Here is an 86,889-nt window from a genome sequence, read left to right on the forward strand (position 1 = left end):
GTTTTTGATTCCGATTCCGTTTCAACTTTTCAGATCATACTTGCGTACTATTCCATATTTATCCGATCTGATTTTTATGTATGGTAACGTTTAATATATGGCATTTAGGGCAGAGGACAAACGATTAATTATGGTTTTGTACTAAGCCAAACTTTTGCATTTTGATTTATCTTTTTTATCATAAAGCCAAATCAAAAGATTTGGCGACACCGCAAATAAAACCAAGCTTTTTGAATAAACACTAAACCGCCCTATTTGCTATATATAGTGTTATCAAATGTTTAATTTTTTCCAAGACCAGGTGGTGGCGGAGGTGGAGGAGGAATATTTGGGTATTTTTCTCTCACCTCAATCAGCTTTAGTACTTGATCATCTCTTCGTTTTATTTCGCCATTTTTCTTAAAAATTATTTTAGAAATTTTTGGTTTATTATTTTTAATTTCAAGCTCGATATAAACTTGGAAAAGGTATTTTATTTGTTTTCCTTTTTCATTATAATATGTTCTTTCGTACCATAACGTTGTATCATCATTTTTTAGATAAGAACCTGGTTGTCCATCATCATAAGGAAATTCCTTAGAAATTTCTTCACACATACTTTTTAGATGAGTCAAGTCAACATTATTATTATCCAATAAATTACTTACAATTTTTTCAGGTTTATTTTGTTCAACCCAGTCCAAAGTGGTTACTGCAAGCGCTAGTTTTTTCCAATCACCACCCCCATTATCTAGGCATCTTTTTTGTCCATAAAGAGTTGATGACAGTAAAATTACAGCTATAATTATTTTATTTTTCATATTAATATTTGATAACGTTTAATATATGTGTCGTAGCTGTGGCAAATGTTACCTAACTGTCGACGTTTTCTGCGCATTGGTTGCTATATTTTTCCTTTTGCAAGCATTGCGCCATCATAAATATACAAAGACCTTTCGATCTATCACTAAACAGCTATGATCAAATATATCTTGTTATAGCGCGTACTGTTTTTCTGCGTTTTACTCCGAAATCATTCCATTTTTCGGTTAATTTTCCGCAAAACACTTCATTTAGCCGTCCGAGTGCTGTCCGTCGCACGTTTTGATTGCGTTTTGCTTTCAAATACCAGTTAAACTTCCGCAATACATTTCATTTAATCGTCCGAGTACTGTCCGAAGTTGCGTTTTGATTCCGAAAACTCCTTCATTTTTACGTCTGAGTATTGTCAGTCGTTGCGTTTTTATTTTCAGATTCTGGTTAACTAATTAATTTTAAGAAACAGTTTTTTGTCAATTTAAGATTCCGATTCCGAACCGATTTTTGAGATCAAATTATCGCAATATTCCGTTATTTATGGAACCTGATTTTTTATGAGCTATAACGTTTAATATATGTGTCGTGGCGAAGCAAATTGTTACTGAGCCATCGATATTTCTGCGCAGATTTTATACTTTAATTAGGCTTTAAAATCTATGCGCCATCCTAAATATACAAGAACCTTTCGATTAATCACAAATCTCAGCCATGATCACATATATAGTGTTAACTACTTTTTATTTTCTTTTAATGGGTGTTTATATCCAGGATATTTCTTTTCCATTTTATTCATTACTTCAACTTCCTCATATCCAATTTCAGGGTTAGTCGTGTTAATTTTTCCAAAAAACATCTCATCTTCATGCCAATATGATAAACACCATTGATTTGATTCATCAAAGACCACTACATCATCCGCAAAAAATAATGTTTCGCAATTTTTTATGATCATTTTCCACGTCATAATTAAAGGTCCATTTCCATAATTTGGTAAAACATAAACCCATTTTGAAAATGGAATTCCTCTGTTATAAAGCCATTTTTTTATTATTTGTTCATCTTCACCTACAGATATTTTTTCAACATATTTAAAGTTCTTTTTTTGAAAAGGTTCCCACATTGGACCAGTGTGAAATTTTGAGTTTTCAAAATATTTGTATAGAAAATCAGAGGCTTTCTTATCCAAGAATTTAATTTGATCTTTATGCTCATTAGGTAATGAATCGAAATCTTCTGGTGATCCAAGACAAGTCCAGATATCTGGTCTTTCTATTTCGTGTTCTTTTATATTATTGAAATCAATCACTCTAATTGTAGTTAACGTCTCTTGTATGGTGCGTTTGCTTCCCGAAGGGAGCAAATGAACTATACAAATTGTTATAAGCTTTTTATTTTCTGTTTACAATCCAGTTAATATCAGTTTTCAAAGTATTATTTACTTCGGATTCCTTTATTCCAATAAACCCTGAAACGAAATTCATTTCTAACTCTTTGTTAGCATATTTCCATTTAAAAGGGACTATTGATAGACCAGATGGAAAATCATCTAGTTTCAATTTAGAATAATTGGAGTCAATTAATCTAGGATTTTTAATTTGTACTTTATGAATCTTATAATTGTCAAAATTCAAGTCGTTAATTCGAATAGTTTTTAAGATTTGATCTTTAGAAATAGATTGTTTACTATAGTCGATATTGCCATTCTGTTCAGTAATACTTGATTTTAAGTACGGGAAGAAATCAGCAATCCAACCAGTAATAAAAGGACCTCCAGATTCATTATTCTCTTTGTATATAGAATTCCAAAAATCAATATTACTTTCTCCTTCTAATGTTTGAATAATCTTGTTAATATTGTCAGATATTTTATCAATCCACCATTCTAAATTATACTTCCTTAATACTTCCAAAGCATTTAACATTTTAGTATAATCCGCAACAGTTCCTTTAATTTCTATTTCTGGAATTCCGCATAAAGAGACAAATTCATAATCAAAATAGTTTGACATTGAATCCATAAATGCTATTTCGAAGGCATTTATTTCTTTTTTTGTTGATGTGGAAAATTCTAAAACAATATTTGAGTATAAGTCTTCATTTATTGTTTGCGTAATTTTATTTGTGAATTCAGGAAAAATTTGTTCCCACGGATTATACTCTCCAATTACAAAGTCATCTCTTCTGACTTGGATTGTTTGTTTCTCATCAACTCCTAAGATACCTTTAAAATCATCCGAATTGAGTTTAATATGTTCAGAGAATCCTTGGCAAATTAATAGCCAAATGTCATCTGGAGATATCGCTACAGGTTTATGTTGGTTAAAAGCTAATTGAAGCATAAGCAAGAAATGATTTGTATTAATAATTTCTTCGTTTAGTTCAACATATTTAGAGTTTTTGTCTATTGATGACCCTTCAATTTCGTTGGTTAAGATAGACTCAAGAATAAAACTCCCATTTACAGAATTTAGAGCTTCTAAATTTATTTCAACATCAGCAGCTTTTATTGTTAAGCCTTTGTCTTCTATTTTATTCATCAAATGATTTTGGTATTGCTTATAACGGTCTAGTATATGAAAAGTAGCGCTGATTTGCACGCTATCCATTCGGTTATACTCAAGCCGAATTTTTAAATTTTTCTATTTATCTTTCTTTTCCCAAATAGCCAAATTTAAAAATTTGGCGACCTCAAAAAAGTGCCCGAACCTTTGTGTTTGCAACGAATTTCGCTATTTTTTATATGCGTTGTTGGCAACTGGTTTTCTTCTCAATAATTGTTGTTGATACTCTAAACTATTCCGTTTCATTGTTTTTAGTTGTAAAATAATTGCAATCAAAGGCGTGTCTCGAAATAAGTATTCAATCAATTCAGTTCTATTTCCATATCCGTCCTGTGTATCATTCATTGATAGAGCACCTTGAATTCTTTTAATATAAATTGGATGGTCAAAGTATTTTAAAATTTCGTTACCATATTCTTTAGTCAGCTTTTTGTATTTGATTGCGTTTTTAGATAGAGTGTCGCCGTTAAAAAAATAATCATTTCCTCTTTTATATCCTCTGAGCAACTTTTGGTCGTCATAGATTTTGCCATTATGATAAGTCAAATTACCATATAATTCATCGATTATTTTATCAATCTTATTAGTATAAACTTTTGTTGTACTGTCAATTTCTTTTGTTTCGTTATCTAAGCGGTTCTCTATTTCCAATTCGGATATTTCGAGTTTAATCTGTTCGTTTAGATAAAAGATATTAAAATCTAATTCGTTAATAAGCAACCCATACATTGCAAAGTCATTTTCATAGTTTTTCTCATTACTTTGTTTTCCATTGCAAGAAATCAGTAGAATCGTAAATAATAATATTGTAAATTTCTTCATTTCTTCAAACTTGTTGCCAACGTCTCGGCTATGGTTAGTACGGGAATTAAAAGTAGTGAACTTTCGATTAAGCACTTAGCCAAAACTTTTTATTTTGTTTTATCTTTTTGTCTTGAAGCCAAATCAAAAGATTTGGCGGTGATAGCTTATATTCCAGCTTTATATCTTAAACAACTAAACCCGTATTAATTATAGCCATTGTTAGCAAATGTTATTTTTCTCTTAATGCCAATCGTATGAACAAAACCTACATTGTTTTGCATTTGGTGTGCGAGCTATTTTTTTACATTTTGGACATAAATTCAGATTCAATTCGTTTCTGTGTTCTTTATAAATCCGAGTAGCTGTTTTTACTTTGAATTCCTCAAATCCGTTTTCTAATAATTTTAAAACGTTTTTATCTGTGGTAATATGTCTGTCTCTTACTTCAATTAATTTTGGATGTAGATTTTCTCGGTTTCCAAATTTTAACATCCCAATATTATGGTTTCTTGCCTTTTTTTCAAGGTTAGTATTAAATTCATAACAATATTGATGAATATATTCAATCAATTCAGGATAGATTCCGTCCACAATTTTAGTCTTTTTGATATTTGTAAATTCTGTAACCGTCTTTTTGCTCAAATCCATTTGGCATATATCCTTTTTTCAAAATTCCGTCTGCTATGATTGCCATATTTAATCCCATAGCATCATTTAACTCGTCTGAAATCATTAGTGTTTCTTCCTTGTCGTTAAATGATTCAGTTACATAATTTCGAGCATCCTCAATCGTAGTTAATACCTTTTCTTCCAATTTTGTATTTGTTTTTAGTTTATCTTTTTTATGACATTTACATTCAGAGTCTTGAAGTTTAGCCATTTCTTCACATATAGATTTAGATGCTTTCATTCCGTCTTCATCACAACTCTCATATTGTTCAATCATTTGTCCGTTTTTCAAAACTTCACATACTTCGCATTGTTTTTTGCAACTACTTAATAAAATGATTATTAATAAAATGTATAAGTGTTTCATTGTTGGTTTTTAATATTTGCTAACGCCAAATATATGAATCGGAGCGAGGCAAGTAAGCCTAAGCCAATTGATCTATCTGCGCTTTTTTATTTATTGTTTAATTTATAAAAACCTAGCGCCACTGCAAAAAGGAAAAAACCTTTTGATCTAGCACTAATCTTTGCTCTGATTTTATATATGATGTTATAGAGTGTTTTCTATTTCTTTTACCCAACTAATTTGGTCATCAGTATCAGGTACAGTTAATGTTCTAGTTTTACTTAAAAAATCAAACACAGATCCAGAATCAAAACCATTCTTTATTAAAACACTTGCAGCAACAATAGAAGTTCTTCCAATTCCCATTCTACAATGCACAACAACTTTCTTATTTTCGTTTAACCTATTGTTTATATTAGTTATTAATTCGATAAAATCGCTAATATTTTCAGGAACTCCTCTATCTTGAATAGGAAAACTTATAAATTCAATATCATATTTTTTACAAAGGGCTTTCTCTTTTTCAATTTCCAATTCTGTTTCTTCATATTTTTTTAATAATGAAATAACAGTATCAACCTCTTTAAAATTCAGGTCTCTAATTTCATCTTCTAACCAATCATTACCTTTTGGCCTAGCCATCATTCCAATTTTTCCTTTTTTTAACTTGTCAATCCAGTAAATTCTCATTTGTTAAATTTAGGGGCTATACTCTATAACGTCTCGGCTATGGTTAGTACGGGAATTAAAAGTAGTGAACTTTCAATTAAGCACTTAGCCAAAACTTTTTATTTTGTTTTATCTTTTTTGTTCTAAAGCCAAATCAAAAGATTTGGCGAACTTGGTTTAAAGCTCTTAACTTTGGGTTAAGCACCAAAACTCGTATTAACTATAGGTATTGTTGTGCTTAGTTTACTTCAATTACTTTATAGCTAAATGGGCTTTTGTGGTCTTTGTAAATAACATTTCCACAATCACATTTAACGTCCCAAGGTCGCCCTACGTTTTCCTGCGTACTGATAGTATTTTCTTTTTCACAATTTGAGCAATTCAAAGTAAAGTATACTCTTGTCCAACCGAATTTAAAATTCGACTTAACATTATATTTTTGATCAATAAAAGGTTCGTATTCAAAGTCAATTAGATAATTTACTTGAATATGATCAGATTTTTTAATTAACTCTCTACTTGTTAATTTACCAGGGAATCCATTACATTTCTTGCGCGGCGTACAAATTCCTTTTTCAGTTATATTTTCAAATACTATTGTTCTATGATCTCTTTGGCAATTAATACAAGGAATGGATATTTCCAATTCATCAGCAACACTAATAAAGCTTTCTGGGTCAACTTTAAATTCACATTTCAGTCTATATTGATATTTACCCATTATTCATTTTAATTAAGCACAACGTTCCGTGTATGGTGTCGTAGCATCCCGCAGGGTGCTATGCACTATACACATTGTTGTATGCCGTTTTTATTTTATTCATTTCGTTTTTCAGCGTTGGGGCAACCATACTCTTTGACAAGTTTTGGCTCGTGCGGTTAGCCTTTGAGCGACTTGGCAATGTGTATGGTTGCTGAGTGCTGGTCATAACTGTATTATATTGCTTGTGCTAAATTTATATTACAAAAGGTATAAAGCATATGCTCATTTCCAGGAGCACATATAAAATCAAGGTAAGCTTTGTTTATAACCACACCAGTCTTTCTCTTTGGATTTCCTAATTGATTTTTAAACGCACTTACAATGGCTCTTAAATTTGTTATATCATTACTTAATACGAACTCTGCATGGTCTGGTAAATAGTCCTCATGAAAGTCATCTTTCACTTGTTTATTGTGAGAGCTTAAGTAGCTATTAAATCGTGTCTCAATTTTAAATACTGATTTCCAAGTTTCCACTTTTTCTGCCTCAGTTGGATCCTGTTGCACTACATCAAGTTTATAGTAACCGTATGGGTATTTTTCCTTCTCTTCATCTGAAAGAGAACCAACATCAGAAAAATTATTTACCGATAATCTTACGCCTTGATTTGATTCATAAGGGTAAAATGATTCCCTTCTAGTTCCATCATCATTGTGAAGAACATCAGCAGTTCCCTTCACTCCACCTTGGTTGCATTTATCACACATTGGCACCAAATTGGAAAAGTTCACAGCATAGATCGGGTACTTAGATTTATATAGCCAATGATCATAATCGTCTTTGGCTTCACCTTCTAATAAAGCGTATTCATGTAAGCCACAAAATGGACATACACGCCCTGAATCATTTAAAGTTTTAAAACTGGTGTAATGATTTCTTAAAGTTGTTCCAAGTTTATCTTGAATGGTTTTATTTGTTCCTAGTGCTGTACCATAAAAATGATCTTTAAGAACTGTTTTTAGTGCCGCATGCAGATCTGCAGTATAATTTTCAGAGAGAATTACAGCCTTTGTCTTTTCATCACAAAGACTTTTAATATCTAGACCTGCCTCAAATTCATCAAATAATAATTGGCGATTAGCTGGGGTAAGTTTTTGATATTCTGTATGTAAGTCAATAAACTTATCCTCAAAGCTTTTATTCCCTGCTTGTGCTTTAGAATTTGCCATAACATCTCGAAACCATTCAGGGAATAGGTTTCTAGAATATGCACAAACAGGAATTGAGTTTCTTAGAAATTCAAAGACGACTTGATTTACTCTTTCAATAGCATGTGAAGGATATTTCAAAGTATAAATCATTCTTCTGTTCCTTTTTCAATGATTAGCTTATTCAGTTTTTGAAGGATCATAGCCTTCTCATGTGAATCACCATACTTTGATAAAGCATCATTTAATTCATTGATATCATCTGACTTTAGATCTTCTAACATGTCTTTCCATGAAACATCAGCAATCTGTCTCTGCTTACCAAAAAACTCATTGATTAAATTTGTTACTGATGTTCCATATGTATTAATGGTCACTTCTTCTGGTCCATTTCGTTTATCCGCTTTTAACCAAACTACATTGCTCTTTTTTGAATCAGAGATCATGAATGGCGAATGAGTGGTTAGAACAATTTCTTGTTCACGATCATCTTCCGTTGGATTCATTTTCATGCACTCATTTATCAGCCAAATAAACTTTGACCTCCATTCAGGATTAAAATGAGTTTCGGGTTCATCTAAAAGAAATAGAGTACTTGTGCTATCTAATAGAATAATACTCCCTAAGACTTGCAGTAATTGATGTTCACCATCAGAAAGATGTTTATAATAGATTGGATCAGTAACACCTTCTTTCTTAAATGAGATATTACCTAAATGAAAAAGCTGTTTCTCAATCTCATATTTAGGGATTAAGTCAGAGAGGTTTTCACTTGTTCCAGCTTTAGCAGATTTGACAGTTTTACTGATATTTCTACTAATCTTTTCAATATTAAGTGTTTGGAAAAAATAAAGCACTCTGAATAACCTATCTGCAGAATTGAATTTTTCTCTGAAACCAGTTAAAGTAGCTTCATTCATTTTGAAGTTGAAGGATAGCTTAGTGAAATCATGACGAGTGGTACTGTTATTTTCTTCATCAAAAAGAGCATCAATCGCTTTAAAGCTTTCAATTGCTTCTTCTAATTCATCTGGAAGATATTTTTCAAACGTCTTTGGCTTTTTTAATGATAATTGGATAGAAAATCCATTTAGTTCATTTACTTCAATCTCGGTTTTTAAAATAGACAAGTCTTTTGTTTCTCCCAGTGGTGAGAGTGCCTTATCGAAAATAAAGTTAGAAACGGTTATCAGTTTTGAAACATTGTAATTCAGAAATTGGAAACGATTCATTTCTAACTTAGAGTCAACCGCTTTATTCTTCTTTCTCTTTAAATCTTCATAGTATTCGAAATTCAGTTTTACAAATGGATTGCTCACTAATTCGTTTAAGCCAGAAGAATAACCAATGATGTGATTTGGAAGCACTTTACTTAAGCCATTATTGTAAAAATCCTTTACTTCAATCTCTTTTTCATTGAATGATAATTTAACCGCAGGCAATTCATCAACTGGCTTAGAAACGAGTACTAGTTGGTTTTGATCGAGGTCATCAAAAGTAAGGTCACCTAATTCGTCCCAAGTAAATCCTGCACCTGCTAGCGTAAGTTTTGGGAGGTAATAATCTAACTCAAAGCCGAAGGCAGTTTTGAAATTATCTAAATCCTTTTTTGAAGAACGATTAAAATTCTCGAGATAATAAAACATCTCTGCAACCACCTCTAAGGCATTGGATTTACCAGAACCATTTAGTCCAACAAAACAAATAGGCTCAATCTGTTCGTTTGCTATTAAAGAGCGGTTGAAGTTAATTTCATAACCAGCAGGCAAACCACGAAAACGGGATAATAATTTGATTCGCTTAAGCTTCATATATTGTACTTGAAAATTACTTGATGGGTTGAGCCGCTATATTCCGTTCTTATTTTTTCTTCAGATAAGAGATCCTTAATAAAGCCTTTTACCAATGAAGTAGTATAGTCAATACCTTGTTTGGCTAAAATCTCTTCAATTTGCGAAATGGAAAATTCTTGATAGCCAAATCGGCCTTTAATGATTTGCTCGAGTTTCTCAATAGTAACTGCCTCTGCGCTGACTTCATTTGATAAATCTTCCAAATTTGTTTCAGACATATTTAATTTATCAAATTGAGAGATATCCACCTTACTCAAATCCAATTCTCCTTTAAAGGCTGTTTGGCTTATACTTCCGTATAGATTGTTGAGCTCAGATAGGCTATCTTTAAATTGACTTTTTATTCTCAACGTGAATTTTACAATTTTTTCAAACTGATTTTGAACTTCAATTGAGGGAAGAATAAATTTATATGAAAGGAGAGCTTTTCTATTGATTTTTGGAATATTTGCTCTATCAGAATTGCTGTTGGCATGACTTAAGAAATGCTGAGATTGAAGTTTAAATTTTAAAAAGTATTTATTAAGTATATTTTTATCCATTGTTTTGATTGGATAAACATCAGCACTACAAATACCAGTAAAATTCATAATAGCAACTTTATTTAAGTACGGACGAATTTTACTGTATAATATGTATTCATCAGTAAATAGATATTTACCGCTTATTAAATTTTCTTCTTTTGCTTTTTTCAGATTTACTAAGTTGCCTGTTTCGGATTCTATATTTGCACCTCCAACATGGAACATTTCATTATATGGCGGTTCATTTGGACTAACCAATCCTGATTGAATTTCAATAACATCATTCAATGAAATCGTTTCTCCTTTAGTATGCTCAAACATCTCTGAGAAAGTAGATTTCAAAAATTCATCTAAAAGTTTAATACTTTCTTCTCTTTTCTGGATAAGATTTTCGCAATCGAATAGTACTTTAGCTATTCGTTTTTGATTGTCAAGTGATGGGAGATAAACTTGGAATTTGCTCAAATCATCCTTATTGAAACCAGCTTGTGCTGCCCTCACTCCAACACTTAAAATAAAATTTTGAAACAAGGGTGCTTTTAATAAAGCTAGGAGGTATTTTTTTGATAATACTTTTTCATTTGGGATGGTTTTCATTATTGCAACATTGTAAGCTCCTTCCAACCCTGTAAGGATTTTTCCAACAGAAGCCCCATATCTTCCAATCAAAACATCATCAGTTTTGCAGGTCTTTAGTCTTTTTGATACTTTGACATACTCCACATTATTTTTGTGGCTCTGAGTAAAATCACGAATTTGAAGCATTCTAACATACCCTTCTTTCTTACTTTTAGACCATTCCTTTTTAGGTGGTTGAGAACCTCCTTGGAAATCGCATATATCTGTGAGTTTATATTTTTTGATTTCCATTAAATAAACTCTTTTAATTCGTTTAATCCTTTGACTATCTCATGCTCTAATCCATTTTCTCCAATTAGCTTGTCTAATATGACATTTGGTTTTTCATAAACAATTTCTTCATAAACTTCCTCTTTGTATTTATTGTAGCTCAAGTCATAACCTTCTTCTACGATTTCGGATTTCGACACATAGAAATATTTCACTTTCCCTGTTCTATCATTTTTGTCTGAATCAAAGGGTATTTGAAATTGTTTGACAATATCCTGAAGGTCTCCATGACCACTTTCATTTTTTGAACGCTTGTCATCTAAACTGTAGCCATCCGATTCCATATCATAGAACCAAACATTTTCAGTTTCTCCACCTTTAGTAAAAATGAGTAAAGCAGTACTAACACCTGCATAGGGTTTAAATACACCGCTAGGCATACTAACTACAGCTTTCAATTGGGAATTTTCAATCATTAATTTTCGCGCAGCTTGAAACACTTTACTAGAACTGAATAGAACTCCTTGCGGTATAACAATGCCAGCAGTACCGCCCATTTTCAGCATGTTGTGGATACGTTCAATAAAAAGTAATTCCGTTTTGGTTGTTTTTAGATTTAACTCTTCATTGATGTCTCCTTTATCTATGTTACCTGTAAATGGAGGGTTCGCCAAAACGATATCATATTCAGCAGTCTCATTATAGCCTTTACTCAAAGTATCTTTATAATCTACTTTAGGACTTTCAATACCATGCATCATAAGGTTCATTAAACCCAAACGAACCATGGTTTGGTCAATGTCATAGCCTTGCAGACTATCACCTAAAATCCCTTTTACATCTTCGGTTAAAAGTGCACTTCTGCTGCTTCTAATAAAGCCATCTTCATCAGGCTCTTTGTTAGCTTTATCCTTATCTAATTGAGTTACCATATACTGATAGGCTCCTAAAAGGAAACCACCTGTACCACAGGCTGGATCCGCAACTTTTTGTCCCAGCTTTGGATTCACCAATTCCACCAATAATTTTATGATATGTCTAGGAGTTCTAAATTGACCATTTTTACCAGCAGCTGCGATTTCACTCAATAACATTTCATATACATCACCTTGTATATCTTGAAAATCTTGTCCTTTTTCACTGGCATCCTTTTCCATCTCTTCATAGATTTCATCTATGCTTTTAATTGCCTCAAGAAGTAAAGAAGGTTTTGGAATGATGAAAACAGCATTTGCCATATGCTTGGTAAAAGGGGAGTCATCCTTGTCCAGTTGCTTTAAAAACGGAAACACAAAACGCTGTATATGATTAAGCATTTTATCTGATGGCATGCGTTTAAACTCACTCCATCTTAACTTTTGCTTGTCAATACCATTTTGTTTTTTCTCTTTATCTTCCGTAGTCAGATAAAAAGTACCTGAAAACATAGATGTAAAATCATCACCCGTAAATTCAGCATTGGCCAAAGATTCTAAATCGTTTTCATCTAACTTTTTCATGAAAAGCAGATAGGTGATTTGCTCAATAGCTGTAAGTGGATTTGAAATTCCACCACTCCAGAACTTATTCCAGAGGTCGTCTATTTTTGATTTTATTTGCGAATTGTTACTTAGTAAACTCATGTTATGCTGCGAATTTTTCCGTTAATGCTAATATTTCTTTTATCTCAGAAGGAGTGAATACACCACGTATTCCTTTTGGATGTATAATCGTAAATGGAGACGAGATTAAATCTCGTTTTTCAATTTCTCCTCTTTCAATGATGTAATCTTTTAATAAGTTCAAGAACTCAATTTGTCGGGTAGATAAATTGCTGTGTTCTTTAATAAAGGCTTGAACCAGTCTGCTCACTTCAGCATCAAAGCTTTCCAAAATCTCAATTCCTAGAATGTGTTTAATAAACTGAATGAACTTTGCCTTTTGATGATTATATACTTTACGTAATAGCTGTTCTGTTATATGTGGATCTTCTTCATGAAGTTCCTCCGCAAGTTGTTCGGCTTCTTCTTCGGTAACCTTTTCGCCAGACTTAATCTTTTGAAGAATTGGATTCTTTTCGATTAACTCTGCAATTTTAGCTTCAACCATTTCACGGTATTTTGAAATACTTACCGCTTCATTTTTGGGGCCAAATTCAACCATTTCTTTAGTTTGAATTACATCTTGTAAATTCAACTTAGAAGGTCCGTCAAGAGGTCCTTTTTGCTCTCTGTATTTAATAAGGGGAGCCAAAGTTTCAGCTAATACATCAAACCCTTCATCTAGAACCGTAGACCAAAAATTGTTCGTCAAAACCTTTTTGATGTACGCTTCATTCTTTGCTACTATGTTTATCGACATAGGCAATTCACTAACAACGGTAATTATATTCTCTTTAAGCGTGTCGTATTTCTCTGATTCTTCTGATAAATGTGCAAGGGAGATTTCCAATACATCTTTATTAAAACGCATGGCTTTAAAATCCGATTGAGAAACAGTTCTGAAAAGTGGTTTTATGGTATGACGTAAAAACTCAATCTTTTCTGGTGTTAAATGATTCCAAAAAGCATCATCTTCGACTTTTGCTAAATCAGGTTTTGAATCTTGAATAACAACCGATTTTTTAGGCAATTCTGAGATTTGACTTCTTAATTTTTCAATCTCCTTTTGAGCAATTTCAGGTTTTTCCTTTTCAAGAGCTGTTTCAATTTTGTCAATTCTAATTCCAACAAAACGAACAGGTAAAGGAATTTGCCCTTTTAACTCTTTTCCTTTTGGATTCAGTTTGAAGTATTCAAAATTATCCCAGCAATCTAAGATTAGGAAAGCATCTTTTTCGGCACACCAAGGTTTCATCTTAGTTGGTTCGAGAAGCCTAGTTCCTCTTCCGATCATCTGCCAGAATTTTGTATAAGAATAAACAGGTTTTACAAAAACAAGATTTACCAATTCACGTACATCAATCCCTGTGTCGAGCATGTCTACACTAACAGCAACTCTTGGCATATCATTATGTGTGAATTGATGAAGTAAACCACCTTTGCCATATACACGTGGATCATCAGATACAATTACTTTGGCCAATTCACCTGTATATTCAGGATATAGTGAATCGAAAATCTTTTCAATTCTCCTAGCGTGGGCTTTTGTAGAACAGAAGAAAATGGTTTTCCCAGGTAACACACCATTCGGATCTTTTATAGATTCTTCCATAAATTCCTTAACAATGGTAACGTTGGTTCCTTTGTTAATTACTGACTTCTCTAAGTCTGTTCCTTCAAAGTTTATCTCTGCGACCTCCTTGCCTTGAAGAATCAAGTTTTTCTGATCTTCTAGACTTATGGTTCGTTTACTAATTCCATCCTCTTGAAACTTGGTTTGAATTTTCATTACCTGAAAATCACAGAGGTAAGGAGGGATGTTGTTTACAGCTTCCTCATAGGAATATGCGAAAGAAGGTAAGCCGTCTTCACATTCAAAAAGCTTGAAAGTGTTATGGTCAATAACATCTGTAGGAGTAGCAGTTAAACCAAGTGTAGTTGTATTAAAATAATCTAGTACTTCCTGATAGGTGTTGTAGATAGATCTATGACTTTCATCAATTACGATTAAGTCAAAAAAGTGAGGAGACAAAGAATAATCTTCATCTCTAATAATATTCAACATTGTAGGATAAGTAGATGTGTAAATCCTTCTATCCTTAGCAATTTCTTTTTCTCCAACCTTTGGCCATCTAGGTTCATTAGGGAGAAACTCTTTAAAAGCTTCTAAGGCTTGGTTTCTCAATGCAATTCGGTCAACTAAGAAAAGAACTCTTTCAGCCCATCCAGCTCTCATAAGAGCATCTACCATTGCAATAGTAGTTCTGGTTTTTCCAGTTCCTGTTGCCATTACTAAAAGAAACTTTTGTCTCTTTTTTTCGATGCCTTCCATTACAGAACGGATAGCATGGATTTGATAATCACGTCCTGCTATGTCTGTGTTTATTAGCTCTTGTGCTAGTGGTTTTCTGTTTCTTCTGATATAGGAGTATCGTTCAAGGTCATCCCTTGTTGGAAATCCAATCACTTTCTTAGGTGGATAGTTTCCTAAATCCCAATAGAATATTTCATGACCGTTGGTGTAAAAACAAAAAGGTAATTCACCACCAGATTCATTTTGGATATTTTGACAATATTGTTTGGCTTGTTCTCTTCCTAATTCTGCATTCACGGAAGTTTTCTTTGCCTCAACTACCGCAAGCACTTTTCCGTCTTTGCCGTACAAAACATAATCTGAGTATTGATGTCCTTGATAAGGTGTTTGAGGTTCGCTAACTCCATCAGGTAAACCAACATTGATATCGTATTCAATGCCAACTTGAGTTTGGTCATTAATATTCCATCCAGCTTCTTGAAGCTGCTTGTCGATTAGTTCCTTTCTTGTTTTTGCCTCATTCATATTAACTCTTATTAGAGACAATCAAATCCTTTACATCAACATCTAAGATGTTTGCGATTTCATTCAATATTTCTAGTCTCGGTTGCTGTCTGTTCTGGACATAACCGTTCACCATGTTATAACTCTTTCCCAGTTTTTCAGCCAACCAAGTCTGCTTAATGCCTTTCTCTTCGAGTACTTCCTTTATTCGGTTCATTTCCGTCTAAAATTATCAAGCCAAGATAATATTAATTGTTTAAATATCTCGTTTTTCAATATAAAAATCGTTCGAATTATTCTCGTTCTACGAGCGTGGGGGGATTTTAGCTCTTTTGGTTTTTTAGAGTTGGCAAAGAGCGTTGGCAAAAACCAAATGTGCTAAAATGTGCGGTTGGCTTTTCCTTTTTTTAATGGCATACAACGTTTAATATATGTGTCGTAGCAGGGCAAAATGTTACCCTGTTTTTCGATTTATTCGCGCATTGGTTGCTTACTTTTTCTTTTTGCAAGCATTGCGACATTGCAAAAATACACGAACCAATCGATCCATCACCTAGCTGCTATGATCACATATATCGTGTTGTACACCGTACTTATTTTTCCGTATCAATTAACCAAGGATAAGAAAATTCCGTTGATTTTGTCAATTCCTTTTTTAATTTCTCTTTCTCCAAATCCAATTCGGAATATTCAGTTCTTTGAAAGAGGACATTATATGCAGATTGATGAAAACCAAACTTCTTAAGCGTTTGAAAATTCTTTTTTTGGGTTTGATAGCTTAGTGGTAGATAATCGAACTCAACTTCTAACAAAGCAAGTAATGTATCATTCACAGAATGACCTTCAATAGACAACTTTTTATTTTTCATTCTTTGAGTTTTAAACTCATTAACTATCTCATAAATAATAGAATCATTCTTTTCGGATATTCTGCGGTTCCAAAATTCCAGATAATATTTACTAACTGTTTTTGGATTTTGATATGTTAATAACAGACTATCAAGCAATACATCTAGATTTTTTTTAATATAGATGTCATTTATTATAAATTCATCATTTAGTTCCAAAATAACACCCTCAAGTTTTTTATAGCCAAAGCGCTTAAATGTTTCGTGCACCATCTTCAGATTTTCAGGTTTTCGAATCCATTGATTTTTAGTCCAATCCGAATGTCTCAAATGAGAAAATGAAGCTTTTGTCTCGATATAAAATTCTGATTCTTGATTTTGTTTACCTAGACAAGAAATGAGTAGTATGATAAGAATATTTAATATTAGTAGTTTTTTCATTCGTATGGTGTACAACGTTTAATATATGTGTCGTAGCAGAGCAAAATGTTACCTTGCTTTTCGATTTTTCTGCGCATTGGTTGCTACTTTTACTTTCAGCAAGCATTGCGCCTTACCAAAAATACAAGAATCATTCGATTGATCCCTTTGCTGCTATGATAACATATATCATGTTACCACACGTTTTTGAGTTATACTCCGAAACTCTTCCATTTCAAGGGATATTATCCGCAAAACACTTCATTTAGCCGTCCGAGTACTGTCAGTCGCACGTTTTTATTCTATTTCTTTTAATATATAGTCTTCCTTTTTGGTTCCAATTGTCGATATTAAAATATCTTGACTATTTTTATTTTTGATTATGAAAGGAGGATAAATTTCAGTGAATAATATGTCAAATCCATTATGATTTATTCTTTCATATTTTAAAAAATCTGAATTACTAGTCGCCAAAGAATTACTAATATAAACAGAGTCATTAATAAATTTAATTGTGTCAGTTAGTTTTTTGTAATTCCGAATAAACCTCTTTCCTATAAATTTTATGTCCGATGATTTGTTTTTTAAAGAATCAGCTAGTTTTTTATATACACTATTTGAGATTCCAGATTTACCAATGAAAACAAAACTGTCTTTTTTTACCTCAAGAAAATCTTCATAATTGTTTTCACCGTTTTCAATCATCAATCTCTTTCCTTTAAGACTATACTTTTCTTGCCTTTGATCATAATACATCCAATATTTATAGCTTTTAATTTTATAAATTCCATTATCAAAAGTGATCACTTCATTAAAAGGTCTTCCATTATTCGGTTTTTTAAGACTATCATTGGGATGATATTGATATGCAGCAATCCAAGTTCCATATAGAATTTTGTCCGATTGACAGGACACTAATATTGAACTCAGAATTATTGCTAGAAATATTTTTCGCATATGTGTGGTAACGTTTAATATATGTGTCGTAGCTGTGGCAAATGTTACCAAACTGGCGACGTTTTCCGCGCATTGGTTGCTATTTTTTTTGTTTTGCAAGCATTGCGCCTTCATAAATATACAAAGACCTTTCGATCTATCACTAAACAGCTATGATCAAATATATCGTGTTATGCATTGTTTTTAAACTCCATTTACTAATAAATTTGAGTATTTTTCAGTGTCAACATTAATAGTGATTTTCCAATAGCATGAGCCTCCGTCATATACTTCGTAAAACTCATTTTTCCAATGTTCCATTTTTTGATCTTCTAAAGTTGGTATTGCTAAAACGTCACAAGATACGTTTAAGAGTATTATTCGGTTATCATTCTTATCAATGTATGGTATATATTGTTTAAATAGATTGTTATTTATGTTTTCAAGAATTGGTTTCTTTATAAAATCAATTTTTTTATCAGCAATAGCTTTTATCAAGACTTTATTTACGATTTCTAGATCATATTTTTTTGGATTCCAAACAAGGTAACCGTATTCAGATTTTAACCGTTTATTATATTCAGAATTCAAAAGTATAGTTGATTTTTCATTATTTAATTCTCCACAAGAAAATAAAATGGAGAAAATGAAGATTATAAGATTGAATTTCGAGTTCATATTTGATAATGCATAACGTCTCGGCTATGGTTAGTGCGGGAATTAAAAGTACTGAACTTTCGATTAAGCACTTAGCCAAAACTTTTTATTTTGTTTTATCTTTTTTGTTCTAAAGCCAAATCAAAAGATTTGGCGGACTTAGTTTAAAGCTCTAAACTTTGGATTAAGCACCAAAACCCGTATTAATTATAGCCATTGTTGGCGTGTCGTTTTTTATTTTACATGCTGTCCAAAGTATTCATCAACTATTTTTATATTAAACTTATCTTCACCTCTCCAATATTCAACAAAAGCCCAATCGTGCCTTCCAGTTGTTGGTCTATCATAACTTTTAGGTTCCAAAATTTCACAACATCCAAGAATTTCCATTATGGTATGTCGTTCGTTTTTGCTTCCTTTCATTACATCTTTTAGTCTATCTCTTAACTTTCCAGGATACTCTCCGTTTTCTGAATCATTTATTGATTTTAAAATGTCTTTAAAAGTCTGAATATCTAATTCCGTAGGTTCAGAAACATTTTCTTTTTCGAATAGCTTTAAATCAAGATAGTTGTATAATAAGTCTGAATGTCTAACGCCACTCCATTTAATGCGCTCGAAATTTAGAACATTTAGGTCCTCATTTTCGTATTTAAAAATTTCGGGACGATAAAACTCTCTTTTACCTTCAAGTATAAGTTTGGCATTAAAATAACTTGCAAGAGCAGAACGCCAATCGAGTCGTTTATTACTCAAACTTGATAAAAATCCATTAGTTATCTTCTCTTTTTCAATTTTGTTTAACAAACTTTTTAAATTGGATTTAACCTCCTTCATTGAGAGTGAAATTGGGTCAAACATTAATCCTTTAGATTTGGCATATTCAAAGTCTACAGGGTCAGTTTCATATTCACGTTTCCAACCTTGAGAACTCCAATATGTTTTAAATAAAATTGATTTTGCTTTTTTATCCATTACTTTTTTCAAATGCACGCCAACAATGTTATAACAGCTATTGCTGTTATATCTCTTTTATCACCTACAAATCTAGAGGATTTTTAATCATTCTAAAAGTATTTGTAGCAACGTGAGTATAAATTTCGGTTGTTTTACTAGAACTATGCCCCAATAATGATTGTATGTAACGTAGGTCGGTCCCGTTCTCTAGTAAATGCGTAGCAAAACTATGCCTTAACGTATGTGGGGTGATCCTCTTTGTTATTTTAGATTTTTTAGCGGCCTTTTCTATAATTGCTTTTACACTACTTGCACTGTATGGATTCCCTTTTGGCCCTTCAAATAGATAATGTTTAGGTTGGTATTTTTTGAAATAACTCCTTAAATCTTTTAATACATTGGTAGATAATAATGTATATCTGTCTTTGTTACCTTTTGCGTGGACAACCCTGATTACCATTCGTTTGCTATCGATATCTGATATTTTTAAATTGAGTAACTCAGCTCTTCGTAATCCGGCAGAATATAAAAGGCTAACTATACATTTGTGTTTTAGGTTATTGGTATTATTGATGATCAATAAGATTTCTTCTTTACATAATACAACAGGAAGTTTTTGCTGTTTTCTAGGTCGTTCTATGGCATAAAACCTATTTGGCATGTTAAGAACAATCTCGTAATAAAACTTTATGCTATTAATGACGAGATTGATATAGGAATTTGATTTTTTCTCGGTTATTAATTTTCTAAGATACCTTCTTATTTCTAACTCACCAATGCTTAAAAGTTCAATATTTTTGTAATAATTGATAAAAGCTTCAAAAGCATTCACATAAGATCTTACCGTATTTTGAGAATAACGCTTTAATAATAGTTTTTGTAAATATTCTTCAGGACAAACTCTATAGGTTTTTGTTAACTTTCTGTTCTTAAGTGGTTGAAGATTAGCTATTGGGTTAAAACGGTTAATAACCTTATCGCTATAAAAATAATTGCAGTTGAGCCAAGCCACACCTCTAAACTTCTCAAAAATTAGATCTATGTTTTTTTGATTATTAATGATATAAGGCATTTTAAAATGGTTACTCCACTTAGGATTAGGTAACTCTTTGATTAAAGCCTGAATAACTTTATCAGGATAGAACTGCAAACCAATCATTTTTTGTTGATCAATCATTAAGTGTTTCAAGGTTATATTTTTACTAATATGTTTCATTTGTTCCAAAGATGTATTGTTTTATAATCAATCACAATATAAGACATCGAATTAAACGTTTAATAAACGTTTAATTCGATGGATAGGTAACATTTATGGGTTTGAAGACACTATCTTACAAAGATGTGTTATGGAACGACAGTGTACTTATTGTAAAGAACAAATTGAAGGAAGGGTAGGGAAAAAATTCTGTTCTTCTTATTGCAGGTCTGCTTTTTATTATCAGAAAAATAAGGAGAAAGAATATTCTTTGTTTAGAAAAATAGATAAACAATTAAAAAAGAATCGAAAAGTACTAAAAGGATATAATAAAGCAGGTTTAGTAACTATTCGTAAAGAAAAGCTTTTAAAAGAAGGTTTTAATCCTAAGTATTTTACTCATTATTGGAAAAATAATAAAGGACAAGTATACTTATTCTGCTATGAATATGGTTTTTTGAATATTACAGAGAAGCAAAAAGAAAAATACATTTTGATCCAGTGGCAGTCTTACATGAATAAATCTTAATAGCGTCAGGGATAGGAATGACATCCTTTTTTTAGTAAAATATCATTAGGATATAGAATAGAGGTTTTACTAAAAAAAGATATAATGGATAGCCCGCTCGGACGCCCAAATCTGACTACGCTATAACCAAGTGAACAATATAATCACCGAAGTATTTATTGATCTAGCTTATGTAATTCCAAATGTTTTTATGTTTAGCTAGTTGTTGATAGGTAAACAATAATATCTTATTTTTTTCTAGAGATAAAGAGGGATCTTCTTTTAGAATTTTCATAGCATAATATCTTGCAGTCTTTAGTATATCATTATCTCTTACGATATCTGCTATTTTAAGGTTAAGAACTCCACTTTGTTGAGTGCCCATGATATCTCCTGGACCTCTTAGTTTTAGATCCACTTCTGCAATATCAAAACCATCATTGGTGCGCACCATCGTTTCTAACCTTGTTTTACTATCAGAGGATAGTTTAAAACTGGTCATTAGAATACAAAAACTTTGTTCTGCGCCACGACCTACGCGTCCACGCAATTGATGCAATTGAGATAATCCAAAACGTTCTGCACTTTCTATAATCATCACACTAGCATTAGGTACATTAACTCCAACCTCTATGACTGTAGTAGCAACCATAATATTGGTTTCTCCTTTTACAAAACGTTCCATTTCATAATCTTTGTCCGCTGGTTTCATTTTTCCATGTACAATAGATATTTGATAATCTGGAGTAGGGAAGGAGCGTGCAATACTTTCATACCCATCCATTAAATCCTTATAATCCAAAGCTTCTGATTCCTGAATTAATGGATATACCACATATACTTGTCTCCCTTTTTGGATCTCATCAGCAATAAATTTAAAAACCTTTAAACGGTTACTATCATAGCGATGTACAGTTTTAATGGATTTTCTTCCTGGTGGTAATTCATCAATAACAGAAATATCTAGATCTCCATATAAACTCATAGCTAATGTTCTGGGAATAGGTGTAGCAGTCATTACCAAAATATGAGGAGGATAGGTGTTTTTATGCCAGAGTTTAGAGCGTTGCGCTACCCCAAAACGATGTTGCTCATCTATGATAGCTAGACCTAAATTTTTAAACTTTACTTTATCTTCTAATACGGCATGGGTACCAATAAGGATATGTAATGTACCGTCTTCTAATTCTTGATGGATTTCTCTGCGTTCTTTTGCTTTAGAACTTCCCATCAATAATCTTACATTAATATTCAGATCTTTGGTTAGTTCTACTATTCCTTGATAATGTTGATTGGCTAAAATAGCAGTAGGAGCCATTAAACATGCCTGAAAATCATTGTCTATCGCTAATAGTGTAGTCATTAATGCTACAATTGTTTTTCCGGAGCCAACATCACCTTGTAATAAGCGATTCATCTGTGCGCTACTACCAATATCTTTTCGAATTTCTTTAATCACCCTTTTCTGAGCATTGGTTAGTTCAAAAGGGAGATGATTATTATAGAAATTAGTAAAATGATCACCAACCTCTGTAAAAGGAAATCCTTTGATTTTTTGTTTGCGAATTAGCTTTTTGGTAATCAATTGTAATTGTATGTAAAATAATTCTTCGAATTTTAATCGGTATTGTGCCTTAGCCAATAATTCTTGATTCTTAGGAAAGTGAATGTTAAGTATTGCTTCACTTTTATGAATCAGTTTTAGTTCAGACCGTATTTCTTCAGAAAGTGTATCATAAAATCGTGCTTTGGTATCCAGAAATAATTGCTGCATCATCTTACTTAATACGCGATTTGTAATGCCTCTATTGGATAGTTTTTCTGTAGAAGGATATACAGGTTGCATCATTACCTTCAGGTTTTTTTCGTGTTCAGAAAGTAATTCCATTTCGGGATGTGGCATACTAAAACCGTTGTAGTATTTAGTTTTACCAAAAATTACATAAGGTATATTAAGCTTTATATTTTCTTTGATCCATTTATGTCCTCTAAACCATACGAGTTCCATTTCTCCTGTATCGTCAATAAATTTGGCAACCAATCGTTTTCCGCGTTTTTGTTCTACCATTTTGATATGAACAATTTTACCAACCATTTGCACTTCTGCAGAAGTACGTTGTAATTCATTAATCTTGTAATAATTGGTTTTGTCAATATATCTGTTGGGAAATAAGTTTACTAAATCCTGATAGGTATGCACACCTAATTCTGTTCGCAATAAATCTGCCCTAGATGGTCCGACACCTTTTAGATAATCGATAGGAGTTTGTAAGATATTAGGATTCATTATAGCGAAGATACTATTAATCACAAAAATCTTCAACGTAAAATTTGCCACATAACGATACTAAAATCGTTATTTTGGCAGAACGTTTGATTATTGAATGATATGCGATTTATTTTATTTCTAATTATAGGCTTTGTTTCTTTTGGAATCAATGCACAACAAGCAGATACCGGTTTATTAATAAATAATAAAAAGGAATACCCTTCTGTAGATTTTTTAACAGGGAATATAAATGTATTCCTAGATGCAAATTATAAAAAAGTAGAAGGAAGAGTAACTTATACTTTTAAGGTAATGCAACCAACAAAATCCATTTTTATTGATGCACAGAAAATGCAAATTATGAATGTTTTATTGGATGGAAAAAAAGTAGCGATAACTTATGATAATAAAAAAATAGAAATCACTTCCGATTTTAAACCAGGTTCTGAACAAACATTAGAAATACAGTATATAGCTGTTCCCCAAAAAGCACTTTACTTTCTTAAAGACTATCAAGGAAACGATCAAGTCTGGACCCAAGGACAAGGAAAATATACATCTAACTGGTTACCAAGTTTTGATGATATGAATGAGAAAGTGATATTTGATTTAACGATTAATTATGATATAGACTATGAGGTAATAGCTAATGGTAAATTGGTTAATAAACAGGTGATAAATGATTCTATCCAGCAATGGGAGTATGATATGAAACAGCCTATGAGCAGTTATTTGTTAGCATTGGCCATAGGGAAATATGAGAAAGTTGTAGAAACCTCAGAAAGTGGTATTCCTTTAGAGATGTATTATTATCTGGAGGATAAAGATAAGTTCGAGTCTACCTATAAGCATAGTAAAAAAATGTTTGATTTTCTGGAAAAAGAGATTGGTTATGCCTTTCCTTGGCAAAATTATAAACAAATCCCTGTTAAAGATTTTTTATATGCAGGAATGGAAAATACGGGAACAACTATTTTTTCTGATGCTTTTGTAGTTGATAATATTGGTTTTAATGATCGTAATTATATTAATGTCAATGCTCATGAATTAGCACATCAATGGTTTGGTGATTTGGTGACAGAATCAGAAGGGAAACATCACTGGCTCCAAGAAGGTTTTGCTACTTATTTTGCCCTATTGGCGGAAAGAGAGATTTTTGGAGAAGAGTATTTTCAGTATAAACTATATGAAAGTGCAGAACAACTTACAGAACAAGCAAAAGCTGATGATGCTACGGCTTTATTAAATCCTAAAGCAAGCTCTCTAACATTTTATCAACGTGGTGCTTGGGCATTACACGCACTTAAAAATACTATCGGGGATGCTCATTTTAAAGTAACAATCCACAATTATTTAGAGAAGTATAAATTTGGCAATGTAACTACATCTGATTTTATTAATATTGCTGAAGAAATTAGTGGTGAGGATTTATCTGATTATCAAAAAATATGGTTAGAGGCTATAGCGTTTCCTTCTCAGGAAGCATTAGATATATTAACTACTTCTACCTTTATCAAAAAATACTTAAGTCTAGCAGCAGAACGCACGCAGCCTATAGCGGGAAAATGGGGGACATTAGCTACAGCATTAGATTTCCCTATCAATGAATATTTAGGTCAGGAAGTAATCTATCAGTTAGAAGGAGATACATCGCAAGAGGCAATGGCTTTATATACAAAAGCTTTTGAAACGAATAATATTTTTGTGAGACAAGCGATTGCAAATACGATGAGTACTATTCCAAGTGGTTTAAAAAAACAATATGAATCCCTGCTAGATGATCAATCATATGCAACTATAGAACCTGCATTATATCATTTATGGGCTAATTTCCCATCAGAACGAAGTAGGTATTTAGAGCAAACCAAAGATGTTATAGGTTTTCATGATAAAAATGTAAGAATTTTATGGCTAGTCTTGGCACTAAGTACTAAGGAATATCAAAGTGAAAAGCATCAAGAGTTTTATAAAGAATTATCAGGATATTCATCTTCAATACATCACTTTAGTACTCGTGAGAATGCATTTACATATCTGGAAAGCCTTCAGGCATTTTCTGATCAATCTCTTGTGGATTTAGTGGATGGAGCAGTACATTATAATTGGAGATTTAGAAACTTTTGTCGGAAAATTTTAGATAACCTTTTGAAGAATCCAAAGTTTCAAAAGAAATATGTAGATTTAAAGAATAATTTGCCAAAGAGGCAACAAGATTTTTTAGAAAAGAAATTAACCCCATAAATTAGCATATGCGTGCATTAGTAATTTCCGGAGGAGGAAGTAAAGGAGCTTTTGCAGGTGGTGTGGCACAATATTTAATTCAGGATTTAGAAAGGGAGTACGATTTATATGTAGGTACATCTACGGGTAGTCTTTTAATCTCACATTTAGCACTTTCTAAAATACAAGAAATAAAAAAGGTTTATACTTCGGTCAATCAATCATCCATCTTTAGAAATTGTCCATTCATTATAAAAAGAAAGAGAGGATATAATGAGATTACTATTAATCATTTTAATGTATTCCGAAATTTAATCAAAGGAAATAAATCTTTTGGTGATAGTAGAAACCTGAGAGATCTCATCAAGGAATCTGTTACAGAAACGTATTTTAATAAGATTAAAGAAATAGATAAAGATGTAGTTATTACAGTAACAAACTTATCCACTAATGAAGTAGAATATAAATCAATTAAAGAATGTTCATACCAAGAATACTGTGAATGGATATGGATTTCCTGTAATTATCCTCCATTTATGAGTTTGGTAAGAAAAAATGGTTGTGATTATGTAGATGGTGGATTAGGATCAATGGTGCCAATAGAAGAGGCTATCCGAAGAGGCGCAACAGAAGTGGATGTAATCGTATTAGAAACAGAAATTAATTATCTTAATCGAATGCCTACTAAGAACCCATTTACCTTAATTACTAGTATGGTAGATTTTATGATGGATACTATAGAACATCAAAATATTAGAATCGGTAAATTTATAGCCACAAGAAAGGATGTGGCTATGGATCTGTATTTTACACCAACGGTACTAACTACAAATTCATTGATTTTTGAAAAAGAGAAAATGAAAAAATGGTGGAAGAAAGGGTATGAGTTTGCTAAAGAAAAAAATAAATCAAATAGATTATAGAAAAGCATATGCGCGCATTAGTCATATCTGGAGGAGGAAGTAAAGGGGCATACGCAGGAGGTGTAGCTCAGTATTTAATGCAGGAAGAAGGTAGAAAATATGACCTCTTTCTAGGAACATCAACAGGAAGTCTGTTGATACCACAATTAGCATTGGGAAATGTAGATAAAGTCTATGATATCTATACTAATGTAAATCAAAATACTATTTTTAGCGTCAATCCTTTTAGAACTAGAAAAAAAGGAAATAGAGAATTTGTTTCTATTAATTTCTTTAATACGGTTGTACAATTTTTAAAACGAAAAAGGACCTTTGGAGAAAGTAAAAACCTAAGAAGAAATATACGTAGAAATTTTTCTGAAATAGAGTTTGAACTTGCTAAAAAGAAGGTTGAAGATATCGTTGTAACAGTATCTAACTTAACAAAAAATACTACAGAGTATAAATCAATTAAAGATTTCTCATATGAAGATTTTTGTGATTGGATTTGGATCTCTTGTAATTACGTTCCTTTTATGAGTTTAGTTACCAAAAACGGTTGCGAATATGCCGATGGAGGTTTTGGATCTATGGTGCCTATTAGAGAAGCGATTAAAAGAGGAGCTACAGAAGTAGATGCAGTTATTCTAGAATCTGAGAATATGGAACATAATAAGGTGTTAGGTAAAAACCCTTTTTCATTAATGGTCAACTTATTTAGTTTTATGTTTGATCAGGTAGAAGGCCATGATACTGTACTTGGTAAACTGGCTGCAAAAAATAAAGATGTAGTACTCAATTTATATTATACACCTTCTAAGTTGACGGAAAATTCATTGGTCTTTAATAAAAAATTGATGCGTAATTGGTGGCAACAAGGCTTTGAGTATGCCGCAGAAAAAGCAAAACAGGCTGAAGAAAACAAATTGAAAGATATAGATATGGCTGGATAATTGTTCAGATATATTTATACTATTACTATAAACAGTCATACAAAGCTTATTGGTTTTGGATTCACGTTATAAATCCATATAAACTGTGTATGACTGTTAGAAATGAACTATCGTATTAATAGTTTTTGTATTAATATGATCTGTATTTAATTTACTGTTTTAATAAATCGATCTACTAATTTATTATTAATTAGTAAGAAATATAATCCTTCAGGAAGAGAACTAGTATTTAATGTATCAGGGATATCAGATCGATTCATGATTGTTTGCCCTAGACTATTTACGATTTTTAGAGAATATTTATCCTCTAAATTAGATATTCCATCTATGTTCAATATTTCGCGAGTTGGGTTAGGGTATAAGGTGATTTGATTTTCTGGAGATTCGAGATCTACAGTAGATAAAGACTGAATTTCAATGTTTTCTGAAAAAGTACTACAGCCTATATTATTAAAAACTTCTAGGTTATAGGTTCCTGTTTCCTCTGCTATATAACTAGACGAAGTAGCATTTTCTATAACTTGATTATCAAAATACCATTGGTATGATGAATAGTTTTCTACGACCGAAATTTCATTTGTTTCTGCGTTCACATTCATTGTTGGTGATGCCGGAGCATCTGAGATATTTATTTCTACCACAGCACGTTCTGTAGTTTTACATCCGCCTAAAGTAGAAATCTCCCAGTTGTATAAATAGTAATAAAATCCTTCTGGAGCAGTAGTAGCAGAACTTCTCTTAATGTTAATTATATTTTCGACTATATATGGATAATTTATGCCCTGATTACTTCGAAATAGATTAGCTTCTTCTAGAAAACCTATTTCTAAATCTGATCCAGCAGGAATATTCATGTTGATATTAATAATGTTTTCTCCATCAGGAATATTTATAGTTTTAGTTTCTAAAATAGTTCCAGTTGCATCAATTAGTTGTAATGTTCTATTTCCGGAGCCTTGCGCTACCACTTTTGCTTTTTTTAGAATAATAGGTTGGTCTACATCAAATACTAGATTGAATCCTCCTTGATGAATATCTCCAGAGTTAGAAGGGATATCTTGTATACCAGTTATAGCCGATGTAATAGGTTCTGTAGTACCGGCAACATAAAATGTTTGATCTTCGGTAATGTTAGAAATATCTAAAGTAACACCGGTGGCAATAGCTGTATTACTATCCGCAGAATCATACCATATATATCCAGTACTACCTGATGCGGTTACGGTGGTAGTATCTCCAGAACATATAGATTGGTTTATGTTTTCGGGTAATGATGCTATATTTATGGTAATAAGATTTTCCTTGGTATTAGTATCTTCTCCGACAGTATTAGTAGCTGTTAATGATACAGTATATACACCATTCTGTGTATACATATGAGTTGGATTTTGCTCGACAGAAGTAGTTCCATCACCGAAATCCCAAGAGAATGAAGTTACCGTATTAATTGAGGTATTGCTAAAACTAACTTGATCACAATCTATGGATGCTTCAAAATTTGCAATAGGAGGTTGGTTATTGTTTCCAGGAGTATATGATCCTGAAATCTCATAAAAACCAACAGAGGCATAGTCAGAATATCCATTAGAAACATTTCCCTCACCAACACCATCAATTTCTATAAAATAAGTTCCACCAGCCAACGTAGTATTGATACTAGCACCAAGATTATTGGTAGTGTTAGAGATAGCTAGTTCTTCTCCTGTTCCACTAATAATTCTGGCTTGTATATTAAGGTTTGGGTAATACGGATCTACATCAAAATTAAAATTTACTTCACCACCAGAAGTAATAAAAGAAAATATATCGATATCTTCTTTTGTAGAGATCAAAGCTTCGTGTAATGCTGGATTAATTGTGTTATCTGCGCTAAGTTGAATTGGTGTAGCTTCAGATATTACATCTGCGTGATCATCTTCTTTATAACCAAAACCATTTCTATTACCTGATATTATGGCCATATCATCCTCCTGTGTGATAGCATTATCATATTCTCCTTTACTCCATTGACCTATTGGTTTACTAGCACTCCATCCCATAATTGGACTCCAATCGCTGTGACCGGCATAATATTGGTTTCCAGGAACTCCATCATGTGATAATCCTAGAGTATGACCAACTTCATGTGATCCTGTTTCTCCGGCTGATCTAGTTCCATTGTTGTATACCCAACATGGATTATCTATGCTAGTATTAGAAAAAGAATTCAGATAGGCAACTCCTCCGGATCCTGGAGCTGCATCAGTGGTAGGTGTGAAAATGCACATCATCCTCTGGTTAATCGGAGTATTTTCGAAGGTAGCTCTATCTGTAGTAATATTAATATCAAAAGGCCTGAAATCTTCGGCCATAATTCTCCATATTTCTGTGATTTTAGCATCGCTATATCCAGTTGGTTGTGCATTAATAGTACCTCCATTAACCCACCAGGTATCACTAACTACTTCGCCATCAAAATCTAAATATACGGTATATGCAGATCCAGGAAGACTAGATAATATAGGAGCTCTCGCAGAAGCATTGTTAATAGCTACTTCTTTTGAATTTATTTTTTCGAAATCTACACATAAGACTTTATGAATATCAATTTCTTGAATAAGAACGGTGTTTATATCGTCTGAATAATAACGGTACGCTATTTTTTCTTTGTATAATATAATGTGTCCTGAAATAATATTTTTTTGTTTTGTAATATGAAATGTAGAGGTGTCATCATTATTGATACTTCCAATAATGGAGTATGTGTCTAGATTTCCTTCTTTTTTTGTGATCAATCCTTTATAGGACAAATCTTTTGATACATTAAGAGTAACTTGATCTGATTTTTTATTCCAAAATGTTTGGGTAAAAGCTTTTTCATTTCCAAGATGATATGATTTGTTTTCTTGAGAAAATATTATAGTAACATAAAAGAATAAGAATACAAACGAACTTAACAGTTTTACTGAGTTGTATGCCTGCTGTTTAGTTCTACGTTGGGTTTTAGTTTTTAAGAGTGCAATTTTTTTCATTTGACTAGGTATTGAATTTGTTGATAACGGTTTGATTCACTTATACAAATGACTTGCTGATCAAGAAAACATGGTTTTCCCGATATTTATAAATACTCATGAGCTAATAGGAGGAAGAATGATGAATAGCTTCCGATAATATATTCTGGTTTGGGAACGCTTTGTTTAGAAGGTTGTCTGGAGTCTTCTACACAAATTCATCAAACACACGAGTATGTAATGTTGTTTTACTATGTAAAACATATGTTTGATAACAAAAAAAAGAATCTTTTAGTATTTATACTAGAATCAATATTATAAAAAAAGATTTTTCTTATACTAAATAGGAGAGTAAAATAAGTATGTATTGTGTTTAAAACATTGATTTTCAATGTTTTGTTTGTTGCTTAGTTTTATGAAAAAATATATTTTATTTAGTAGTAATTATTGGGATTTCACGCTCGTGAACCCAGCTTTTTAGAAGGTGTTTATTTGTGCTTAGTTCGGTTATGTAATAGATAGAATAGGAAGCAAAAACTTCTGAGTTTTCTATTTTTTCTATCTCTACTCCTTTAGAATCAATATAATTTGAATGAATTAAATATAATTGGCCTTTTATTTTTAGGATATATCCAACGTGACTAGCATCAAATCCGATAAAATGAATACCATCGTTTAAACTTGATCGAATTTTGGATATATTTTGAGCCATAGAATTTTCTGCAACTTTAATGATCTCTGTCTTTAGCGCCAGTGTTTTAGCTTCATTAATAGGGCTTTGCTGGGCTAATTTATATCGATTTAGGTTTACACCTGCATGTTTTAGTGTTGTAGAAACAAAATATCCACATGCAATTTTTCCTCTCTTAGGGATTGATGTATGTCCCTCAAAAGACCACTCTGTATCTTCCCAGAATGGTATTATTCGATTAAGTAAAGAAAGTGTAAACAAACTTGATAAAGTGTCAGTAGATAATTCTTTAGACGCTGTTTTTTGCTGCTGGATACTATTTTTTACGGTTTCATAACTTTTAGAAGAATCGGTGTTTAGCTTTAATTCTTTTAGTGTCCGTAAATAATCTGTCTTTATTTGATTAGAAATTTTAGTAGTATCGATATAATGATTTTCCTTGTTTGCAACTTTTTCTTTGTTCTGACCAACACACTCAAAATGCATTATAATTAATATTCCTAAAAGTATTTTTTTCATTACTTCTTTTTATTTAAAAATAGATGTCGAAAGAATTATTTAATTACTAATATGCCAGTTACTTCACTAATATCAAATCCCAAACTAATATTGTTACTGTTACTATCTGCCTGAATATTTAGCGAATTATGATAATCAAAATCGGCTCCCAAGGCTAATTCATTTTTATCAAAATCATTATTGTTATCAAGAATAAAGATGTTATTAAATTCATATAATACATGAATTTTTCTATCACTAAAATACGCTTTACTATGGGCACCAAGCAATCCTTTTTGTCTGTTATTATTTAACGAAGTGTTTTTAGTTTTTTCGAAATCAGAAATAGACAAAATTTTATTTGTTTTGAAGGTGTTTATATCCATGAATGAAAAGTTGTATTTATTTTTTAAAACAACTTTATTTATCTCAGTTAATTGTTGCTCGTTAGTTTCAGATTTAAATATAGTATCCCAATAGTTTTTTTGTTCGTAATAGGAATCTTCGGGAGTAGGTTCAATAACTTTAGTTTTAAATTCGATGATAGTATCTTTTGTAATAATACAAAACCCATATTGAATTTTCATTGGACTATAGGCTCCCATTTCATTTTTTGTAAAACGTGTTTTACAAAGTATTTCTCCTTTTGTATTAATTGAAATTGGTATAATTCTAGATTCAACTGAAGATGGACCCGTTATGTTTTTCATTGAATTTGATATAAAAAACAGCAATAGCATAAGAAAAAGAAACATGACTCTGTTTAGATATAATTTCAATTTCATTTATAAATTATTTTATTGTCAATCAATGTTTTAGCTAAAAAAAAGAAAATGTTATACAGCTATTCATTAATTCCGAGCGTACTTATTCTAAATACTTTGGCCAAATGTCAATAGATTATTATCTGGGTCAAGAATTGAAAATTCCTTTTGCCCCCAATGTTTAGATTCTAATTTTCCGTTTGGGTGTATACTAACATTATTATCTAATAATTTTTGATAAAACAGTTCTATTTCATTTGTTCTAATATAAACTTGCCCATAATTCTTTTTGGGTTTAAGTTTCTTAAATTCAAAGAAGTGAATTTGTATTTGATCTTTTTCTAGCATTAAATATTCAGTGTAGTCAGTATCTCCATATTCCCTAAATCCTAATTTTCTAATATAGAATTCTTTTGTAATGCCTTTATTACGCATGGGTAGTTTAGGGTTAATGTCAACCAACATAACTTTTGAATATTAATTTTAGTGATTTCTTATTTTCATTTATATCTGTATACTTAGAATTACCAACTAATCTTATATCTGGAGTTTTCCAGAAATATTAAAATAAATCTTCTACTTCCGTTTTAATAGCGGATAAAGCTTTATCACTTGGCGAACCTTTTTCTATTATCTCCGTTAGGATCATTTCTCTCATTTTAGTAGCAGAATTTATATCTTCTTGCATTACTGTTTTACGAATAACAGCAATAGTGCCATTTTTGGCTGCTTTTACTATATTCCAGCATTCATCAGAAATGTAAATCTGCTGTGTAAGATTATGATCAAACTCTTGTTCAATTGTGTTTACCAATAATGATTCGTAGCTTTTTTTATCTTCATCTACTGGAGGAGTTCTAAGTAATAATTTACCGGGAGAAATTCTCTCTAAAAATAACGCCATGCGTTCATAAGCCTGTAATCTTAGAGGGAGTGCTTGTTTTTGATTTTCTTTATGTAATAAATATCTTCTTCTTTTTTCTTCATTATCTGTATGTGTTTTAAAATAAAAAAGTGCTAATATGGTAATGAAGAGGGAAGGTATTAATGATATTAATAAAGGTATAATTTCTATATCCATGTATATTATTTTTATTATTTATGATTTGTTTCTTTGTAATGCCCGCCAAGATGAGAACAATCTTTTAAATCTTGAGTACACGTAAATTCTACAGGTGTCTTACTATATTTAAAAGAGTCTTCTAAAGTTTTGGTGAGTTCTCCATCGTCCACATTGACATCAATATCCTTCATTGTAAATTGGGAAGGGTGCTCATATCCTGAAGCATGTGTGATCTCTATGAGTTCTTTTCTAAATGATTTAAAATACTGCGCTAATCGATCAGATTTAAGCGGCACATTAATTCCTTTTTGTAACCATTTACTTTGCGTAGCAACACCGGCCGGACATTTATTGGTATGACAGATTTGTGCTTGTATACAACCAATACTCATCATCGCTTCTCTAGCAACGTTGATACAATCAACTCCCATAGCAAATGCCATCGCGGCCTTAGCAGGAAACCCTAATTTTCCACTACCAATAAAAACAACTCTATCGGTTAGATTGTGTTTTTGGAATATTTTATAAATAGCACTAAAACCATAAATCCATGGTAAGGACACATGATCGGCAAAACTTGGAGGAGCAGCACCAGTTCCTCCTTCACCACCATCTATGGTAATAAAATCAGGTCCTCGATTGGTTTTTACCATCAATTCAGCAAGTAATTCCCATTGTTCGGTTTTCCCGATTGCCGCTTTAATACCAACTGGCAAACCAGTTTCTGAAGCAATATCTTCAATGAGTTGTAATAACCCTGGTACATCTTTAAAAGCTTTATGCGTTGATGGAGATAATACATCTTTACCAATTTCTACACCTCTAATTTTTGCAATCTCAGAAGTGATTTTTGCACCAGGTAATACACCTCCTTTACCAGGTTTTGCTCCTTGAGAGAGTTTTATTTCGATAGCTTTGATAAATGGATTTTCTTCCACCAAAGTCTTCATTTTTTCCATAGAGAAATTTCCGTCTTCGCCACGAACACCAAAATAACCTGTACCAAAATGGAAAACGACATCACCTCCATTACTATGATACGGTGATAATCCACCTTCTCCTGTGTTATGATATGCACCAGCTTTTTTTACCCCAACATTAAGAGAATCAATAGCGCGAGCAGATAGAGAACCATAACTCATTGCAGAAACATTGATTGCAGAAGCAGGACGATATGGTTTTTTACGTTGATTATATACTCCCATTACTTTTGCGCAAGGCAAAAAGGTTTTATCAAGTTTATTAGGATGATCCTTCTCCATCTGAAAAGGAATCATACAGTTTTTTACAAAAATATGTTGGTGTTGATAGATATCCCTGTCAGTCCCAAATCCTTCATAATTATTTTCATTCTTAGACGATGCATATACCCACCCTCTTTCTATTCTATTAAAAGGAAGTTCCTCTCTATTATTTGCCACAAAGTATTGTCTCATTTCCGGACCAATACTTTCTAAAAGATATCTAAGATGGCCTACAATTGGAAAATTATGACTTACCGTATGTTTTTTGTTGAAAAATATATCTCTAATTGCTACGAATGCTAGTGCAATTAAAATCCACATCCACCAAGATATCGAACTAATAAAATTTAATACAGTATCCATTATAAATTAAATTATTGAGCGTTTAAATAGTCTAATGTTAATTGTGACATTACTTTTACACCTAATAACAAACCACTTTCATCTATATAAAAGTCAGGTGTATGATGCGATGCAGCTTTATTTGTATTAAGAGGCATTCCTCCTAGAAAGAAGTAAAAACCTGGAACAACTTCTTGAAAATAAGAAAAATCCTCACCTCCTGTAGTGGCTTTTGATAAAATTACATTTTCTTTTCCAGCAATTCCTTCTATAGTCGGAAGCATTTGCGCTACAAGAGTTGGATCATTATAGGTAATAGAGGTATTGTTCTGAAATGTTATGGTTGCTTCGCCTCCATAAGCTTTGGCAATTGCGGGAACCATTTCATTCATACGACGTATAATCTTTTTACGCATTTCTGTATCAAGAGTTCTTACAGTTCCTATCATCTCAGCACTTTCCGGAATGATATTAAAACGTACTCCACTTGTAATCTTACCGACAGTGATGACAGCTGCTTCGTTTACTAAAGGAGATTCTCTACTAATAATGGTTTGTAAACCATCGATGATTTTTGCCGAAATTAAAATAGGATCAACTCCCGTCCATGGTGCAGATCCGTGAGTTTGTTTTCCTTTTACATCTATTACAAAACGCTCAACTGCAGCCATTGTTCCTCCTGGCTTATAGCGTATCATCCCTACAGGTGTTCCAGAGTTTATATGAAGCCCAAAAATTGCATCTACATCTGGGTTTTTAAGAACCCCTTCTTTAATCATCAATTTTGCTCCGCCTTCTTCTCCTGGTGGAGGGCCTTCTTCTGCTGGTTGAAAAATAAATTTAACAGTACCTTTTATCTTTTCTTTGTTTTTACTTAAAACTTCTGCTACTCCCATAAGAATTGCAGTATGCGTATCGTGCCCACAAGCATGACTTACTCCAACTTCTGTACCTAAAAAAGTTGTTTTCACTGTTGATTTAAAGGGTACATCCGCTCGTTCGGTTACCGGAAGCGCATCAATATCTGCTCTTAAAGCAACTACTTTTCCTTCTTGGTCTCCTTTTAGAATGCCTACTACTCCAGTTTTAGCTACATTTTCTGTTACTTCGAAACCTAGATCTTTTAGATGCTTTGCAATCTTTTTTGCAGTTTCAAACTCTCGATTAGAGAGTTCTGGATTTTGATGAAAATCTCTTCTCCACTCTATAACTTTATTTTCTACTTGTTCTGACATAGAATTTATATCAGGATTTATTTCTTGTGCTTGTATACTGCAACATAATAAAAGTATGACGATTAGTATATTGTTTTTCATATTATACGTTGAGTTAAAAATTGATGAGTCTGTAGTTTTTATTTTGTAATTGCACTAAAGCAGTCATTGCCGATAGTGCAAATTTTATATTTGGATGCGTGTCAGATTTTGAGATATTTCTATGAGCAGCAGTTTGTCCACAGAGAATAATCTGAACTCCTTTTTCTGTTAGTGCAGATATCAAAGAAGTATTAGGGTTATTGATACCGAATTTGGATTTATATTTTTCATTATTTAAAATATCATTAGCAGCACTTCCGTGTATTACCAATGCAACTTTAAGATTCTTTTCGGACACTCCAACGCTTGCGTGCATATTAAGATATCTTGCAGCGGTATTGATAAGAGGATTTAGTTTAGTGCTATCTCCGAACGATCTTCCTACATCAAAAACAGCTTTTAAATCAGTATCTAAATCAGTCTTGAAATCTGGGTTTTTAACTTCATAAGTTTTTCCATATTCCGTGATGATAGTTCCTTTTTTGGATTCTTTTTGACAAAAAAGTATTCCTGGTAGTACAATGAGGAGAAATAAAAATGTATGTTTCAAGCTTAAAATTTTTGGTTTCTAAAGATATTCAAAAATCTATTAAAGGAAAGTTAAAATGTGTTTTTGATCTGTCTAAATAAAAAAGCATATTTCTTATTAATAGAAATATGCTTTTAAAAGAGGTTTTTATTTTATTTATAGTTTGACGAATTTTCCAACTGATTTATTATTAATAAGAAGTATATAAAGACCACTAGATAATTTAGTTAAGTCTACTTCTGGTTGTATGATCGTATTAATAACAACTTGTCCAGAAGTGTTCACAATTCTAATATCTCTTTCATTAATAGTAAGCCCATCGATTTTTAGTATATCTATTGTAGGGTTTGGATAGAAATTAAAAACACTACTTCCTTGACTTAAATTTAATTGAGATAAATCGACAGAGAATACAGAGGAAATCGCGTTACAACCAGTTTCATTAAAAACCTCTACGCTATATTCTCCAATTTGATCAGGTGTATATTGAGAATCATTAGCACCAGTAATAATTGCTCCGTTAAAATACCATTGATATTGCGAATATGCAGAATCTACTGTAAGATTTTTAGTGTCCGGAATTTCAATAGTAGGTGGTTGTGGGTTTTCTTCAACAATTACATTTATAACTGTTCTCGTATTAGTAGTACAATTATCAAACGATCCTGATACATAATATGTCTGACTTGTTTGTAATGCAGTTGCTTCGAAAGTTGTTCCTGTATATAGTGGGTTACCACCAGTCGGTGTATCATACCATTCGAATTCACTATTTCCGGTAACAGTTAATGAGGCGGATTCACCAATACAAATACTCTGGTCTTGACCAACGGGTTGTTGGGGAATATTAATAACGATGAAATCACCTCTCTGTCTAGTATCTTCACCAGCACTGTTAGCTGTGGTAAGAGAAACAGTATATGTGCCACTATTGATATAGGTATGAGTTGGATTTTGTTCTGTAGAAGTATTTCCATCTCCAAAATCCCATGTATATGCACTTACATTATTTATTGTAGTACTATTAAAATTAACTGTAGAACAATTAGTGGCTGCCTCAAAATTAGCGATAGGAGGTTGGTTATTGTCTCCTGGAATGTATTTTCCGGAAATATAATAATTACCTATAGAAGAATAATCAGAATATCCATTACTTAAATTACCTTCACCAACACCGTCAATTTCTATAAAATATGTACCAAAGGTAAGATCTAAATCGATATTAGCACTAAGACCAGAAGGATCCGAAGCAGCAATCTCTTCTCCAATACCATTAAGAATACGAGCTTGTATATTAAGGTTAGGGTGATCAGGGTTAGGGTTAAAGTTAAAAGATACATTCCCAGTTTCAATTACAAAAGAAAATATATCTTTATCATTACGATTATGTATGAAACCATAATTTTGACTAGAGCTTACATTCCCATCAGTATCCACCAGAATCGGAGTTGCTTCTGCAAGAACATCTTTATGATCATCCTCTCTAAAACCTATTCCATTTTGTGACCCCGCGATAATTTCTATGTCATCTTGTTGTTGGACAGCATCGTCATATTCCCCCATACTCCAATGACCTATAGGTTTGCTAGCACTCCATCCCATAATAGGAGACCATTGTCCGTGACCAGCATAATATTCTTCTCCAGGTCTACCATCATGACCTAACCTTAGTGTATGTCCAACTTCATGTGATCCAGTTTCTCCTGCAGCTCTTGTAGATAAATTATATATCCAACATGGATCATCCGTTCTGGTAGAAGAAAAAGAACCTAAATATGCAACACCACCTGATCCCGGAGCAGCATCATTGGTAGGAGTAAAAATACACATCATTCGTTTGTTTTGTGGAGCCGCATCATATAAATCTCTTCTAGTAGTAACATTTAAATTAAATGCTCTAAAATCTTCAGCCATTATTTTCCAAACATCCGTTATTTTTTGATCAGAAAAATTTGGAGATACTGCATTAATCGTACCACCATTAACCCAGCGAGTACCAGAAACTACTTCTCCATCAAAATCTAAATAAATAATTCCAGGTGCTCCAGGAAGACTCTCTAGTTGAGGAGGCATTCTCGAAGACGTATCGTTTTTGTTTAACTGATTTTCTTCTTTAGTTGCTTCAAAGTCTATACAAACTAGAGAATTAATATCAACTTCTTTTATGTATACTTTTCCAAGATCATTTGTGAAAATTTTATAACCAGTTTTTTTATTTCTAAGTACTAAAGTACCTTCTATTTGATTTTTTGTCTTGAATAGCGCAAAAGTTGATAGTTTTTCATTATTAATACTACCAATGTAAGTGGTTTGATCGTTTTGTGTCTTTTCTATTTTAGTAGTTAATGATAAAGAAGAGTTTTTTTTATTTAAATAAATAGAAAATCCTTTAGATTTATTAGCTGTAAGATTTTCAATAAGATCATCCGCGTTTTTAGCAATTAATTGTTGAGAATTTTCCTGGGCAGAAATAATAAAAGTGCTAATTGTAAAAAGGAATAGGATTAAATTTTTGAGGTAGATTTTAGTCATTTTTAATTTTTTATTAAATCATTGATTGATAAATGTTTATTGGTTTTTGTTTTGTCAATACTGTAACCATAGATTGATAATAATACAACATCCTAAAAATATGTTTATTGTATAAAATTTGATAAATAAAAACTCTCAATACATCATTAAGAAAATATTGAGAGCTTTCATGGCAATAACACTTAAATTTTTAAGAGATACTTATTATTCTTTCTAAAGGGATTATAGTAGCCTGTTTGAGAATTACTTCCTTATCAGTAATTCCCCAGATAGTGGTTTCTACTTTTTTTAAACCTTTATTATCGACAAATACAATTTTCACCTTTTGGCGTTCTAAATTTCCTAATGATAGTGCTCTTTGTAATTCTAGAATTCTATCTATTTGATCTTTTCTTTTATTAAGAACATCTTCTTTTGGGAATGTTAGGAATTTAATTTGTTCTTTTTCTATAGACTGGACATTTATGTTTGGGGACATAGTAAAAAAATTAGGTTAATTTTGGGGCTTAAATAATCTTTTTAGATTACTAGTTATGCTAAATATATGCATTTTGTCTTAAAAAAACAGCATTTCAACGATATTTTTACTTAAAAAGATATTAACAACATAAGAAATAGATCTCATTTCGTGTTTATCCTGAACCAATTATAATATCGTTAAAACGTTAATGATTTGTTTATAAGTATCATTAATATTAGTTCAATAAAATAGATAGTTTACTTAAATTTCGAAGCTTATAAAATAAAGAAAACTTGGAAGAATATTTAGCAGGATTGAATGATGCGCAACGTGCTCCAGTACTACAGAAGGATGGCCCAATGATTGTTATTGCTGGTGCTGGATCTGGAAAAACTAGGGTTCTTACTTTTAGGATCGCTTATTTGATGGATCAAGGAGTAGATTCATTTAACATCTTATCCCTAACTTTTACAAATAAGGCAGCGCGTGAAATGAAGAAACGTATTGCTGATATTGTTGGAGCAAGTGAAGCAAAGAATCTATGGATGGGAACATTTCATTCTATTTTTGCTAAAATTTTAAGAATAGAAGCTGATAAGTTAGGATACCCTTCTAATTTTACAATTTATGATACACAGGATTCTCAGCGATTAATTTCTTCTGTAATTAAAGAGATGGGATTAGATAAAGATATCTATAAGTATAAACAGGTACAGTCTCGTATTTCTTCATATAAAAATAGTTTAATAACAGTAAAAGCATATTTTCAGAACCCTGAATTAGTAGAAGCTGATGCCATGGCAAAAAGGCCTCGAATGGGAGAAATTTATCAACATTATGTAGATCGTTGTTTTAAAGCTGGGGCTATGGATTTTGATGATTTGTTACTGAAAACGAATGAATTATTAAATCGTTTTCCTGATGTATTAGCAAAATATCAGAATCGTTTTAGATATATATTGGTTGATGAGTACCAAGATACAAATCATTCACAATATTTAATTGTAAAGGCTTTATCTGATAAGTTTCAGAATATCTGTGTGGTTGGAGATGATGCGCAGAGTATTTATGCTTTTAGAGGTGCTAATATTAATAACATCCTTAATTTTCAAAAGGATTATGATAATGTGCAACAGTATCGATTAGAGCAAAATTATCGATCCACTAAAAATATAGTGGAGGCTGCTAACTCTATAATTGATAAAAATAAAACAAAACTTGATAAAGTTGTTTGGACGGCTAATGATCCTGGACCTAAAATTTTAGTAAACCGATTGTTAACCGATGGAGACGAAGGTCGATATGTAGCAAGTTCTATTTTTGAAAATCAAATGCAACATCAGTTGACGAATGGTCAATTTGCTATTTTGTATAGAACAAATGCGCAGTCTCGAGCAATGGAAGACGCACTTCGGAAAAGAGATATTAAATACAGAATTTACGGTGGATTATCTTTTTATCAAAGAAAAGAGATCAAAGATGTTTTGGCTTATCTCAGATTGATTATTAATCCAAAAGATGAAGAAGCCTTAAAACGAGTTATCAATTATCCAGCAAGAGGAATAGGAGCTACGACTGTGGATAAATTGGTAGTAGCTGCCAATCATTATGATCGATCTATTTTTGAAATTATCGAAAACTTAGATCGTATTAATCTTAAGATTAACAGTGGCACAAAGACCAGACTTGAAAACTTTATGAATATGATCAAGAGTTTTCAGGTAACTAATCAAACTTCTGATGCCTTTGTGTTATCCGAAATGGTAGCTAAAAATACTGGATTACTACAAGAACTTAAAAAAGATGGTACACCTGAAGGAATAGCACGAATAGAAAATATAGAAGAGCTATTAAACGGTATTCGCGATTTTGTAGAAGAACAAAAAGAATTAGCGGACGAGACAGGAACTTTAGCCGAGTTTTTGGAAGATGTGGCGTTAGCAACAGATTTAGACCAAGATACTGGAGATGATGATAGAGTAGCTTTAATGACTATCCATTTAGCAAAAGGATTAGAGTTTCCTTATGTGTACATTGTAGGTATGGAAGAGGATTTGTTTCCTTCTGGGATGAGTATGAATACCCGATCAGAGTTAGAAGAGGAACGAAGACTATTTTATGTAGCACTTACAAGAGCAGAGAAGCAGGCCTATTTGACTTATACACAATCTCGCTATCGATGGGGGAAACTAGTAGATGCAGAACCTAGCCGTTTTATAGAAGAAATTGATGATCAATACTTAGAATATATCACTCCAGTCGATACTTATCGTTATAAACCTCTAGTCGATACTGATATTTTTGGAGATGTAGATAAAAGTAAATTAAGGCTTAAAAAACCAATTTCTGGATCACCTCCTGTTTCTCATAAACCTTCGGAAGAACAATTACGTAAACTTCGAAAATTAAGACCTGTGTCTAATGGAACAACAAGTACTCCTAAAACAAATCTTTTTGATGGGGATTTAGTACCAGGAACTATTGTAGAGCATATGCGTTTTGGAAAAGGAAAAGTTCTTCAATTAGAAGGAGTAGGGCAAGACAAAAAAGCAGAAATTAACTTTGAGAATGGAGGTATCAAAAAGCTTTTACTAAGATTTGCAAAGTTAAAGGTGATAAGTTAATACTTTCAGTTTTTCTTTTATGATTATGAGCTATTTCATATGGCTTTTTATTGATTTTTAGTAGTTTGTGTGTAACCTTCTGTAATGTTTAAGCATGTATTATTTAGTACCTCTCATCGATACTACTTTTTTTAGAACTTGTTAATTGATAACTGCATAAATAGAGGAATCTTTGAAAAACCAATTTCTTTTCTAAGGAATTTTTGGAATTAGATCTTTGAGTTAACAAAGCAGGATACTTGTCAATTTATGTGCTAATTTTTTAATCATTCTTCATTTTTTTAACTCTATTGTAGTTAAATATTAACACTCAAACGTTTGCGTAACAAAAAAGATTGTCTGTTTGTGATAGCGAAGAGTTTTTTTAAACATCTTTACTATAACGTTTGAATATTTTACACAAAAAGGGATTTTTCCCTCAATCATTTTAACACAAACACAAACACTTTTAATTATGAAACAGACAATTTTATGGGGGTTGTTATTCTATCTATTACTGCCCAAATTAGGAACAGCACAATCGGATAAAGACCTTCCATTTGCTTGGGAGAATGCTAATGTATATTTTGTTTTAACAGATCGTTTTGAAAATGGAGATCCGTCTAATGATTTTTCTTATGGAAGGCAAAGAAACGGACCAGCACTAAGAAGTTTTGAAGGAGGTGATCTTCAAGGGTTGATTAATAAATTAAATGAAGGGTATTTTGATGATTTAGGAGTTAGCGCTATATGGATTACACCACCTTATGAAAATATTCATGGCTCTATAGGTGATGCCGGATATGCTTTTCATGGATACTGGGCAAAAGATTGGACTACAATAGACCAAAATTTAGGATCTGAAGATCTTTTTAGACAATTTGTTGATGTTTCTCATGAGCACGGTATAAGAGTTATTATGGATGTGGTTTTAAATCATGTTGGTCCAGATAATTCTGCAGATCAATCATGGCCTAATGAATGGGTTCGTAGGGACCCGACTTGTAATTTTCAAGGTCCAGGAGGTAATATTCCATGCGAGTTAGTTGATAATTTACCAGATATACTTACAGAATCAAATAACAATGTTGGTTTGCCGGGTTGGTTATTGGATAAATGGAGTAATGAAGGAAGAAGAGGAGAAGAAGAAGCGGAGTTGAATGATTTTTTTAATAGAACTGGAAAATCGCGCTCTCCAAGACAATATATAATTAAGTGGTTAACTGATTACGTAAGAAAATTTGGAGTAGATGGTTTTAGAGTAGATACTGTAAAACACGTAGAAGAATTTGTTTGGAAAGAATTAGAAGAAGAAGGCCGTATCGCTCTAAGAGAATGGAAGAATAATAATCCAGATAAAAAGATCGATGATAAAGATTTCTGGATGACGGGTGAGATTTTTAACTATATGGCTCCGAGCATGGGAAGAAGATTTACTGGGGATGGTTTTAATGTGGACTACTATGACAATGGATTTGATAATCTAATTAATTTCGAATTTCGATTTAATGCTAATGATGGTTTAGAAAATATTTTTAATAAATATGATAATTTACTTTTTAATCAATTAGGTAATGGAAAAAGTTCTTTAAATTTTTTAGCTAATCATGATACGGAAGAAGTTTTTGATCGCGAAAGAACAAGAACTTTTGAAGCAGGGACAAAATTATTGCTCACACCTGGTCCCGCTCAAATTTATTATGGAGATGAGACAGCAAGAACTTTAACTCCTGGTGGGGGAGCATTTGGAGATGCTACTTTACGTTCGAATATGAATTTCAATGAATTATCTAACCCTAATTCTAAGGCGTTTTTGACATTAAAACATTTTGAAAAACTAGGAAGGTTTAGAAGAGAACACCTTTCTGTAGGAGGAGGAAGACATAGTAAATTACAGGATAGCCCGTATACTTTTAAAAGAGAATATAATGGAGCAGAAGGTTCAGATAAAACGTTAGTGTATTCAGGAAATGATGGAGATTTTAATGGTTCTTTAGATGTTTTTGGCATGTGGTCGAATGGAACACAATTAAAGGATTATTTTTCAGGAAATATAGCTACAGTTTCTGGAGGGACGGTAAATTTTGGTACTGATTTTGGCTTGGTATTGATAGGAACTCCTGTTTCGACAACACAACCAGATAACGTTACATTATCTGTAAATCCAGTTTCAGGAGTTTTTACTGAGGCTGTGTCTGTTACAATGAGTGCGACATCCGCTTCAGGAGCAAATACATCTATTTTCTATACTACTGATAATTCTAATCCTACCGCGGGAAGTACTTTGTATTCTTCATCTTTTGGTATAAGTAATACGACTACTATAAAAGCGATAGCTATCGATACTGAAGGAAATGAATCAGAAGTTATTACACGTAACTATGTAATAGGTGATGGAGAACCGTTTGATGTCTATTTCAAAAAACCATCAAGTTGGTCATCCGCTAATGTTTATCTATTTAATCAAAACACTGGGGATGCACTGCCTGGATTTCCAGCTTGGCCAGGAGAAGAAATGGATAGTGTATTAGGAACTCCTTGGTTTACTTATAACATTGATCAGGATGTACAGGTTGGTATTGTTTTCAATGATAATGGAGGAGATCAAACAGATGATTTAACAAGAGTTACAGAAGGTTGGTATGATAACCAATGGTATGATAGTTGTCCGAGTGAATGTCCTACTGTTTCACAACCTCCTGTATTAACAGTTTCCCCTGGTTCTGGTACATTTAATGGAAGTGTAGATATAAGTATGAGTGCTACCAATTCTGGAGTAATATATTATACATTGGATGGATCAATTCCAGATGCTACAAGTACACAGTATTCAGGATCTTTTACAGTAGCTGCTGTAGGAGTTACAGTGTTAAATGCAATTGCGATAAATAATACAGGAAACTCTGCGGTAATTAGCAATGATTATACTATCCAAGATACGACAGGATATACGGTTAATTTCAGAAAACCTGATAGTTGGAGTGCTGCATATATTTATCTATATGATAAAAATGCAAATACTACAATTCCAGGTTTTCCTGCTTGGCCAGGAATACAAATGACTCAACTAAATGATTCTCCTTGGTATTCTTATACAATTGAAGAATCTGTTGAGGTTGGTATTGTTTTTAATGATAACGGAGGATCTCAGACTGATGATTTGTTTAGAACTACAGATGGTTGGTATAATAACAGTTGGACAGATACTTGCCCTTCGGAATGTCCAGGAGTAATTGTTGATACTTCATTTGATGTTTATTTTAAAAAACCTTCTTCTTGGAATACCGCTTTTATTTATGTGTATGATAAAAATGCAAACACTTCGATACCTGGAGCTCCTACTTGGCCTGGTATAGAGATGAATGAAATTGTTGGATCTCCTTGGTATTCTTATGTAATTGATGAATCTGTTGAGGTAGGAATCGTTTTTAATGATAATGGAGAGTCACAAAGTGATGACGTATTTAGAACTAGTGATGGTTGGTATGATAACCAATGGTTTGATAGCTGTCCAAATGAGTGTCCATCCGTAGATGATATTAAAAGATCTGTTTCTGAGAAAGTTCCAGTAAAGGATACATTACAGCTAGTAAAAGCCTGGCCGAATCCTTTTACTGAATCCTTGACATTATCTTTTACTGGAAATATGAAAGATAATCATGTTAGTATAGAAATATTTGATCTTGGAGGAAAAAATACGAATACTGCACTTGTAAAGGATAACAAAACAAATACAGTAACCATGAATACAGCAAACCTTCCTAAAGGAATTTATCTTTTAAAGATAGTTTCTGATAAGGATGTAAAGGTGATGAAAATGGTTAAATAGATTGATCAGTTTACTGAAGTAAATAGAAACCTGTTAAGGACATTCCTTAACAGGTTTTTTGTGTTAAATATCAAGAATGTTTTAAAAGAAATACTTTTTTTTAAGTTAATGTAGTAATGGCGAAATATTTTTTTTAACGATGTAATTATTTGTTTTACAGGTGTTTGTTTTTGTTGTGTTTTAGTTTTTAAAAGTTTGGCACGCGTTTTGAAAATTACTAAGCAACTGATAGGGCAATAAAAATATCAGTTTAATAATGTTTATTAATTTAAAAAAAGGAAATCATGACAAATTTTATTTCATTAAAAATCAATTGGAGTATTTTGAGAAAGTTTTTACAAGAATTACCAGCGGCTAGTAGTCATGCAATTCATAGATAGACTTTTACCAATTTAAACCCCAAAACAAAATGTATACTACATACTTTTAACAACTGGATATGAATTTATTTTATATCCAGTTTTTCTTTTCTATTGGATTGGAATCAAATAATTTCTCATTTATTTTTTTAGTCTAATTAATCTTTTTACGGATAATCCTTAATTTTTTTAGTAGCGAACCGTTGATAATCATAGTGGTTTTCAGGGGTGTATTTCCACTGAATCTCTGGTTGATCTAAGCTGTGTTATTTTCTAAATTTGGAATAACCAAAAAGAACTGTCGTTTATTTTTAAAACCTAATTTATTGTCATTGAATATATTTAGTTGAAAAGAATAACAATTTGTTTCTTTAATTGGTTACACAAATTAATCTTAAAACTCAGCAATGGCACTTCAATCTAATATCCAAATTTTTATTGGGGGAGTTTCTATAAAAGCATTTAAGAAACTTACACTTAAGCAAGAAATTGATGATCATCATTCACTAGAAATTTTATGTCGTAAAGATGTCTTAGAAAAAGTTTCTGATCTTTATGAAGATGAAAGCAATGATTTTTTAGGGCAAACTATTATTCTTTCAATTTCATCGTTAGACTCAGTTAACGTTTACAAGGAGTTAAAGTTTAATGGAGTTGTTACAGAAGTAAAAGTGACGAACGGATTTCATCAATCTATGGGAGATTCTATTTTGATAAAGGCTAAAAGCAATTCAATACTTACAGATGATGGACCTCATTATGCGTCATTTAGTGACGAAAACCTAACATCCATTCTTACGGATGTTTTTCAGAAATATGATCGTTCAAAATTAAATACTACAATAACTACAAGATTTAATAATCCATTGCATTATTGTGTGCAGCAAGGAGAAAGTAGTTTTCAATTTGCGAGTAGGCTATCCGCTCAATACGGAGAATGGTTTTATTATGATGGTGAAAATTTAATATTTGGAGAACCTCAAAATTCAGAAGAAGTTGCACTAACTTATGGGTTTGATCTTCAAGAATTTTCTAGACGTTTACAACCTAGATCTAATAGTTATTCTTTTTTTACTAATGATTATCTAAGTAATGAGAAACATGAAGTTGGCACTTCAGAAATTACAAGTTCTATCAATGGGCATAATGGATTTGCATCTAATAAGAGTAAAGAAATGTTCCCTCATAAAACACAGGTTTTTTTAAATACTTTTAATGATACTCAAACAAAGCAACGACTGGGTAATTTAGTAAAGGAACAAAAAAAAGCAGAAGAAATTAAACAAGTTATTATTACTGGTAAAAGCGATAATCCTGGTGTTAGTTTAGGAAGAATAGTAAAAATAAAGGAAAAAAATAATGATCAAGGAGTTTATAGGATTATCAAAATAACGCATACTGCAACTGAAAATGGTAAGTATATCAATCTCTTTGAAGGAATAGCCATAGATCAAGATGTGTATCCAAATACAAATATCTTTAGGACTCCCAAAAGTGAAACTCAGGTAGCTACGGTTACTGCTAATGATGATCCAGAAGGAATCGGTAGAATTAAAGTACAATTAAATTGGCAGAAACCATTAGGAGTGTATACGCCTTGGCTTAGAGTGATGACACCACATTCTGGAGGAGATAAAGGGTTTCATTTTATTCCAGAAGTAGGAGAAGAAGTATTGATAGGTTTTGAGGGAGGAAATGCCGAAAGACCTTTTGTACTAGGCGCATTGTATAATGGATCTGCGAATCCATCAGGATGGAAAACAGATAAAAACAATGTAAAAGCTATTAGAACTCGAAGTGGGCATACAATTGAATTAAATGATACTGATAAAGCGGAGTTTATTACTATAAAAGATAAGAATGAAAATCTAATTCATATTGATACTGCCAATAATAATATTACCATTACAGCATTGGAAACCATGACATTGAATGCAAAGAATTTCGAAATGAATGTTAAAGAGGATGCTTCATTTAATATTGGTAGAGATACAACAATTTATACAGAAAGGAATTTTGACACCTCTTCTTCTAATCATACAAATACAGTAGAAAGTAAAATGAAAAATACTATCGGAGGTGATTTAATTCAGAATAGTGGTAATGCAGAAATCCAGAGTAAAAGAAATATGAAGATTGCTTGTGGAGCAACAGCTTCTTTTCAAGGTGGAGGAAATGTAAAAATTAGTAAAGGATAAACGTATTTTTTAACACATAAGTCATGATCCCAAGTAAATATAGGTTTAGAACACAAGAGATACAATTAAATATTCCGAAACAAGGAATGCACAAATATTTGATAGAAAGTACAAATTTTATTAATTATTCTGGAGAAATACGTTGTTCTCGGAAGAAAGAAGTTTCTCTTTCTATGGAATACAATGAAGACCAACCATACATTCGTTTTGTAAATGTTGAGATTGAAAATGATAATTTTCAATTCTCTGACGGGTCCTTTGCAATGCAAGATATTATAAAAAGAACAGCTTCCGTTTATAACAAACTTAATTTACAAGTATCTTATAAAGGGCAAATCTTATCCATAGATAATATAGATGAATTACAGGAAAATTGGAGTAAAATAAAAATGTATTTTGAAAATAAATATAAAGGAAATCAAATACAACGCTTCATATTAAAGACAGAAATGATATTAAATTCAGAAGAAGAGATTATAAAAGATATTTCTCTGTATCATAATTTTGGAGGATTAATAAAATCGATGTATCAAAAATATAGTTCTGATTCGTGTAGTATTACATCACAGTATTTATCCACAAAATACGGAAAGGTTACTACAGAAGAAGATGTTTTATTGCAATCAGCAAAGGAAACAGAAGATGTTCAGTTACAGTTACAGTCGCATTATCCCAAAAATAAAGAGTATGTTTCGGTAAACGGAACTTATAATTTTAAAGGTATACTCGAATCTTGGTTGCAGCGGGCTGTAATTTCTAGTATAGAAAAATATGGCAGACAAGAATATCATAATACCGTTAGTATAATTCAACTATAATAATGGCTGGACAATTTGTAAAAAATGGAGCTACTTTAAAATGTCCTCTATGTTCTAGTAGCGGTACATTAATCGTATCACATACTCAAGTGCAATTACAAGACACTCCTTGTGCAACAAATGGAGATCGAACTAAGTCTAATCTTGTTTTTGGAGGGGTTTGTAAAAAATGGCGTAAAAGCCCACCGCCTTGTGCAAGTGTAATTGCTCCGACGCAATGGAAGGGAGTTGCAACAGATGTAGAAATTGACGGAGAATTTATGTTAATAGAAGATTCTACAATTACCTGTAGTACTGGTGGCGTCGATATTGGTATTGATGATACTGCTCAGATGGATGTTCCAACAGATTTACCAGATACGGAGAATGCCATACTAAAAAAGTTTTTGGTTAATATAAGAAGACCAGATGATTATAAAGGCGAGTATGGGTTTGATTGGTTACGGGATGAGCATATCTATCCAATAGAAACTATTGGGTATGATAATGCCGGATCTCCTTTTTCTGGACCTTTAAATCAACAATTAGCTGTTTGTAAAAATCCTGAAGATTTAAAAAAAGAGTACAAGACAAAGGATGTGGTAAATCCAATTACTCCTTATGGAGAAGAGTATTATCCGGCTTGGTTATCTATTTTTCCTGATACAACATATAATGGGGTTAATCAAGCCCTATTAAATATCGAAATAGAAGCAATAGAGCCGTTGGTTGGCGATGCTACTAAAATCATTTTTGAATCTCCAAATGATTCACTTATCGTTACACCATCGCAAATAAGTTTAAGTGAACTTTTGGCAGAAAAGCAAACTAAGGATTTAGGTATTACTACAAAAGAGCTTTATGTAACTGAAAAAGTAATTACTATAAAATGTGAAGGAAATCCTTTGGAAGCTCACCAAGAAATAAAAATCTATGCAGAGTTGGATGGAGAAAAAGAAGAAGTAGGTAAACTGATGGTCTATAATAATAATGCTATCGCCACTGCTAATGTTATAGCAGTTAATGTTATTATAGATGGAATGCGTGCAATTTTGAATCCTAATTATAAGACAACTATTAAATATGAGTCCACGGTTCAATCCTTAATACAGACAGAAGTTTTTGATGATGATTTTGATATAGATAGTTTACCTGATACCGATCCAGATGTAAAAAAGTTTAAAGATGATTTTGTTACTAAAAATTTGGATATAGGACCTCAATTTAATTCAGTAAATGGATTTTTAAATAATTTGGTTAGGTTATATGATAAATATGGACATTATAAACCAGTAACTGGTATAGAAGAATTTGGTCATAATAAAACATTCCTGTTTTATACAAATGTTACGGGAATTCTTGAAAGAGAAGGCCTTCCTCCTATACAATGGAGAGGGCTAGCTAGTGCTGATCTAACGGATATATCCAATGTGGAATGGGGAAATGCGTGTATTATTTTTGGAGGAGGGTTGTCAGAAATTCATAATGTTCCCCACGAAATAGGGCATTCTCTTTCATTACCGCATTCTTTTGAAGAAGAATTTAATACTCCTTTCCTTTTTTATAGAGGATTTACAGATAATTATATGGATTATCCAACTCAATTCGAACCAGATCTTAACAAAGAGCCATTAGATAATAGATTTAGAGGCAATATGCATTCTTTCTTTAAATGGCAATGGGATATTATGAGAGAAGATAAAAGTTTGGTTTATAATAATACCGATATAGAATAAGATTATGTAAAAAAATACGCTTAAAACCTATGAATCATGTCTGGACAATTTGTGAAAAACGGAGCTACCTTAAGCTGTCCGCTCTGTTCTAGTGATGGAGTACTTGTTGTGTCACATACAGAAGTGCAATTACAAGATACACCATGTGCGACCAATGGAGATCGAAACAAATCGAATCTTGTTTTTGGAGGAGTATGCAAAAAATGGAGAAAAAGTCCACCGCCCTGTGCTGGTGTAATTGCTCCTAAACAATGGCAAGGAGTTGCTAGTAATTTAGAAATCGATGGAGAGTTTATGTTGTTAGAAGACTCTACAATTGGATGTGCAACGGGAGGAGTAGATATCGTAATTAAAGATACCGCTCAGATAGACGTCCCTACGGATTTACCTGAATCAATGTTACAAGATATAGAAGTGCCTTTTTATGTAGAACGTTATAGAATACCAGGATTAAATGAAGATGGAAGTGCAATTGCCAATGATATGGCCTACGGTTCAGGAGAACCTAGTACGTTGATTTATTCAGAAGAGGAGATACAAGCTTACAAGCAAGAATATGAGCAGGATGGTTTTAATGATACAGAACATATAAAGTTCGCAAATGGAGATAGGATTACAGATAAAGCAATATATAAGACCGAAGAAATAACAGAAATAAGACCTATTTTATTTAATCTTACTAGGTTGAATTTTGATTTTATGCTTTTTGATGATTTTAGAATCATGGCTTTCCAACTTTCTTCAGGTGCATTAAGAGAAAATATAGCATCCATGATTGATAAGTTTCAAAATAATGAAGGAGGGATTTATGAGAATGCTGAACTTAATCAAGCGGCTATCGAGAGTTCTGCAACAGAAAGATTTTGTGCGGCTTTAGAAAATGACATTACACAACGAATACAGAATAGGGGAGGAAATATTGCAGCAGCAGAAGATACATCTATAAGATGGCAAAGAAGATCGGGTGCTTCTCCTTCATTTGCTAGAGGAGAAGATAACAATCTTTTTAGAGGGTTAACAATTGCCGTGAATGATGTTTGGAGTTACGAAGTAAGTGTTATTGAATATACTAAAAAAGAAAACGGTTATGATATCAAATACGAGGTGATTTATTGGGATCATTTTGGGTTGGATTTACCGGATATGCAAAAGTTTTATTCACTAGGAGCAGGATTTAGAGGATGGTTTTTCTTGCAACATGTAAGAGGTTATAAACCTTTCTTAACAAAGATAACTTTTGAAAAAGATTTTTTTGTACCTGTTTCCTAATTGGTAAACTTTCTTAGAAGGTAAATAACAAAATAGTTGATACTTTTCTAGAAATAGGAGGTGATCTTTTATAATTCTATAGATAAAGAAATATAATATTATATCATAAGAAATTATGGGTGAACATATTCAAGAAGCAATTAATGCAGCACGACAATTGATAGAGGCTCGTTCTAAAAGAATTGAGGAGATTAATCGCAATTGGGCTGATTATGCAAATCAAACAACTTTAGCTACTAATGAAGGAGAAGAAGCCCTACAGGATGCGTATTTTGCTGAGAAAAAAGAACGGGAGGTACCAGCAAATGATTCTTCAGAAACAGAACCTGAAACATATACAGTTGTAAGTGGTGATACTCTTGGTAGAATAGCGAATAGTTATGATGATGTAAGTGTGGAAGATATAGTTCAGGCCAATTCATCGTTAGATTCAGCTGATGAGATTGGTGTCGGAGATATCTTAATTATACCAAATGTAATTCCCATGATTACTGAGGTATATTACAATCCTACAAACATAGTAACTTTGGGTAGTGACACCTATATTGTAGTAAAAGGTTTTGCATTACAAGGTAAAGAAGCGACAATTCAAGTTTTTGAAAAAAGTCCTTTTTTATTAATGGAGGCTGAAGATACTCCGTTGACATTTTTAGAATATGGATCTTTGGATCCAGAAGGAGATGACTTGATCAATGAAAACCAAACAGAATTTAAAGTTCAATTTAATGATCAGGGAGAAGCAATTGTAAAAATACAACTAAGACCAAAAAAGGAAGATCCAGATACAGTTTATTTAGAATGGCAGGAGAAATTTATACCCAAAGAACCCGAAGAAGGAATGACATTGCCGCCTCCGACTCAAGAAGAAATACAAATAATTGAGCCAGAACAACCATTAACTTTCGGAAATGGTACTCCTGGAGAATATGTATTATCTCCTACGAATCAATCAGCGAATTTTCCTCTTCCTGGGGCAAAACCGTCATTACCTCCAATTATAGATTTTTTATGGTTAAAAGTAGAAGTAGCTGGAGATAATGGCACTTATGAAAGACGCTTTCCTGAAGAAAGAGGAGAATATTTTAGTTTAGAAGTTAATAAACGTGCTCCTTGGATGGAAATTGCTATTAGAGAAGCAAAAAAGGCGCGAGGCATAGTAGAAGGAATAGAACCAATGTATACTATGGCCAAAAATTACTTGCGTTTTGTAGGAAATCCTTTTGAACCAACAAGTTCGAGAAATGGACCCTGGTGTGCTGCTTTTATGAATTGGTGTATGGAAGAAAGTGGTTATAATTATGCATTAAGCGCTAGTTCTTTAGCCCCAATCCATGAAAATTTTGATAAAAATTTCAAACAAATAGAAGTGCCTATTTATGGATGCATAGTAGTATATGCGAACATTAGTCAATGGAGAGGTCATACAGGTTTTTTATTTGGAATGGCAACTAATGGCGATTACATCCTTTTAGGAGGAAATCAAGATAATTCTATAAAACTAGCTCCTTACGGAGAATCAATAGGAAGTAAAAGACTTTATGGATTTTATGTCCCAGCTGACTATGAGTTAGGGTTCAATGATCAATTAACGGATAATGACAGAAATATAGACATTTCAAGAATACATACGGAATGGGGGATAATCCCGTCTGAAGATAAACAGGAGGTAGAATGATTATGAAAAATAAATTATACTTGTTTTATTTTTTGATCATAAAATTGTTAGTTAGTTCCTGCACTAACGTAACTATTAATTCGATCATCAGTGAAAAAAGGACAATAAAAAAAGGAAGTATTAAAAATTATCAAAGCTGTATTAAATTTTCAGATAGCTTAAAGGTTAATGAATTTGTTGTTAATTATATTAATCATATTTATAGTAATGATCTAATCGCTTTATCTGAAAAGAATAGTTATCCTTTAAAATTTATAGGTTCTAAAGTTGATAGTAAAGAAGAGTTTTTATTAAAATTCAAAAACTCAAAATCTAACCTTAATTCCATATTCAATATTGAAGTGTTTAATGAAAAAGATATCTTAATAGATTCTATAAGCTCTAAAAATACCGAAATTCTTTATAAAGATGATTTAAAAAACAAAAACTGTAAGGAAGTATTTATAGGCTTTAAAACTGGGTTATACCTAAAAATTAATAAGAGTAATAGTAAATATAAAATAATGGTAATAGATTTTGCTGGGTAAATAACTTTAATAAACTTGAATTAGCGCATTTGTATGAAAGAGGAGATATTTATTAAAGAACAAAATACTAAATAAAAAAATATTTACAGTGGATTTAATGGAAGTGCTAAGAAGTTATGATCCAGTGAGAATGGAAAACAATCTTCTTTTAGTTCCTGTTAAGGCAAATGACCAAGAAATAGAATCAATGACTCTTTACAGATTTAAAGTTAATGAAAATCGTCTAGAATTGAAATCTGTAAATTGTATAGGATGATTAGAAATAAATGGCATCTAAATTTATGAATTATTACATCTATTTGTAATAAAAAGAATATTAGAATGAGTGGACATAAAGAAGGAATTAATGCAGCACAACAATTGATAGAAGCTCGTTCTAAAAGAATTGAGGAGATTAATCGTAATTGGGCTGATTATGCGAATCAAACTACTTTTGCTACCAATGAAGCTGAAGAAGGCTTACTTGACGCATACTTTGCAAAAAGAAAAATAGAAAAGAGTAGAACTGAGAATGTAGGATCTCCTTCTGAACTTTATAAATTTAGAAGTAGAATGACAATTGTTTCTGATGAAAATTATAATAGAATAGTTACAGCAATAACTAATAATTATAATGAAAATTTAGAAAGTCAAGATTTATATACTACAGAAGAACTTGTAGCTTCAGTACTTGAAAATGGTGAGTACCCAAAAGATACAGAACTTTCGGTTCCAGTGATGACAATAGAAGAAACAGAAGAGTTTATAGAAATTAAAAGTGGTGTTTTAGGTAGAGATGCTTATATTTTTGTAAAAGGGTTTGCTTTAAAAGATAAAGAAGCAACTATAGAAATTTTTGAAAGGAGCCCATTTTTATTAATGGAGGATGAAATTCCACTTACAGTTATTCAGTATGATACTATAGAAGCAGAAGAACCAAATGAGAATACAAATAAAACCGAACTAAAAGCTATTTTTAACGATCGAGGAGAAGCTGTTGTAAAAATTAAATTTCGTCCCAAAGTAGAAGATCCAGATACGATCTACAGTGAATGGAAAGAAAAATTTACACCTAAAGAACCTATTAGTCTCCCTCCTCCTTCTGTAGAAGAAATGCAACTAATTACTCCGTCTGTTCCACTAACTTTTGGATCAGATGTGCCACAAATTGGGTCAGAGGTATCTACTAATCCAGAGGATTATCCTCTACCCTCTAATCAAAAGCCGGAATTACCCCCGGTAATAGATTTTTTGTGGTTAAAAGTAAAAGTAAGTGGAGATAAACAGGATTATGATGAGGAGTTTTTAAATGAAAATAACGATTCATATTTTAAGCTTAAGGTTTGTAATTGCGGGAAAAAATATGATGGACAGTTTAGATGCACAAGATATGGTAGAACGGTTAAAGTATATGGACCAATATATAACGGTAGTTACAAATTAAAAGATTATGCTAAATGGAACGAAATAATTTCAAAAGGAATAGTTACTAGTATGGAAAAAGATATATTTATAATTATGTCTCCGAACGAAGGTAATCTTGATTCGGTTCAATCATATGATAGTGAAATAGTTACTGCTGGCGCAATGCAAAAAACAATTAATCCTACTGGACAAGGAGAGTTCCCTATTCAGGTAGCAGAATTTAAAAATTCTAACGCTGAGAAATATGTTTGTCTTTTTGAAAGTTGCGGTTGGACAGTAGAGAATAATACTATGTTCTATAAAGATCCGGATGATCCTAATGCTCAAAAAATTACAGGTAGCGATTTAAAGCGTAAAATAAGGGAGGGCTTTTATGCCTCTACTTTCGGTTCCAGAATAAAATGTAAGCCACTAGAACCTATAGTAAATGCAGTAAATGATAATGATTTTCAAGTAAAACAAATAGAAGATTTTATCTCAAGATTAAGAGATAGGGTTTTGCCAATTGTACCTAGAGGTTATTCTCATACATTAGGTGATTTTTTAATATCACGATTAGGAAGAGCGACCGCTTTAGATCATCATATAAATAGACCTGCATATGTTAGAAATGATCTTGGAGATTCCTTGAATAATTTTTTCGCAAGGAATCCTAATGTGTCTGAGAATCCATTAAATTGGGGAGATAATCATCAGACTTATGAAACTGCAATTTTAGAAGATTATGGAGTAACAAGAAGAGGTACAGATATGGCTGAAAGATTTAACAAAATGAGAAATAGGTAATGATTACTATGAATAATGTTTATAAGCCCTTTGTGATTGTTTTGATTTTGTTAGTTAGTTCATTTTTTAATTGTGCTAGTACAAATAGTTATGAAACCACTTCTAGTTCAGTTTTGAAAGGTAATCAGTATACTTTATCCTGTGAAACTAATAGGTTGTCAACAATTTTAATTCAGAAAGAAATTATAGGAGATAAATTAATTTTGAAACTGATTATAAAAAGAAAAAATAAAATTGTTGTTAAAAAAAATATAGAAATTAATAGAAGTACTTTTGGTTATGATTCCTTACCAGACATTGATCTTGAATGCTCTAGTGGTGGATTTAATATAAATTATACTTTTAGTTTTGGTAATGAGTATATATTATTTAATCATTTTATTGGGGAGGAAGACGCTGATAATTTTTATCTGAAAAAAATAGTGTTTTATGGGAGTAGTAGAAATTCTTTTAGCTTTGAAGGTTCTAAGGTACTAAAAACAATATCAATAAATAACTATGAAATACATACGTTAGCTTCATTAGAATTAAAACCAATTTATTTTAAAGATAATTTACAGACAGTAAATGAGCTAGTATTAAAACCACTTGTAGATAGTCTAAGAGAACGATCTTATTTTGATATTATTGGAAATGAAAAATTATTAACCATTATTACTCGAGAAATCCCTGTTTCAAAAAGCAATTTATTAAGTTATAATCAAATAGAGAGCAATTTAAAAAGGAGAGAACTTTATTCAGAAACAATCTTTTTATCAAAAATTGTTTTACAGAACCATGAAAACTCTCAGTCTTATTTGAATATGGGAGATGCATATTGGAGCTTAAGAAATGAAGAAGATGCAAGAAAGTCTTATGCTAAATATATAGAGTTAATGAATAGTAAAGAACAAAAAACTCAAATTCCCAAGTACATTCGAAATAGATTAAATAATTAATTCAAAATTTGATTTCGAAATTAAACTCATATAGTTTTCAAATTATCTATTTGATAGTGTTTGATTATAATTTTTGAGTGTTAAATTAATAAAAACTCAGTGGTTTTCAGGGGGTGTTTTCTATGGAAATCATGGATGTGTGCTATCATTCTATAATCTACTTTTGGTTGACATAGATGGATCACACAATTCTTCTAAAACTCATAAAACCAAAACCAATGAAGGGCTTATTAACCAATAAAAACCTACATTTAGTAATGTTTAGTTTGATCGTATTTTCTTGCTCTAAAGAAATAGATGGGTCAGATGTTATTTTACTTAATAGTGAAAAAGATATAATAGAATTTACATTTCTCTCATCAGATAATGAAGAGCTAGAGATTGATGTTAACGCTCGTATAGATCAAAATGATAAGTTGATATCTGTAGTATTACCATATGGTACTCCAATTAGTGCTTTGAAACCAAGTATTAAAATTTCAGAATCAGCATCCATTATTCAAGGCACGGATATTTTCGTAGATTTTTCTGAACCTTTAAATTATAGTGTGATAGCAGAAGATGGCACTTCTTCTGATTATACGGTGAGAGTGCGCGTTGTTGCCAGTACAGATCAAGAAATTTTGCTTACTATTTTTAATCAAAACCCCGACAATACATTAGGTTGGGATATCACTAATGATGACGTTTCCACTTGGGAAGGTGTTGTGGTTATAGATGAGAAGATAATAGGGTTAGAGTTAGATGAAAAAGGGCTTACCATATTACCGCCAGAAATCTGTGATTTGTTTTATCTTAAAACATTATCGTTAGAAGGCAATATGATTGCAGAAATACCAAGGCAGATTGAAGATTTGTCTAATAACTTACGAGTATTAAATCTCGGCGGAAATCAGATAGAAATAATTCCAGAAGAATTTTTTAGTCTCGAAAAGCTAACGGATCTAAGAGTGTATACCAATATGTTAGTAGATATACCTTCTGACATTAATAAACTTACAGAACTTAGATATTTGAGCTTATCTAATAATACTTTAGAAACACTACCATCGGAAATATTTGAGCTCTCTAAGTTGAATTCATTATTTATTAATAATATAGAGCTTTCAGAAGTTCCGGAAGAGATAACAAATTTATCTCAGTTAACCAGTTTAGGAGTTTCTTCAAATCCGTTAGGCTCAATCTCAGATTATGTTTTAGAGTTAGGAACATTAACTAGGTTAGATATTTACAATGCAGGTATAAGTACTATTCCTTCAGGAATTACAAAGCTAACCAATCTAAAAAGACTTCAATTATCCGGAAATGATTTGGCTGAGGTAAATAAAAGTGTGGGAGATTTATTTCTATTAGAAAGCCTTTTATTGAAGACTAATGCTATTGCAGAAATACCAGTAGAACTAAGTAATTTGATAAATTTAAACATCTTGGATGTTTCTGAAAACAATATCGTTTCTATGCCAAACGCAGTATGTGATTTAATTAATACGGGAACAGAAATTGTAGCTGATACTGGAGTAGGCTGTATGTAGAAAATTAGCTGACAACAGGTCTTAATCTACCAATCCTAATTTAATGGCATGTTTTGCTAACCCAACTACATTTTTTACATTCAACTTAGAAATTAGACTTGTACGATACCCTTCTATTGTGTATTTACTCAAAAATAATTGATCTGCAATTTCTTGAGTAGTATATTCCTTGGCTATTAATTGTAATATCTCTTTTTCCCGCTTACTAAGGTTAATTTCGTTGTTCTGTTTTTGCTCAAAAATACTTTTTGTATACGCTTCTTTGATGCTGTTCGAGAAATAATTGGAACCTTTTAATATGGTTTCTATTGCTTTAAGAAGTTCTTCTTTTTTTGCGTTTTTTGGAATATATCCATTTACTGCCGCTTGCGTTAATTCATAAATTTTCTGAGGTTCAGATAACATGCTAACTATAAGAGTCTTAATAGTAGGGTGGTTTTCTTTGATGTAATGATTAAGTGCTACACCATCCATTTTTGGCATATTAATATCTAATATCGCTAAATCAATTTGATCAGAACTATTAATTTCTAAGTATTTTTTAAGATCAAAACCATTATTGGCAGTGTAAACGATTTCATAATCAGATTCGTGTGATATGATACTTAAAAGACCATCTAAGAACATTTTGTGGTCATCAGCCACTACTAGTTTATATGTATTATTTTTTGTCATTTAGCACAGTAGGTATTTCAATCCGTATAGCCGTCCCGCGATTAGCAGCAGAATCAATGTCAATTTTTGCTTTTAATAACGTTAAGCGCTTTTTAATATTTTGTAAACCGATACCATTTGTTTCTTTTTTATAATCAAAACCAATACCATCATCCTCAAAAATAATTTCAACAGAATCATTATAAGCATTAAGACATATTTCTATAACTTTCGCTTTAGCATGTTTAAGCGCATTGGTCATTAGCTCTTGTATGATTCTAAAAATTTCTACTTTTTGATTATCATTAATAGTATTAATTTTTTCTACAGGATGTGGTATAAAATTGATGTCAGGTTCTGTAACTTTTTCTATAGTATCTATGTATTCTCTTATATAATTTGCAAAAGCGGTTTGATTAATTTTTTTAGGGATAAGGTTATGAGATATTTCTCGAACTTGTTGATATGTATTATCTAATTGATCGATAATCGTAGCTTGTGTTTTTTTATCTTTTTCGATGTTAATCATCTGTAATTTTATAGCAGCTAGATTTCCTCCGATACTATCGTGTAATTCTCTCGCAATTCTATTTCTTTCTTCGTTCTGAGCAATTACATAGGTGTTCGCTAGTTTTAACTCTTGTTCTTTTAGAAAAGAAGCAGTTTTCTGCCGATTAATTTCTTCTTTCTGAGCATTATATTTTGTTTTTACTTGTAGTTTCTGATAATATACTAGAAGCAAACCAATAATCGGGATTAGAACTATAATGAATCCAATCATGTAAAATCGTTTTAACAAACGTTGTCTTTTTATTTCGGCTTCATTAGAAAGTTGATCTTCTTTTAAAAGTAAAATTTCTTTTTGTTTAGTTGCAGTTTCATATTTTACTTCTAATTCAGTTATTGTTTTTTTTTGTCTATTATCACTAATAGAATCTTTTAAAGCATGAAAATTGTTTAAAGCTAGATTTGCGGATTTATAATCATCAATAGAAGCATAAATATTCGTTAGATTTTCATAAATGTTTTTTTGTATTTCTAAATTAGAAATCAGCTTTGCTGGAGCTATGCTATTATTTAGAAGATTTATAGCTTCCTTTGGTTTTCCTAATGCGGCAATAGCTTTTGATTTATGAACTATAGCATTGATACTTTTGTCTTTAAAACCATGAAGATCCGCAATCTTTTTACTATCATTAAAATATGCCAAAGCTTCTTCGTACTTTTTATTTTTATGTAAAACATCTCCAATATTTAATGCTAGCGTAGCAGAGGCTTTTGGAGACGTATTGGGAGGAATCATTTCATAAGCTTTAAGAAAGAATTTTTCAGCATTGTCATAATCTTTTTTTCTAAAATATGCGGCTCCTATATTTATGTAATTAGATGAAATGATATTTTTGTCTGTAGTGGCTGCATTACTCTCTTCAAAAAACTGAATAGATTTATCATAGTTTTCATTATTAGCGTATAAAATTCCAAAATCAGATTTAACTTTAGTTATCATATCTAAATAATCAATTTCCTCAGAAATCTTAAGACTTCTATACAACATTTCTATAGCTTCATCCATGTTACCGCTCCGTCTAAAACTAGAACCCAGTAGTCTGTATGCTTGAGCTAGATGTTTTTTGTTTCTTAAATGAATTAAGGAGGCTCTGGTGTAATACATGGATGAATCGACCACTCCTATAGAATTAAAATAACTTCCTAAATAAAGTTTAGCTTTTGATTTTATAGAATCTTGTTGTTGGTTGTCTTTTGAAATTTTGGATAAAACCTTATAAGAATAGTTAGGGTTAGCGTCTAAAGAATCAATGGCGCTGTTTAGTTGCGTCGTAGCTGATTCTTGTCCAAAACAAAGAAAAGAATAGCATAGCGTTATGCATAAAAGTATTTTTCTAATAGGTATTATGTCCATTAAGTCTGTGTAAAATAAATTGGTCTATTTACGAAGGTAAAGATTCCAATGTAAAGTATTATTAAAGATAAGAGTATTTAATAAATACTAGAGCTTATGATCAAGAAGATGTTAGATTTCCTTATAAACTATTAACGATTTTAGGCTGTATTTTTACCTATTTCTTTTGAGATAATCAACGTTTAAAATTTAATGGTAAAAAAAACAAAAGACTTATCGTTTTTCTTCTTAAAATGAGCTTTGAATCGTATCTTTATAGTGTAATTAAAATAGCATTCTTTCACTAAAAATTTTCTATGGAAAACCTTGATGCAGCAAGACTCCAGATGGCATTTACCTTGATATTTCATATTGTTTTTGCTTGTATTGGAATGGTGATGCCTTTTTTTATGGTGGTGTCACATTATAAGTGGTTAAAAACTAAAGACCAGATTTATTTAACGCTAACTAAAGCTTGGCAAAAGGGAGTAGCGATTTTTTTCGTTACCGGTGCAGTTTCGGGTACTGCTTTGTCTTTTGAATTAGGTTTGTTATGGCCAGAATTCATGAAGCATGCAGGTCCTATTATAGGAATGCCTTTTTCATTGGAAGGAGCTGCTTTTTTTGTAGAAGCCATTGCATTAGGATTTTATCTGTACGGGTGGAATAAATTACCAGAAAAATTTCATTGGTTTACTGGTGTTATTATTGGATTATCTGGGGTTGCCTCGGGAATTTTAGTAGTAGCTGCCAATGGGTGGATGAATTCTCCTAGTGGATTCGATTACATAGATGGTCAGTTTTTAAATATTGATCCAGTACAGGCGATGTTAAATCCAGCTTGGTTTACACAAGCATTACATATGACATTAGCTGCATTTACAGCTACTGGTTTTGCCGTTGCAGGAATTCATGCATTTCAAATATTTAAAGGAAGAAGAGTAGCATTACATACCAAAGCATTTAAAATAGCCTTAACATTTGGCGCAATTGCTGCGATATTACAACCAATTAGTGGAGATATATCGGCGAAGGATATTGCTGAGAGACAACCGGTAAAATTAGCAGCAATGGAAGCACATTACAACACAGAAAAAGGAGTTCCATTGTATATTGGTGGTATTGTTAATGCAGAAACTCAAGAAGTGAAATATAAAATCGCTATTCCTGGGATGTTATCATTTCTAGCGTTTGGAGATTTTAATGCAGAGGTTAAGGGATTGAATGATTTTCCTGAGGATGAACGTCCAAATGTACCTATTGTACATTATGCTTTTCAGACAATGGTTGGTATTGGTGGAGTATTAATGCTCGCAGGGTTATTGTATTTCGTTTCTTTAAAAAAGAAAAAATGGTTAAAGAGTAATAAATATTGGATACTTTTTGTCTTATTAGCTCCTCTTGGTTTTATAGCGTTAGAAGCGGGATGGATCGTCACAGAAGTAGGAAGGCAACCATGGATTATTCATAAAATTATGCGAACAAAAGATGCAGTAACTCCAATGCCAGGAATCGTTTTTAGTTTCTACACATATATAGTAGTATATCTAACACTATCTGTAGCCGTTACTTGGTTGATGATTCGCCAAATCAAAGTTCTTAATGCCCAAAAATAATTAGCTTATGTTATATGTAGTATTGTTTTTTTTGATGTTTTCTTTGTATCTATATGTTGTTTTGGGTGGTGCGGATTATGGTGCGGGTATTGTAGAAATGTTTTCTTCTGAAGAGAATCAGAAAATAACGAAAAAAACAATTTATAGGGTAATGGGCCCCGTTTGGGAGGCAAATCATATATGGATTATTATTATGATTGTGATTTTGTGGATCGCATTTCCAGCATACTACAATATATTAGTAGTTCATTTACATATTCCTTTAACTATAGTATTATTAGGAGTTACCCTACGAGGAGTTGCTTTTGTATTTAGACATTATGATGCAATAATTGATAATTCACAAAAGTTGTATGATGGAATGTTTAAAGTATCGAGTTTGGTTACACCAATATTTCTAGGAATGGTATTTGGTGGATTGATCAGTGGTGAAATTCAACTTTCTGAAAACATAAATAATTTAACTTTTTACGAAATTTTTGTAAAACCTTGGTTTAATGTGTTTAGTGTTTTAGTAGGATTGTTTTTTGCAGCTTTATGTGCATTCTTATCATCTGTATTACTTATTGGTGAATCTGAAGAAGGAAAGGAAAATATTTATATTCGAAAAGCGGCTATAGCAACTATTGTTGTTTTTGTCATGGGATTAATAACCTTTATATATGGATATATTGACAATTACTTTTTTGTAAAGAATTTTATCACAGATCCTTATGCTATCGCTGCGATGATAATTTCCGGAATATTGTTGTTACCTCTTTGGTTGACTATAAAAAAGGGTAGGAGAGTACTAAGTAGACTTTTTGCTGGATTACAAGTATTTTTGATTTTACTTGCAGCTTTAATATCACATTTTCCGAATATTATTATTAGTAAAAATGGAAGTGTAAGTTTATTAGATCAAATTGCTCCTGATAGTGTAATTAATGTATTAGGAGTATCATTAATTATTGGTGGAGCCGTTATTCTTCCGGGGTTATTTCATCTCTTGAAATCATTTAAAATGATTAAAATTTTAGAACAAAACAAGAATCCATCCGCATAGTAAAAGTATTTTTGTATTTGTCCTTCAAATTTCGGGTAGTAGCTTAGTCCGGTTAAAGTGCTGGTCTGGGGGACCAGAGATCGGAGGTTCGAATCCTCTCTACCCGACAAAAGAAATCCAATAGTCCTTAAAATAGACTATTGGATTTTTTTAGTATCACTATAGATTAAAGTGCATTATATTACTAATTTCTTAATCGATATCTATTAACAGCATCTGATATTTCGTAACCAAGACGATACCCTTCTGTACAATCGATTCTAATATGAACTCCAAGTGGGATTCTTGAGAAAGCATTTTCTTCTGCCATTTCAGTAAAAGAGTCAAATTGCCTTGGTTGACCCAAAAATTCAGTTCTACCTTCGTGTGTTCTATCTGTGAAATTAGTGTCATTTCCAAACTCATCGATGAATATCCCTGCAGCAGCAGAGGCAAAGGTAGAGTGACCAGATGGATATCCCGGAAACGTTGGGTTAGGCCAAAAAATAAATTTAAATAAATTTGTTTGATAATCAGGATTTATAAACTCTTGAATATAAACACTTGGACGCATTACTAAATATTCATACTTGTCAGCCCATGATGATACAGCAGCATCATTTAATGAAAACCCTAATTTAAGAAGCATCGCTAATGATTTATCATAATCGAGGTTATATTGATCTATTAATTGATTAGCAATAGCAATTTGCCGCCCTGGAGGACTTACCATGAGCCCTTCTACATCGTCTGACCAAAATTCTGCAATCCATAAGTCTTCATTGTTTTGCGATGCGGCCTCGGTACTTACCGTATATACTTCATTCATTTCGGCATAGTAATTACTATCAAGATCAGTACTATAGTCTATAGATGGAGGGATACTACTGGTTTCTTCGGAAGAGATTACAAAGGTTCTTACTTTTCCCCAATATGGGAACAAACCACGTTCAGGTTCCGCGCTATAGCTCCATAAACCAGGTCCAACTGGAGGTTCATAGTCAAGAGGTTGAGGTTCCAAAATTTGTGTTTCTGCTTCTGTATCTGTTTGACTGTAAGCAATTACCTGTTCTGCAACGTGTGTTCCCCATTCAATAGAATTTCTAATATCACGTCTTCTTAACCCTTTAGAAAGTTGATCCTCGTATTCAGATTGTAATAAACCTATTTTACTATCTATTGAAGGATCAATGTTATTCATAAAATGATCTATAACAATAGCATAGCAAGTATTTAGTGCTAAGTCCAAGTTGATATTTCTTTCTCTTTCGCGAGGGTTTATTTGCAGTCCATCCAATCTATTTTCTATAGACCGATACCCTCTCATATCATATACGGCAGTTTCATATGCGGCTAAGTGTATATAAGCTAAAGCTCTTGCAGTTGCATTAGGTCGCATTCCGAATGCATGTTGATCTAATTCAACCCATAAAGAGTTCCAATCCGTAATCAAATCAATTGTAGCATCAGATTCATTAGGACCTTTAGTAGTATCATCTATGGTTTCTGAGTCAAGTGATTCTGTATTTAATTCTTCATTATCATATGAACAAGATTGTATAAAAATCGCGGTGATTGAGAATACTAATAGTATTCTGAAATTTGATAGTTTCATAAATTGTATAGTTAATTGTTAGGTTAAAACCTCTTCGAATCATTTATGATAAGAGGGTAAGGTTCTTCAGATATTACGTTGGCGCCAACTAATATTTGAAAAAAGTAAGTGTCGAATTCAAAAATGATATTTACAACATCTTCACAATGTAGATTGATCTGAAATCAAAATTTCTTTAGATACTTAGCTAAGCGAATTCAAAAGAAATAACTTAACAATTAAGATTAATATTGTAAGGGAATATGGTGCTTTCAGTAGAACGTTTGTCAGTATTGTTGAATGACTTTTTACTTTCTGTGAATAGCTGTTTTCTTTCAGTAAAAGTTGTTTTTTTATTGAAAAATTAAAGATTTACGGGTTGATATTTTATTTAATATGCTAAACCCGTATTTATTTGTAACTCATAAAAAAGTTTATCCAAATATTTCTGGATATTCTAAGGATTATTGGAAGAGAAAATATCATAACCAGTACAATTATACAATATGTTGGTATTAGGTCTATGTTAAATACAAGGTGTGATAAAATAAAAGCAGTACCCGCGAATATAATACCTACAGGATAACTTACATACATAGCTCCATAAAAGAAAGAAGGTTCAATTTTGTATTTAGTATTACAAGAGCTACAACGTTCGTTCATTTTTAATGTATCTTTAAGTAAATACGGATTTTTTTCAGAATACATACTTTCGTTATGACAAACCGGACAAGTACCTTTTATGATACTATAGGCTTTTGTTCCCTTTAAAAAATTCATTTGCTTTTTATTTGTAGATTAAAGACTTTTATTACGCGCTATCTTTATTTAATCTTAAAGATATAAGTATATTTATATACAAAAGTAGTTATGCCTATGAGTTTTTTATTCATGTGTTTGTTGCATTTTTTTGTACTTTAAGGACATATATTGCGATTTTAAAATGATACCGATATTAAACATAACTCAATTTGAGAAGGAAGAATCTTTGGCCGATTTTTATAGCAATGATTTAAAAAATCATTTAATAAAAAATAAAGATATCTTTCATAAGCCACATAAACATGATTTTTTCTTGTGTGTATTTTTTTTGAAAGGTTCAGGCATACACGAGGTAGATTTTGATTCTTATATAGTAGAACCGGGAAGTGTGTTTTTTCTAATGCCAGGTCAGACACATTATTGGAAATTTGAAGATCAGCCAGAGGGATATATTTTTTTTCATTCACAAGATTTTTATGAATTTTATTTTTCTAACAAAAAACTTCAACGATTTCCTTTTTATTATTCGTACAAGAATCCACCTTATATGACTTTAACCGAAGACAAGATTCCTTTAATTAGGTTATATTTTGAACAGATAAATTCAGAGTATAATCAAACTTTGGTTTTTAATAGAGATAAAATAATAAATTTAGTTGATCTTATCTATATAGATTTATCTCGTTTATATATAAATAAAAAAGCAAAACATTCATCATCTACGCCAACGTATTTAAAAACTCTTTCTTCTTTAGAACTAGTAATAGAACAGTTTTATAAAAATGAAAAATCAGCCAAGTTTTATGCAGAGAAATTGAACATTACTCCTAAGCATTTAAATAGGATAACAAAAAGAACGCTCAATAGAACAACAACTGATTTAATTACTGAACGTATAATGTTAGAGGCAAAACGATTAATAGTGCATTCTAATAGTTCTTTGTCGATTATAGGTCAAAGTCTAGGATACGAGGATTATGCTTATTTTTCTAGGGTTTTTAAGATAAAAACAAATAAAACACCTTTAGAGTTTAGAAAGGAGTATCATAATTAAAAAAAAATCCAATCAACTAAGGATTGGATTTTAATATAAAACAAAGACTTTCTTTTTAGAGATTTTTTATCCGTGGTAATAGCGTTCTCTATAGATTTTTCCATCTTTCCATTCGGTTGCAACAGTTTGTTCAGAAAGCATAGTACTTCCATCTTTAAGTTTCAATTCCATAATAGCATCATAAAAAGAATGGTTTCCATTGATAGCATAATTTTTTACTTCATATCTGATGAATTCAGAAAGTTGATTGTTAATAAAATCGTGCTCAAATTTTAAATTAAACTCTTTTCCTTTTTTAGGTTGATCGTTACTTTCCCTTAATTCTACATCATCATGTAAATAAGTTTCCATAGCTTCTATAAAAGCTCCTTTAGCTAATAATTCGTGAACGTGTTTTAAGTTGTTTTCTATTGTAGTTTCCATATGTGTTTTTATTTTAAGATTAATTATATGAACAAATTTACGTTGAGTATGGATGTTCTGTAATGATAATTATTCCTTAAGAATGGTAGATTTTTCTTTTTTGATAAAATTTATTTGTTAATTTGAATATGAGATTAGATTATTCAAGTATAAAAGATGAGAGCTCATTTATTCTTACGAATTTTAATTGCTCTTCATCACTAGATTTACTCAGAAATAAAGGACTGTATAAGATCATATGGAGTAAAGATCATGATGTGAGTTTTCGAATTGATGGATCTCTTATAGAATTAAAAAAGGATCAAATTGTTTTTTGTACACCACTTAATGTATTAGAAATAGAAAGTAATATAGATGGAATTATTTCATTGGTATTTAATAGAGAGTTTTATTGTATAAGAGATCATGATCAAGAAGTGTCTTGTAATGGTTTTTTGTTTTTTGGCTCTTCTGTACCTCAAATATTATCTCTTGACGATAAGGAAAAAGTGAGTTTCTCCATGATGTTTGATTCTTTTAGAGAGGAATTTGAAAATAAAGATCAGATTCAAGGAGAAATGCTTCAGACACTTTTAAAAAGGTTTCTTATCAAATCAAGAAGATTGATTAAAGAAGATTTGCCTGAATCAGAAATTCCAAATAATCAATTAGACATTATAAGGAAATTCAATATTCTTATAGAACAAAATTTTCGAGAAAAGCATCAAGTATCTGAATATGCAGCGTTGTTGTTTAAATCCCCTAAAACCTTATCTAATTTGTTTAATAAGTACAGTGATAAGTCACCATTAGCAACTATTAATGAGCGTATTGTATTAGAGGCAAAAAGGCTACTATTATATTCTGATAAAACATCAGAGGAGATAGCTTATGAATTGGGGTATAAAGAAGCAGGGCATTTTTCTAAGTTTTTTAAGAAACATACAACAATGAATCCAACAGAATTTAAAAGTAGAAAACTGACGAATTCATAAAATAGAGATATTAATATCCTAATTCGAGGAATAAAAAAAGACCAACTAATATTAGTTGGTCTTTTATATATTATTAAAGTCTTTAGAAGATTAATTCTTCATATTGTCTTTAACTAAATTATAGAATTTATCAAATTTAGGATTGATTATAATTTTCGTTACCGTTTCTATACCTTCAGTACCATACTCACTTTTTCCTAAAGCTTCCATACGTTTAGGGTCAACTTTATAATCTGTTTGTAGTACTCTAACTACAGATGCAGCTTGCCTAGAACTTAAATCCCAATTATCAATTAGTTTTTTTCCATCTAGTTTTAATGCATTACTATTCCCTTCTACGGTAATAGTAAGATTAGGATTAGCGTTTAATGTAGCGGCAATTTTTTCTAAAGTGGATTTTGCTTTTTCATCTACAATGTAATTTTTATCATTTTCTCCAAAAAGTGTAGTGTTTGGTAAAATAATAAATATGGTACTTCCACCAATCTTTATATTATCACCGCCGATTGCATTCTTGAATTGACTAAATACAGCTAGATTGGTGGAGTCATTTGCTGTAATAGCGTCATTAATTACATTTAGTTGTTTATCTTTTGATTTAATAATTTCTTGAGAAGTCTGTAAGTTAGTTGCCTTTTTATTAGATAACTCAGTGAAACTATTCATGTTAGCCAGAAGTGAAGCGTTGGTGTCTTTAAGGTCAGCTACTTGAGCTTCCATAGTTTTTACTTTAGACTGACTTACTCTCTCATTCTTTTTGGCCTCGGTTAATTCACCTTGCGTACCTTTTAGCTCTGACCTAAGTTTGTCAATTTCTGCAATTAGGTCTTTCTTTTTTTGTGCGTGTACAAATGAATTGGTTAGCATTAGTACAGAGGCTAATAAAATAATTTTTCTCATTGGTTTAAGCGATTTGTTGCAGGAGCAAAAATAAAACAATTTTAGAAACTATAAATAGATACGATGGTTATGACTTTTTCAAAAGCTTTTCAGCGTTAGTAATACTTAAATTGATTTGCTGTTTCAACTTATTAACTTTGATTTCTTCTTCTTGTAACATTTTCATTTTTGCGGTAAACTTTTCCAGGTCATCAACGGTATTTTCTTCACCGTGAGGAAATTTAGAGCTAAAATCACTCATCCAATCCATCATGAAATCATAAGAATCCTTAAGATCTTTTTGTGCCTTTTCATATGATTTTCCAACAGAAGTGGTATCAATCTTGGGCTCCAACTCTTTTATCAAAGTGCTCATAGGTCCCATTTTTGGCATTACTTCATCATGTACATCAATTACTTTTTGCATTAATGCATCAAATTCTTGTTCTTCTTTTGATAGTTGATTACAGGAAAAGTTTGTTAGAAGTCCAGCAATTAATATTATAAAATATACGTTTTTAGTTTTCATTGGTATTGGTTTTTAATAGTTCAAATGTATTACTTTTTTAAGTATGTATTATTCTGACCTATTATAGATTAAGAAATTTTTCGAGATTGTTTTTTTCTTAGGTATTCTATTCCTAAAATTAATAAAAGACTTATTCCGAATAAAGGGAATACTAACGATAGTAGCATTAATAGTACTATAATCCCGTATCCAACTTTAAACGAAGAAGGAACTTTTGGGACTCCCCAATTTTTCTTTCGCTTTCTTAATGAATAAGATAGAATAGCAGATACACTCATTATGGTTAACGCAATTGCAGTCAGAAGAATTAACCACCAATTTAAGATGCCAAACTGACCTTGATGAAATGCCATAAACCACATTCTTGCTCGCATTAAAACTCCTACATCTTTCCAAGTAAGTTTTAGGATAGGTTCACCTGAGTATTGATCAAAATGTATTTTTTGTTGAGTGTTTAAATCGGAAGGGTTAAAGTTAGATACACTAAATACTCCTTTAGGTCCTTTGGGAAAACTTACTGTTACCTCACCAGGAAGTTTTATTGCTTTTGCTTTTAACACCATTTGATCTAATGTTAATGATGTTCCAGCAATATTCGATTTTAATTGATGACCTCTCCAAGTGGCTGGATATCCAGTATTTGTTAACTTTTGAACGGTTTTGAAATTTTCTCCAAAAACGTCCGTCCAAGGAAAACCTCCCATTAAGATCATTATTAATAAAATAGATATCCAAAAACCCGAAATAGAATGAATATCTCTGTATAATGTTCTACGGTCTAGATTTGTTCTCGGTATAAAATACCCCTTTAATTTCCATCCTCTTTCTGGCCACCAAACATATAAGCCAGTAAGTATCAGGACAATCATCCAACTTGCAATCAATTCTATAATTTTAGTACCAAATTTACCCATTAACAATTCTCCGTGTAATTTTCGAACCGTATGCATATCTGTTTGTTTGGCAATGATCTCACCAGAAACAGTACCCGAATATGGATTTATAAACAAACTACTTTTACCACCAAACCTTCCTGAGACAAACTCTGTAGCATGATTAAGTGATTTTGAGATAACAATTGAGTTTGGTTTTTTGATAGCTGTTTCATTAGCTATCTTCCATTGTTCCTGTAGAGAAATGGGACTATCCGTAATAACTACTTCTTTTATATGTTTCTGTCTCGGAGTCTCATAATCAGATTTAAATAAATAAATAATTCCGGTAATAGAAAGTATAAGAATAAATGGAAGAGATATTAATCCTGCAATAAAATGCCATTTCCAAAGCCATTTATTAAGTTTTGAATTTTTTTTCATGATTTTAGAATTATCAGGGATTTATGAAAAATCTACTGCCATTATTTTCTATTACCCCATAATAGAAAACAATATGTGTAAACCAATTGTAGAGATGTCGACTCTTTTAAACACATATTTACTATGACAGTAGATCATAACTATATTTTAAAAACTTTTGGTTTTAAAAATTATATCGAACTCCAAGATGAAAAGCTCTTGGGTTTCCTATGGTGAAACTATTTTCGCTTCTAAACACATTATATGAGGCTCTTGCGGCATATAATTCATCAAAAACATTTAAAGCATGTCCCCATATATCAATTCCTTTATAGTTTAATGATGCTCTAAGATTAAAAACATTATGACCATCATAAGTAGCTGTACTAAAAGAACCATCATCGTTTTCTACCTGATTCTCAAAGCTGGTATTATAACTCCCTACCAGTTCATGTTCTCCTGTTATGCTAAAGCCAATATTTCCAAAATCCTTACGATAAGTAATGGCAGAAGTACCTAATAGGCTAGGAGCAGTTTCTCTTTCTGTGTCAGAATAATCTACACCTGAATCAAAAAAGTCTATATATTCATGCTTCGCATAGCTACCATTGTGCGAAATGGATAATTCTTTAAGAATTTTATAAGTAATGCCGTATTCTATTCCATAAGATCTAGTTTTACCCGCATTGGTATTAAAGAAATTGTCATCTTCATCACGAAGTGTAATGAGTGTGTTTTTTCCTTCTAAAACATATATTGCAGCATCTAAAGTAAGTTTTGACGGAATCGTATAATATGCTCCAATTTCATAATTATTATATCTACTAGGTTTTATTCCTTGTACCTGATTACGGTTTCTATATAGAGTAGAAACTTGTGGAGGGGTAAACCCTTGAGAATAATTAGCATAGATACCCGTTTGGTTCGAAAGGTTATAGTTGATCCCCAGTTTAGGAGTAAGATTGTTAAAATTATCTACGGTATCTTCTACACCTACAATACCATCTGCCTGATTGTTATAATCATATTCGAATCCATCGTAGCGAATTGCAGCGGTTACTTTTAGAGGTGCTATAGGTGATATTTCATATTGCAGAAATCCTGCGTAATTAAAAATATCTGCTTCGTAATTTAATATAAAATCTCCTGAGTTGAGAGTAAAGTCTGTATTCCTTCCAGTTTCTGTGTCCACAATAACACTGGTTGTTTCTGCTACATATTTTTGTGGAGAAAAATCACCTGTGGCCCCTAGTATTAAAAAAGAATTAGCAAAGTTAAAATCTAGTTTATGCTGTATTAAACCTACAAAACTTTTGAATTGATTAGAGTTTATTTCTCCAGAACCAAATCCAGTTAACTGACCTTGGTCTCTAAATTGACGTACTCTATAGGATGGATTTTGATCCATCGTATTATCCCTGAAAACAAAATTAAAAGAGGTTTTGTTACGATCATTCCAGAATTTGTCTAATGTAGTTCTTAGTCTAAATGCTAGAGCTTCTCGTTCAGTAAAAGTTTGATCACTTTCGAAATTTCCTCCAAAATAATCGGACTCACTTAAAGAGCCAGTCATATCTGACCTGTAATCTACAATGTCTAGAACTGTTGTCCATTTTGTGGTTGCAGAAAAATCATATACCGTCTTAAATGTAACAGCTAGTTTTTCATAGTCACTATGTTCTATAGGACCATTTTTTCGTTGTACATAATGTCCCCCTAAATAGAACCCAAATTTATCACTAGTTCTGTCAGAAACTTCTAACTCATAACGCGTCAATCCAATGTCATTCGTCTGGAACCCTAAGCTACCGCTAAGGTTTTCTGTTGGTTTCTTGGTTATAAAATTAAAACTACCACCAATAGATTCACTACCGTAAATACTAGATGCAGGTCCTTTAAGTACTTCTATACGATCATAAGAAACATCATTCATTTCTAATAATGCATTATGATTAAATACAGAAGTAGGTCGTATTTGCAATCCATCTTCCAGATATAAAAACAATGCTTTCGTAGAAATAGGTGATCGAACGGCCATAAAATGCTGTTCATTACTGGCTGCTCTAGAAGTAGACATAAAAACTCCAGGGACTTGATTCACCAATTGATCGATACCAAAAGCTTTTGTTTCTTCTATAGTTTTTGCGGATATGGTAGCGATAGATCCAGGAACATCAGAACGTTTTTGAATTTCTCTACTCGCCGAAGTCACAAAAACTTCTTCTAAAGCAACATTATCAAGAGATAAACGGATAATATTAACACCACTAGTAAGAGAAACTTCTTTAGTCGTATATCCTACAAAGCTAATGGTAACTTGATTTGAATTTTGAAGTGTTATTGTAAAGCTCCCATTTATATCGCTCATTACTCCATTTGTAGTAGTATTAGATGCTATTATTGTTGCTCCTGGTAATGGATTATTAGAATTATCTACAACTTTTCCTTGAAAAGATTGTGCGTAGCTATTAATTCCGTAAACAAGGAATATAGCTAACATTAGTATGTTTTTCATTATATGTAATGTATAGGTAGGATCATCATTCAATAGATGATTACCTAGTTTATTAATTATTAAGTAAGTATTTATAAAGCGTATTGTAGACCTAACGTAATGGTTTCTTTATTTCTTAATTGTACACCATTCATATTCTGAAATAATGGAATAGCAGCTTCAAAACCAAGACGAAGATTTTTAAGACTTCCTTTAAAGGCATATAAATTAAAACCTAAACCTGCATTTGCATAAGTCATTCCAGAATTAGCAGTATCTGCTGTAATTACCATCATTGGATTTAGATCTGGATTAATTCCGCTTATTTTATCAATAGCTCCAAATTCGAATCTTCCGGAAAAACTTAACCAATCGGTTGCAGTTATGGCTAGCCAATTGTTTAAACTATATTTGTTTCCTAGACGATATTCATTATCGTTCTCACCAACTCTAAGTGTAGTTCTTGCTTGTGTACCAAAAGAAAGAATATTCCATTGCTTTAGATAGGTTAGCGCAATTTCGGTATCCCAAGTTCCACTACCAATTTGCATTGGATATGGTAGTATCACTTCGTTTGGAGTAGAAGCTGGAGTTACATCTTTTTCGCCAATACTACCGGTAGGTATAGATATTCCTATTTGACCGTGTAATTGTTGTTTGTTTTTGTTAAAGAATTTATATAATGCTGCAATCTTTGTGTCACCAAACCCAGAAGATTCTGTAGTAAATACTCCATTCATAGCAGTAAGATGATCCATTTCTTGGGATAGATAATTTACCATTGCTATCAAGGTTATTTTATCACTTGGCGCATACATCATTCCTAACATATGCATATTCATTGGCATACTTGTAGGCGTAACCATATATACATCATTAGGGCGTAACGCATCAGAGAAATCTACATTTTCACTGCCTCTGTTAAGGTCTTCCATATTCATATACATGTAGCGATAGCTAAACATGAATTCACCTTTTCCGTGTGTGTGATCTCCCATTACGGATATAGGAGCGTGTCCATCAGGTCTTGATCCTGACCATTTATTTTCTTTGCTTTCTTCTTGCCCAGATATAAATTGTGCTGTCATTATAATAATGACATAGATATATTTTTTCATTTGATAAATGATTTGTAGTTGTATAGCTGTTTATTCAAGAAATTATCACATACAGATATTGTAACTTGATTAAAACAACTTTAAATAAATAATATATAGAGTTGATCAACCTAGAATAATTCTTGGCCGATTTCACTAAAAAAAAGATCACTACTTAAGTGATTAAGAGAAAGAAACTTCTGGTGGGCGATCAATATTATTGGAAACATTTTTAGTGTGTAAGTGAATTGGTTTCCAATTAGAATTATCCTCAAAATAGAATTGAGAGATGTTTTTGATTTGAATTATATTGTCTTCAAAAAAGAGAGGAATAAAAGCTTCTACAATAACCGTTAAAGAACTGTTTTGAGTATCAGAAGTCGTCTTACTCATCTTCATTTGAGTCATTAGATAACATTTACCGTTACAGTTTAATTTTGGCCTTTCTTTATTAACACAATATTTTTCTACAATGGTGTCAATATTTAACTGATAGTAGAGTACATTACTTATTTCTATTGCTGGTCTTAAAGCAAAAGCAATGAATATTAATATAGAAAAAAAGACTCTCAATTAAGGGTTTTTCAAATTCGCTGCAAATATACTATTCTTCTTAAAAGTAATATAAGATCTACTCTTAAAACTTACTAAAAGTATAGTTAATATATATATAGCTAAAAAAGGTTTTGAATTATAATTAATCAACCATATTCCGGAATAGAAAATTTAGGAGGTTAATAAACAAACCGCTTGTATTCGAAGTGAGCTTTTGGCTTTATGAAATAAAAATCCCTCAAGCATTTTACCGCTTGAGGAATATATTTTGTGATAATTTAGTTATAATTATCTATGAATTGTTTGAGTTCTATCTGGTCCTACAGAAACAATAGTAATTGGTGTTTCTAATTCTTTTTCTAGGAACTCAATATATTCGTTTAGCTCTTTAGGAAACTCTGATTTGTTAGACATTTTTGTAAGATCTTCTGACCAACCTTTCATTTCTGTATAAACCGGAGTTACATTTTCTGGCTCAATATTATAGGGTAGGTGAGTGATCGTCTTTCCTTTGTAATTATATGCAGTACATACCTTAAGTGTTTTGAAACCACTTAATACATCACCTTTCATCATCATTAATTGAGTAACTCCATTAACATGAACAGCATATTTTAGGGCAACTAAATCTAACCATCCGCATCTACGTTCTCTTCCTGTAGTTGCTCCAAATTCATTACCTACACGTCCCATAGTTTCTCCATCGTCATCAAACAATTCTGTTGGGAATGGTCCACTTCCTACACGTGTTGTATATGCCTTAAAAATCCCAAAAACTTCTTTGATTTTATTGGGTGCAACTCCTAATCCAGTACATGCTCCTGCAGCAGTAGTGTTAGAAGATGTTACAAAAGGATATGTTCCAAAATCTATATCTAATAAAGATCCTTGAGCTCCTTCAGCCAATATTTTCTTACCTTCTTTTTGTGCTTGATAAAGATATTCTTCGCTATCAATAAAGGTTAAGGATTTTAAAGTTTCTATAGCTGCAAAAAACTCATTTTCCAGTTCTTCTAAATCATATTCGATTTTCGCATCATAGAAATCGATCATTGCTTCATGCTTATTGGCAAGATTTCTATAGCGTTCTTTCCAATCACTAAGTTCTAGATCACCAACACGAATACCATTTCTACCTGTCTTATCCATGTAAGTTGGGCCAATTCCTTTTAGGGTAGAACCAATTTTTGCTTTACCCTTAGAAGCTTCAGATGCAGCATCAAGAATTCTATGTGTTGGTAATATTAAGTGTGCTTTTCTTGATATAACTAGTTTTGATTTATAGTCCAAATCAAATTTAGCAAGGTTATCTAATTCTTTTTTAAATATTACTGGATCAATTACTACACCATTACCTACTAAATTGATTGCCTTATCGTGAAAAATTCCACTTGGTATAGTATGTAATACATGTTTGATACCATCAAATTCCAATGTATGTCCTGCATTAGGCCCTCCTTGAAATCTAGCAATTATATCATAATTTTTTGTAAGAACGTCTACAATTTTTCCTTTACCTTCGTCTCCCCATTGAAGACCAAGTAATAAGTTTACCGCCATTAGTTTTCTTGATTAGTGGGTTTCTTTTTGGTTCCGTAGAAATACAGTGAATGATTTGTAATATCTACATCAAAAATTTCTTCGATTGTTTTTTTTATGGATTGTATTCTTGGATCACAAAACTCCAGGACTTCACCACTATCAGTTAGTATAAGGTGATCATGTTGCCTGTCGAAATATGATTTTTCATATTGTGCTTGACTTTGACCAAATTGATGTTTACGAACAAGTTTACAATCTAGTAAAAGCTCTATTGTATTATAGAGTGTTGCCCTACTAACACGATAGTTTTTGTTTTTCATTTTGATGTAAAGTGATTCTATATCAAAATGCTCTTCACTTTCATAAATTTCCTGAAGTATAGCGTAGCGCTCCGGTGTTTTTCTATGACCATTTTCTTCTAGAAAACTAGTAAACACATTTTTAACGATGTTTTGATCGTTTTGCGTAGTTGTTTTGGTACTCATAATGTTTGAAAAAGCAAATTTACATTATTTTTTATTAGTTAGAGACCAATTTATAAATACTTATTCAGAAAAATAGAATGATTTATTCTCGTATGACTTTGTCAATTCCATTAACCTTGGATAGATTCTGAATAACCGTTTTTAAAGTGTTTTTATTTTTAACTCCTACAGTAATTTTACCAGTAAATACACCATCGTTAGTATCAAAATTCATATTGTATATAGCCAAATGCATATTGTTGGATATGATCTGAGTTACTTCGTTCACTACACCAATATTATCAATTCCATTTAGCTTAATAACTGCTTTAAATACTTCTTGACTAGAGTCTATCCACTTCGCTTGTATAATGCGATATGCATAATTACTCTGCAGCTGTAAAGCGTTCGGATAATCCTTTTTATGGATTTTAATACCTTCATTTACCGTAATAAAACCAAAAACATTGTCTCCAGCTATCGGGTTACAACAATTGGATAATTTATACTCTAATTTTTCAGAGTCTTTACCAAAAACTAGAAGATCATATTTAGATGTAATTTCATCTTTGTTTACATCTTTTGCATTTCCTCGACGAATTTTATTTTTAATAAAATTCATAAATACATTACTACGAGTAGTAGCAAATTCTTTGATCTTTTGATTGTCTATGGTACCTATACCAACTCGGTAGAAAAGATCCTGACTAGTTTTAAGTTTAAAATAGAGTACTAGTTCATTAATTACTTTTTCTCCCATTGTTATTTTTTGGGAACGCAACTTACGTTTAAGTACAACTTTTCCTTCCTCTGCAATCTGTTTCTTTTCGTCACGTAATGCAGATTTTATTTTTGATCTCGCTCTAGCGGTGGTTGCATAATCTAACCAGTTAGAAGAAGGTTTTGATTTTGCAGAAGTAATAATTTCTACTTGATCCCCATTCTTAAGCTCGTGACTCAAAGGAACCAATTTATTATTGACTCTAGCTCCTCTAGTTCTAAGTCCAACTTCGGTGTGCACACTAAAACCAAAATCTAGCGCCGTTGCTCCCTTCGGTAACGATTTTAAATCTCCTTCAGGAGTAAAGACAAAGATTTCTTTGGCATACAGATTAAGTTTGAATTCTTCTACAAAATCTACTGCATTGGCTTCAGAGTTTTCTAATGCTTCTTGTAATCTATTTAGCCAGCCATCCAAGCCTTGATCTTGTTTGTCCTCAGTATTTTTGTATTTGTAATGAGCGGCATATCCTTTTTCTGCAATTTCGTGCATACGCTCACTACGTATTTGTACTTCTACCCATCTGCTATCAGGACCAATTACGGTGATGTGTAATGCTTCATATCCTGTAGATTTTGGTTGAGAAATCCAATCTCTGAGTCTTATTGGGTTTGGTCTATAGTAATCAGTAACTATTGTATATATTTTCCAGGCAATGAATTTTTCGTTTTCTACATCATCCGCTTTATAGATGATACGTATAGCGAACTTATCATAAACTTCATCAAAAGAAATATTCTGTTTTAGGATTTTTCTTCTGATGGAAAAAATAGATTTCGGACGTCCTTTGATTTCATAATCTAACCCTTCTTTATCAAGCCCTTCTTTAATTTTGTCCGAAAAACGTTTTATATAAGCATCTTGTTCTTCCTTACTTTCTTTAATTTTTTCTAGAACGTCCCTATATACTTCTGGTTCGGTATATTTTAAACCTAAATCTTCTAATTCAGTTTTTATGTTATAAAGACCTATTCGATGTGCTAATGGAGCATAGATATATAAAGTCTCTGATGCTATTTTTACTTGTTTATCGGGACGCATAGCATCCATCGTTTGCATATTATGCAGTCGATCAGCTATTTTGATAATTATTACCCTAACATCATCATTTAGAGTTAGTAACATTTTTCTGAAATTTTCAGCTTGCAGAGAAATGTCTTTATCTTTTTTTAGGGAAGATATTTTTGTTAGCCCATCCACAATACGAGCAACAGTTTCACCAAACATTTGTTCAATGTCTACTAAAGTATATTCTGTATCCTCAACGACGTCATGAAGTAATGCAGCGGCTATAGAAGTTGCATCCAATCCTATTTCGCTTGCTACTATTTTAGCTACAGCAATAGGGTGGAAGATATAGGCCTCTCCACTTTTACGTCTTTGGTCTTTATGAGCATCTACAGCGATATCAAACGCCTGCCGTATTAGTTTTTTGTCTTCTTTACTAAGATCTCTATAACTAATACGAAGCAATTCTTTGTATTGCTTTGCAATTTGTTTGTTTTCCTGTTCTATAGCGGCTTCGGTCATACTATAAAGTTTTCTTTGAAAGCCTTTCTTTAATGTGATTGTGTGTTTTCCTAATGGTCAAAAAAAAATAATTTTAAACATCGAGTAATAGCTAAAAATACAATTAAGAATTGTAACCACCAAGCCTATATTAATTCATTTATTTCCGTATATTTTTAATCCTTTGTAAAAGAGTGGGATGTGAGTAATGTATAAATACCATAGCAGGATGAGGAGTAAGATTACTCAAGTTATTTTTTGATAATTTTTTCAAACTATTTATCAAAGCTTCACCGTCATAAGAGTTTTTTGCATAGTCATCAGCTTGGTATTCGAATGCTCTAGAAACTACATTCATGATAAGCCCAGTAATTTCAGATATTGGGCTGTACAGAATCCCAAAAGCTACCAGTCCAATATGAAAAGAAGGAATTCCAACACCTAATGCTTCCGAAAGAAGTGGGTTTGCAATAAATAGTGATAAAAACCATAAAGTTACTCCAGTAAGTAAAATTGATAAAAGCAGGTTCATAATGACATGCATTTTTTTGTAATGCCCAACTTCATGTGCCAAAACTGCTACAATTTCTTCTTTATTCAAATCTTTAATTAATGTATCGTATAGTGTAATTCTTTTTTCGCTTCCTAAGCCAGAAAAGTAAGCATTTGCTTTTGTACTTCTTTTAGATCCATCAATCACAAAAATATCTTTTAATTGAAATCCAACATTATTAGAATATTCCTGAATTGTATCTCTTAATTCTCCGGGTTCTAATGGTGTTTGTTTGTTAAATAATGGGACTATTAATTTGGCATAAAACATATTCATAGCTAAGGTGAAAACAGAAATCAAAGCCCAAGCATAAACCCAAAAGTATTTTCCTGTGATTTCATAAAACCACATAATCAGTGCTAAAAGACTACCACCTACTATGATCATCATAACAAATCCTTTTATTTTATCAATAAAAAAAGTCTTAATTGTGGTTTTATTAAATCCAAATTGCTCTTCTATAATGAAGGTTTTATAATATGCTGCAGGTGTTGATAGGATATCACTGCTAATCATTATAATCCCAAAAAATAGAAGTCCCACAATAATAGGATTGTCCGAAAAACTTCTTGCAATACCATCTACCCATGCAAAACCATCTAAAAAAAAGAATAGTAGCATAATACATAAGGAAATGAGGGAAGAAACAAGTTTGAACTTGTAATTGGCTTTTTTGTAAGCTATTGATTTTTGATATTCATCTTCTGGGTATACATCAGAAAGTTCATCAGGTATGTTGTTGTTGTAGTGCCTGGCATTTAGAATATCCAGCAAAGAATCTATTAGAAAAACTATTACAATAATAGCAATCAATAGGTAAAAGAGCGTGTTTGACGTCATTTGTATAGGTTTGTAGCTTTGGGATTTGTAGGTTTAGTAAGTTAATGATTTTTTAAGTATCAAACAACAAAATCACGCTGTCGTTTTGCTTCAAAAATTAGTATTCCTGCAGCTACTGAGACATTCATCGAATCTATAACACCACTCATGGGGATTTTAATATTTTTTGTTGTATTATTTAACCACTCATCAGTTAAGCCCTTATCTTCTGTACCAACGACAATTGCAGTAGGTTTAGTATAATCTTGGGTATAATAATTTTCTGAAGACTGTAATGCTGCTCCATATATATTGATACCTTTACTAGTAAGAAAAGAGATAATATCCGAAGTGGATCCAGTTGCGATATTATTAGTAAATACACATCCAACACTTGATCTGATGATATTAGGGTTGTAGATGTCTGTTTTTGGATTAGCAATTAGGACAGCATCTGCTTTTGCTGCATCTGCGGTACGAAGTATTGCACCAATATTCCCTGGTTTTTCAGGGGATTCTGCAACCAAAATCAAAGGGTTTTTTGTTTTAAGGTTTAGGTTTTTCAGTAGTGTTTCTTTAGATTGTATGATCGCGATAATACCTTCTGTCGTAGATCGATGAGAAAGTTTCTGATAAATTTCTATGGTGATTTCAAATAAATCAATAGTATTAACGGCGTTTCCTAGGATTACTAAAACTTCTTCGTATGAAATAATTGATGAACAGTAATATATTTGTTTTATTTGATATCCTCCAGCAATAGAAAGGGAAGTTTCTCGTCTTCCTTCAACGAAAAAACAGTTTTCTTTTCTACGAATTCTTGACTTTTCCTTAAGTTGGTTTAAGAATTTTATTTTTGGATTTTGGTTGCTTGTAATCTGTTTATGCATAGACGCAAATATACTAAGACCAGTGTGAAAAAATTTATATTCGTGTCTAAAGAACATAAATTAGGTGAAAAGATTTTGTTGGTTTTTATAGTAATGTATAGGGTAGGAGATATTGACTATTTTGTGTTGTTAAAGTATAACTCTTACTAAAATTACTTTTCGTTAGATCTTTTACAAGATGACTATTTTTTAGAAATGAAAAAACCCCATCATAATGATGAGGTTTTTACTATAAGTGAGAAAATATTTTATTTAAAAATTACTTTACTTTTTCTACAATTGCTTTAAAAGCTTCTGGGTTGTTCATAGCTAAATCAGCAAGAACCTTACGATTCAATTCGATATTATTAGCTTTTACTTTCCCCATAAATTGAGAATAAGACATACCGTGTATACGTGCACCCGCATTAATACGAGTTATCCATAAAGCACGGAAAGTTCTTTTTTTGTTTCTGCGGTCTCTATAAGCATATGACATTGCTTTATCAACTGCATTTTTTGCTACTGTCCAAACGTTTTTACGACGTCCGAAGTAACCTTTTGCTTGCTTAAGAACTCTTTTTCTTCTAGCTCTTTTTGCAACAGAATTTACTGATCTTGGCATAATTTTAAATTTTTTAGTAGTAGGCGGTCAATAAATTGACTCTTTGTCTTGTTACAATTCGAGATTTAAATATTTAATCTCAAATTTAAAAGGCCCAACTCCTGGGTTTATAATAATTCTAACCTGACTAAAAAACGATTACTTTAAACGTAATTGTTCTTTAATACTATTTTCATCGCTTTTGTGCACTAATGTAGAGTGCGTTAAAGCTAGCTTACGCTTTTTAGATTTTTTTGTCAAAATATGACTCTTAAAAGCGTGCTTTCTTTTGATTTTACCGGTACCTGTAAGCTTAAAACGCTTTTTAGCACTGGATTTTGTTTTCATTTTAGGCATTGTATCCTTGTTTTTATAATAATCTCACTTATTATCTTTAAAGCTTTTAAAGGCTTTTATTTTGTTTTTTTTGGAGCAATGAACATAATCATTCTCTTACCTTCCAATTTAGGCATTTGCTCTACTTTACCATAATCTTCTAATTCCTGTGCAAGTCTTAATAGTAAGATTTGACCTTGATCTTTATAGATTATAGAACGACCTTTAAAGAAAACGTAAGCTTTTAGCTTAGCTCCTTCACTTAAGAACTTGATAGCGTGTTTTTTCTTAAACTCATAATCGTGTTCATCAGTGTTTGGTCCAAATCTAATTTCCTTTATGGTAACTTTTGTTGCTTTGGTTTTAAGAGCCTTGTCTCTTTTCTTCTGCTCATATAAGAACTTTTTATAGTCCATTATTTTACAAACAGGAGGTACCGCTTTTGGAGAAATTTCCACAAGATCTAACTCTTGCTCTTCAGCAAGTGCCAGTGCTTTTTTAGTCGGATATACGCCAACTTCTACATTATCGCCTACAAGACGTACTTCATCAACCCTAATTTTATGATTGATTCTGTGAGCATCTTCTTTGATTACTCTTAGTGGTTTTTGAGACCTTCTTCTTCTTATTGCTATGACTTAAAAATTTAAATTAAACTTAATTATTTTAGTTATCCGTTAAATGGTTTTAACGTTCTATTTATTTCTTTAGTAATTATATCGGTGAACTCATCAATATTAATTGCTCCAATATCTTCTCCACCGTGTTTTCTAACAGATATCGTATTATTTTTTTCTTCTTGTTCCCCTACGATAACAATGTAAGGAATTTTTTTCATTTCTGCCTCTCTAATTTTCTTACCCATAGTTTCGTTTCTATGGTCAGCAAGGGCGCGAATTTCGTTATTTTCTAACAAATTTAAAACTTTTTCAGCGTATTTTTCATATTTCTCACTGATTGATAGGACAATAACTTGTTCAGGCATTAACCATAAAGGGAAGTTACCTGCCGTATGTTCTAGTAAAATAGCTATAAATCTTTCCATACTACCAAATGGTGCTCTATGGATCATTATTGGTCTGTGCATTTCGTTATCACTACCTTTATATTCAAGATCAAAACGCTCAGGTAAATTATAATCAACTTGGATTGTACCTAATTGCCAACTTCTACCTAAAGCATCTTTTACCATAAAGTCTAACTTTGGACCATAAAAAGCAGCTTCACCAGTTTCAATAACATAGTCAAGACCTTTATCTTTTGCTGCACTTATAATTGCATTTTCTGCTTTTTCCCAGTTTTCAACATCTCCAATGTACTTTTCAGGATTGTCAGGATCTCTTAATGATACTTGTGCTGTAAAGTTTTCAAAGCCCAAAGACCCAAAAACGTATAGTACAAGATCTATTACTTTTTTAAACTCTTCATCTAATTGATCAGGAGTACAGAAAATATGAGCATCATCTTGGGTAAAGCCTCTTACTCTCGTAAGACCATGAAGTTCTCCACTTTGTTCGTATCTATATACAGTACCAAACTCCGCATAACGTATAGGTAAATCCCTATAAGACCACGGAGCACTGTTATAGATCTCACAATGATGAGGACAGTTCATAGGTTTTAATAGAAATTCTTCTCCTTCGGCAGGGGTATTGATTGGCTGAAAACTATCCTCTCCATATTTTGCATAATGACCAGATGTAACATAAAGTTCCTTTTGTCCAATATGTGGAGTAACAACCATTTCATAGCCTGCTTTTTTCTGAGCTTTTTTTAAGAAATTTTCTAAGCGCTCACGTAAAGCAGCACCTTTAGGTAGCCATAAAGGTAAGCCTTGACCTACTTTTTGAGAAAAAGTAAAGAACCCTAGTTCTTTTCCTAACTTTCTATGATCTCGTTTTTTAGCTTCCTCTAATAACTCAAGATATTCTTTAAGCTCTTTTTGCTTTGGGAAAGAGGTTCCGTAAACTCGTGTAAGTTGTTTGTTTTTTTCATCTCCTCTCCAATATGCCCCTGCAACACTCATTATTTTAACAGCCTTAATCAGTCCAGTGTTAGGAATATGTCCTCCTCGACATAAATCAGTAAAAGTATCATGATCACAAAATGTAATAGTTCCATCTTCAAGATTTTCTATTAGCTCTAATTTGTATTCGTTACCTTCTTTTTTATATTTAGCTAGAGCATCAGATTTAGAAACTGATCTCATTTTAAATTCGTGTTTTCCTCTAGCAATTTCTAGCATTTTACCTTCAATTGCTTGGAAGTCTTTTTCAGAGATAGTTTGATCCCCTAAATCTACATCATAATAAAACCCATTATCTATAGCGGGTCCAATAGATAATTTCACTCCCGGATATAACTCTTCTAAAGCTTGCGCGAGAACGTGAGAAGTAGAGTGTCTAAAAGCTTGTTTACCTTCATTATCTCTCCAGGTGAATAAAACCAAATTTCCATCGGTGGTTAATTCCGTTGATGTCTCTACAATAGTATTGTTGAATTTTGCTGAAATAACATTTCGCGCAAATCCTTCACTTATGTCTTTTGCAACATCCATAACAGTGATACTTTCACTGAATTCTCTAACCGAACCATCTGGTAACGTAATCTTGATCATTATTCTTAAATTATTAAGCGGCAAAGATAATACGATAATAAAATCCTCACAATAATTAAGGAGTACATTTATTAAAATATTAATATACGTTGATTTATTCGGGGTATTTTTTGTTGTTATTTTTTTGCTGTAATTATGTGGTATAATAATAAGGACAGTAGGTTCTTTGTTTTAGGTATTGTTTTTCAATTTTTTTGTTAGTGTAAACGTAATGTTTAGAGGTTGTTATAAAAAGATTAAAATTTTCTTCAAAAAAGTTGTTGTTGATTAGAAAAAGGGTTGTATGTTTGCACCCGCAAAACGGGATATTGTTTTGTTAGTTCATTGAGATTGATTTTGTTTGTTAGGTTAGGTTTTACGGGGCTTTATTGTTTTGTTTTAATTTGATTTAGGTTCTAAAAAAAACTTTAATTTTTTTTCAAAAAAGTTTTGTGGAATTAAAAAGTGGTTGTATATTTGCACCCGCTTTGAGAAACAAGCGAAGTTCATAAGAATAAAAGTTATACTGGAGTAGGGTGATTAGGTTCATTTTTGGGGTTCGATTCCTTGGTAATTTACGATTAACGACTGGCAATGAAGATTGTTTTCGGTTAGTTAAAAAAGTTCATTGATATAT

General features: G+C 31.9%; 70 protein-coding genes and 1 tRNA gene. 21 read left to right on the forward strand and 50 right to left on the reverse strand.

The features are described from left to right. Nucleotides 1-281: 281 nt before the first annotated feature. From BMY33_RS22685 to xerA, 19 genes are all read right to left on the reverse strand, one after another. Nucleotides 282-800: a hypothetical protein gene (locus tag BMY33_RS22685; RefSeq protein WP_091412796.1), complete on the reverse strand. Its 519-nt coding sequence runs from the start codon at nt 798-800 to the stop codon at nt 282-284. 728 nt (nt 801-1,528) lie between these two features. Continuing rightward, a complete protein-coding gene (locus tag BMY33_RS22690; RefSeq protein WP_091412798.1) occupies nt 1,529-2,104 on the reverse strand; it encodes a hypothetical protein in 576 nt (191 codons plus the stop codon). Between the two features lie 82 nt (nt 2,105-2,186). Then, a complete protein-coding gene (locus tag BMY33_RS22695) occupies nt 2,187-3,335 on the reverse strand; it encodes a DUF4419 domain-containing protein (protein ID WP_170837159.1) in 1,149 nt (382 codons plus the stop codon). A 192-nt stretch (nt 3,336-3,527) separates the two neighbouring features. Further along, nucleotides 3,528-4,181 (reverse strand): hypothetical protein, encoded by a 654-nt coding sequence (locus BMY33_RS22700; protein ID WP_091412801.1) that lies wholly within the window; start codon nt 4,179-4,181, stop codon nt 3,528-3,530. 222 nt (nt 4,182-4,403) lie between these two features. Further along, a complete protein-coding gene (locus BMY33_RS22705; RefSeq protein ID WP_091412803.1) occupies nt 4,404-4,811 on the reverse strand; it encodes a hypothetical protein in 408 nt (135 codons plus the stop codon). Beyond that, on the reverse strand, nt 4,759-5,199 hold the full coding sequence (locus BMY33_RS22710) for a hypothetical protein (protein WP_091412806.1): 441 nt from the start codon (nt 5,197-5,199) through the stop codon (nt 4,759-4,761). The genes BMY33_RS22705 and BMY33_RS22710 overlap by 53 nt, the downstream gene beginning before the upstream one ends. 183 nt (nt 5,200-5,382) lie before the next feature. After that, nucleotides 5,383-5,868, reverse strand: coding sequence for a protein-tyrosine phosphatase family protein (locus BMY33_RS22715; RefSeq protein WP_091412808.1), 486 nt, complete (start codon nt 5,866-5,868; stop codon nt 5,383-5,385). A 217-nt stretch (nt 5,869-6,085) separates the two neighbouring features. Next, on the reverse strand, nt 6,086-6,568 hold the full coding sequence (locus BMY33_RS22720; protein WP_091412810.1) for a hypothetical protein: 483 nt from the start codon (nt 6,566-6,568) through the stop codon (nt 6,086-6,088). Between the two features lie 215 nt (nt 6,569-6,783). After that, nucleotides 6,784-7,911, reverse strand: coding sequence for a hypothetical protein (locus BMY33_RS22725; RefSeq protein WP_091412811.1), 1,128 nt, complete (start codon nt 7,909-7,911; stop codon nt 6,784-6,786). Next, nucleotides 7,908-9,569, reverse strand: coding sequence for a restriction system-associated AAA family ATPase (locus tag BMY33_RS22730; RefSeq protein WP_091412813.1), 1,662 nt, complete (start codon nt 9,567-9,569; stop codon nt 7,908-7,910). The genes BMY33_RS22725 and BMY33_RS22730 overlap by 4 nt, the downstream gene beginning before the upstream one ends. Continuing rightward, nucleotides 9,566-11,005: a restriction endonuclease subunit S gene (locus tag BMY33_RS22735; protein ID WP_091412815.1), complete on the reverse strand. Its 1,440-nt coding sequence runs from the start codon at nt 11,003-11,005 to the stop codon at nt 9,566-9,568. The genes BMY33_RS22730 and BMY33_RS22735 overlap by 4 nt, the downstream gene beginning before the upstream one ends. Further along, the gene (locus BMY33_RS22740; RefSeq protein ID WP_091412817.1) at nt 11,005-12,606 is read right to left on the reverse strand and encodes a type I restriction-modification system subunit M; all 1,602 of its coding nucleotides are present in this window, start codon (nt 12,604-12,606) and stop codon (nt 11,005-11,007) included. Before BMY33_RS22740 ends, BMY33_RS22735 begins: the two co-directional genes overlap by 1 nt. Nucleotide 12,607: 1 nt before the next feature. Beyond that, complete coding sequence (locus BMY33_RS22745; protein WP_091412819.1) at nt 12,608-15,403, reverse strand: type I restriction endonuclease subunit R; 2,796 nt, start codon at nt 15,401-15,403, stop codon at nt 12,608-12,610. 1 nt (nt 15,404) lies between these two features. Continuing rightward, nucleotides 15,405-15,599, reverse strand: a complete 195-nt coding sequence (locus BMY33_RS22750) for a helix-turn-helix domain-containing protein (protein ID WP_091412820.1) — start codon at nt 15,597-15,599, stop codon at nt 15,405-15,407. 376 nt (nt 15,600-15,975) lie between these two features. Continuing rightward, the gene (locus BMY33_RS22755; RefSeq protein WP_091412822.1) at nt 15,976-16,671 is read right to left on the reverse strand and encodes a hypothetical protein; all 696 of its coding nucleotides are present in this window, start codon (nt 16,669-16,671) and stop codon (nt 15,976-15,978) included. A gap of 276 nt (nt 16,672-16,947) precedes the next feature. Beyond that, nucleotides 16,948-17,607 (reverse strand): hypothetical protein, encoded by a 660-nt coding sequence (locus tag BMY33_RS22760; RefSeq protein WP_091412823.1) that lies wholly within the window; start codon nt 17,605-17,607, stop codon nt 16,948-16,950. A 183-nt stretch (nt 17,608-17,790) separates the two neighbouring features. Next, entirely contained in the window at nt 17,791-18,264 is a 474-nt protein-coding gene (locus BMY33_RS22765) for a hypothetical protein (RefSeq protein ID WP_139195725.1), read from the reverse strand. Between the two features lie 213 nt (nt 18,265-18,477). Then, nucleotides 18,478-19,218, reverse strand: a complete 741-nt coding sequence (locus BMY33_RS22770) for a hypothetical protein (RefSeq protein WP_091412826.1) — start codon at nt 19,216-19,218, stop codon at nt 18,478-18,480. 64 nt (nt 19,219-19,282) lie between these two features. Continuing rightward, the gene (xerA, locus tag BMY33_RS22775) at nt 19,283-20,359 is read right to left on the reverse strand and encodes a site-specific tyrosine recombinase/integron integrase (protein ID WP_091412908.1); all 1,077 of its coding nucleotides are present in this window, start codon (nt 20,357-20,359) and stop codon (nt 19,283-19,285) included. A 187-nt stretch (nt 20,360-20,546) separates the two neighbouring features. On the opposite strand from xerA, the gene BMY33_RS22780 reads away from it, so the two are divergent. Continuing rightward, nucleotides 20,547-20,924 (forward strand): hypothetical protein, encoded by a 378-nt coding sequence (locus BMY33_RS22780; protein ID WP_091412828.1) that lies wholly within the window; start codon nt 20,547-20,549, stop codon nt 20,922-20,924. Between the two features lie 163 nt (nt 20,925-21,087). On the opposite strand, the gene recG is transcribed toward BMY33_RS22780, so the two are convergent. Continuing rightward, entirely contained in the window at nt 21,088-23,190 is a 2,103-nt protein-coding gene (gene recG / locus BMY33_RS22785) for an ATP-dependent DNA helicase RecG (protein WP_091412910.1), read from the reverse strand. A 102-nt stretch (nt 23,191-23,292) separates the two neighbouring features. Here recG and BMY33_RS22790 point away from each other — a divergent pair, with 102 nt between their 5' ends. From BMY33_RS22790 to BMY33_RS22800, 3 genes are read left to right on the forward strand one after another with little or no spacing between them, the layout of a single operon-like run. After that, nucleotides 23,293-25,413: a M1 family metallopeptidase gene (locus BMY33_RS22790; protein ID WP_091412912.1), complete on the forward strand. Its 2,121-nt coding sequence runs from the start codon at nt 23,293-23,295 to the stop codon at nt 25,411-25,413. Nucleotides 25,414-25,421: 8 nt separating this feature from the next. Next, the gene (locus tag BMY33_RS22795; RefSeq protein WP_091412830.1) at nt 25,422-26,315 is read left to right on the forward strand and encodes a patatin-like phospholipase family protein; all 894 of its coding nucleotides are present in this window, start codon (nt 25,422-25,424) and stop codon (nt 26,313-26,315) included. An 8-nt stretch (nt 26,316-26,323) separates the two neighbouring features. Continuing rightward, nucleotides 26,324-27,247 (forward strand): patatin-like phospholipase family protein, encoded by a 924-nt coding sequence (locus BMY33_RS22800; protein WP_091412832.1) that lies wholly within the window; start codon nt 26,324-26,326, stop codon nt 27,245-27,247. Nucleotides 27,248-27,393: 146 nt separating this feature from the next. On the opposite strand, the gene BMY33_RS23945 is transcribed toward BMY33_RS22800, so the two are convergent. The 10 genes from BMY33_RS23945 to BMY33_RS22850 all read right to left on the reverse strand — a co-directional run bounded on the left by BMY33_RS23945 (nt 27,394) and on the right by BMY33_RS22850 (nt 39,694). Continuing rightward, complete coding sequence (locus tag BMY33_RS23945) at nt 27,394-30,258, reverse strand: PKD domain-containing protein (protein ID WP_091412834.1); 2,865 nt, start codon at nt 30,256-30,258, stop codon at nt 27,394-27,396. Nucleotides 30,259-30,667: 409 nt separating this feature from the next. After that, nucleotides 30,668-31,447, reverse strand: coding sequence for a hypothetical protein (locus tag BMY33_RS22810; protein ID WP_091412835.1), 780 nt, complete (start codon nt 31,445-31,447; stop codon nt 30,668-30,670). A gap of 35 nt (nt 31,448-31,482) precedes the next feature. Beyond that, nucleotides 31,483-32,136, reverse strand: a complete 654-nt coding sequence (locus BMY33_RS22815) for a hypothetical protein (protein WP_091412837.1) — start codon at nt 32,134-32,136, stop codon at nt 31,483-31,485. A 162-nt stretch (nt 32,137-32,298) separates the two neighbouring features. Continuing rightward, a complete protein-coding gene (locus BMY33_RS22820; protein ID WP_091412839.1) occupies nt 32,299-32,655 on the reverse strand; it encodes a bleomycin resistance protein in 357 nt (118 codons plus the stop codon). A gap of 97 nt (nt 32,656-32,752) precedes the next feature. Further along, nucleotides 32,753-33,271, reverse strand: a complete 519-nt coding sequence (locus tag BMY33_RS22825) for a DUF7935 family protein (protein WP_091412840.1) — start codon at nt 33,269-33,271, stop codon at nt 32,753-32,755. 14 nt (nt 33,272-33,285) lie between these two features. Beyond that, a complete protein-coding gene (locus tag BMY33_RS22830) occupies nt 33,286-34,860 on the reverse strand; it encodes an FMN-binding glutamate synthase family protein (protein ID WP_091412842.1) in 1,575 nt (524 codons plus the stop codon). A gap of 11 nt (nt 34,861-34,871) precedes the next feature. Continuing rightward, entirely contained in the window at nt 34,872-36,155 is a 1,284-nt protein-coding gene (locus tag BMY33_RS22835; RefSeq protein WP_091412844.1) for an amidohydrolase, read from the reverse strand. A gap of 13 nt (nt 36,156-36,168) precedes the next feature. Next, nucleotides 36,169-36,705 (reverse strand): DsrE family protein, encoded by a 537-nt coding sequence (locus tag BMY33_RS22840; RefSeq protein WP_170837160.1) that lies wholly within the window; start codon nt 36,703-36,705, stop codon nt 36,169-36,171. 135 nt (nt 36,706-36,840) lie between these two features. Continuing rightward, nucleotides 36,841-39,216 carry an Ig-like domain-containing protein gene (locus BMY33_RS22845; protein WP_091412849.1) on the reverse strand — a complete coding sequence of 792 codons (2,376 nt, stop codon included), beginning with the start codon at nt 39,214-39,216 and terminating at the stop codon, nt 36,841-36,843. A 190-nt stretch (nt 39,217-39,406) separates the two neighbouring features. Further along, nucleotides 39,407-39,694: a hypothetical protein gene (locus BMY33_RS22850; RefSeq protein ID WP_091412851.1), complete on the reverse strand. Its 288-nt coding sequence runs from the start codon at nt 39,692-39,694 to the stop codon at nt 39,407-39,409. Between the two features lie 275 nt (nt 39,695-39,969). On the opposite strand from BMY33_RS22850, the gene BMY33_RS22855 reads away from it, so the two are divergent. The 12 genes from BMY33_RS22855 to BMY33_RS22905 all read left to right on the forward strand — a co-directional run bounded on the left by BMY33_RS22855 (nt 39,970) and on the right by BMY33_RS22905 (nt 59,329). Continuing rightward, nucleotides 39,970-42,300: an ATP-dependent helicase gene (locus BMY33_RS22855; RefSeq protein ID WP_091412853.1), complete on the forward strand. Its 2,331-nt coding sequence runs from the start codon at nt 39,970-39,972 to the stop codon at nt 42,298-42,300. Nucleotides 42,301-42,754: 454 nt separating this feature from the next. Then, on the forward strand, nt 42,755-46,108 hold the full coding sequence (locus BMY33_RS22860; RefSeq protein ID WP_091412855.1) for a starch-binding protein: 3,354 nt from the start codon (nt 42,755-42,757) through the stop codon (nt 46,106-46,108). 766 nt (nt 46,109-46,874) lie between these two features. Next, complete coding sequence (locus tag BMY33_RS22865) at nt 46,875-48,665, forward strand: type VI secretion system Vgr family protein (protein WP_091412857.1); 1,791 nt, start codon at nt 46,875-46,877, stop codon at nt 48,663-48,665. Between the two features lie 23 nt (nt 48,666-48,688). Next, nucleotides 48,689-49,483: a hypothetical protein gene (locus tag BMY33_RS22870; protein WP_091412858.1), complete on the forward strand. Its 795-nt coding sequence runs from the start codon at nt 48,689-48,691 to the stop codon at nt 49,481-49,483. 2 nt (nt 49,484-49,485) lie between these two features. Further along, nucleotides 49,486-51,198 (forward strand): DUF4280 domain-containing protein, encoded by a 1,713-nt coding sequence (locus BMY33_RS22875; protein WP_091412860.1) that lies wholly within the window; start codon nt 49,486-49,488, stop codon nt 51,196-51,198. Nucleotides 51,199-51,234: 36 nt separating this feature from the next. Next, on the forward strand, nt 51,235-52,467 hold the full coding sequence (locus BMY33_RS22880; RefSeq protein WP_091412862.1) for a DUF3289 family protein: 1,233 nt from the start codon (nt 51,235-51,237) through the stop codon (nt 52,465-52,467). A 115-nt stretch (nt 52,468-52,582) separates the two neighbouring features. Continuing rightward, nucleotides 52,583-54,142, forward strand: coding sequence for a LysM peptidoglycan-binding domain-containing protein (locus BMY33_RS22885; RefSeq protein ID WP_091412863.1), 1,560 nt, complete (start codon nt 52,583-52,585; stop codon nt 54,140-54,142). A 2-nt stretch (nt 54,143-54,144) separates the two neighbouring features. Beyond that, on the forward strand, nt 54,145-54,669 hold the full coding sequence (locus tag BMY33_RS22890; protein ID WP_170837161.1) for a hypothetical protein: 525 nt from the start codon (nt 54,145-54,147) through the stop codon (nt 54,667-54,669). An 88-nt stretch (nt 54,670-54,757) separates the two neighbouring features. Beyond that, on the forward strand, nt 54,758-54,925 hold the full coding sequence (locus BMY33_RS23660; RefSeq protein ID WP_170837162.1) for a hypothetical protein: 168 nt from the start codon (nt 54,758-54,760) through the stop codon (nt 54,923-54,925). Nucleotides 54,926-54,990: 65 nt separating this feature from the next. Then, nucleotides 54,991-56,859, forward strand: coding sequence for a hypothetical protein (locus BMY33_RS22895; protein WP_091412865.1), 1,869 nt, complete (start codon nt 54,991-54,993; stop codon nt 56,857-56,859). Continuing rightward, entirely contained in the window at nt 56,859-57,797 is a 939-nt protein-coding gene (locus BMY33_RS22900; protein WP_091412867.1) for a tetratricopeptide repeat protein, read from the forward strand. The genes BMY33_RS22895 and BMY33_RS22900 overlap by 1 nt, the downstream gene beginning before the upstream one ends. Before the next feature lie 218 nt (nt 57,798-58,015). Continuing rightward, on the forward strand, nt 58,016-59,329 hold the full coding sequence (locus tag BMY33_RS22905; protein ID WP_170837163.1) for a leucine-rich repeat domain-containing protein: 1,314 nt from the start codon (nt 58,016-58,018) through the stop codon (nt 59,327-59,329). Between the two features lie 21 nt (nt 59,330-59,350). Here the strand turns inward: BMY33_RS22905 and BMY33_RS22910 are convergent, their stop codons facing one another. Next, complete coding sequence (locus BMY33_RS22910; RefSeq protein ID WP_091412870.1) at nt 59,351-60,004, reverse strand: response regulator transcription factor; 654 nt, start codon at nt 60,002-60,004, stop codon at nt 59,351-59,353. Next, nucleotides 59,991-61,904 (reverse strand): tetratricopeptide repeat-containing sensor histidine kinase, encoded by a 1,914-nt coding sequence (locus tag BMY33_RS22915; RefSeq protein ID WP_091412872.1) that lies wholly within the window; start codon nt 61,902-61,904, stop codon nt 59,991-59,993. The genes BMY33_RS22910 and BMY33_RS22915 overlap by 14 nt, the downstream gene beginning before the upstream one ends. A gap of 296 nt (nt 61,905-62,200) precedes the next feature. Here BMY33_RS22915 and BMY33_RS22920 point away from each other — a divergent pair, with 296 nt between their 5' ends. The 3 genes from BMY33_RS22920 to BMY33_RS22930 all read left to right on the forward strand — a co-directional run bounded on the left by BMY33_RS22920 (nt 62,201) and on the right by BMY33_RS22930 (nt 64,651). Continuing rightward, on the forward strand, nt 62,201-63,499 hold the full coding sequence (locus BMY33_RS22920) for a cytochrome ubiquinol oxidase subunit I (RefSeq protein WP_091412874.1): 1,299 nt from the start codon (nt 62,201-62,203) through the stop codon (nt 63,497-63,499). Between the two features lie 7 nt (nt 63,500-63,506). Continuing rightward, nucleotides 63,507-64,544 (forward strand): cytochrome d ubiquinol oxidase subunit II, encoded by a 1,038-nt coding sequence (locus BMY33_RS22925; protein WP_091412876.1) that lies wholly within the window; start codon nt 63,507-63,509, stop codon nt 64,542-64,544. A 32-nt stretch (nt 64,545-64,576) separates the two neighbouring features. Continuing rightward, nucleotides 64,577-64,651 (forward strand) — tRNA-Pro (locus BMY33_RS22930). Between the two features lie 77 nt (nt 64,652-64,728). On the opposite strand, the gene BMY33_RS22935 is transcribed toward BMY33_RS22930, so the two are convergent. Further along, nucleotides 64,729-66,138, reverse strand: a complete 1,410-nt coding sequence (locus BMY33_RS22935) for a vanadium-dependent haloperoxidase (protein ID WP_091412878.1) — start codon at nt 66,136-66,138, stop codon at nt 64,729-64,731. A 390-nt stretch (nt 66,139-66,528) separates the two neighbouring features. Next, on the reverse strand, nt 66,529-66,897 hold the full coding sequence (locus BMY33_RS22940; protein WP_091412879.1) for a DUF983 domain-containing protein: 369 nt from the start codon (nt 66,895-66,897) through the stop codon (nt 66,529-66,531). Nucleotides 66,898-67,060: 163 nt separating this feature from the next. On the opposite strand from BMY33_RS22940, the gene BMY33_RS22945 reads away from it, so the two are divergent. Next, complete coding sequence (locus BMY33_RS22945) at nt 67,061-67,933, forward strand: helix-turn-helix domain-containing protein (protein WP_091412881.1); 873 nt, start codon at nt 67,061-67,063, stop codon at nt 67,931-67,933. A 66-nt stretch (nt 67,934-67,999) separates the two neighbouring features. On the opposite strand, the gene BMY33_RS22950 is transcribed toward BMY33_RS22945, so the two are convergent. After that, the gene (locus tag BMY33_RS22950) at nt 68,000-68,356 is read right to left on the reverse strand and encodes a hypothetical protein (protein ID WP_091412882.1); all 357 of its coding nucleotides are present in this window, start codon (nt 68,354-68,356) and stop codon (nt 68,000-68,002) included. Nucleotides 68,357-68,484: 128 nt separating this feature from the next. On the opposite strand from BMY33_RS22950, the gene BMY33_RS22955 reads away from it, so the two are divergent. Then, complete coding sequence (locus tag BMY33_RS22955; protein ID WP_091412884.1) at nt 68,485-69,330, forward strand: helix-turn-helix domain-containing protein; 846 nt, start codon at nt 68,485-68,487, stop codon at nt 69,328-69,330. A 90-nt stretch (nt 69,331-69,420) separates the two neighbouring features. On the opposite strand, the gene BMY33_RS22960 is transcribed toward BMY33_RS22955, so the two are convergent. The 15 genes from BMY33_RS22960 to thrS all read right to left on the reverse strand — a co-directional run bounded on the left by BMY33_RS22960 (nt 69,421) and on the right by thrS (nt 86,273). Beyond that, the gene (locus BMY33_RS22960; protein WP_091412886.1) at nt 69,421-70,230 is read right to left on the reverse strand and encodes an OmpA/MotB family protein; all 810 of its coding nucleotides are present in this window, start codon (nt 70,228-70,230) and stop codon (nt 69,421-69,423) included. Nucleotides 70,231-70,297: 67 nt separating this feature from the next. After that, a complete protein-coding gene (locus BMY33_RS22965) occupies nt 70,298-70,738 on the reverse strand; it encodes a hypothetical protein (protein ID WP_091412888.1) in 441 nt (146 codons plus the stop codon). 68 nt (nt 70,739-70,806) lie between these two features. After that, the gene (locus BMY33_RS22970; RefSeq protein ID WP_091412890.1) at nt 70,807-72,054 is read right to left on the reverse strand and encodes a PepSY-associated TM helix domain-containing protein; all 1,248 of its coding nucleotides are present in this window, start codon (nt 72,052-72,054) and stop codon (nt 70,807-70,809) included. 163 nt (nt 72,055-72,217) lie between these two features. After that, complete coding sequence (locus BMY33_RS22975; protein WP_091412892.1) at nt 72,218-74,548, reverse strand: TonB-dependent receptor; 2,331 nt, start codon at nt 74,546-74,548, stop codon at nt 72,218-72,220. Between the two features lie 71 nt (nt 74,549-74,619). Beyond that, on the reverse strand, nt 74,620-75,645 hold the full coding sequence (locus BMY33_RS22980) for a transporter family protein (RefSeq protein WP_091412894.1): 1,026 nt from the start codon (nt 75,643-75,645) through the stop codon (nt 74,620-74,622). Between the two features lie 162 nt (nt 75,646-75,807). Continuing rightward, complete coding sequence (locus BMY33_RS22985; protein ID WP_091412896.1) at nt 75,808-76,197, reverse strand: hypothetical protein; 390 nt, start codon at nt 76,195-76,197, stop codon at nt 75,808-75,810. A gap of 270 nt (nt 76,198-76,467) precedes the next feature. Further along, the gene (locus BMY33_RS22990) at nt 76,468-77,739 is read right to left on the reverse strand and encodes an adenylosuccinate synthase (protein ID WP_091412898.1); all 1,272 of its coding nucleotides are present in this window, start codon (nt 77,737-77,739) and stop codon (nt 76,468-76,470) included. Then, a complete protein-coding gene (locus BMY33_RS22995) occupies nt 77,739-78,206 on the reverse strand; it encodes a Fur family transcriptional regulator (protein WP_091412900.1) in 468 nt (155 codons plus the stop codon). Before BMY33_RS22995 ends, BMY33_RS22990 begins: the two co-directional genes overlap by 1 nt. Nucleotides 78,207-78,288: 82 nt before the next feature. Continuing rightward, nucleotides 78,289-80,496 (reverse strand): RelA/SpoT family protein, encoded by a 2,208-nt coding sequence (locus BMY33_RS23000; RefSeq protein WP_091412901.1) that lies wholly within the window; start codon nt 80,494-80,496, stop codon nt 78,289-78,291. Between the two features lie 139 nt (nt 80,497-80,635). Further along, nucleotides 80,636-81,868: a M48 family metallopeptidase gene (locus tag BMY33_RS23005; RefSeq protein WP_091412903.1), complete on the reverse strand. Its 1,233-nt coding sequence runs from the start codon at nt 81,866-81,868 to the stop codon at nt 80,636-80,638. A gap of 59 nt (nt 81,869-81,927) precedes the next feature. Then, nucleotides 81,928-82,737, reverse strand: a complete 810-nt coding sequence (locus BMY33_RS23010; RefSeq protein ID WP_091412914.1) for a TrmH family RNA methyltransferase — start codon at nt 82,735-82,737, stop codon at nt 81,928-81,930. 259 nt (nt 82,738-82,996) lie between these two features. Further along, on the reverse strand, nt 82,997-83,341 hold the full coding sequence (rplT, locus tag BMY33_RS23015) for a 50S ribosomal protein L20 (RefSeq protein ID WP_027394179.1): 345 nt from the start codon (nt 83,339-83,341) through the stop codon (nt 82,997-82,999). Nucleotides 83,342-83,479: 138 nt separating this feature from the next. Next, complete coding sequence (gene rpmI / locus BMY33_RS23020; protein ID WP_027394180.1) at nt 83,480-83,677, reverse strand: 50S ribosomal protein L35; 198 nt, start codon at nt 83,675-83,677, stop codon at nt 83,480-83,482. A gap of 56 nt (nt 83,678-83,733) precedes the next feature. Further along, on the reverse strand, nt 83,734-84,249 hold the full coding sequence (infC, locus tag BMY33_RS23025) for a translation initiation factor IF-3 (protein WP_280139552.1): 516 nt from the start codon (nt 84,247-84,249) through the stop codon (nt 83,734-83,736). A 77-nt stretch (nt 84,250-84,326) separates the two neighbouring features. Beyond that, the gene (thrS, locus tag BMY33_RS23030; protein ID WP_091412906.1) at nt 84,327-86,273 is read right to left on the reverse strand and encodes a threonine--tRNA ligase; all 1,947 of its coding nucleotides are present in this window, start codon (nt 86,271-86,273) and stop codon (nt 84,327-84,329) included. Between the last annotated feature and the right edge of the window lie 616 nt (nt 86,274-86,889).

Source organism: Aquimarina amphilecti, from assembly GCF_900109375.1.
Taxonomy (GTDB): domain Bacteria; phylum Bacteroidota; class Bacteroidia; order Flavobacteriales; family Flavobacteriaceae; genus Aquimarina; species Aquimarina amphilecti.

Bases quoted from the DNA above. Each gene is read 5' to 3' on its own strand.
- BMY33_RS22865 (WP_091412857.1), top strand. From the start codon at position 46,875: ATGGCACTTCAATCTAATATCCAAATTTTTATTGGGGGAGTTTCTATA.
- BMY33_RS22835 (WP_091412844.1), bottom strand. From the start codon at position 36,155: ATGAAAAACAATATACTAATCGTCATACTTTTATTATGTTGCAGTATA.
- thrS (WP_091412906.1), bottom strand. From the start codon at position 86,273: ATGATCAAGATTACGTTACCAGATGGTTCGGTTAGAGAATTCAGTGAA.
- BMY33_RS22705 (WP_091412803.1), bottom strand. From the start codon at position 4,811: ATGGATTTGAGCAAAAAGACGGTTACAGAATTTACAAATATCAAAAAG.
- BMY33_RS23010 (WP_091412914.1), bottom strand. From the start codon at position 82,737: ATGCATAAACAGATTACAAGCAACCAAAATCCAAAAATAAAATTCTTA.
- BMY33_RS22875 (WP_091412860.1), top strand. From the start codon at position 49,486: ATGGCTGGACAATTTGTAAAAAATGGAGCTACTTTAAAATGTCCTCTA.
- BMY33_RS22800 (WP_091412832.1), top strand. From the start codon at position 26,324: ATGCGCGCATTAGTCATATCTGGAGGAGGAAGTAAAGGGGCATACGCA.
- BMY33_RS23000 (WP_091412901.1), bottom strand. From the start codon at position 80,496: ATGACCGAAGCCGCTATAGAACAGGAAAACAAACAAATTGCAAAGCAA.
- BMY33_RS22995 (WP_091412900.1), bottom strand. From the start codon at position 78,206: ATGAGTACCAAAACAACTACGCAAAACGATCAAAACATCGTTAAAAAT.
- BMY33_RS22960 (WP_091412886.1), bottom strand. From the start codon at position 70,230: ATGAGAAAAATTATTTTATTAGCCTCTGTACTAATGCTAACCAATTCA.
- BMY33_RS22720 (WP_091412810.1), bottom strand. From the start codon at position 6,568: ATGGGTAAATATCAATATAGACTGAAATGTGAATTTAAAGTTGACCCA.
- rplT (WP_027394179.1), bottom strand. From the start codon at position 83,341: ATGCCAAGATCAGTAAATTCTGTTGCAAAAAGAGCTAGAAGAAAAAGA.
- BMY33_RS22990 (WP_091412898.1), bottom strand. From the start codon at position 77,739: ATGGCGGTAAACTTATTACTTGGTCTTCAATGGGGAGACGAAGGTAAA.
- BMY33_RS22860 (WP_091412855.1), top strand. From the start codon at position 42,755: ATGAAACAGACAATTTTATGGGGGTTGTTATTCTATCTATTACTGCCC.
- BMY33_RS22850 (WP_091412851.1), bottom strand. From the start codon at position 39,694: ATGTCCCCAAACATAAATGTCCAGTCTATAGAAAAAGAACAAATTAAA.
- BMY33_RS22900 (WP_091412867.1), top strand. From the start codon at position 56,859: ATGATTACTATGAATAATGTTTATAAGCCCTTTGTGATTGTTTTGATT.
- BMY33_RS22920 (WP_091412874.1), top strand. From the start codon at position 62,201: ATGGAAAACCTTGATGCAGCAAGACTCCAGATGGCATTTACCTTGATA.
- BMY33_RS22765 (WP_139195725.1), bottom strand. From the start codon at position 18,264: ATGAACTCGAAATTCAATCTTATAATCTTCATTTTCTCCATTTTATTT.
- BMY33_RS22740 (WP_091412817.1), bottom strand. From the start codon at position 12,606: ATGAGTTTACTAAGTAACAATTCGCAAATAAAATCAAAAATAGACGAC.
- BMY33_RS22950 (WP_091412882.1), bottom strand. From the start codon at position 68,356: ATGGAAACTACAATAGAAAACAACTTAAAACACGTTCACGAATTATTA.
- BMY33_RS22710 (WP_091412806.1), bottom strand. From the start codon at position 5,199: ATGAAACACTTATACATTTTATTAATAATCATTTTATTAAGTAGTTGC.
- BMY33_RS22735 (WP_091412815.1), bottom strand. From the start codon at position 11,005: ATGGAAATCAAAAAATATAAACTCACAGATATATGCGATTTCCAAGGA.
- BMY33_RS22845 (WP_091412849.1), bottom strand. From the start codon at position 39,216: ATGACTAAAATCTACCTCAAAAATTTAATCCTATTCCTTTTTACAATT.
- BMY33_RS22965 (WP_091412888.1), bottom strand. From the start codon at position 70,738: ATGAAAACTAAAAACGTATATTTTATAATATTAATTGCTGGACTTCTA.
- BMY33_RS22745 (WP_091412819.1), bottom strand. From the start codon at position 15,403: ATGAATGAGGCAAAAACAAGAAAGGAACTAATCGACAAGCAGCTTCAA.
- BMY33_RS22970 (WP_091412890.1), bottom strand. From the start codon at position 72,054: ATGAAAAAAAATTCAAAACTTAATAAATGGCTTTGGAAATGGCATTTT.
- BMY33_RS22975 (WP_091412892.1), bottom strand. From the start codon at position 74,548: ATGAAAAACATACTAATGTTAGCTATATTCCTTGTTTACGGAATTAAT.
- BMY33_RS22815 (WP_091412837.1), bottom strand. From the start codon at position 32,136: ATGAAAAACATAACGGGTCCATCTTCAGTTGAATCTAGAATTATACCA.
- BMY33_RS22825 (WP_091412840.1), bottom strand. From the start codon at position 33,271: ATGGATATAGAAATTATACCTTTATTAATATCATTAATACCTTCCCTC.
- BMY33_RS23945 (WP_091412834.1), bottom strand. From the start codon at position 30,258: ATGAAAAAAATTGCACTCTTAAAAACTAAAACCCAACGTAGAACTAAA.
- BMY33_RS22895 (WP_091412865.1), top strand. From the start codon at position 54,991: ATGAGTGGACATAAAGAAGGAATTAATGCAGCACAACAATTGATAGAA.
- BMY33_RS22885 (WP_091412863.1), top strand. From the start codon at position 52,583: ATGGGTGAACATATTCAAGAAGCAATTAATGCAGCACGACAATTGATA.
- BMY33_RS22730 (WP_091412813.1), bottom strand. From the start codon at position 9,569: ATGAAGCTTAAGCGAATCAAATTATTATCCCGTTTTCGTGGTTTGCCT.
- recG (WP_091412910.1), bottom strand. From the start codon at position 23,190: ATGAATCCTAATATCTTACAAACTCCTATCGATTATCTAAAAGGTGTC.
- rpmI (WP_027394180.1), bottom strand. From the start codon at position 83,677: ATGCCTAAAATGAAAACAAAATCCAGTGCTAAAAAGCGTTTTAAGCTT.
- BMY33_RS22715 (WP_091412808.1), bottom strand. From the start codon at position 5,868: ATGAGAATTTACTGGATTGACAAGTTAAAAAAAGGAAAAATTGGAATG.
- BMY33_RS22980 (WP_091412894.1), bottom strand. From the start codon at position 75,645: ATGAAAAAATATATCTATGTCATTATTATAATGACAGCACAATTTATA.
- BMY33_RS22870 (WP_091412858.1), top strand. From the start codon at position 48,689: ATGATCCCAAGTAAATATAGGTTTAGAACACAAGAGATACAATTAAAT.
- BMY33_RS22820 (WP_091412839.1), bottom strand. From the start codon at position 32,655: ATGTTGGTTGACATTAACCCTAAACTACCCATGCGTAATAAAGGCATT.
- BMY33_RS22955 (WP_091412884.1), top strand. From the start codon at position 68,485: ATGAGATTAGATTATTCAAGTATAAAAGATGAGAGCTCATTTATTCTT.
- BMY33_RS22725 (WP_091412811.1), bottom strand. From the start codon at position 7,911: ATGATTTATACTTTGAAATATCCTTCACATGCTATTGAAAGAGTAAAT.
- BMY33_RS22780 (WP_091412828.1), top strand. From the start codon at position 20,547: ATGGAACGACAGTGTACTTATTGTAAAGAACAAATTGAAGGAAGGGTA.
- BMY33_RS22830 (WP_091412842.1), bottom strand. From the start codon at position 34,860: ATGGATACTGTATTAAATTTTATTAGTTCGATATCTTGGTGGATGTGG.
- BMY33_RS22700 (WP_091412801.1), bottom strand. From the start codon at position 4,181: ATGAAGAAATTTACAATATTATTATTTACGATTCTACTGATTTCTTGC.
- BMY33_RS23005 (WP_091412903.1), bottom strand. From the start codon at position 81,868: ATGACGTCAAACACGCTCTTTTACCTATTGATTGCTATTATTGTAATA.
- BMY33_RS22685 (WP_091412796.1), bottom strand. From the start codon at position 800: ATGAAAAATAAAATAATTATAGCTGTAATTTTACTGTCATCAACTCTT.
- BMY33_RS22880 (WP_091412862.1), top strand. From the start codon at position 51,235: ATGTCTGGACAATTTGTGAAAAACGGAGCTACCTTAAGCTGTCCGCTC.
- BMY33_RS22695 (WP_170837159.1), bottom strand. From the start codon at position 3,335: ATGAATAAAATAGAAGACAAAGGCTTAACAATAAAAGCTGCTGATGTT.
- xerA (WP_091412908.1), bottom strand. From the start codon at position 20,359: ATGATTGGTTTGCAGTTCTATCCTGATAAAGTTATTCAGGCTTTAATC.
- BMY33_RS22945 (WP_091412881.1), top strand. From the start codon at position 67,061: ATGATACCGATATTAAACATAACTCAATTTGAGAAGGAAGAATCTTTG.
- BMY33_RS22760 (WP_091412823.1), bottom strand. From the start codon at position 17,607: ATGCGAAAAATATTTCTAGCAATAATTCTGAGTTCAATATTAGTGTCC.
- BMY33_RS22750 (WP_091412820.1), bottom strand. From the start codon at position 15,599: ATGAACCGAATAAAGGAAGTACTCGAAGAGAAAGGCATTAAGCAGACT.
- BMY33_RS22915 (WP_091412872.1), bottom strand. From the start codon at position 61,904: ATGGACATAATACCTATTAGAAAAATACTTTTATGCATAACGCTATGC.
- BMY33_RS22790 (WP_091412912.1), top strand. From the start codon at position 23,293: ATGCGATTTATTTTATTTCTAATTATAGGCTTTGTTTCTTTTGGAATC.
- BMY33_RS22795 (WP_091412830.1), top strand. From the start codon at position 25,422: ATGCGTGCATTAGTAATTTCCGGAGGAGGAAGTAAAGGAGCTTTTGCA.
- BMY33_RS22890 (WP_170837161.1), top strand. From the start codon at position 54,145: ATGAAAAATAAATTATACTTGTTTTATTTTTTGATCATAAAATTGTTA.
- BMY33_RS22905 (WP_170837163.1), top strand. From the start codon at position 58,016: ATGAAGGGCTTATTAACCAATAAAAACCTACATTTAGTAATGTTTAGT.
- BMY33_RS22910 (WP_091412870.1), bottom strand. From the start codon at position 60,004: ATGACAAAAAATAATACATATAAACTAGTAGTGGCTGATGACCACAAA.
- BMY33_RS22940 (WP_091412879.1), bottom strand. From the start codon at position 66,897: ATGAATTTTTTAAAGGGAACAAAAGCCTATAGTATCATAAAAGGTACT.
- BMY33_RS22925 (WP_091412876.1), top strand. From the start codon at position 63,507: ATGTTATATGTAGTATTGTTTTTTTTGATGTTTTCTTTGTATCTATAT.
- BMY33_RS22935 (WP_091412878.1), bottom strand. From the start codon at position 66,138: ATGAAACTATCAAATTTCAGAATACTATTAGTATTCTCAATCACCGCG.
- BMY33_RS22755 (WP_091412822.1), bottom strand. From the start codon at position 16,671: ATGAAAAAACTACTAATATTAAATATTCTTATCATACTACTCATTTCT.
- BMY33_RS22770 (WP_091412826.1), bottom strand. From the start codon at position 19,218: ATGGATAAAAAAGCAAAATCAATTTTATTTAAAACATATTGGAGTTCT.
- BMY33_RS22810 (WP_091412835.1), bottom strand. From the start codon at position 31,447: ATGAAAAAAATACTTTTAGGAATATTAATTATAATGCATTTTGAGTGT.